83 protein-coding genes are annotated in these 88,638 nt (G+C 44.8%); 45 read left to right on the top strand and 38 right to left on the bottom strand.

What is annotated here, in order from left to right; all coding sequences use genetic code 11:
* The first annotated feature begins 114 nt into the window (after window positions 1–114).
* Window positions 115–1,239, top strand: a complete 1,125-nt coding sequence (locus VHA02S_RS13150) for a flagellin (protein WP_005451540.1) — start codon at window positions 115–117, stop codon at window positions 1,237–1,239.
* A gap of 98 nt (window positions 1,240–1,337) precedes the next feature.
* Here the strand turns inward: VHA02S_RS13150 and crr are convergent, their stop codons facing one another.
* From crr to cysZ, 5 genes are all read right to left on the bottom strand, one after another.
* Window positions 1,338–1,847: a PTS glucose transporter subunit IIA gene (gene crr / locus VHA02S_RS13145; protein WP_005425608.1), complete on the bottom strand. Its 510-nt coding sequence runs from the start codon at window positions 1,845–1,847 to the stop codon at window positions 1,338–1,340.
* A 105-nt stretch (window positions 1,848–1,952) separates the two neighbouring features.
* Window positions 1,953–3,677: a phosphoenolpyruvate-protein phosphotransferase PtsI gene (gene ptsI / locus VHA02S_RS13140; RefSeq protein ID WP_005451541.1), complete on the bottom strand. Its 1,725-nt coding sequence runs from the start codon at window positions 3,675–3,677 to the stop codon at window positions 1,953–1,955.
* Between the two features lie 139 nt (window positions 3,678–3,816).
* Window positions 3,817–4,074, bottom strand: coding sequence for an HPr family phosphocarrier protein (locus VHA02S_RS13135; RefSeq protein ID WP_005436894.1), 258 nt, complete (start codon window positions 4,072–4,074; stop codon window positions 3,817–3,819).
* A gap of 298 nt (window positions 4,075–4,372) precedes the next feature.
* A complete protein-coding gene (gene cysK, locus VHA02S_RS13130; RefSeq protein ID WP_005436896.1) occupies window positions 4,373–5,341 on the bottom strand; it encodes a cysteine synthase A in 969 nt (322 codons plus the stop codon).
* Between the two features lie 166 nt (window positions 5,342–5,507).
* A complete protein-coding gene (gene cysZ, locus VHA02S_RS13125; RefSeq protein WP_005451544.1) occupies window positions 5,508–6,251 on the bottom strand; it encodes a sulfate transporter CysZ in 744 nt (247 codons plus the stop codon).
* A gap of 249 nt (window positions 6,252–6,500) precedes the next feature.
* Between cysZ and zipA the strand changes: the two genes are divergently transcribed.
* From zipA to VHA02S_RS13110, 3 genes are all read left to right on the top strand, one after another.
* Window positions 6,501–7,469 carry a cell division protein ZipA gene (zipA, locus tag VHA02S_RS13120; RefSeq protein ID WP_005451545.1) on the top strand — a complete coding sequence of 323 codons (969 nt, stop codon included), beginning with the start codon at window positions 6,501–6,503 and terminating at the stop codon, window positions 7,467–7,469.
* 88 nt (window positions 7,470–7,557) lie between these two features.
* Window positions 7,558–9,570 carry an NAD-dependent DNA ligase LigA gene (ligA, locus tag VHA02S_RS13115; RefSeq protein ID WP_038898881.1) on the top strand — a complete coding sequence of 671 codons (2,013 nt, stop codon included), beginning with the start codon at window positions 7,558–7,560 and terminating at the stop codon, window positions 9,568–9,570.
* A gap of 511 nt (window positions 9,571–10,081) precedes the next feature.
* A complete protein-coding gene (locus VHA02S_RS13110; RefSeq protein ID WP_005451547.1) occupies window positions 10,082–11,488 on the top strand; it encodes an OprD family porin in 1,407 nt (468 codons plus the stop codon).
* Between the two features lie 40 nt (window positions 11,489–11,528).
* Here VHA02S_RS13110 and VHA02S_RS13105 read toward each other — a convergent pair whose 3' ends face one another.
* The 7 genes from VHA02S_RS13105 to VHA02S_RS13080 form a co-directional block, all read right to left on the bottom strand.
* Window positions 11,529–11,711, bottom strand: a complete 183-nt coding sequence (locus VHA02S_RS13105) for a hypothetical protein (protein ID WP_009698603.1) — start codon at window positions 11,709–11,711, stop codon at window positions 11,529–11,531.
* Window positions 11,712–11,830: 119 nt separating this feature from the next.
* Window positions 11,831–12,013, bottom strand: coding sequence for a hypothetical protein (locus tag VHA02S_RS25845; RefSeq protein WP_100216240.1), 183 nt, complete (start codon window positions 12,011–12,013; stop codon window positions 11,831–11,833).
* Between the two features lie 330 nt (window positions 12,014–12,343).
* Window positions 12,344–12,805 carry an NfeD family protein gene (locus VHA02S_RS13100; protein ID WP_005451549.1) on the bottom strand — a complete coding sequence of 154 codons (462 nt, stop codon included), beginning with the start codon at window positions 12,803–12,805 and terminating at the stop codon, window positions 12,344–12,346.
* Window positions 12,806–12,814: 9 nt separating this feature from the next.
* Entirely contained in the window at window positions 12,815–13,729 is a 915-nt protein-coding gene (locus tag VHA02S_RS13095; protein WP_005451550.1) for an SPFH domain-containing protein, read from the bottom strand.
* 158 nt (window positions 13,730–13,887) lie between these two features.
* Entirely contained in the window at window positions 13,888–14,742 is an 855-nt protein-coding gene (locus VHA02S_RS13090; protein WP_038898880.1) for a thioredoxin family protein, read from the bottom strand.
* A 456-nt stretch (window positions 14,743–15,198) separates the two neighbouring features.
* Complete coding sequence (locus VHA02S_RS13085; RefSeq protein ID WP_038898879.1) at window positions 15,199–16,026, bottom strand: SDR family oxidoreductase; 828 nt, start codon at window positions 16,024–16,026, stop codon at window positions 15,199–15,201.
* A gap of 37 nt (window positions 16,027–16,063) precedes the next feature.
* Window positions 16,064–16,981, bottom strand: coding sequence for a TIGR01777 family oxidoreductase (locus VHA02S_RS13080; RefSeq protein WP_038898878.1), 918 nt, complete (start codon window positions 16,979–16,981; stop codon window positions 16,064–16,066).
* A 260-nt stretch (window positions 16,982–17,241) separates the two neighbouring features.
* Here VHA02S_RS13080 and VHA02S_RS13075 point away from each other — a divergent pair, with 260 nt between their 5' ends.
* From VHA02S_RS13075 to yfcE, 6 genes are all read left to right on the top strand, one after another.
* Window positions 17,242–17,976, top strand: a complete 735-nt coding sequence (locus tag VHA02S_RS13075) for a DUF1538 domain-containing protein (protein WP_005451555.1) — start codon at window positions 17,242–17,244, stop codon at window positions 17,974–17,976.
* The gene (locus VHA02S_RS13070) at window positions 17,973–18,764 is read left to right on the top strand and encodes a DUF1538 domain-containing protein (RefSeq protein WP_005451556.1); all 792 of its coding nucleotides are present in this window, start codon (window positions 17,973–17,975) and stop codon (window positions 18,762–18,764) included. Before VHA02S_RS13075 ends, VHA02S_RS13070 begins: the two co-directional genes overlap by 4 nt.
* Window positions 18,754–19,104 carry a P-II family nitrogen regulator gene (locus VHA02S_RS13065; protein ID WP_005451557.1) on the top strand — a complete coding sequence of 117 codons (351 nt, stop codon included), beginning with the start codon at window positions 18,754–18,756 and terminating at the stop codon, window positions 19,102–19,104. Before VHA02S_RS13070 ends, VHA02S_RS13065 begins: the two co-directional genes overlap by 11 nt.
* Complete coding sequence (locus VHA02S_RS13060; protein WP_009698597.1) at window positions 19,101–19,508, top strand: CBS domain-containing protein; 408 nt, start codon at window positions 19,101–19,103, stop codon at window positions 19,506–19,508. Before VHA02S_RS13065 ends, VHA02S_RS13060 begins: the two co-directional genes overlap by 4 nt.
* A gap of 160 nt (window positions 19,509–19,668) precedes the next feature.
* The gene (locus VHA02S_RS13055; RefSeq protein WP_009698596.1) at window positions 19,669–19,878 is read left to right on the top strand and encodes a hypothetical protein; all 210 of its coding nucleotides are present in this window, start codon (window positions 19,669–19,671) and stop codon (window positions 19,876–19,878) included.
* Window positions 19,879–19,949: 71 nt separating this feature from the next.
* Window positions 19,950–20,495, top strand: coding sequence for a phosphodiesterase (gene yfcE / locus VHA02S_RS13050; protein WP_005446373.1), 546 nt, complete (start codon window positions 19,950–19,952; stop codon window positions 20,493–20,495).
* 43 nt (window positions 20,496–20,538) lie between these two features.
* Here the strand turns inward: yfcE and VHA02S_RS13045 are convergent, their stop codons facing one another.
* The 4 genes from VHA02S_RS13045 to VHA02S_RS13030 are packed head-to-tail and all read right to left on the bottom strand — an operon-like array spanning window position 20,539 to window position 23,056.
* Window positions 20,539–20,817 (bottom strand): Rdx family protein, encoded by a 279-nt coding sequence (locus tag VHA02S_RS13045; RefSeq protein WP_005446375.1) that lies wholly within the window; start codon window positions 20,815–20,817, stop codon window positions 20,539–20,541.
* 34 nt (window positions 20,818–20,851) lie between these two features.
* Window positions 20,852–21,607: a sulfite exporter TauE/SafE family protein gene (locus VHA02S_RS13040; RefSeq protein WP_038898877.1), complete on the bottom strand. Its 756-nt coding sequence runs from the start codon at window positions 21,605–21,607 to the stop codon at window positions 20,852–20,854.
* 46 nt (window positions 21,608–21,653) lie between these two features.
* Window positions 21,654–22,169: a transmembrane regulator ToxS gene (toxS, locus tag VHA02S_RS13035; protein ID WP_005446378.1), complete on the bottom strand. Its 516-nt coding sequence runs from the start codon at window positions 22,167–22,169 to the stop codon at window positions 21,654–21,656.
* Between the two features lie 11 nt (window positions 22,170–22,180).
* A complete protein-coding gene (locus VHA02S_RS13030) occupies window positions 22,181–23,056 on the bottom strand; it encodes a transcriptional regulator (protein WP_038898875.1) in 876 nt (291 codons plus the stop codon).
* Window positions 23,057–23,329: 273 nt separating this feature from the next.
* On the opposite strand from VHA02S_RS13030, the gene htpG reads away from it, so the two are divergent.
* The 3 genes from htpG to hemH all read left to right on the top strand — a co-directional run bounded on the left by htpG (window position 23,330) and on the right by hemH (window position 27,302).
* Window positions 23,330–25,234, top strand: a complete 1,905-nt coding sequence (htpG, locus tag VHA02S_RS13025; RefSeq protein WP_038898874.1) for a molecular chaperone HtpG — start codon at window positions 23,330–23,332, stop codon at window positions 25,232–25,234.
* Between the two features lie 317 nt (window positions 25,235–25,551).
* On the top strand, window positions 25,552–26,196 hold the full coding sequence (adk, locus tag VHA02S_RS13020; RefSeq protein ID WP_005425498.1) for an adenylate kinase: 645 nt from the start codon (window positions 25,552–25,554) through the stop codon (window positions 26,194–26,196).
* A 140-nt stretch (window positions 26,197–26,336) separates the two neighbouring features.
* On the top strand, window positions 26,337–27,302 hold the full coding sequence (gene hemH, locus VHA02S_RS13015; RefSeq protein WP_017818948.1) for a ferrochelatase: 966 nt from the start codon (window positions 26,337–26,339) through the stop codon (window positions 27,300–27,302).
* Window positions 27,303–27,392: 90 nt separating this feature from the next.
* Here hemH and VHA02S_RS13010 read toward each other — a convergent pair whose 3' ends face one another.
* Entirely contained in the window at window positions 27,393–28,781 is a 1,389-nt protein-coding gene (locus VHA02S_RS13010; RefSeq protein ID WP_038898873.1) for a peptide MFS transporter, read from the bottom strand.
* Window positions 28,782–29,115: 334 nt separating this feature from the next.
* On the opposite strand from VHA02S_RS13010, the gene rfaH reads away from it, so the two are divergent.
* Window positions 29,116–29,616: a transcription/translation regulatory transformer protein RfaH gene (gene rfaH, locus VHA02S_RS13005; RefSeq protein ID WP_005446384.1), complete on the top strand. Its 501-nt coding sequence runs from the start codon at window positions 29,116–29,118 to the stop codon at window positions 29,614–29,616.
* 111 nt (window positions 29,617–29,727) lie between these two features.
* Here rfaH and asnB read toward each other — a convergent pair whose 3' ends face one another.
* From asnB to nagA, 4 genes are all read right to left on the bottom strand, one after another.
* On the bottom strand, window positions 29,728–31,392 hold the full coding sequence (gene asnB / locus VHA02S_RS13000) for an asparagine synthase B (RefSeq protein ID WP_009698590.1): 1,665 nt from the start codon (window positions 31,390–31,392) through the stop codon (window positions 29,728–29,730).
* A 230-nt stretch (window positions 31,393–31,622) separates the two neighbouring features.
* Complete coding sequence (locus VHA02S_RS12995) at window positions 31,623–33,212, bottom strand: cation:proton antiporter domain-containing protein (protein WP_005446391.1); 1,590 nt, start codon at window positions 33,210–33,212, stop codon at window positions 31,623–31,625.
* 81 nt (window positions 33,213–33,293) lie between these two features.
* The gene (gene nagC / locus VHA02S_RS12990) at window positions 33,294–34,508 is read right to left on the bottom strand and encodes a DNA-binding transcriptional regulator NagC (RefSeq protein WP_005446392.1); all 1,215 of its coding nucleotides are present in this window, start codon (window positions 34,506–34,508) and stop codon (window positions 33,294–33,296) included.
* Between the two features lie 2 nt (window positions 34,509–34,510).
* Window positions 34,511–35,647: an N-acetylglucosamine-6-phosphate deacetylase gene (nagA, locus tag VHA02S_RS12985; protein ID WP_005446394.1), complete on the bottom strand. Its 1,137-nt coding sequence runs from the start codon at window positions 35,645–35,647 to the stop codon at window positions 34,511–34,513.
* Window positions 35,648–36,136: 489 nt separating this feature from the next.
* Between nagA and nagE the strand changes: the two genes are divergently transcribed.
* Complete coding sequence (nagE, locus tag VHA02S_RS12980) at window positions 36,137–37,711, top strand: N-acetylglucosamine-specific PTS transporter subunit IIBC (protein ID WP_005446396.1); 1,575 nt, start codon at window positions 36,137–36,139, stop codon at window positions 37,709–37,711.
* A gap of 234 nt (window positions 37,712–37,945) precedes the next feature.
* Window positions 37,946–39,616, top strand: a complete 1,671-nt coding sequence (gene glnS, locus VHA02S_RS12975) for a glutamine--tRNA ligase (RefSeq protein WP_005446398.1) — start codon at window positions 37,946–37,948, stop codon at window positions 39,614–39,616.
* A 53-nt stretch (window positions 39,617–39,669) separates the two neighbouring features.
* Here the strand turns inward: glnS and VHA02S_RS12970 are convergent, their stop codons facing one another.
* Complete coding sequence (locus VHA02S_RS12970; RefSeq protein ID WP_005446400.1) at window positions 39,670–40,257, bottom strand: pilus assembly FimT family protein; 588 nt, start codon at window positions 40,255–40,257, stop codon at window positions 39,670–39,672.
* Window positions 40,258–40,329: 72 nt separating this feature from the next.
* Window positions 40,330–40,779 (bottom strand): ferric iron uptake transcriptional regulator FcrX, encoded by a 450-nt coding sequence (fcrX, locus tag VHA02S_RS12965; RefSeq protein ID WP_005446402.1) that lies wholly within the window; start codon window positions 40,777–40,779, stop codon window positions 40,330–40,332.
* A 199-nt stretch (window positions 40,780–40,978) separates the two neighbouring features.
* Between fcrX and VHA02S_RS12960 the strand changes: the two genes are divergently transcribed.
* On the top strand, window positions 40,979–41,482 hold the full coding sequence (locus tag VHA02S_RS12960) for a DUF4442 domain-containing protein (RefSeq protein ID WP_005446404.1): 504 nt from the start codon (window positions 40,979–40,981) through the stop codon (window positions 41,480–41,482).
* 55 nt (window positions 41,483–41,537) lie between these two features.
* Here VHA02S_RS12960 and fldA read toward each other — a convergent pair whose 3' ends face one another.
* The 3 genes from fldA to VHA02S_RS12945 all read right to left on the bottom strand — a co-directional run bounded on the left by fldA (window position 41,538) and on the right by VHA02S_RS12945 (window position 43,221).
* Window positions 41,538–42,071, bottom strand: a complete 534-nt coding sequence (fldA, locus tag VHA02S_RS12955) for a flavodoxin FldA (protein ID WP_005446405.1) — start codon at window positions 42,069–42,071, stop codon at window positions 41,538–41,540.
* 48 nt (window positions 42,072–42,119) lie between these two features.
* Window positions 42,120–42,341, bottom strand: a complete 222-nt coding sequence (locus VHA02S_RS12950) for a DUF2788 domain-containing protein (protein WP_005446406.1) — start codon at window positions 42,339–42,341, stop codon at window positions 42,120–42,122.
* 112 nt (window positions 42,342–42,453) lie between these two features.
* A complete protein-coding gene (locus tag VHA02S_RS12945) occupies window positions 42,454–43,221 on the bottom strand; it encodes an alpha/beta fold hydrolase (protein ID WP_009698588.1) in 768 nt (255 codons plus the stop codon).
* Window positions 43,222–43,313: 92 nt separating this feature from the next.
* Between VHA02S_RS12945 and seqA the strand changes: the two genes are divergently transcribed.
* Both seqA and pgm read left to right on the top strand, forming a co-directional pair.
* Window positions 43,314–43,856, top strand: coding sequence for a replication initiation negative regulator SeqA (gene seqA, locus VHA02S_RS12940; protein ID WP_005446408.1), 543 nt, complete (start codon window positions 43,314–43,316; stop codon window positions 43,854–43,856).
* A gap of 92 nt (window positions 43,857–43,948) precedes the next feature.
* A complete protein-coding gene (gene pgm / locus VHA02S_RS12935) occupies window positions 43,949–45,595 on the top strand; it encodes a phosphoglucomutase (alpha-D-glucose-1,6-bisphosphate-dependent) (RefSeq protein ID WP_005446413.1) in 1,647 nt (548 codons plus the stop codon).
* Between the two features lie 304 nt (window positions 45,596–45,899).
* Here the strand turns inward: pgm and VHA02S_RS12925 are convergent, their stop codons facing one another.
* Window positions 45,900–46,652: a DUF1853 family protein gene (locus VHA02S_RS12925; RefSeq protein WP_038898871.1), complete on the bottom strand. Its 753-nt coding sequence runs from the start codon at window positions 46,650–46,652 to the stop codon at window positions 45,900–45,902.
* A 132-nt stretch (window positions 46,653–46,784) separates the two neighbouring features.
* Between VHA02S_RS12925 and VHA02S_RS12920 the strand changes: the two genes are divergently transcribed.
* Window positions 46,785–47,543, top strand: coding sequence for a Nif3-like dinuclear metal center hexameric protein (locus VHA02S_RS12920; protein ID WP_005446417.1), 759 nt, complete (start codon window positions 46,785–46,787; stop codon window positions 47,541–47,543).
* A gap of 313 nt (window positions 47,544–47,856) precedes the next feature.
* Here the strand turns inward: VHA02S_RS12920 and VHA02S_RS12915 are convergent, their stop codons facing one another.
* Window positions 47,857–49,146 (bottom strand): citrate synthase, encoded by a 1,290-nt coding sequence (locus VHA02S_RS12915; protein WP_005446419.1) that lies wholly within the window; start codon window positions 49,144–49,146, stop codon window positions 47,857–47,859.
* 395 nt (window positions 49,147–49,541) lie between these two features.
* Between VHA02S_RS12915 and sdhC the strand changes: the two genes are divergently transcribed.
* The 8 genes from sdhC (at window position 49,542) to sucD (ending at window position 59,162) form a co-directional block, all read left to right on the top strand.
* On the top strand, window positions 49,542–49,934 hold the full coding sequence (gene sdhC, locus VHA02S_RS12910; RefSeq protein ID WP_005446421.1) for a succinate dehydrogenase cytochrome b556 subunit: 393 nt from the start codon (window positions 49,542–49,544) through the stop codon (window positions 49,932–49,934).
* Window positions 49,928–50,272, top strand: a complete 345-nt coding sequence (sdhD, locus tag VHA02S_RS12905; RefSeq protein WP_005446422.1) for a succinate dehydrogenase, hydrophobic membrane anchor protein — start codon at window positions 49,928–49,930, stop codon at window positions 50,270–50,272. Before sdhC ends, sdhD begins: the two co-directional genes overlap by 7 nt.
* On the top strand, window positions 50,273–52,039 hold the full coding sequence (gene sdhA / locus VHA02S_RS12900; RefSeq protein WP_009698584.1) for a succinate dehydrogenase flavoprotein subunit: 1,767 nt from the start codon (window positions 50,273–50,275) through the stop codon (window positions 52,037–52,039). It abuts the gene before it with no gap.
* A 15-nt stretch (window positions 52,040–52,054) separates the two neighbouring features.
* Window positions 52,055–52,765: a succinate dehydrogenase iron-sulfur subunit gene (locus VHA02S_RS12895; RefSeq protein ID WP_005446424.1), complete on the top strand. Its 711-nt coding sequence runs from the start codon at window positions 52,055–52,057 to the stop codon at window positions 52,763–52,765.
* Between the two features lie 92 nt (window positions 52,766–52,857).
* Entirely contained in the window at window positions 52,858–55,683 is a 2,826-nt protein-coding gene (gene sucA, locus VHA02S_RS12890; RefSeq protein ID WP_009698583.1) for a 2-oxoglutarate dehydrogenase E1 component, read from the top strand.
* Between the two features lie 28 nt (window positions 55,684–55,711).
* Window positions 55,712–56,920, top strand: a complete 1,209-nt coding sequence (gene odhB / locus VHA02S_RS12885) for a 2-oxoglutarate dehydrogenase complex dihydrolipoyllysine-residue succinyltransferase (protein ID WP_005426699.1) — start codon at window positions 55,712–55,714, stop codon at window positions 56,918–56,920.
* 203 nt (window positions 56,921–57,123) lie between these two features.
* Window positions 57,124–58,290 (top strand): ADP-forming succinate--CoA ligase subunit beta, encoded by a 1,167-nt coding sequence (sucC, locus tag VHA02S_RS12880; protein WP_005446426.1) that lies wholly within the window; start codon window positions 57,124–57,126, stop codon window positions 58,288–58,290.
* The gene (gene sucD / locus VHA02S_RS12875) at window positions 58,290–59,162 is read left to right on the top strand and encodes a succinate--CoA ligase subunit alpha (protein WP_005436989.1); all 873 of its coding nucleotides are present in this window, start codon (window positions 58,290–58,292) and stop codon (window positions 59,160–59,162) included. Before sucC ends, sucD begins: the two co-directional genes overlap by 1 nt.
* A gap of 70 nt (window positions 59,163–59,232) precedes the next feature.
* On the opposite strand, the gene znuB is transcribed toward sucD, so the two are convergent.
* Window positions 59,233–60,018, bottom strand: coding sequence for a zinc ABC transporter permease subunit ZnuB (znuB, locus tag VHA02S_RS12870; RefSeq protein WP_005446427.1), 786 nt, complete (start codon window positions 60,016–60,018; stop codon window positions 59,233–59,235).
* On the bottom strand, window positions 60,011–60,799 hold the full coding sequence (gene znuC, locus VHA02S_RS12865) for a zinc ABC transporter ATP-binding protein ZnuC (RefSeq protein ID WP_009698581.1): 789 nt from the start codon (window positions 60,797–60,799) through the stop codon (window positions 60,011–60,013). The genes znuB and znuC overlap by 8 nt, the downstream gene beginning before the upstream one ends.
* Window positions 60,800–60,877: 78 nt before the next feature.
* On the opposite strand from znuC, the gene znuA reads away from it, so the two are divergent.
* The 5 genes from znuA to VHA02S_RS12840 all read left to right on the top strand — a co-directional run bounded on the left by znuA (window position 60,878) and on the right by VHA02S_RS12840 (window position 68,856).
* Window positions 60,878–61,759 (top strand): zinc ABC transporter substrate-binding protein ZnuA, encoded by an 882-nt coding sequence (znuA, locus tag VHA02S_RS12860; RefSeq protein WP_017188397.1) that lies wholly within the window; start codon window positions 60,878–60,880, stop codon window positions 61,757–61,759.
* A 212-nt stretch (window positions 61,760–61,971) separates the two neighbouring features.
* Window positions 61,972–65,349 (top strand): AraC family transcriptional regulator, encoded by a 3,378-nt coding sequence (locus VHA02S_RS12855; RefSeq protein ID WP_038898869.1) that lies wholly within the window; start codon window positions 61,972–61,974, stop codon window positions 65,347–65,349.
* A gap of 776 nt (window positions 65,350–66,125) precedes the next feature.
* Window positions 66,126–66,353, top strand: a complete 228-nt coding sequence (locus VHA02S_RS12850) for a FeoA family protein (RefSeq protein WP_005426705.1) — start codon at window positions 66,126–66,128, stop codon at window positions 66,351–66,353.
* Window positions 66,353–68,629, top strand: coding sequence for a Fe(2+) transporter permease subunit FeoB (gene feoB / locus VHA02S_RS12845; RefSeq protein ID WP_038898868.1), 2,277 nt, complete (start codon window positions 66,353–66,355; stop codon window positions 68,627–68,629). Before VHA02S_RS12850 ends, feoB begins: the two co-directional genes overlap by 1 nt.
* Entirely contained in the window at window positions 68,626–68,856 is a 231-nt protein-coding gene (locus VHA02S_RS12840; RefSeq protein ID WP_005382192.1) for a FeoC-like transcriptional regulator, read from the top strand. The genes feoB and VHA02S_RS12840 overlap by 4 nt, the downstream gene beginning before the upstream one ends.
* Window positions 68,857–68,965: 109 nt before the next feature.
* Here the strand turns inward: VHA02S_RS12840 and VHA02S_RS12835 are convergent, their stop codons facing one another.
* The 3 genes from VHA02S_RS12835 to argS form a co-directional block, all read right to left on the bottom strand.
* On the bottom strand, window positions 68,966–69,487 hold the full coding sequence (locus VHA02S_RS12835) for a YqhA family protein (protein ID WP_038898867.1): 522 nt from the start codon (window positions 69,485–69,487) through the stop codon (window positions 68,966–68,968).
* 150 nt (window positions 69,488–69,637) lie between these two features.
* Window positions 69,638–70,066, bottom strand: a complete 429-nt coding sequence (locus VHA02S_RS12830; protein ID WP_005446436.1) for an HIT family protein — start codon at window positions 70,064–70,066, stop codon at window positions 69,638–69,640.
* 104 nt (window positions 70,067–70,170) lie between these two features.
* Window positions 70,171–71,904, bottom strand: a complete 1,734-nt coding sequence (gene argS / locus VHA02S_RS12825; protein WP_005446437.1) for an arginine--tRNA ligase — start codon at window positions 71,902–71,904, stop codon at window positions 70,171–70,173.
* Window positions 71,905–72,124: 220 nt separating this feature from the next.
* On the opposite strand from argS, the gene VHA02S_RS12820 reads away from it, so the two are divergent.
* Window positions 72,125–72,724, top strand: coding sequence for a VOC family protein (locus VHA02S_RS12820; protein WP_038898866.1), 600 nt, complete (start codon window positions 72,125–72,127; stop codon window positions 72,722–72,724).
* Between the two features lie 73 nt (window positions 72,725–72,797).
* On the opposite strand, the gene purU is transcribed toward VHA02S_RS12820, so the two are convergent.
* Window positions 72,798–73,631 (bottom strand): formyltetrahydrofolate deformylase, encoded by an 834-nt coding sequence (gene purU, locus VHA02S_RS12815; protein WP_005428723.1) that lies wholly within the window; start codon window positions 73,629–73,631, stop codon window positions 72,798–72,800.
* Window positions 73,632–73,848: 217 nt separating this feature from the next.
* On the opposite strand from purU, the gene yoaA reads away from it, so the two are divergent.
* The 7 genes from yoaA to rnd all read left to right on the top strand — a co-directional run bounded on the left by yoaA (window position 73,849) and on the right by rnd (window position 81,335).
* Window positions 73,849–75,774: a DNA repair helicase YoaA gene (yoaA, locus tag VHA02S_RS12810; protein ID WP_009698575.1), complete on the top strand. Its 1,926-nt coding sequence runs from the start codon at window positions 73,849–73,851 to the stop codon at window positions 75,772–75,774.
* A gap of 45 nt (window positions 75,775–75,819) precedes the next feature.
* The gene (gene tsaB, locus VHA02S_RS12805; RefSeq protein ID WP_005446440.1) at window positions 75,820–76,521 is read left to right on the top strand and encodes a tRNA (adenosine(37)-N6)-threonylcarbamoyltransferase complex dimerization subunit type 1 TsaB; all 702 of its coding nucleotides are present in this window, start codon (window positions 75,820–75,822) and stop codon (window positions 76,519–76,521) included.
* Window positions 76,522–76,581: 60 nt separating this feature from the next.
* Window positions 76,582–76,887 (top strand): hypothetical protein, encoded by a 306-nt coding sequence (locus tag VHA02S_RS12800; RefSeq protein ID WP_005437006.1) that lies wholly within the window; start codon window positions 76,582–76,584, stop codon window positions 76,885–76,887.
* Between the two features lie 25 nt (window positions 76,888–76,912).
* Window positions 76,913–77,470 carry a Slp family lipoprotein gene (locus VHA02S_RS12795; RefSeq protein ID WP_009698574.1) on the top strand — a complete coding sequence of 186 codons (558 nt, stop codon included), beginning with the start codon at window positions 76,913–76,915 and terminating at the stop codon, window positions 77,468–77,470.
* Window positions 77,471–77,476: 6 nt separating this feature from the next.
* A complete protein-coding gene (locus VHA02S_RS12790) occupies window positions 77,477–78,331 on the top strand; it encodes an alpha/beta fold hydrolase (protein WP_038898865.1) in 855 nt (284 codons plus the stop codon).
* Window positions 78,332–78,437: 106 nt separating this feature from the next.
* Window positions 78,438–80,129 carry a long-chain-fatty-acid--CoA ligase FadD gene (gene fadD, locus VHA02S_RS12785; RefSeq protein ID WP_005446443.1) on the top strand — a complete coding sequence of 564 codons (1,692 nt, stop codon included), beginning with the start codon at window positions 78,438–78,440 and terminating at the stop codon, window positions 80,127–80,129.
* Between the two features lie 87 nt (window positions 80,130–80,216).
* Window positions 80,217–81,335: a ribonuclease D gene (gene rnd, locus VHA02S_RS12780; RefSeq protein WP_005437016.1), complete on the top strand. Its 1,119-nt coding sequence runs from the start codon at window positions 80,217–80,219 to the stop codon at window positions 81,333–81,335.
* A 348-nt stretch (window positions 81,336–81,683) separates the two neighbouring features.
* Here the strand turns inward: rnd and minE are convergent, their stop codons facing one another.
* From minE to minC, 3 genes are read right to left on the bottom strand one after another with little or no spacing between them, the layout of a single operon-like run.
* On the bottom strand, window positions 81,684–81,947 hold the full coding sequence (minE, locus tag VHA02S_RS12775) for a cell division topological specificity factor MinE (RefSeq protein WP_005437690.1): 264 nt from the start codon (window positions 81,945–81,947) through the stop codon (window positions 81,684–81,686).
* 2 nt (window positions 81,948–81,949) lie between these two features.
* Window positions 81,950–82,762, bottom strand: coding sequence for a septum site-determining protein MinD (gene minD / locus VHA02S_RS12770; protein ID WP_009700098.1), 813 nt, complete (start codon window positions 82,760–82,762; stop codon window positions 81,950–81,952).
* 17 nt (window positions 82,763–82,779) lie between these two features.
* On the bottom strand, window positions 82,780–83,442 hold the full coding sequence (gene minC, locus VHA02S_RS12765; RefSeq protein WP_005446451.1) for a septum site-determining protein MinC: 663 nt from the start codon (window positions 83,440–83,442) through the stop codon (window positions 82,780–82,782).
* A gap of 197 nt (window positions 83,443–83,639) precedes the next feature.
* Between minC and VHA02S_RS12760 the strand changes: the two genes are divergently transcribed.
* From VHA02S_RS12760 to VHA02S_RS12745, 4 genes are all read left to right on the top strand, one after another.
* Window positions 83,640–83,921, top strand: coding sequence for a YcgL domain-containing protein (locus VHA02S_RS12760; protein ID WP_005430875.1), 282 nt, complete (start codon window positions 83,640–83,642; stop codon window positions 83,919–83,921).
* Between the two features lie 48 nt (window positions 83,922–83,969).
* Window positions 83,970–84,941 (top strand): lytic murein transglycosylase, encoded by a 972-nt coding sequence (locus tag VHA02S_RS12755; RefSeq protein WP_005446455.1) that lies wholly within the window; start codon window positions 83,970–83,972, stop codon window positions 84,939–84,941.
* Window positions 84,942–85,012: 71 nt separating this feature from the next.
* Window positions 85,013–85,957 (top strand): LysR family transcriptional regulator, encoded by a 945-nt coding sequence (locus VHA02S_RS12750; RefSeq protein ID WP_005446456.1) that lies wholly within the window; start codon window positions 85,013–85,015, stop codon window positions 85,955–85,957.
* Window positions 85,958–86,193: 236 nt separating this feature from the next.
* The gene (locus VHA02S_RS12745) at window positions 86,194–87,393 is read left to right on the top strand and encodes a NupC/NupG family nucleoside CNT transporter (RefSeq protein ID WP_005446458.1); all 1,200 of its coding nucleotides are present in this window, start codon (window positions 86,194–86,196) and stop codon (window positions 87,391–87,393) included.
* A 107-nt stretch (window positions 87,394–87,500) separates the two neighbouring features.
* On the opposite strand, the gene VHA02S_RS12740 is transcribed toward VHA02S_RS12745, so the two are convergent.
* A complete protein-coding gene (locus tag VHA02S_RS12740; protein WP_005446460.1) occupies window positions 87,501–88,514 on the bottom strand; it encodes a DNA cytosine methyltransferase in 1,014 nt (337 codons plus the stop codon).
* Between the last annotated feature and the right edge of the window lie 124 nt (window positions 88,515–88,638).

Here is an 88,638-nt window from a genome sequence, read left to right as displayed (position 1 = left end):
TCAACCTAATACGACGCGATACAAAAGCCAGGTTCATCCCTGGCTTTTTGCATATTCGAATCACGCATTAGGGACACCGAATAGGATAGGTGACAAGGAGTTTGTATCGATTAGATGGTCTCTTTAAATACCAATGTCACTGCGATGATGACGCAGCGACATCTCAGTCATGCGGCTGAGCAAAACATAGAGTCTCAGCGAAACCTCACCTCGGGTTATCGGATTAATTCCGCCAGTGATGATGCTGCAGGTCTGCAAATCTCCAATACTCTTAATGTCCAAACGAGAGGGCTTGATGTCGCCTTGAGAAATGCGCACGATGCGTATTCGGTGGCACAAACCGCAGAAGGCGCTTTGCATGAGAGCAGTGATATATTGCAACGCTTGCGCTCTCTGGGGCTTCAAGCGGCAAACGGCAGTAATGACTCAAGTGATCGGCAAAGTATTCAATACGAGGTCGTAGCGCTGCAAGATGAGCTTGATCGTGTCGCGATCACGACGACATTTGCAGATAAAAACCTGTTTGATGGTTCTTACGGCTCGCAAAGCTTCCATATTGGAGCGAATGCCAACTCTATCTCTCTGACACTGCGGAATATGCGCAGTCACATCCCGGAGATGGGAGGGCAGCATTATGTTGGTGATGCGGTCGATAAAGATTGGCGAGTCACTAAAGATAATCAAACCCTTAAATTTGAATACCAAGACAGTAAAGGGCAAACCCAAACAGAATCTATTGGGCTCAAACTAGGAGATCGCATTGAACAGGTTGCTACTTATATCAATGCGCAGCAATCGATAGTGAGTGCCTCAGTGACTGAAAACAATGAACTGCAATTCTTTGCCTCGACGCTGAATGCACCTGAAGGTGTAACGTTAGAGGGCAGTTTAACGGATGAGCTTGATGTTAGTGCTGGTGGTTTAGTCACAATGGACGACATCGATATGTCGACTGTTGGCGGGGCGCAGCTTTCAGTTGGGGTAATTGATGCAGCAATTAAGTATGTTGACTCGCATCGAAGTGAAATAGGTGGCTTCCAAAACCGGGTTAGCGGCACGATGGATAACCTTAACACGGTGAACCGGAGTGTGACCGAATCAAAAGGGCGGATACGAGATACGGATTTTGCTCGTGAGTCGACGGAGATGGTACGGTCACAAGTGCTGCAAGATGCGACTACCGCATTATTAGCCCAAGCGAAGCAGAGACCGAGCTCGGCACTTGGCTTGCTCAGTTAAGCGGGTTGCAGCGATGAATGTCGCTCAGGAACAAAAGTTTCAGGTAATAAAAAACGCTGCCAATGGCAGCGTTTTTTTCGTGTTCAGCTAAGTAAAAATTACTTAGTTACACGTAGAACTGGAGTTTCACCAACAGTAACAGAACCAGAAAGCTTGTTTAGCTCTTTGATTTCGTCCATGTTAGAGATAACAACTGGAGTTAGCGTTGATTTCGCTTTCTCTTCTAGAAGAGCTAGGTCGAATTCAATTACAGTGTCGCCAGCTTTAACAGTTTGACCTTCTTCAGCGATACGCTTGAAGCCTTCGCCTTTAAGTTCAACAGTATCGATACCGAAGTGAACGAAAAGCTCAACACCGTCGTCAGACTCGATAGAGAACGCGTGGTTCGTTTCGAAGATCTTACCGATAGTACCGTTTACAGGAGCTACCATTTTGTTACCAGCAGGTTTGATAGCAATACCATCACCAACGATTTTCTCAGCGAAAACAACATCTGGCACATCTTCAATGTTCACGATCTCACCAGAAAGTGGTGCGATGATTTCGATTGCACCTGCGTCAGCGCTGTCGTCAGATACTAGCTTCTTAAGTTTGTCAAACAGACCCATTGTGTCATGCTCCTAACGTTTTATTTAATTCTGTCGAATTATAGTATACCAATCTTTCGAGATAGACGACTTTTTTTAACCGCCTATCTCATTGGAATTAGTTGATTATTGAGTTTTCTCTGCAATGAACTTTTCTACAACTGCTTCAATTTCTGCTGCTGTTGGTAGAGAAAGTGCTTCTTCAGCCATTGCTTTCACTTCTGCGAAGTTAGAGTTACGGATAACTTTCTTCACTTTAGGGATAGAGATGCCGCTCATTGAGAACTCGTCTAGACCCATACCTAGAAGTAGAAGTGTTGCACGCTCATCACCTGCTAGCTCACCACACATACCAGTCCACTTACCTTCAGCGTGAGAAGCGTCGATAACTTGCTTAATCACAGTAAGTACAGCTGGTGATAGTGGGTTGTATAGGTGAGAAATCATCTCGTTACCACGGTCAACCGCTAGTGTGTACTGAGTTAGGTCGTTTGTACCGATAGAGAAGAAAGATACTTCCTTCGCTAGGTGGTGCGCGATAGCTGCTGCAGCTGGAGTCTCAACCATTACACCGATTTCGATGTTTTCGTCGAATGCATGACCTTCAGCGCGTAGTTCTGCTTTGTACTCTTCGATCGCTTTCTTAAGCTCACGGATTTCTTCAACAGAGATGATCATTGGGAACATGATACGCAGTTTACCGTGTGCAGATGCACGTAGGATACCACGTAGCTGGTCACGTAGGATTTCACGACGATCCAAGCTGATACGTACTGCACGCCAGCCTAGGAACGGGTTCATCTCTTTTGGAAGATCCATGTATGGAAGATCTTTGTCGCCGCCGATATCCATAGTACGGATGATCACAGCGTGACCGTTCATTGCTTCAGCAACTTCTTTGTAAGCTTGGTATTGCTCTTCTTCAGTTGGAAGTGCGTCACGGTCCATGAATAGGAATTCAGTACGGTACAGACCAACACCTTCACCACCGTTACGGATGATACCGTCACAGTCTTTAACAGTACCGATGTTACCGCAAACTTCTACGCGGTGACCGTCAGTTGTTTCTGCGTGTAGGTCTTTTAGCTTAGCTAGCTCTTCTTTTTCAGCAAGGAATGCAGCTTTAACTGCTTTTGCTTCTTCTAGCTCAGCGTCAGATGGGTTGATAACGAGCTTGTTGTTCATCGCATCAAGAATCAGCATGTCGCCGTTCTTAACTTGCTTAGTGATGTCGTTAGTACCAACGATAGCTGGAAGCTCAAGAGAGCGAGCCATGATTGAAGTGTGAGAAGTGCGACCGCCGATGTCACAAGCAAAACCAAGAACGTAGTCTAGGTTGATCTGTGCAGTTTCAGATGGCGTTAGGTCGTAAGCTACTAGGATAACTTCTTGATCAATATCGCTTAGAGAGACGATGTTGATACCTAGAGCGTTCTTAACGAAACGAGAACCGATATCACGGATGTCAGTTGCACGTTCTTTCAGGTATTCGTCGTCTAGAGACTCAAGAGCCGTTGCTTGCTCTTCGATCACAGAGTGGATCGCGTGGTCAGCAGACATTTTGTCGTTTTTGATAAGTGCTAGGATTTCCTCTTCTAGCTCTTCGTCTTCAAGAAGCATGATGTGACCTTCAAAGATCGCTTCTTTTTCTTCGCCAAACGTTTCAAGCGCTTTTTGCTTGATAGTTTCTAGTTGAGCAGAAGATTTGTTACGAGCGTCAAAGAAACGTGCAACTTCTGCTTCTACTTGATCATCAGAAATAGTGTTTGTGTTTAGGACAATTTCATCTTCTTGAAGTAGTAGTGCTTTACCGATTGCAATACCAGGAGATGCTAGGATGCCTGAAATCATAGCCTTACCTTAAGTTGGTCAACTTTATAAAACGGGAGAATAATGGGTGCGCTAACGAATAGTTTTAGCTTAGTTTTGAGTCTATTTCCAACGAAGCCATTTTGCTTTCACAAAATGGCTTCTGAAATAGGAGACCGAATTAGTGTAGTTGGTCCATTAGAGCAACTAGGTGGTCAACTGCTTGCTGAGCTTGTGGGCCTTCAGCTGAGATAGTTACTAGAGTACCTTTTACTAGGCCTAGTGTTTGTAGCTTGAATAGGCTCTTAGCGCTAGCGCTTTTACCGTTAGAAGTCACAGTGATGTCCGCGTCGAATGCTTTAGCTTCTTTAACGAACTGTGCAGCTGGACGAGTGTGAAGACCGTTTTCTGCTGTGATTTCTACTTGCTTCTCGTACATGTGATATACCCCAATAAATGTATTTTTTTGTTAGTTTGTGACTAAGTTTTAGCTTAACTGCTTTACACCTTGTGCGCTAGCACGGGAGAGTTCAAAGCGTGTCAGAACTGATACTAGTCAAAAGTTTGGTAATTACGCAACTGTTTGCGTGCGTAATTACACTGAAACCTTTTTGGTTTAGATTCTTTATTTTGAACCTAAAAATAAAACACCCTGATATTACCAAAGGTGGGGCAGGGATCAACAAAAAAGCCCCTGAACGGGGCTTTTTTAAACGAAAAATTGATTTGACCACATATTACTGTTGGTTCTCTTTCTCGGTAAAGATACCAGCAAATAGTGCTGTACTTAGGTAACGTTCACCAGAGCTTGGTAGAACTGTTACGATTGTTTTTCCTTCAAATTCAGGAAGTTCTGCGAGTCGGTTTGCTGCAACGACTGCTGCTCCTGATGAGATGCCAGCTAGGATGCCTTCTTCTTCCATTAGGCGACGAGCCATCTCGATCGCTTCTTCAGAAGTCACTTGCTCAACACGGTCTAGAAGTTCTAAATCTAAGTTACCAGGGATGAAACCTGCACCAATACCTTGGATTTTGTGAGGCGCTGGTTGGATTTCTTCACCTGCTAGCGCTTGCGCAATTACTGGTGATTCTGCTGGCTCTACTGCAACAGATGTGATGGCTTTGCCTTTCTCACCTTTGATGTAGCGGCTTGTGCCTGTGATGGTACCGCCTGTACCTACACCTGCTACGAATACATCGATTTCACCGTCTGTTGCTTCCCAGATTTCTGGACCAGTTGTCTTCTCGTGAATCTCTGGGTTGGCTGGGTTGTTGAACTGCTGTAGAAGAAGGTATTTGTCTGGATTGCTTGCAACGATTTCTTCCGCTTTAGCGATCGCGCCTTTCATACCTTTTGCTGCTTCTGTTAGTTCTAGATTTGCACCTAGCGCTTTAAGCAGCTTACGACGCTCAAGGCTCATTGATTCTGGCATTGTCAGAGTGAGCTTGTAACCGCGAGCGGCTGCTACGAATGCAAGTGCAACACCTGTGTTACCACTGGTTGGCTCAACTAGCTCAACGCCCGGCTTAAGAGTACCTGCCTTTTCTGCTTCCCAAATCATGTTCGCACCAATACGGCACTTAACACTGAAGCTTGGGTTACGCGCTTCGATTTTCGCCAAAACTTTACCTTTGCTCACTTTATTCAAGCGAACAAGAGGTGTGTTACCGATAGTAAGAGAGTTGTCTTCGTAGATCTTGCTCATAGTGATGTTCCTTCATTACACGATATTGTGAATATGAGTAGAAGAATATGCGGTCTCAAAAAAAGGGAAAAGGATTAAAAAGTTATATCTTATGAGGTTGGTCGAGAATTGAGCAAAATGAAAGGGGAGGCGTCTAAAACCTCCCCGTATCGAATGAAAGTGTGAGTTATTGTTGATGCTTAAATTCGTTCACCCACATTGCAGTTGCACCGCAGACAGCAACAGGCATAACAATTAGGTTAAGAATTGGAATCGTGGTAAACACCGAAACCAACACTCCAAAGCCATAGGCTTTCCCTTGCTTTTGTTTCAATTTGTAACGCATCTCGTTGAAAGACACTTTATGGTTATCAAACGGATAGTCACAGTACTGGATAGCAAGCATCCAAGCGGTGAAGATGAACCACAAGAAAGGTCCAACCGTTTGCCCGAGTGCAGGGATCAACAGAAGAAGAAACAAGCCAATTGCTTTTGGTAGGACATAAAGCAATTTTCGCCATTCTCGTGCCAGCACGCGAGGGACATCTTTTATCACCGCAGCCATGCCATCATCATTCACTTTTTGACCCGTTAAGGACTCTTCGACTTTTTCAGCGAGTAAACCATTGAATGGTGCGGCGATGAAGTTAGCTAATGTACTAAAGAAATAAGAGAATGTGGCGAGAATAGTTAACACCAATATTGGCCATAATATGTAGGTAAGCCAAGAGAGAAAATCTGGTAACTGACCAATCCAGTTCTGGATCCAAACATCGAGATGGGAGAATAGATAGAAAATCGCGCCACCCACGAGTAATACGTTGGCAAGTAATGGCAAAACCACAAAGCGACGGATCTCCGGAGAGAGTGCTATTTGAATCCCATATAGGAAGTAACCGAATCCGGTTCTAGGCTGATTATTCAACTTCATATCTATTTTGTTTCGTGTAAGTGAAAACTCATTGTACCTGTGGATGGTTTTCTTTCAATGCCCTAACATTTTGGGTCTTGTAAAGTGGAATCGTGGCAAGAATCACAACAAAAAACCGAACTTCTTGCATTAAGTTGTTCTAAACCTACATATAGTTTTGGTAAAGTAAAAGCATCATTCGGATTTATTGCACTTGGGTTACTGCTCAAGGATGTGCGAGTAGTAGAACAAGTAGATTGAGAGTAAATAATGCAGGAATTGCGATTCGTACTCATTGTTGTTGGCGCATTAGCCATCGCCGCATTGCTATTTCATGGTCTGTGGACAAGCAAAAAAGAAGGCAAAGCAAAATTTGGTAACAAGCCGCTTGGTAAGTTGGATGTTGACCAAGAGGATAAAGAGTCTCCAGAACAAGAGCGTGATTTTGCTCCTGCTCCAGAAGACGACTTCGAAATCATCCGTAAAGATCGCAAAGAGCCAGACTTTGGGATGGAGAATTCATTTGATAATAAATTCGCTTCTGATCCTCTGATCGATGATGTTCTTGATGTAAAAGAAGAGAAAGAGCATAAAGAAGAGCAAGAAATCCCAGCTTTTGTTGCGACAAAAACAGAAGAAGACGTGGTAGAGCCTGTTTTACAAGAGTCAGTAGACACTTTTGCTGAAAACGAAACTATCGCGGAAAAAGAAGAAATTATCGAACCGGTATTTGAAACAACGGTGGTACCAGAATCGGCAGAAGTAGAGATTGCGCCTGTAATGACAGAGGTAGCGGTTGAAGAGCCGAAGCCAGAGCCAGAAATGCAAGTGATTGTGTTAAATGTGCACTGTGCAGGCGAAGAGCCATTTATTGGTACTAAGCTATTCGATAGCCTTCAGCAAAACGGTTTGATTTACGGTGAAATGAATATCTTCCATCGTCATGTGGACTTGTCTGGCAATGGTAAAGTGTTATTCAGTGTTGCAAACATGATGCAGCCGGGTACGTTAGAGCACGGTGACCCAGCAGAGTTTTCAACGAAAGGTATTTCCTTCTTTATGACTCTCCCTTGCTATGGTGAAGCAGACCAAAACTTCAACCTTATGCTGCGTATTGCACAGCAAGTCGCGGACGATATGGGGGGGAACGTACTGGATGATCAACGTAACCTGATGACACCTGATCGATTAGCATCATATCGACGTCAAATAGTTGAGTTTAATGCTGCTAACGCATAACCTTAACACCAAATAATGATAGGGCTCCGTTAGGAGCCCTTTTTCTTAGATTCCCAACCTCATTAATGAATATACACGGGGCTTTAATATGTCTGAATCAGTACATCAGCGACTAGAAGAGCTAAAAGAGTCGTTGCATTACCACGCGGTTCGTTACTACGTGGAAGATAACCCAGAGATTCCAGATGCAGAGTACGATCGTATGATGCGTGAATTATTGGATATTGAAGCCGAACACCCAGAACTGGTTACCGTCGACTCTCCAAGTCAACGCGTAGGAGGTCAGCCACTGTCTGAGTTCAGCCAAGTTACTCATGAAGTGCCGATGCTATCGTTGGATAACGCTTTTGATGATACGGAACTGGATGGTTTTCATAAACGCGCTCAAGATCGCGTTGTCGGTCATACCATCAAACAGTACTGCTGTGAGCCTAAGCTTGACGGTTTGGCTGTAAGTCTATTGTACGAAGATGGTGTCTTGGTCCAGGCTGCGACACGTGGTGATGGTACTACTGGTGAAAACATCACGGAAAATGTACGTACCATCAGCGCAATTCCATTAAAGCTGCAGGGTAAAGACTGGCCGACACGTCTAGAAGTTCGTGGTGAAGTCTTTATGCCAAAAGCGGGTTTTGACAAACTTAACGAGATCGCTCGTCAAAAAGGCGAGAAAGTTTTTGTTAACCCACGTAACGCGGCGGCGGGCAGTCTGCGTCAACTAGATTCACGTATTACCGCTTCGCGTCCATTGAGCTTTTATGCTTACAGCGTTGGCGTTGTTGAAGGTGCTACGTTAGCAAACAGCCACTACGAGCGATTCTTACAAATCAAATCTTGGGGCTTACCAATGTGCCCTGAAACCAAGCGAGTCGATAACTTGGAAGAGGTAAAAGCCTACTACCAAGACATTCTTAACCGTCGTGAAGCTTTGGCGTATGAAATTGATGGCGTCGTCATTAAAGTTGATGATATTGCAATTCAAGAGCGTTTGGGTTTTGTTGCTCGCGCTCCTCGTTGGGCTATCGCGTATAAATTCCCTGCGCAAGAAGAAATTACCACGCTAAATGATGTGGAGTTCCAAGTTGGTCGTACAGGTGCCATTACGCCAGTAGCTAAGCTTGAGCCAGTATTTGTTGGTGGTGTCACGGTAAGTAATGCAACTCTTCACAACGCAGACGAGATTGAACGTTTACAAGTGATGGTAGGTGATCAAGTAGTGATTCGTCGTGCTGGTGATGTGATTCCGCAAGTTGTCTCTGTTATCAAAGAACGTCGCCCAGAAACGGCGCGCGAGATCCTATTCCCCAATGCTTGTCCGGTATGTGGCTCTCATGTTGAACGTATCGAAGGTGAAGCCGTTACACGTTGTACTGGTGGTTTAGTATGTCAGGCTCAACGTAAAGAAGCGTTAAAACATTTTGTGTCTCGTAAGGCGCTAGATGTAGACGGATTGGGTGAGAAGGTCATTGAACAATTGGTTGATCGTGAGATGGTCGAAACGCCAGCTGACCTGTTCAAGCTTTCTGCAGGCGTACTGACGGTCTTGGAACGAATGGGACCGAAATCGGCAACCAACGTTGTGAATGCTCTTGAGAAATCAAAACTAACAACATTGCCACGTTTCTTGTACTCACTTGGTATCCGAGAAGTCGGTGAAGCTACAGCTGCAAACCTTGCACAACATTTCAAGAACCTTGACACCATTGAGCAAGCAACAGAAGAGCAGTTGGTTGAGGTTCAAGATATTGGTGTGGTCGTAGCAAAACACATTACCACTTTCTTCAGCGAAGAGAAAAACCAAGCGGTCGTACAAGACCTACTGGCGCAGGGCATTCACTGGCCAGAAATCGCCACACCACAGGAAGGGGTCGAATTACCTTTGGAAGGTAAAACCGTGGTGTTAACCGGTACGCTTTCTCAGTTAGGTCGTTCAGAGGCGAAAGAAGCACTACAGAATTTAGGCGCAAAAGTAACTGGTAGTGTTTCGAAGAAAACAGATATTTTGTTTGCTGGAGAAAATGCCGGTTCTAAGCTAGCTAAAGCTCAAGAACTTGGAATTGAGATTCAAACTGAGCAAGACTTACTCAATTTGATGAAATAACTCTCCTCAAAAAAGATAAAAAATACCTAAAAGCCCCAAGTGTCAGTCGCTTGGGGCTTTTTCTTGGCAATTAAAAAGTCACTCAATAACCGTTCAAATACCACTTTTCCTGATTTCAGTGATCAGGATCTCTCCTTACGTTATTCTTCTTTTATAACTAAAACTCTGCGATCGACTTCAAAATAGAATGGATGAGTTTTCGTTATGTGTTTGATATTTAAGGTCTTTTCTTTGGTTTGTGTCTTTGGTGTTAAAAATAAGATCTGGATCAACAACTTATATGGAACTTTGGCGTTGGTCATATTTTTTTAGAAAAAAAATAAGTTCCATTTGGATGTTTTTAGATGCGAAGTTAGTCTTAGAAGCGTGGATACACGGTGTGTATGCAGGAACTAAAAAGAACCAATTTAGAAATATTGAGGTTCACTCAGGAATTTACTTCTCTCCTTCGGCGGCCAACTTAAGGCGAGATAGAAAAATACAGCTATATCCATTTTTAGGAGTTTTTTCCATGGACAAATTTTTCAAGGTTTCAGCGTTAACAGCTGCGATGTTTGGTGCAGTTGCAGTAGCTCCGGCTACAGCATCTACTGAAAGTGCAGCTGGTGGTGAGTATGTAGAAAAAGTTAACGAATTTATGCAAGACTCAAGTCTTAATGCAATGTTCGTTGTTGATACTCGTTCTCGTACTCGTACAACAGGTAAACCTGGTGGTGAGAATGGCGACCGCTGGAGCCGTCTAAACTACTCATCTTACAATGCGATCATTGACTTCACTTCTGGCTACCATGATGGTTGGTTAGGTGCAGACGTAGCAGCTTACTACTCTGGCGACCTATACAACGATAGCTTGAAAGGCGCAGACGGTTACCTATGTAACGAGATCTCTACTTGTACTAACCTAGACTGGGGTGCAGGTGACGGTGATCAACTTAAAGTTTACAAAGCTGCTCTGAAGTTTAAGACTGGCGAAAACTTTAACGCTCGCTTCGGTATGTTGCAAGCTGGTGGTAATGGCACAATCGGTAACGTTTGGAGCTTCGTACCAGGTACTTACCGTGGTTTCGAACTAAACGCGAAGCTGGGTGATTTCAACCTAAGCTACTTTGGTGCAGACCAATTTACAGCACCATGGTTGCTACACGAAGATGACTACGCGCCAGCACTATGGTCAGACACTTCTTGGAGCTACCTACACTCTCTAGGTTTGAACGGTAACATTACTGATGCTCTATTCTTCCAAGTTGGTCTTGGTCAAGCGACAGGCGTTAAATACGCTAACGGTATCGACTGGGGTGCAGGTCAAGTAACTAGCTACCATGACGAAACTGATAACACGTCATACAAAGCTTATTTGAAGTACACAGTAAGTGACCGTACTACTCTTGCATTTGACTTCTACGGTGTTGATGACGATGTGAAATACGATGGTCTAGGTTTCCACACTGGTCTATCTCTAAACCAATCGTTCGGTAAACTGTCTTGGATGTCTGAACTACGTTACACAGACACAGACAACCGTTCAGATTTCGTTCCTCGTACAATCCATACTTACGGTATGAATAATGGTACTTGGTCACAATGGTGGGATGCTCTATCTGACTGGAACAAAGCTGGCGAGCTAGCTTGGTACAACCGTCTATCTTACAACCAAGGTAACGGCTGGAACTACTACCTAGGCTTCGGCTACGGTTCTGGTGCAGACTCTGCAGCAAGCGGCGCATCTGGTGACTGGGATTACGAGAGCGAGTACGCAGTTAACGCAACAGTTTCTTACTCTCTACAAAGCGGTTCTCTTAAAGGTACAACCGTGCGTCTACACGGTACTATCCTAGAGCGTGACGAGTTTGCTGGTGCAGCAGACGCGGATGAGACAGACCTACGTCTACAAGTTCTTATCCCATACAGCTTCCACTAATATTTAGAAGTTAAGAAAAAGGAGCCAATCGGCTCCTTTTTTATTTTACTTCTTTTCCGTCATACATTTTGCAATATAGGGGAGGAAGCATGTGTACGTTGCCGTTGGGCAATTCACACTTTATTTCCGGTGCTAATGTTCTACCACCAGAAGCGCCATTTGCTAGCGAAGTCAATGGCATTAATGCAGCGATAGCGACTAATAATCCAGTTACCAGTTTCATATTATTTACCTTGTAATCTAGAATGTATTTTCTTTTTAATTTCACTTAATTACTTGAGTTCGTTGTATAGGTGGGAAATATTAAAGCGTAGCGTTCTGCTCCTTAATCTAACCTACGATTTAGTTGTCCCATGAACCACCTTGAAAGCGGCACATCTCACTAGGTAGATGGGCAACATCGCCACTTGGTAAAACACATTCAACGATAGGTCCTAGATTGGTGGTGCCTCCATTCCCGTTGTTATAGGCGAATGAAGAAAACGCAAACGCGCTGCACGCTAAAAACAAAAAACACTTCTTCATAGTACATCCTCTTACTTACCTTAAAAAAATATAAGCATTTAATTGCCATGCTTATGCGTTAAGTATGTATAGAGACCTAGAAAGATCAAAAATTAATTCAACAGTGTTTTATTTTTTAAAATGAATTTAGATTTTAAATCTTGGGATATATTTATCTATGTGCTTGAAATTTTAATTTAGTAGGAGGATCTGTTTTGATAAAGGAGAGAATATTAATAATATTTCTATTACTTAATTTTTGTGGTTAATTTAAATAAGTAGATGAAATAAAAGCATTAGTCACGGAAAGGAAATAAAAGGATGCTGAGCACCCTTTTATTTTGACACAAATCAGCGAGAAACCGGTTTAATCTTCAAAATTATGCCGTCTACGGCGATAATTTCGACCCGAGTTCCCGTCGGCAATTCGTGTTCGCATTCAGCTGACCACGTTGTATCTGCCACTCTAAGACGATTCATTCCAATGTGAAAATCTTCTTCGAGCGTGACAATATTACCTATCAGCTGTTTGTGTTTTTGATTGAGATCTCTGGCTTGATCACTTTTGCGATCCTTGGACCATTGCTTTCTCCACCATAGCCAAGTGGTAACCAAACTGAAAGCCACAAAGGCAAGCCACTGCATCTGCCAACTCATTGGTAAGAAAGATAGGATAGCGCCAACGATCAGGGCGGAAATGCCTAGCCAAAGAAAATAGCCTGCTGTGCCCAATAGCTCTACAGCGAGCAAGGCTAAACCAAGCGCAATCCAATGCCAGAATGACACGCTTTCTAATAGGCTAAATAAATCCATAGGCAATCCTTAGTCCTTACTTTGTTTGAACATTTCAGCAATACCCGCGACTGAGCCCATTAGACCTGTCGCTTCGATCGGCATCATGATGATCTTACCATTTTCCGCTTGACCGATACTCTTCAGTGCATCGGTATAACCTTGGGCAATAAAGTAGTTAACCGCCTGAACATCACCTTTAGCGATTGCTTCAGATACCATGTAAGTCGCTTTTGCTTCTGCTTGAGCTGCACGCTCACGCGCTTCCGCATGTAAGATCGCCGATTGCTTTTCACCTTCCGCTTTCAGAATTTCCGATTGTTTTTGACCTTCTGCTCGTAAGATTTCTGCCTGACGTATCCCTTCAGCTTCTAGGATTTCAGCACGCTTATTACGTTCTGCTTTCATCTGAGCGTTCATTGCTGCTGTTAGATCCGCTGGTGGCTGAACGTCTTTAATCTCGATACGGGTTACTTTTACGCCCCAAGGGTTGGTTGCTTGGTCAACGATAGAGAGCAATTTGGTGTTGATCATGTCACGCTGGCTAAGCATCTCATCCAATTCCATTGAGCCGAGCACGGTACGAATGTTCGTTAGTGTTAGGTTACGGATAGCGTGTTCTAGATCGTTGACTTCATACGCCGCTTTGGCTGCGTCGATGACTTGGACAAAGCCGACTGCATCGATAACAACATTCGCATTGTCTTTTGAGATGACTTCTTGTGCCGGGATGTCCAGTACACGTTCCATCATGTTGACTTTTTGACCTACGCGATCAACGAAAGGAATGATTAGGTTTAGACCTGGCTTTAAGGTGTGGGTATAACGTCCGAAGCGTTCGACGGTCCAGTTGTTCCCTTGTGGTACGGTTTTGATCCCAGAAGCGAGGACAATAATGGCTAGTACAACTAAGATCCCGATGGTGATCAATGAGTCGATTGGCATGTTCTATTCCCTTAAGTGCATAATGTTTGTTTCATTTTTACTCATTTAGGCTTATGACACAATCGTAGAAATGAGAGCCTCGATAAATTATAGACAGAATAAAGGCCGGATTAATCCGACCTTTTTATATTTTTTAATTCAGCAGGTTAGTACTTTAATTAGTAGAGAATAGAGTACAACTGACGACGGAATTTACTTGCTAATGCATTGCCTTGACCCAATGCACTTAAGATATCCATAAAAGTTTTCTTCACTTCACCGTCTTGTGCGCCGAGGTTGGTTTTTAAAATATTCCAAAGTAGCTCCAACGCTTCTTCATCGCGACCAACTTGGTTGTATTGAACTGCAAGCTCACATGCCAATTCGAAGTTATCTGGGTTTGCGGCTAGCTCTTGTTCAAGGCGTTGAAGCTCTGGGCTATCTGCTGCTTGGAGGTGCAGATCTAACTTGGCAATCAATCCCTTATAGTAGTTATCTTGATATTCCAGTGGGATTGTACTCAATAGCGTTTGTGCCAATTCAAATTGTTTGGTTTCTAGCAAACAATCTGCCATCGCTAGTTTTACATCACCGCGGTTTTGCAGATCTTCTGAAAGGGTTTGCAAAATAGCTAGAGCTTGAGCATGTTCGCCTTGTTGGAGCAACTCGCTTGCTTGCTTTAACTGCATTTCGTCTTGGCTTGGGAGGTGTTTTTGCAGCATGGCTGAAATGGCATCAATCGGCTGAGGACCACCCATACCATCTACCGCTTGACCGTTCATAAACAACGCGATAGTTGGTAAGACTTGTACGCCAAACTGTGATGCTAAAGCTGGTTGCTGCTCACAGTTCAATAGAGCAAGGGTGAATGCACCGTTGTATTGCTGAGTTAGCATCTGTAGCTCAGGGATCACTTGCGCACTTTCTGGTTGAGCACTCGCCCAGAAGTGGATCAACACTGGCGTGTTCATTGACCCTTCAAGAGTCTCGCGGAAATTTTGTTCTGTTAACTCAACGATAAATGGGGATTGCATCAGAGTGTCCTTGCTTTTTGTTTCTTGTCGTTGATTGTAGATATGGAGTTGATATTTGGGAAATTCAAGCGATAGAAAGGAAAAACGCTGCCGAAGCAGCGTAATCCTGATAGCAAGCGAAAGTGCTATAAAACTTTGGCTATTCCAGCACGAATTAGGGAGTCTTGTTAGACATTATCTTTGTGTGCTGGGTGAGGTATCAAAATAGGATGAACACAGTCAACACTACACCCACACTAAGCCAGTTGAGCTGATTTAATGTCATTATTGTCTCGCGTAAATACAAAACAGAAAGGGTGGCGATACCAAATCTAAAGTGAGTATCAACATCGTGTTCAGGCTCGATAGATGAAGATACTAACTTAGAAATTGATTCGAACATTGAGGCTTTCTTAACCTACATGCTCATAATGACATCACATTGTTACGATAAAATTACATTGTGATAAAAAGTTTTTATGCTGCTTGTCGCAGAATCTTATCAAGAATACGCGTTGGTAATAGGCGCTTTAACACGGCAAATACTTTAGTTGGCGTTGTAATGCGGTAGCGGATTTTTGGTTTATCGCTTGTTAGCGCATGAAGCACTGGCTCGATGCAAGATTCTGCAGGAAGCACAAATCTATTGTTCGACTTGTCGTTATCTAGACGCTGCTTCTGACCTTCGTAAGCGGCTTTGTGTGGGCTGTTCTCGACATCAATCCATCGCTCGAAGGCTTTTAATGCATTGTGTCTAAATTGGGTTTCAATAGGTCCCGGCTCTATCAGTGCGATTTTGATGTTGGTGTCCATCAATTCCAAACGTAGTGTGTCGGTCCAGCCTTCGAGTGCGAACTTAGAGGCATTATAGGCACCACGATATTTCATGGCTGCAAACCCAAGCACAGAGCTATTTTGGATGATTCTTCCTTCACCCTGTTTGCGCATATGTGGCAGTACTTCTCTGACTAACTGATGCCAGCCAAAAAAGTTGGTTTGAAACTGAGCTTGGAGCGCCTCTGTCGGCAAGTCTTCTAGCGCGCCAGGCTGACCATATGCCCCGTTATTGAATACGGCATATAACTTTCCGTCGGCTAGTGTTAATGCTTGCTTGACTCCCGAAGAGATGCTTTCAGAATCGTTAAGATCCAATTGAATACAGGTTAGTCCTTCGCTTGTTAAGCGTTCGACATCTTGTTCGTGCCGACAGGAGGCAATCACGTGGAAGCCCTCTTTTTTCAAAGCATGGGCACAAACGTAGCCGATGCCAGTGGAGCATCCGGTGATAAGAATGGATTTTTTCATATTAGAGGGCTCACGAAAGTATAGTGAGCCTTATGATTCAATAACTGCGATCTTGAAGCAAGTTCTTGAGTGCAGGTTCGACGCGAGAGTAGCTGAATTGAAAACCCAATTCGGTCAGCTTTTTCGGTTTGGCGCGAATGCTATCAAACAGTAAGCAAGAGGATTCTCCCATCGCCATATTCATCACCCATTTAGGGGTGAAGAGAATATGTGGACGTTTTAGCGTTTTCGCCAGTGTGCCACTAAAGATTCGATTGCTAACAGGGTGGGGAGCACATAAGTTGAATTCACCATGAGCGTGTGGCGTTTCAAGCAAGTACATAATGGCACGAACCATATCCAAAATATGGATCCATGGCATGTATTGTTTACCGCTACCCAATGGTCCCCCTAAACCTAGTTTGTAAGGCAAAATCATTTTGGCAAGTGCGCCACCATTTGGACCAAGGACAACGCCAGTACGCAACAAGCATACTCGGGTTTGTTCGGATTCTGCACGTTTTGCTATCTGCTCCCAACGAGCACAAACGGAGTGAGCGAACGCCTCGCTATTGACGTGTAAGCACTCATCAAAAGGATGGTCTTGCTGGTCGCCGTAATAACCAACGGCAGATCCACTGATGAACACCGATGGTGGCTCTGTACTTGCGTGGATCAGTGCGACAATACGCTCGGTAACCTTCCAACGGCTGTTACAAATGATCTCTTTCTGCTCCTTGCTCCAGCGCTTGTCTGCGATCGGTTCGCCTGCGAGGTTAATCACGGCATCAACATCATTAAGATCTTCAAGTGAATCAAGGGAGTCGAGATATTCAATATTACCGACATCGGCATGATTAAGTCGTTGTTTTGCTTGCTCTGGGTTACGCGTAAGCAAAATGACTTGGTAAGTGGTCAGTAACTTAAGTAGCTCTGAGCCAATAAAGCCTGTGCCGCCGGTCAGTAGTATCTTCATGTCATCCCTTTGATGGTAAAACTATTCAAACATTATAGTCGTTATACGCCTAGCGTGATCATATCAATGACTTGCAGTGTCGATTTTATTATTAGTTCCTAAGGAGTTAGAAGCATTTTGTTGGGAAGCGATGCGAAGTTCACAATTTGAAAGAATGTAACAAAATGTTATCAAGCCTTTAGCAAAGCTCACACTTAGCTTAGGGAAACTGTGTCATGCTGAACTTAAAGGAGAATAACAGTCAGTAGATAGGAGGGAGTATGGAGGCATTTGTTGCTCTATTTAGAGCGTTGCTCAGTAGTGCTCGTGACTTGCTACCTATTGTTATTGTCATCACCTTTTTTCAGTTGGTCGTGCTTCAGGAACCGCTGCCTAATCTCGTCTCTATTCTATTTGGTCTTCTTCTGGTTATTCTCGGTTTAACCTTCTTTATCTTTGGATTAGAGCTTGGTTTGTTTCCCATTGGGGAAAATATGGCACAAGCGTTCGCTAATAAAGGCAGCGTTTTCTGGTTACTGATCTTTGCGTTCTGCTTGGGTTTTGGTACCACCATTGCAGAACCAGCCTTGACAGCTGTTGCAGAGGAAGCATCAGAAGTTGCGGCTGAAGGGGGCATGATTGCCAATACAGAACAATCTATGGAAGAGTACGCAGATGGATTACGCCTAACGGTTGCTTTGTCGGTAGGTGTAGCGATTGTGCTCGGCGTGTTGCGAATTCTCAAGGGCTGGCCGATTCAGTACATGATCATAGGCGGTTATATTGGCGTTGTGATACTAACGGGATTTGCACCTGAATCAATCATTGGGGTGGCTTATGATTCTGGAGGAGTGACGACATCCACAATTACGGTTCCTTTGGTCACAGCGCTTGGTGTTGGGCTCGCTTCCGCGATCAAAGGGCGAAACCCTATGATTGATGGGTTTGGTTTGATCGCCTTTGCCTCATTGCTACCAATGATGTTTGTGATGGTATACGGGATGGTGGTGGCATGATTTCGTTTGAGCACTTCTTCGATACCTTTGTTTCTACTATCAGTGACGTGATCCCGATTGCGACCATTATTTTTGGCTTCCAGCTTGCAGTATTACGACGTCCCATCTCTAACCTGCCTAAAGTCCTGCTTGGATTTGCCTACGTTATCCTCGGTTTGTCGCTGTTTTTGCTTGGGTTAGAAATGGCGCTGTTTCCGTTGGGTGAAACCATGGCAACGCAGCTTACTGCCCCTGCATTTCTACGCGAGTTTAAAGTATCCATCGGTCAAGCCTTAAGTTGGGTAGACTACTACTGGGTGTATATCTTTGCTTTCTTTATCGGTTTCAGCACGACAATCGCAGAGCCTTCTCTTATTGCAGTAGCGATAAAGGCAAATCAGGTTTCTGGTGGCAGTATTAGTGTGAATGGATTGCGCGTTGCCGTTGCTTTGGGGGTGGCAGTTGGTATTGCTCTAGGCAGCTATCGGATTGTCGTTGGTGATCCTATTCACTACTACATTATCGCCGGTTACATCGTAGTGGTGATTCAAACCTTCTATGCGCCAAAGTTGATTGTACCTTTGGCTTACGATTCAGGCGGTGTTACTACCTCGACGGTGACCGTACCTTTAGTGACCGCGCTTGGGTTGGGGTTAGCTTCAACCGTACCAGGTCGAAACCCAATGATAGATGGCTTTGGCTTGATAGCGTTTGCCAGCCTGTTTCCAATGATTTCTGTGATGGGCTATGCCCAGATTACCCAGTGGTTGAATAAAGGAACCGCGGAGGAAAAAGAAAATGCGCTTTAAATTGATTTTGGCCTTTGTTGAAGACAGCAAAACCGACAAGGTGCTCGATGCAGCAAGAGATGCAGGAGCTACGGGGGCTACGGTGATCAACAATGCCCGAGGACAAGGTTTAAACCAGAAACGAACTTTCTTTGGATTAACCTTGGAGGTGCAAAAAGATGTGCTGTTATTTGTTGTAGAGGAGCATTTGTCGAGACACATTTTAGAAACCATCAGTGACGTTGGAGAGTTCGATCAGGAATCCGGTCAAGGGATTGCCGTGCAGATTGATGTCGAGGATGCTGTCGGTGTCGCACACCAAGTCGAGAAGCTAACTAAAGTGGTAGAGGATGAGTTATGAGTAGTCATGAGCTGATTAGAGTCAGAGACGTAATGGCGGCAACATACATCATTGTCGATGGGTTGATTACGGTTCACGAAGGGATCACGCTAGCGAGGAAGAGTGAAGTGAAAGCGCTGGTGGTGAAAAAGCGTGATGACGATGATGAATATGGCATCGTCTTAATGAACGACATAGCGAAAAAAGTGTTGGCAAAAAACCGTTCACCACAACGCACCAACATCTATGAAATCATGACCAAACCTGCGTTAACCGTCGACCCCAATATGAATGTGAAATATTGTGCGCGTTTGTTTGAGCGTTTTGGTATCAGCCGCGCGCCAGTCATTGAAAATGGAGAGGTCATTGGCATGGTGAGTTATAACAATATTGTTATCAATGGTATGGCTCGGGAAGAAGTATAGCGACGGTTTTGAGTGTGGTTCGCGCGCTGCTGGTAAAGATAATTTCTCAGGTCAGCGACATTTTGCCTAGCTAAGAAGATTAGCGTATTAGTGCCATTGCATATCCTCGATCTGAGGCTTATCCTTTGAGAATTAAAGAAATAATTGAGGATGTCATGTCATGCCGCTAGTTGCTTGTCCTGTGTGCGAGAAACAAATTTCAAAACGAGCTCATACTTGTCCTGGCTGCGGAGAGCCAGATCCACTTAACCATCTTGCTAAGTCAAAGTTCTTGTCCCTCATTTTCTGGATGATTGTCTTAGTGGGCGTTGGTTATGTCGCGTGGTTCTACCTGGTTCCGATGCTGGTGGAAATGTTGCGTGGTCATTAGAGGTTTCACTGTGGTTGAGCTTCTATAGGAATGCCGTAGAATACCCTCATACATTTTGAGGAGACGATGTCGTGAAACTATTTTTTGCCTCAGACTTGCACGGTTCTTTGCCAGCCACAGAAGAAACCATCAAGCTTTATTTAGCCTCTGGTGCAGAGCACCTAATCTTATTGGGCGATACGCTTAATCACGGACCAAGAAATCCAATACCAGAAGGCTATAACCCACCACAAGTGGCAGAATTGCTGAATCAATACAGTGAGCGCATTATCTCTGTGCGCGGTAACTGCGACAGTGAAGTGGATCAGATGCTGTTAAATTTCCCAATGATGACGGAGTATGCTTGGCTTCTGTTAGAGTCTGGTAAGCGTATGTTCTTGACTCATGGTCACCTATACAACACCACAAAGCGACCGCCGTTGCGTGAGGGCGACATCATTGCCCATGGTCATACTCATGTTCCTGTGGCGGAGATGCAAGATGGTGTCATCATTTTCAATCCGGGCTCAATGACGTTCCCGAGAAATGGCTTACCACGCAGTTATGGTGTACTCGAAGGTAATACGCTAACAGTTCAAACTCCAGAAGGCGAAGTACTAGCACAAACTACGATTTAATAGCCTTGCGAGTAAAGAAAAGATAAAGGGAGCGAATGGCTCCCTATTTTGTGTCTGAATGCCCTAGATCGCGTTCTGGGTCGATGATGTCTCTAACACGTTGTTTGAGGACTTTCGCCTCAGGAAAGCCACCATCTTTCTTACGTTCCCAAATCTGGGTGCCATTACAAAAGATTTCGAACCGACCGCCCGTATCTGGGTGTAAGCTCATCGTTTTTATTTCTTCACTAAAGGTATGTAATAGCTCTTGTGAGAGCCAGGTTGAACGTAGCATCCAATTGCACTGGCGACAGTAATAAATGTCAATGATGGCTTTATCCATTTCCGAATTCCTTAATTTCAAATTTTTTAAAACGTCAGAGGAGCAATTTGATTCCAACGGCGAAGGTGAGAACTTCAAAGGCAACTTTGATGACGCGATTGCTGTATCGAGTTGCTGCCCATGCGCCTATGCTGCCACCTAGAAATGAGCTGAATAATAAAACAGGTAACCAAGCCCAATGAATAGGGGCACCAGCTTGCACAACGGCAATACCTCCAATGCCATTCCAAAACAGACCGACACAAATCATGGTGTAAGCTACCGCTTGCTTGTAATCGTAACCAAACCAGCGGACAAGAAAGAGTGTCACAAGCAACCCAGAACCTGCTGTGAGTGAGCCGTTTACAATCCCAATCAGCAGTAAACCCAGTCCACCAATAAGCCAGCCGGCACTGTCACGATGCGTTTTAGTTTCCGTTTGACCGAGCTCTTTCTTAAATCGAGAGTAAATACCAAGAGCTAAGATCATCGCGCCAAGCATTTTTTCAGCAATGTCATCTGGGATTTGTACAATGAGATTAGCGCCAATCACCACGCCAATACTGCCGGTGAGTATGAGATAGAGGGCGACTTTTGGTTTAATCGTACCGGCTTTAAGGTGTGTGCTTGCTGCGCCTAAACCGAGTGCGACTGAAGCGACTTTATGCGTACCTAGTGCGACAGAAAAGGGAAGACCAAGAAAGATAAGAAGTGGAAACTGCAGTAATCCCGCACCACCGCCAGAGAGTGAAGCAAGCGTATTTGCGACAAGGGAACCGAAGAAGAGGGTGAGGGTGTCTAGCCAATCCATATGCAAAATAAAGGGGGCATCTTGCCCCCTTCTTATCGAATCAAAATCAGTTTCTAAACAGTACCGTAGAACCGTGATTCAGGCTAGTCAGTAGTAGAGTTTTTTCGTTAACGACGTCAATACGACGACTCTGTTCAGCATCTAGCTTAAAGATTTGAGTGATAAGACGAAGTTGAGACTCCGAAAAATCTTTAGATTGTGATGCGGAGATGTCTTTGAACTCAGAAGGAGAGACCAGCAAATAGTTATCACTGACTTCCCAACGACCTTTTTCAGAGATATTGATCGTAGACTCGACGTTTGAGCCCTGTGCAAATAGCTTGATGTTTGCCACGCGAATATAGTCACCATTAGGTAGGTACTTCACATTCGACTCAACGTTGACTTTGCGTAGCGGACCTACGGTATCATCTGGCAAGTTATCAGTAATAAGTGTCACCATGGTTGATTGCCACTCATTTGACGTAAGGACTTGCTCAACTTTAAGGTCACTACCCCAGTACAACCAACCACTAAAAAGGATGGATACGGCTAAAACCGCAGATGCTATTCTTATCTTCATTTCAGCCTCCCTTAATTGCAGATGTCAGTTGGGTCGTTACGACCAGCAAAAATACGCAGTGTTACATTCTCATATGAGTGATCACTGTCGTGAATGTAGTTCAGAATCAATTGATTGTTTTGACCACCTGTTGCAATGACTTCGACTGGTGAAGACTCAGCAGCATGGTGTTCAACATAACGTTGAATGCATTGCTCAATGGACGGCAGCCAATTGTTTAATTGAGGGTGGTTGATCGGTGTCATCACTGGCACGTTGTGATATTCACCAATTTGACGAAATTGTGATTCTGCAGGGTTGGTTAGCATTAACACGCCAACAGGAAGTAGCAGGGCAACTAACACGATGATTCTGAATAACCAGTTTGTGTTCTTTTGTGCAGGTGCAGATTTTAATGGTTGAGCTGTCGGTGCTTGTTCGACGGCTGTTTCTGCTTTTGTCTCAGCAGTGGGCTCTGCGAATTGCTCTAGATCAACGACTGGAGCTTCATTTTCTTCCTCTTGAGCATCAACATCGGTGAGTGCTGCTTCAGAAGATAGTGGGCTTAAACGTTCAACTGAACAAATCAGTTGGTAACCGCGCTTTGGCACCGTTTTTACAAATTCAGGCGACTTCGTAGAGTCTTTCAACATTTTACGTAGAGTGGAAATCGTTTGAGTAAGGCTTGAGTCATCCACCTCAAAACCCTGCTCCCGCCATACGAACTCGTGAAGCTCGTTACGCGTTAACACTTCATTGGGTCTCTCTGCCAACATGAGTAGAATACGGCTTTCGTTGCTTCCTAATCGTACAACTTCGTTGCCATTTTGTTGGTCAGCGAGCGAATTACTATTTGGGTCAAAGACAAATCTTTGAGCAAGCAGAAATTTGGTGCCGATGTTAGTCATTTAGTTCTTCTTAGATGGATGATTCTGTAATTATAAGTGATTTGCGTCACATAATAAGGCGTGCGCAAAAAGACATGTGCTACGTTTTAGATGCTTTTAGGGACGTAGGATAATTAAAATTTTCTAAAAAAACACCGTTTTTAGCAATATTGACCTTGAATTTACATTTGTCAGCCACATGTTAAATGACATCTTAGTAATGCTGCTTTTTTAAGGTGGCGGTTAGGACTTTGTCATTAAAAGTCTTTTTAGTTTAGATGTTATGGAGCAAACATGAGCGAAACCGTATCACAAAACAAAGAAACTCGTGGTTTTCAATCAGAAGTAAAACAACTACTTCATCTGATGATTCACTCTCTTTACTCAAACAAAGAGATTTTCCTGCGCGAGCTGATTTCAAACGCGTCTGACGCATCAGATAAGCTTCGTTTCCAAGCGCTATCTAACCCAGATTTATATGAGGGTAACGCGGATCTGGGTGTTAAGCTGGCGTTTGACGAAAGTGCTAATACACTAACAATCTCTGATAACGGCATTGGAATGAGCCGTGATGATGTGATTGAACATTTAGGTACCATTGCAAAATCAGGTACAGCAGAGTTTTTCTCTAAATTATCCGATGAGCAGAGCAAAGACTCTCAGCTTATTGGTCAGTTTGGTGTGGGTTTCTATTCTGCATTCATTGTTGCTGATGCTGTGACGGTACGCACTCGTGCCGCAGGTATTTCTGCAGAAGAAGCGGTTCAGTGGCATTCTGCGGGCGAAGGCGAATACACTATTGAGACGATCACGAAAGAATCTCGTGGTACTGATATCGTGCTTCACATGCGTGAAGAAGGGAAAGAGTTCTTAAATGAATGGCGTCTACGTGACGTGATCAGCAAATACTCCGACCATATCGGTATTCCAGTTTCTATCCAAACTGTTGTTCGCGATGAGGAAGGCAACGAAACAAGTGAGAAGAAGTGGGAACAAATCAACAAAGCTCAAGCACTTTGGACTCGCAACAAATCAGACGTCTCTGAAGCAGAATACCAAGAGTTCTACAAACACGTTTCTCACGACTTTGCAGATCCTCTAACTTGGAGTCATAACCGCGTAGAAGGCAAGAACGATTACACAAGCTTGCTTTACATTCCAGCGAAGGCACCTTGGGACATGATGAACCGCGATCACAAGTCGGGTCTGAAATTATACGTACAACGTGTATTCATCATGGATGACGCAGAGCAGTTTATGCCGTCTTACTTGCGTTTCGTCCGCGGCTTAATTGATTCGAACGATCTGCCACTGAACGTTTCTCGTGAAATTCTTCAAGACAACAAAGTGACTCAGTCATTGCGTAACGCTTGTACTAAGCGTGTACTGACAATGCTGGAGCGCATGGCGAAGAATGACGAAGAGAAATACCAATCATTCTGGAAAGAGTTTGGTCAGGTGATGAAGGAAGGTCCTGCTGAAGACATGGCAAACAAAGAGAAAGTTGCCGGTCTATTGCGCTTCGCATCTACTGAAGTGGACTCAGCTGAGCAATCTGTTGGTTTGGCTTCTTATGTTGAACGCATGAAGGAAGGTCAAGATAAGATTTACTTCTTAACAGCAGACAGCTACGCAGCGGCGAAGAACAGTCCGCACCTAGAGCAATTTAAGGCGAAAGGCATTGAAGTTATTTTGATGTTCGATCGAATTGATGAGTGGTTGATGAACTACCTGACAGAGTTTGACGGCAAGCAGTTCCAATCGATCACCAAAGCGGGTCTGGATCTGAGCAAGTTCGAAGACGAAGCAGAAAAAGAAAAGCAGAAAGAAACAGAAGAAGAGTTTAAGTCTGTTGTTGAGCGCACTCAGTCTTACCTAGGTGACCGCGTAAAAGAAGTTCGTACAACCTTCAAGCTTGCAACAACACCTGCTGTTGTGGTGACGGACGATTTCGAAATGGGGACGCAAATGGCGAAGCTTCTTGAAGCAGCAGGTCAAGCGGTACCAGAAGTGAAATATATCTTCGAAATCAACCCTGAACATGAGCTCGTGAAGCGAATGGCGGATGAAGCAGACGAAGAAGCGTTTGGTCGCTGGGTAGAAGTGTTACTGGGTCAGGCAATGTTAGCCGAGCGTGGCTCGATGGAAGATCCTTCTCAATTCTTAGGTGCCATCAATAAGCTTTTGACTAAGGTTTAATAACTAAATACCACTAAAAAGCTCGCGAAATGCGAGCTTTTTGTTTGTAAACGCATAGATTCACACTTTAAGTGTTGAGTTAGTAATCAATAAGACAGGAAAGCTGGCATCGCTAACATTCTTTAGTCTTAATCTGCTCATTGCACAGTGAACCTGTGTTAGAATCTCAACACTTGAATGTGAGTAATAAGGCGTGTATTTTGGCTCGCCTAAACGTTATACCGAAACTTATCGTTGCCAGTGCTTTGAGGGTGATTCCTAGAAGTCCAGCTATTGTGAGCTTCGGTATAAATCTTAAATATTAAAGAGGATAAATCATGCGCATCATTCTTCTAGGTGCTCCAGGTGCAGGTAAAGGCACACAAGCAAACTTCATCATGGATAAATACGGTATTCCACAAATCTCTACTGGTGATATGCTTCGTGCTGCTATCAAAGCAGGTACAGAGCTTGGTAAACAAGCTAAAGCTGTTATCGACGCTGGTCAGCTAGTTTCTGATGAAATCATCCTTGGTCTAATCAAAGAGCGTATTGCTCAAGACGATTGCGAAAAAGGTTTCCTACTAGATGGTTTCCCTCGCACTATCCCTCAAGCTGATGGCCTAAAAGAAATGGGCGTTGACGTAGATTACGTGATTGAATTTGACGTAGCTGATGATGTGATTGTTGAGCGTATGGCTGGTCGTCGTGCTCACCTTCCTTCTGGTCGTACTTACCACGTTGTTTACAACCCACCAAAAGTGGAAGGTAAAGATGACGTAACTGGTGAAGATCTTGTTGTTCGTGATGACGACAAAGAAGAAACAGTACGCGCACGTCTAGGCGTTTACCACGAGCAAACTGCACCACTGATCAATTACTACGGCAAAGAAGCAGAAGCTGGCAACACTAAGTACCTTAAATTCGACGGCACTAAGCAAGTTGCAGAAGTAAGCGCAGATATTGAGAAAGCGCTAGCATAATTTGCTAACGGCAAAATTTAATATTTTGATATATTTAAAAGCGACCTTTGGGTCGCTTTTTTTATTCTGCCTGTTAGTACGATGAACTTTTCTCTTAGATATGCCGTACAAATCAAGCCGTTTACCATGAATAGGATGTTATGAAAAACAACAATAAGAAGCAGGGCGTGTTATTGGTCAACCTTGGGACGCCTGATGAGCCAACTCCGCCAGCCGTTAAACGCTTTCTAAGTCAGTTCCTTCATGATCACCGTGTTGTTGATATGACACGGTGGCTCTGGTGCCCGATTTTGCATGGCATCATTCTTCCAGTTCGTTCTCCAAAAGTTGCCAAGTTGTATGAGTCGGTGTGGATGGAAGAGGGATCACCTCTCATGGTGTATTCAAAACGCCAGGCAAAGAAGCTGAGCACAGCTTTAGACATGCCAGTAGAGCTAGGAATGACATATGGCAATCCTAGCTTGCAAACCGGTTTTGAGGCGCTATTAGCCCAAGGCGTTGAACAAGTGATCGTTTTGCCGCTTTACCCTCAATACTCAGGAACAACGACAGCTGCAGTTTCTGACGGGATGACAAAGGCATTTAAGAATATGCCTGTGATGCCAGAGTTTAGTTTTATTCGCGATTACCACAATCACCCTAAATACATTGAAGCTTTAGCTCAGTCGGTACGCGAGCATTGGGAAGCAAATGGTAAGGGTGATTACTTGCTATGTTCTTACCATGGTATTCCGAAGCGATACGCGGACAATGGTGATATTTATCCTCAACATTGTGCCGAGACAACTCGCTTGCTTGGTGAGGCCCTTGGTTTGAATGAGGATCAAATTGGTATGACCTACCAGTCTCGATTTGGTCGCGAAGAATGGTTACAACCATACACGGACAAGACATTAGAAGTCCTACCTAGCCAAGGTAAAAAAAAGCTGAATATCGTAACGCCAGCTTTTTCTGCTGACTGCTTAGAGACACTGGAAGAGATCTCAGAAGAGTGCCGTGAAATTTACTTAGAAGCTGGTGGTGAGAGCTTTAGCTACATTCCGTGTTTAAATGACAACGAGTTACACATCGAGATGATGGTGGATTTGGTTCGCTCAAAGTTGTAAAGCGTCTGTGTCCTACATTCTTTCACTTAGAGCTTTGAATACAAAAAGGGTCGCAATTGCGACCCTTTGTTTTTATTTGCACTTTATATATTAAGCAACTTGAGTTTGCTGCTCTTCAATTTGTTCTGCTGTGCTATGTGTGTTTTCAGCACCGTGCATCCAACGAACAAGCGTGTTAGAGAACAACAGAAGAATGACACCAGAAACCATAGCTGTTACTGCAATACCGCTGAAGATAGCCAGCGCACCTAGCTCACCAACGTGAGAGCCCACATAACCAGCAACGTAGTTTGCAATTGCATTACAGCCAAACCATGCACCCATCATTAGTGAAGCAAGACGCAGCGGAGCCAGTTTAGTAACAAGAGACAGACCAATCGGAGATAGACACAATTCGCCCAGAGTATGGAAGAAGAATGCACCAACAAGCCACAACATGGATGTCTTAACTGTAGTGTCACCGCCTTGCTCAATAACCGCACCAACCATACATAGGAAACCAAGCGCTAGGAAGAACATCGCTAAAGCAAATTTCACTGGTGAGTTTGGCTCACGTTTACCTAGTTTCACCCATAGTACGGCTAGTACAGGTGCTAGCGTGATGATGAAGAATGGGTTTAGTGATTGGAACCACGCAGCAGGCACTTCAAAGCCACCGATCATTCGATCTGTGTATTGCTGAGTGTAGATGTTCATTAGACCGCCAGCTTGTTCAAAGCCTGCCCAGAATACGATAGTGAATAGGCTCATCACTAGGATTACTTTGATGCGATCCGTTTCTTCTTTTGTTAACGGTTCTTTTTGAGAAGATTTTTTAATCGCTAGATCACGTTTTGCAGCTGGAACACGACCAATATCACCAAGCCATGCTTGAGCAAACGTCATCTGCATGACTAGACTGATAAGCATACCGATACCAGCAGCCACGAAACCCGCTTTCCAACCGAATTCAGTTGTTACAGAGCCAGAAACAACACCAGCGATTAATGCGCCAAGGTTAATACCCATGTAGAAGATAGTGAAAGCACCATCACGACGGTTGTCACCTTCTTGATATAAGTCACCAACCATTGTAGAGATGTTTGACTTAAATAGACCGTTACCACAGATAAGTAGAGCAAGACCTAAATAGAATGTGTGTAGAGCACCAAGACCTAGAGCGTCAGCAGGCATTGCTAGTGTAAATTGACCGATTGCCATCAACGCGCCACCAATCAAGATAGAACGGCGTTGACCTAAGTAGTTATCCGCAAGGTAACCACCGATGAGAGGAGTAATGTAGACAAGTCCAGTATAGATGCCGTATAGGTCTAGGGCATCTTTAGTCGACCAGCCAAGGCCACCGTTCATTGTTGTGTCAGTTAAATACAGTACTAGAATGGCGCGCATTGCGTAGTAAGAAAAGCGTTCCCAAAGTTCAGTACCGAACAATAAGAACAAGCCACGTGGGTGACCAAAGTATTGATGTTGGTTTGACATAAGCTCTTCTAATAGTAGTTATTACATTTTTTAAAGAAATCTACGTATACATGTCATTTTGATGACTTACAAACAATAAAATTTTATGTGACGATTCATTTGCCTTATTAAATGGTGGCTCCGCGTTGATTTTGTGGGGTTTTAATCGGCGAATCGTTCGTGTTACAAACTTACTTTCCATTTTTGCCTATAGACTTATTTTCTTAATGCTTCGAAAAAGTGTAAGTTATGCATGTTATGTTTAAGAGGCTTACTGATAGGTTTCTTGAATACCCATGACTCGTTCTAGGCTTAATGCTAGGATGAAATAAAAATATAATTGGCTAGTAATAAAATGAAACGTTGGTATTTATTGTATTGTAAACGAGGAGAGCAAGTTAGGGCGAAGCAACACCTTGAAAACCAAGGAGTAGAGTGTTTTTACCCAACTGTGGAGGTCGAAAAGATCTTACGCGGCAAGCGACAAAAGGTCGAAGAACCATTATTCCCTTGCTATGTTTTTTCTCGATTTGATTATGAACAAGGACCGAATTTTACATCGGTACGTTCCACTCGAGGTGTCGTTGACTTCGTACGCTTCGGAGCACAACCAAAAGAGATTCAAGGTGATCTTGTTTATGAACTAAAGCAGATTGAAAAGTGTGCTGAGGAGCCGACAAGCCCAGAATGTATGCCGAAACCAGGCGATCATGTTCGTGTTATGAACGGACAGTTTGCTGGTATTGATGCGATTTATCACGAACAAGATGGTGAAAAGCGTTCGATTATGTTGGTTCAAATGCTCTCTAAGCGAGTGCCTGTCAGCATTGACAATAATGATTTGGAATTTATGTAAACCAACTCATTGAAAGATCAAAAAGAGGTGCGTAATGCACCTCTTTTTGATCGTGTTAACTTACCAGTGTTCAAGGGCTGGTGACTCAGCCCTATTTAACACGTGATACGATTAGTATGCATCGTTGTGTACGGTTTGAACGGCACGACCTGATGGGTCAACACAGTTTTGGAATGACTCATCCCATTCAATCGCTTTCGCTGAAGAACACGCGACTGATGGGCCACCAGGAACACATTCCGCAGCTGATGGTAGAGGGAACAACTCTTCAAAGATCTCGCGGTATACATAACCTTCTTTAGTTGTAGGTGTGTTGTAAGGGAAGCGGAATTGAGCCGTCTCCATTTGCTGATCTGTTACTTTTTGCTCTGCGACTTCTTTTAGCGTATCAATCCAGCTGTAACCAACACCATCAGAGAACTGTTCCTTCTGACGCCATGCAATCGACTCCGGTAGGTAGTGTTCGAAGCACTCACGTAAAATGTGCTTCTCCATCTTACCGTTGCCACACATCTTATCGGCAGGGTTCAAACGCATTGCTACGTCAATGAACTCCTTATCTAGGAATGGTACGCGACCTTCAACACCCCATGCCGCTAGCGATTTGTTTGCACGTGCACAGTCAAACATGTTCAGAGCTAGAAGCTTACGTACGGTCTCTTCGTGGAACTCTTGCGCGTTTGGCGCTTTATGGAAGTATAAGTAGCCACCGAAGATTTCATCAGCGCCTTCACCAGAAAGTACCATTTTGATTCCCATTGCTTTGATCTTACGACCCATTAGGAACATAGGTGTTGAAGCGCGGATAGTCGTTACGTCATATGTTTCAATGTGGTAAATCACATCACGAATCGCGTCCAAGCCTTCTTGGATGGTGTACGTCATTTCATGGTGAACCGTACCAATTTGTTCTGCAACTTCGCGAGCGGCTTTCAGATCTGGTGCTCCTTCTAGACCTACAGCGAAAGAGTGCAGCTGTGGCCACCAAGCTTCAGACTTTTCGTCGTCTTCAATACGCATTGCTGCAAATCGTTTTGCTACAGCAGATGTAATCGATGAATCCAGACCACCAGAAAGAAGTACGCCATATGGCACGTCAGTCATTAGTTGGCGTTTTACCGCAGCTTCTAAAGCTTCTGTAAGTTCTTCTTTGCTTGTGCTGTTGCCTTGAACTGCTGCGTACTCATTCCAGTCACGAATGTAGTAACGTTGAGGTTCTGCATCTGCACTGCCGTAGTGACAACCCGGAGGGAACTCGCTCACGGTCTTACATACTGGTACCAGTGCTTTCATTTCTGATGCAACGTAGTAGTTACCATGTTCATCATAACCTTGGTAAAGAGGAATGATACCAATGTGGTCACGACCTACTAAGTACTCGTCTTTTTCTTCATCGTAAAGTACGAATGCAAAAATACCGTTTAGTTCTTCAAGAAGGTCTGCACCCATGTCTTGGTATAGCGCTAGGATAACTTCACAGTCTGAGTCAGTTTGGAATTCGTATTTACCTTCGTAGCGAGCACGAATTTCTTTGTGGTTGTAGATTTCACCGTTTACAGCAAGGATGAGTTTTTTATCAGGGCTGTATAGTGGTTGAGCACCACTATTTAGACCAACGATCGCCAAACGTTCATGCGCAAGAATCGCGCGTTCTGATGAGTAAATACCAGACCAGTCTGGACCGCGGTGACGAAGCTTTTTCGACATCTCAAGTGCGATAGGGCGCAATGCTGCTGCATCGCTCTTAATGTCTAAAATGCCAAATACTGAACACATACAACATCCTTTTTAAACTAAACAATTTTTAATCGGTATAGGTTCAATTTGCCATTCTGAGTAAAAAAAGCAACGTTTGATGATGAAAAAAATGATAAAAAGGCTTGATGATTAGATATTGTTTAAAAATAACCTTAATCTGATGAATGAGATCAAGGTTTGGTTTAAAAAATGCACAAAAAAGCCCTCTTATTAGAAGAGGGCTCAATAAGGATAGTTACGTTTGATGCTTATTTCATCGGTGTAAATTGAGGTTGAAGTTGCTCGCAAACATGGCGTGCGAAACCACTACCAGCTTCGCTATAGATGTTGAATGCGGCGTCGACCCCAGTCTCTAGTAAGCCTTCAAGTTGATCTGGGTATTCGGCAATTGCTGCTATTTGCCCTTTATAGTTTCGGCTTTGAAGCTGTTCAAGCGCGGTTTGGTTACCTTGGTGGTGTGGCATCGCCAATAGGACCAACTTTACGTTTGCTGTATCTAAAATGCGTTCCCAAAAGTCAGGGTCTGTTGCATCGCCTGAAATAACGTTGCGACCTTCAGAGCGGTGTTTATGCGCAGCTTCTTCTCTTACTTCAACACCAAGAGAAACTTTGCCATAGCGAGATCGTAATTCGTCGTAAGCACCGGTGCCAATTCGACCCATACCTAGGATCAATACTTGGGCATGCCCTGGATTGATTAATTGATCTCGTTGGTTCAATTTCTCTGCCGCCGTTTCTTGTAACCATTTGCCCGAGTGTTGGTAGATTTGGTGACCAAGACGATTTAACGGTGCTGAGATGATAAATGAAATCGAAACAGCCACAGCGATAGCCGCTAGCATGTCACTAGGCATCCAGCCCATCTTGTAAGCCAGTCCACCGACAATCAAACCAAATTCACTGTAGTTGAAAAGAGAAAGAGACGTCAGTAATGAAGTCCGAACACGGAACTTAAAGTGGTTGATAGTAAGGAAATACAGCAGACCTTTGATTGGCAGCAACAAAATGAATAGCAGCGCAAGACCCACACCAGTGAAGCTCAATGATGCTGACAAACCAATATTGAGGAAGAAGCACACGAGGAAGAGCTCTTTCATATTAAAGAGCGATTTTGATAACTCTGATGCTTTACGATGCCCGGCTAGTAACATGCCTAAAATCAGCGCGCCTAAATCTGGCTTCATACCGACGAGTTCAAACAAACCAGCCCCGACGACGAGCGCAAAGAAGATACCAAATAGAACCAGCATCTCGCCGTGACCTACTTTATCTAGGAGTTTGTAGAACAATGGGCGGATAAGAGGGAGAGCAAACAAACCTATCGCATACCACTCCGGAATTTTACCTGTTGAAGCGGTAAGGAAGACCACAGCAAAAATATCCTGCATGACCAGAATACCAATTGCTAGGGTGCCGTAAGTCGCATTCATCTCACCTTTTTCTTGCAGGGTTTTTACCGCGAAGACAGTACTAGAAAAAGACAGAGCGAAAGCCAACAACAGAATCTGGCTGTGTTCCATAGTGGCCAGTGATGACAAACCGAGCAGTTTTAGACCAACGAGAACCAGCGCAAAGAAAAGGGTAGAAAGAATATTGTGCGCGGTTGCGCCACCCCAAATCTCTTTGGAAAGTAGCGTTTTTACGTCCAACTTTAGACCAATAGTGAAAAGCAGCAAGGTCACACCAAGATCAGCAAGCGTGACAATGACGTCATTACTTTGGTAGCCAAACGCGTGAAGACCGAAGCCTGCGAGTAGGAAACCAACCAAGGGAGGAAGGTTACATTTTAGAGCGATGAAGCCGGCGAGAAACGCCGTTGTAATTAGAATAATTTCCATACTATTGAGCTATATTCCTGATATACAAAAACGGGCTGTGAAACCACAGCCCGAGATTGTAACTCAATTGGTTGTATAAACTTAGTCTTCTAGTAACTTTTGTAACAAAACTCCGTTCAACATGGCGCGCTTTATCATTGCGAATGCGCCCATTGTTGGTTGCTTATCAATATGAGAAGCAACAATCGGAAGTTCGTTATGGAAAGTCTTCAAAGATTGGTTTTCAACATTGCGCTGGATTGCTGGGAAAACAATTTCTTCAGCCGCCGTAATGTCACCGGCAATGACGATTTTTTGTGGGTTAAACAAGTTAATCGTAATTGCGATAGCTTTACCAAGTTGGTTGCCTACGCGCACTAAGCTTTGCTTAGCAAGTTCATCGCCGTTCATCGCATGAGTACAAACGTCATCGATTGTGATGTGCTCTAGTTGAGTAAGGCTTGACTCATAGCCCTGTGCAATAAGCTTTTTAACGCGTTGTACGATTGCTGGGTTTGCTGCAACCGTTTCTAGACAGCCAAAGTTGCCACATTGGCATTGCTCGCCAAGTGGGTCGATTTGGATGTGACCAATTTCACCGACGTTACGGTTGAAGCCAAGGAATACTTGACCATTAACAATGATGCCGGCACCAGTACCACGGTGAACACTGACAAGAATTGAGTCTTGGCAATCTTGGCTTGCACCAAAGTAATGTTCAGCCAATGCCATACCACGAACATCGTTACCGACAAAACAAGCGGTATTGAACTTTTCACGGATGATTTCACCCAGTGCAAGGTTATCGATGTCTGTATTCGGCATGTATTCCACTACGCCTGTGGTTGGGTTCACCAAACCAGGCAGTGTAATACCGATAGCAATCAGTTGGTCAATTTTATCTTGGCAGCGACTCACGAAGTCCTTTAGCAAGTCAATCAAACCTGCGATAAGATCTGCTTGATTGGTATAGTGAAGTTCGTGCTGGTCTTCTGCAAGTGCCGTTCCGCCTAGGTCGTACAAACAGAATTGCACATAGTCACGACCTAATCGTACAGCGATAGAGTGAAAAGGTTTTACTTCAGTGGTCAACGAGATGGCTCGACGACCACCGGTAGAAGCTTGTTGCGCGACTTCTTTGATCAAGCCGCGCTCTAATAGTTGGCGGGTTATTTTGGTAACACTCGCTGGTGCGAGCTGACTAACATCCGCGACTTGAATACGGGAGATTGGACCTTGTTGGTCAATCAGCCTGTATACCGCAGCACTGTTAAGCTGTTTTACTAAATCTACATTACCAATCTGTCCGCCATTCATGCTTAATTTTGCTCGTATTGTCCGTTAACAACCGTCGCTTTTACATTGAAGTCACGATCGAAAATGGTCAGGTTAGCTACCATTCCTTTTCGAACTCGGCCAAGACGCTCCTCAACACCGATTGCGGTTGCTGGGTAAAGCGTAGCCATTCGTAGAGCTTCTTCTAAAGCGATGCCTGCGTGCTCAACTGAATTCTGAACTGCTTCAATCATAGTCAGAGCTGAGCCGCCTAGTGTGCCATTTTCATCAACACACTTACCATCTCGGTAATATACTTTCTTACCGACAAAAATAAAGTGATCAATGTTAGCACCTGCTGGAGCTGTGGCATCCGTCACCAAAACAAGCTTTTCGCCTTTGATTTTATGAGCGATTCGGATGTTTGCGTAATCAACGTGAAAACCATCAGCGATGATACCAGCGTAGACTTCAGGGGTGTCATAAATCGCACCAACTACGCCTGGTTCACGACCAACCATCGGTGTCATCGCGTTGAATAGGTGAGTTGCGAATGTGATGCCTGCATCGAAACCTTGGCGAGCTTCTGCATAAGTTGCATTCGTGTGACCGATAGAAACAACAATGCCAGCTGCTTTCAAGCGTGCAATGTGCTCAGGATCATTTTGTTCTGGTGCAAGCGTTACTTTCGCGATGATGTCTGCGTTAGCACAGATTAGATCGATCATACCGTCATCAGAAGGGCGGATGAAGTCAACGCTATGAATACCTTTTTTCGCTACGTTAAGGTACGGACCTTCAAGATGCAGACCTAGCGATTGGTTTTGGTATTTGTTGTGGTACTCGCGAGCAGCAGTGATAGCAGCACGCATATCTTCGTCTGAAGATGTGATTAGGGTAGGTAGGAAGCTTGTACAACCCGACTTTAGGTTAGCTTCATGCATGATCTGCATTGTTTCTGGTGTGATTTCGTCGTTAAGCATCACACCACCACAGCCATTTAGCTGTAGGTCGATAAAACCAGGGCTTAGATTAGCACCGTCCAGGTCTTTTACTTCAATACCTTCTGGTAGTTGAGTCACTGGTACAACTGATTGAATCTGGTCATTGTCGATGATGACAGCATGATCGGTAAGAACATCACTACCGGTATAGATTTTACAGTTACTTAGCGCGTACATAGTCAGCTAGTCCTTATAGATGAGAATTCATTTTCTGTCCCGTTATCTAACTGGTGACTCTATGAGTCAGGCTGGTACTTAGTTTGTATCACTGAATTAGATAACGAGTCACATACAGCAAGTCGCGTTTTATCGATGTCATTATCAGAGTAACTAACTGAAAAATAATAAATGAATTAGTTTTTATGATTGTTTTCCAGAGCGAAGTTACTGCGAATCATCTGTAGAGATACCAAAATAACACTGATTCTGTCTTGCATAAAGTACGAGAATCTTATCTCTAAAACGCCATTTTTTCGTATAATAAAATAAGTTTTATGATCTCGCTAGCAAAAACCTTCTGAATGACCAATTTCTGGTGATTATGATCACAAACAATGAGGTTTTAATTTGCGGAGCAAAATTAATATCATAAACTGATAGCGACTAAATTGAACGACTGAAATAAGTCATTCAACAAAACATAAAATCCTATAGGGGGAACTTAAGGTGAATATTCTTGGATACGCGCAGAAGTTAGGTAAAGCTCTTATGCTTCCTATCGCAACGCTTCCAGTTGCAGCGCTTTTACTACGTTTGGGTCAGCCTGACCTTTTAGATATTGCGTTTATGGCATCTGCTGGTAATGCAATCTTTAGTCAACTTCCACTACTATTCGGTCTAGGTATCGCGATTGGTCTTTCTAAAGACGGTCAAGGTGCTGCAGGTCTAGCTGGTGCAGTTGCTTACTTCGTTCTTACTGCGACAGCAGCAACGATCGATGCAAGCGTTAACATGTCATTCTTCGGCGGTATCATTGCAGGTATCATCGCTGGTCACTCTTACAACGCTTTCCACGCTACTCGTCTACCTGAGTGGTTGGCATTCTTCTCTGGCAAACGTCTAGTACCAATCATGGCGGGTCTATTCTCGCTAGTTGCTGGTGCAATTGCTGGTGTTGTATGGCCAACAATCCAAGGCGGTCTTGACGCGTTAGCGCACGCAGTTTCTACTTCTGGTGCTATCGGTCAATTCGTATACGGTACGCTTAACCGTGCACTAATCCCTGTAGGTCTACACCACGTACTAAACTCGTACTTCTGGTTCGGTATGGGTACGTGTCAAGAAGTTCTAGTATCTGGCGCAACAGCGGCGGGTCAAGCGCTTCCTGCTCTACAACAGCTTTGTGTTGACCCAGCTCTAGCTAAGACTCTTGTTGCTGGTCAAACTCACACATTCGAATTCGCTAACTCTGTAACTCCAGAAATCACAGCAACAGTTAAAGAAGTAACTGAAACTCTGAAATCTGGTGACCTACACCGCTTCTTCGGCGGCGATAAGAGCGCTGGTGTATTCATGAACGGTTTCTTCCCTGTAATGATGTTCGGTCTACCTGGTGCAGCACTTGCTATGTACCTGGCAGCTCCGGTTGAGAAGCGCAGCCAAGTTGGTGGTGCACTATTCTCAGTAGCATTCTGTTCATTCCTAACAGGTATCACTGAACCTCTAGAGTTCATGTTCGTGTTCCTAGCTCCTGCTCTATACGCTATCCACGCTGTATTTACAGGTCTATCTCTAGTACTTGCAAACATGCTTGGCACGCTACACGGCTTTGGTTTCTCTGCAGGTCTAATCGACTTCGTACTGAACTACGGTCTAGCAACTAAGCCTCTAGTACTACTTGCTCTAGGTTTGGCTTTCGGTGCTCTATACTTCTTCACATTCAGCTTCGCAATCCGCGCTTTCAACCTGAAATCGCCAGGTCGTGAAGATGACGAAGATGAAACATCTGCAGCTCCTGCTGGTGATGCAGCAAAAGGTGACCTAGCTCGCCAATACCTAAAAGCGCTAGGTGGTCACGACAACCTAACTTCAATCGACGCGTGTATCACTCGTCTACGTCTAACACTTAAGGATCGCTCTGTTGCAGACGAAGCAGTACTTAAGAAATTAGGCGCGAAAGGTGTTGTTAAGCTAGGCGAAAACAACCTTCAAGTTATCCTTGGTCCTCTTGCAGAAATCGTTGCTGGTGAAATGAAAGCAATCGGTGCAGGTGAAGACCTATCAGATGTAAAACTTCCTTAATTACATCTTAATGACTCTCTATAAAGACCTCCTTCGGGAGGTCTTTTTTTGTTTATACGGATTTAATATGCTGCGCTTTCAAGCGAAGAACAGAAATATTCCCGTTTTAACGACGGTTCTTGTTGTCTAATCGCTAAGAATTGTGGATCATTAGGAACAATGCACTCTGTAAACCGAGTAAGGCTACGGAGTACTGTTTTCTCTGACAATACTAATATTTTTGAGGTGCTATAGATGAGTGAAGCTGATGCTCGTCCATCAAACTTTATTCGCCAGATCATTGATAAAGATCTAGCGGATGGTAAACACACTAGCGTGCATACTCGATTCCCGCCGGAGCCAAATGGCTACCTGCATATCGGTCATGCTAAGTCTATCTGTTTGAACTTCGGTATTGCTCAGGACTACCAGGGCCAATGTAACTTACGTTTCGACGATACAAACCCTGAAAAAGAAGACATCGAATACGTTGAGTCTATCAAGAAAGATGTAAACTGGTTGGGCTTCGAGTGGGATGGTGAAGTATGTTACTCATCAAACTACTTCGACAAGCTTTACGAATATGCAATTGAATTGATTAATAAAGGCTTAGCGTACGTTGATGAGCTAAGTCCTGAGCAGATTCGTGAATACCGCGGTACGCTAACGGCTCCGGGTAAACCAAGCCCATACCGTGATCGTCCAATCGAAGAAAACCTAGCGCTATTTGAAAAAATGCGTGCAGGTGAGTTCGAAGAAGGTAAAGCGTGTTTACGTGCGAAGATCGATATGGGTTCTTCATTCATGGTAATGCGTGATCCAGTTATCTACCGTGTACGTTTTGCGACTCACCACCAGACTGGTGATAAGTGGTGCATTTACCCAATGTACGACTTCACTCACTGTATCTCTGATGCGCTAGAGGGCATTACGCACTCTATTTGTACTCTAGAGTTCATGGATAACCGTCGTCTGTACGACTGGGTTTTAGACAACATCACGATTGATTGTCGTCCACACCAGTACGAATTCAGCCGCCTAAACCTTGAATACACAGTGATGTCTAAGCGTAAGCTAAACCAACTAGTGACTGAGAAATTGGTTGATGGTTGGGACGACCCACGTATGCCTACAGTGTCTGGTTTGCGTCGTCGTGGCTTCACATCAGCATCTATTCGTGAATTCTGTAAGCGCATCGGCGTAACGAAGCAAGAGAACATGATTGAGTTCGGTTCACTAGAATCTTGTATTCGTGACGATCTAAACGAAAACGCACCACGTGCGATGGCTGTTCTAGATCCAGTTAAGATCGTTATCGAGAACTTCGAAGCAGGCGCGGTAGAGACGCTGACTGTTGCTAACCATCCAAACAAACCTGAGATGGGTGAGCGTGAAGTGCCATTCACTCGTGAAGTTTGGATCGAGCGCGAAGACTTCCGTGAAGAAGCAAACAAGAAATACAAGCGTCTTGTTCTAGGTAAAGAAGTTCGTCTACGTGGCGCATACGTGATCAAGGCTGAACGCATCGAAAAAGACGCAGAAGGTAACATCACGACAATCTTCTGTACTTACGATGCTGAAACGCTAGGTAAGAACCCTGCAGATGGCCGTAAAGTGAAAGGCGTAATTCACTGGGTATCAGCAGACAAAGCATTGCCTGCAGAAATCCGCATGTACGATCGTTTGTTCACAGTACCAAACCCAGCGGCTGCGGATGACTTTGCTGCGACAATCAACCCAGAATCACTAGTGGTTCTAAACGGTTTTGTTGAGCCAAGCCTAGTAAACGCAGAAGCGGAAACAGGTTATCAGTTTGAGCGTATGGGTTACTTCTGTGCAGATTCAAAAGACTCTTCAGCAGAGAACCTAGTATTCAACCGTACGGTTGGTCTACGTGATACTTGGGCGAAAATCGAGAACCAATAATCTCAATCCTTCGCTAATAAAAATGCCAGCATCATTGCTGGCATTTTTGTTTGTTATTCCAATCTAGTTGGTTTTGATGTCGTGACGCTGCCTGTTTTTGAGTCATACCATATGACGAAGCTAGAGTTATCAGGATTGCGATCGTAACCTTTTTTAGTAAAGGTATAATAACAAACAGATTGGTGGGATTCTTTGTCTTGGACTCGTCGGGTAATAAAATCAAACCTATCGTTCGCGTTACGATTATTTGATAGAGAGTATTCGTTGCCGAGTAAAGCTTGCCACACGGCAATACAACCAGCATTCCCTTGTCCTATGTTATACGGGTTGCCAATCACGCCATTTCTGTTGCCCTTGTTAGTGCCAAGCGGAAAGCCAAACTCATTTACATCCAGTTCGCCACCACCATATCCATCGATATCTGTTTGAGCTTCCTGTGTTCCACCATTGACTAACCATTGGCTTTGGGTAAATCGCACGCCTGTTTCGAATTGGTCAGCGATGGATTCCATTTTTGCTTGATACGCATCGTCTTGGAGGTTTAAAAAACGGGGAGCTGCAACAACAGCTAGGATGCCGAGAATGACGATCGCAATGATAAGTTCTAGTAGGGTAAAGCCTTGAGGGTTCCTTCTCTTCATTGCTCTTCTCCATAAAAAAACGTCAGCCTTAGCTGACGTTTTACTATGTTTATCAATAAAAAGAAATACTTCTTATTTTACAGGTTTGTGTGCGTCTGGATTATCTTTGCAAGAACCGTCGCTGCATTTGCCGTATAGGTATAAGCTGTGGTTAGTCAACGTCACGTTGTACTTAGCGGCGATTTCTTTTTGACGTTGCTCAATAACATCGTCAGAAAATTCAATAACTTCACCACAATCCAGACAAACAAGGTGGTCGTGGTGGTGTTGCGTTGATAATTCAAAAACTGATTTGCCGCCCTCAAAGTGGTGACGAGTTACAATACCAGCATCATCGAATTGGTTGAGTACACGATAAACGGTTGCAAGACCAATCTCTTCACCGAGATCAATCAGCTTTTTGTACAAATCTTCAGCACTGATGTGCTGGCAGTCTGGCTGCTGAAGTACTTCTAGAATTTTTAGCCTCGGAAGGGTTACTTTTAAGCCCGCATCCTTCAGCGCCTGATTATTGTCTGACATATACTTTCCCGTTGGATCATCTGCAGCGATTTAACAGAATTCAATATTCCTACCATTATAGGCGAAGCGTTCGAAACATTAAACCACGAACTTCAAAGGGTTAATAGATTCTTTTTGTAAATTAGAAACAGGTCGATTATATTACAGATCAGACCAGTTACAAATTGATAACATCAGAATCGCAAAGACATGGAAAGTTATGAATAAGCGACTTGCTAAGATATATAAACCGGGAATTGTGAAATTTGCGCTCAATATTTGGCCGCCATTTTGGGGGGCGGGTATTAAAATCTTACATATTTCTGAAGACTTTCGAACGGTTAAAGTACGTTTGAAGTTGAGATGGTGGAATAAAAACGCCAATCGCACTCAATATGGAGGGAGCATTTTTTCCCTGACGGATCCTATCTACTCGCTGATGCTCATGGGTATTCTACGTGAAGAATATTATGTATGGGACAAAGAGGCGAGCATCAACTTTATCAAGCCAGGACAAAGTGATTTGTTTGCTGAATTTGAGGTGACGGAAGGAATGCTGGACGACATCTATCAGATGACGCGCAATGGAGAAAAATGTTTCCCTGAGTTTATTACCCACGTCAAAGATAAGGAAGGCAATGTGGTCTCTGAAGTTCAGCGCAAATTGTATGTACGCAAGAAACCACAATTCCGCGAAGAAGAAATTGCTACTGAGGTATCTTGATTACCACATACAAAAAGACCTCCAGAGTGGAGGTCTTTTTAATGAATGCTTTTAATTAGCCTTCAAGCTCAGCTAGGCACATCTCTTCGTAGATTTGCTTAACCCAGTTTTCAACACGTTCATCAGTAAGTTCTGGTTGACGGTCTTCATCGATACATAGACCTACAAACTGGCTATCATCACCTTCTACAAGTGCTTTAGATGCTTCGAACTCGTAACCTTCAGTTGAAGTGTGACCCAGAATAGTACCACCTTTCGCTTCAACGATATCACGTACTGTACCCATTGCATCACAGAAGTACTCTGCGTAATCTTCTTGGTCACCACAACCGAAGATAGCAACTAGCTTTGTCGAGAAGTCGATTTGCTCAAGTTCAGGGAAGAAGTCATCCCAGTCACATTGTGCTTCGCCGTAGTACCAAGTCGGAATACCTAGAAGCAGAAGATCAAAGTTATCAATGTCTTCTTTGCTGCTTTTTGCGATGTCTTGAACGTGAACTAGTTGTTTACCTAGTTGCTTTTGAATCATCTTTGCAACGGCTTCAGTATTACCTGTGTCGCTACCGAAGAAGATACCTACACTTGCCATAGAGTCTATACCTTTACATTGTTTGTTACTGGCTATGGGATAGAGAGCTTAACCGAGCCCTGTGCCTTCCCAACTGAGCTGAATCAGACCTTTCGCAATGAAGCCAGCGCAGCCAAGGAAAAGAACCAACCACACAATACGACGACCGAAAACAGGTACGTTACCTTGTTTTAGTACATCTTTTATTGCCATCCCGATGAAAAAGAAGATAGCAGCAAAAAGAAGATCGAGCCCGATCGACTCGAGCATGTCCATATAGTCGTATAGCATTGTCGTCCTTCATGCCAAAAATTCTTGGGCGCACTATACCACTGTTAAACCGTAAAGTTAATGCACAACAAGAAGGGTTATTTCAATAATCTGGCGTTGTTTTCCGAATTTGTTAACTGGAAATATATTTCCTGATCACCCGCATAACTTCTGCTGGTTTTTCTGCATGTAACCAGTGTCCTGTGTTAGCAATAATGTGCGCTTTTGCATTGTTAAACTGACGCTTAACTGCAGGCTGGTGCTCTGGCATCAAGTAGTCGGAATCGCCGCCTTTAACAAATAGAGTTGGAATGTCGGTGGGTGCGATGTCGTTCCAACCGATGATGTTGTCGTAGTTGTTCAGTAAGCCCGTGACGTTAAAACGCCAATCCATTTTGTTCCCGTTTTTATATAGGGACTTTGACAAGAATTGTCTGACTCCATCCATCTCGATGTGTTGAGCGAGAATATCCATAGTTTGTTGTCGATTGGCTGGTTGTTCCTCGATTACTGCTCGCAAGCCATTAAATACATTGTCATGACGGTTGGTTTGATAAGCCACAGGAGCCATGTCTAATACAATCAGCTGTTTGACGAATTCAGGTGCGACATCTGCGAGTTTCATCGCTACTTTGCCACCCATTGAGTGACCAATAACTAACGCTGGCTCGATGTTTAAATGGTGAAGTAAATCAGCAACATCTTGTGCCATCACTTCGTAATTGTGTGTATCTGAATGGAAAGAAAGACCATGATTTCGGAGATCAATGCTGATCACTGAGTGATCTTGAACGAGATCGCGAGCCAGTAAACCTAGATTACTGAAACTGCCAAATAATCCATGAATCAAAACAACCGTTTGGCCTTGCCCTTCCTGCTTATAGTTGAGTAATGCTGACATTTTATCTTATTCGTGATGGGTTTAACGTGGAGTATCCGCGAGGATCTCGTTATAATCCCCCAGAGTTTAAACATTGAGAATGTGAAAAGCGAATGAAAACAATTGAGGTTGATGAGGATCTATACCGTTACATTGCAGGTCAAACCAAGCATATCGGTGAAAGCGCCTCGGATATTTTACGACGCCTTTTGAACCTTGATGGTCAGTTGCAGGAAGCAGTCGTTGCACCTGTAGTAGAAAAGCCACAAGGGATTGTAGTAAGTAAAGATGCAGGTAAAGCAGAATCAGTAGATACCGTAAAAGAGATGCGTTCTCTACTTATCTCTGATGAGTTTGCTGGTCTTAAGAAAGCGATTGATCGCTTCATGTTGGTACTATCAACCTTACACAAACTAAATCCAGAGAGTTTCTCCCAAGCGACAAAAGTGAAGGGACGCAAACGTGTTTACTTTGCTGATAACGAAGAGACTCTACTAGCAAATGGTAACACTACCAAACCTAAAGCAATTCCTGGTACGCCATTTTGGGTAATCACTAACAACAACACCAGTCGTAAACGACAAATGGTGGAGCAGGTGATGACGCACATGGAATTCCAGCCTGACTTAATAGAGAAAGTAACAGGTTCAATCTAAGAAACCTGATAGAAGCCTCATAATGTGTAGCGTGTAGCGGATATTATGAGGCTTTTTTGATTTTATTTGTATTTAAAGAAAGGATGTCAAACATGGCTATGCACCCTCGTGCTGGGCAAAAAGCGCAGCAGGAAGATCTTCACAATATCCCAGCACTCGTTGCTAATTACTTCTTACTTCAGCCAGATGCAACTAATGCAGAACATAAAGTTCAATTTGGTACTTCTGGTCATCGCGGTACTGCAGACAAACACACTTTTAACGAAAACCACATCTTAGCGATTGCTCAAGCGGTAGCGGAAGTTCGTGCAGAACAAGGCACAACGGGTCCATTGTTTGTGGGTAAAGACACTCACGCGCTTTCTGAGCCTGCTTTTTCAAGTGTGGTTGAAGTATTGATTGCAAACGGTGTACAAGTGATTGTGCAGCAAGACAACGGCTACACACCAACGCCGGGTATTTCTCATGCGATCCTGACTTACAACATCAAGCACGATGATAAGGCAGATGGCATCGTGATCACACCATCTCACAACCCACCACAAGACGGCGGTATCAAATACAATCCGACTCACGGTGGTCCTGCAGAAGCTGAACTGACTCAAGCGATCGAAGATCGTGCAAATGCGCTAATTGCCGAAGGTCTACAAGGTGTTAAACGCTTACCTCTAGCAGAAGCAAAAGCATCGGATCTGTTTGTAGAGATGGACTTGGTGAAACCGTACATCGATGACCTAGTTAATGTTATCGATATGGAAGCAATCCAAAAAGCAAACTTGAAAATTGGTGTTGATCCATTGGGTGGTAGCGGTATTGATTACTGGCGTCAAATTGGTCAGGTGTACAACCTAGACCTAACGCTAGTAAGTGAAGCGATTGATCCTTCTTTCCAATTCATGTCTCTCGATAAAGATGGCGTTGTACGTATGGATTGTTCTTCTCCTTACGCAATGGCTGGTCTATTGGCATTGAAAGATGAATATGATTTAGCTTTTGGTAATGACCCTGACTACGACCGTCACGGTATCGTTACGCCAAAAGGTTTGATGAACCCGAACCACTTCTTAGCGGTTTGTATTGACTACCTATACCGTCATCGCGATGCGTGGGGCAAAGATGTTGCTGTTGGTAAAACGCTAGTATCAAGTGCTCTTATTGACCGTGTTGTGGCTGATTTAGGTCGTGAACTGTGCGAAGTACCAGTCGGTTTCAAATGGTTTGTTGATGGTCTATACACTGGTAAGTTCGGCTTCGGCGGTGAAGAAAGTGCTGGTGCGTCTTTCCTTCGTAAAGATGGTACGCCTTGGTCAACAGACAAAGATGGCATCTTGTTATGTCTTCTAGCGGCAGAGATCACTGCGGTAACGGGTAAGAACCCGCAAGATTACTATGAGGAGCTAGCTGCGAAGCATGGTGAGTCTAAGTACAACCGTATTCAAGCTGTAGCGAATGGTCCGCAAAAAGACGTACTGAAGAAGCTTTCACCTGAAATGGTAGCGGCTGAAACACTAGCAGGCGATGCAATCACTGCTCGTCTAACGCACGCTCCTGGTAACGGCGCTGCAATTGGTGGTCTTAAAGTCACGACCGCTAATGGTTGGTTCGCAGCTCGTCCATCAGGCACTGAAGACATCTACAAAATTTACTGTGAAAGCTTCAAAGGTGAAGAGCACCTAAAACAAATCGAAGCTGAAGCACAAGAAATCGTTAATCAAGTATTTGCAGCCGCTGGTTTGTAACTTAAGCGATTATTGTTTGAAAGGGTCGACTTTGTGTCGACCCTTTTTTGTTTGTGAAGAGGTAATGCTTCGCTTCAAGATTCGAAGGAGCCTCGCTTGGAGAGGCGAGCAAAAAGAAAGGGAGCCCAACTCGTTCGTTTCTCCCTTGTGAAGGTGATGAACTGGATATACTGGACCTCGGCAGCGTCATTCTCGAAAGCGGCGAAAGGTTGTGGTCGAGAATCTTTCTTATAACCGGAAATGTCGAGATTAGCTCGTTGAAAGAACTTGCCCCTAAAAAGACAAAATAAAATGTCTTTCGTTTTTAATTGGGCCACGTATCCGGTACAACAAACCAAAACTGACCGTCCTTTGTCTGCGCGTGAACAAACCTATCAGATGGTTTGTCGATTGGATCCAAGAATTCCTCATTACCAGTTGCCCAGAGCGGTTTAGGAAGTGCGTAAAGTGGCTGTTTAATTTGTTCCCATTGGCTTTGATAACACCAGAAACCAGATATTTGTGTAAGGTCTAATTCATAACCTAAACAGGTTGTAGGGATAGACTCTTTTGAAAAAGGGTTTACGTACAGACGTCCCTGCATCAGTAAATGTTCACTCGGTTCATTGTTTAACGGTAGTTGCTGACGAAACTCTTCCCTTTGGCTCATTTTTAGCTGGTGGTTGAGCATGCGTTCGAGCTTTTCGTGCAGTTGGTCGTGAGCATTCGGTCCATACCAAACGCCTTGATGAAGTAAGTAGAATTTAATTGCGACTTCCCAATGCTCATGTTGATTACTTTCTACGTCTTTTAAGATCAGATCGACAGCACCAATGGTTCGCCCTGTGGCGTCATTTAATTGAATCTCTTCAGCAACCAGTTCATAACGAGGCGAACAGGTTAGCAACTTGGTGCAAAGGTACTGATACAGAAAACCAAGGCGAGGGTTTCCATCATATTTTTCATTGTCTGGCAGAGCCTGCGTCTGAATATCTTTGACAGTGACAAAAGGGGACTTAAGTTTGAAAAGTGGAGGGGTGTTAGCAATCCATTGTTGGAAACGTTGTAGTGAATTCATCCATTATCCTTGTTGTCACGGGTAAAGCCTTTCTATTGTATCTAAATTTGTTTGAGTTGGGGATGTCACAACTGGCATCTGGGTTGCGGTTCGATATACACTTTGCTCAAGCCACAAGTATTGGAAGTAATAATGAATAATTTACAGTTGGAAAAGATCCTCAACGAGAAATTGTCGCCGCAACTTATCAAAGACTACGCGCCAAATGGAATGCAAGTAGAAGGTAAATCAGAAATCAAACGTATCGTAACTGGTGTCACTGCTTCACAAGCCTTGATCAATAAAGCCATCGAGTTGGAAGCTGATGCTCTGCTTGTGCATCATGGGTACTTTTGGAAAGGTGAACCAGAGCCTATTCGTGGTATGAAAGGTAAGCGCATTCGTAGTTTGATTAAAAACGACATCAACCTTTACGGCTACCACTTACCGTTAGATATTCACCCAGAACTCGGCAATAACGCTGAGCTTGCTCGTTTGTTGAATATCTCGGTTGAAGGTGGGTTAGAAGGTCACCCTCAGTCCGTGGCGATGTTTGGTCGTTTAAAACAAGCGATGACAGGTGCTGAGTTTGCGAACAAAATTAATCAAGTCCTAAACCGTGAACCTTTGCATATCGCACCTGAAAATGCAGACAAAATGATTGAGACCGTCGGTTGGTGTACTGGCGGTGGTCAAGATTTTATTGAGCTTGCCGCTCAGCACGGATTAGATGCGTTTATTTCGGGTGAGATCTCAGAACGAACAACTTACACTGCTCGTGAGTTAGACATTCATTATTTCTCTGCGGGTCACCATGCTACAGAACGTTACGGTATTAAGGCGTTGGGTGAATGGTTGGCGCAAGAGCACGGGTTAGATGTCACGTTTATCGATATTGATAATCCAGTATAGACGGGACGGACTTCATCCTTCGTGATACGGGGACGCTCTGCTTTCTAAACAGAGAGAAAGAGCAGATCCCCAACTCACTTGTGCCTCGCTCATAAAGAAGACGAAAACTCTGAAGTCTTCACGACGTCATCTCCGATTGTGAGGTAGGAGCAACGTCAGGAATTTCTTGTGTAATAGCTGTAAGAGCGTAGAGAAATAGTCTCTCGATGCGACGCATTTCATAGAACGCTGCATGTTCTCATCTCTTCAAATAAAGAAAGGGTTGACGCTTTCACGTCAACCCCAACTCTTATCCGATTATCGATTCTAACGGTTATTCACGCTCGTGCAGTGGAGAGAACTCACGCTGAGTTTCACCTGTGTATAGCTGACGAGGACGACCGATTCGGTTTAGTGGGTCACTGTGCATTTCGTTCCAGTGAGCGATCCAACCGATAGTACGAGAAATCGCGAAGATTACCGTAAACATCGATACAGGAATGCCGATCGCTTTTAGAATGATACCTGAGTAGAAGTCTACGTTCGGGTAAAGCTTCTTAGACACGAAGTATTCGTCAGAAAGTGCAATACGCTCAAGCTCCATTGCTACGTCTAGTAGTGGATCTTTAATGTTTAGCTCTTTTAGAACTTCGTGACATGTTTCGCGCATAACTGTAGCGCGTGGATCGTAGTTTTTGTAAACGCGGTGACCAAAGCCCATTAGACGGAACGGGTCATCTTTGTCTTTTGCACGCTCAACGTACTCAGGAATGTTCTCTACACTGCCGATCTCTTCAAGCATCTTCAGACATGCTTCGTTTGCACCACCGTGTGCAGGACCCCATAGAGAAGCAATACCTGCGGCAATACATGCGAATGGGTTCGCTCCAGAAGAACCAGATAGACGAACGGTCGATGTTGATGCGTTTTGTTCGTGATCTGCGTGAAGCGTAAAGATTTTATCCATCGCACGAGCAACAACAGGGTTTACTTCGTATTCTTCACATGGGTTTGCGTACATCATGTGTAAGAAGTTTTCTGCGTAGCTTAGGTCGTTACGAGGGTAGATAAATGGCTGACCGATTGAGTACTTGTAACACATCGCCGCCAATGTTGGCATTTTCGATAGCAGACGGTACGCCGCAATTTCACGGTGTTCGTCGTTGTTGATATCTAGTGAATCGTGGTAGAAGGCCGCTAGTGCACCAACTACACCACACATTACTGCCATTGGGTGAGCGTCGCGACGGAAGCCATGGAAGAAGCTTGCGATTTGCTCGTGCACCATTGTATGGCGAGTAACCGTTGTTTTGAATTGCTCGTATTGCTCACGGGTAGGGGCTTCGCCATAAAGCAGGATGTAACATACTTCCAAGTAATCTGCGTTATTGGCTAATTGGTCAATTGGGTAACCGCGGTGCAAAAGAATACCTTTGCCGCCGTCGATGTACGTGATTGACGATTCACAAGATGCAGTGGCAAGAAAACCTGGGTCAAAAGTAAAGTAACCATTGGCTCCCAGTTTACGAACATCAATCACAGGTGTACCTAGCGTACCGTCCATAATTGGCAGTTCGATCGGCGCATGACCTTCAACATGAAGGGTAGCTTTCTTATCCGCCATAACAATCTCCTTTGTTTATTATTTAATCCGTCCAGGATGTTTATGTGCCATTTTTGTACTGTTGTTAAAGCTTAAAGTCAATTTTTCTCCATTTTTGTGTGCACTTGTTATGATTTTTCTCATGAAAATCGTTAAAAATCTGTTCTATGTAGCATAATTTGTTACATCAATTGTATTAGAATGTTGCTAGCCGTATATTGGCACAGAAAATTTTAGTTAAATCCTTATAAATTCGGGGCTAGAAACAAAAGTGAGGTTTGTTTGTGGACTCCGGTTGTTAACAAAGTGTTTACAATTATCTCCGAGCTTATTGCGAGTATTTGTTAGTCAAATGTTAACTTTTGTACGTTTGGAAGCTGAAATTGGTTATAACAATAAATGCTCAATGGAGCTGAGTGAGCAAGCCCGTGAAAGAAAGAAAGTCAAGACCTGTTAATTTAGATTTACAGACCATCCGCTTTCCCATCACAGCAATCGCGTCAATCCTACACCGTGTATCTGGTGTGATTACGTTTGTTGCGGTGGGTATATTACTTTGGTTACTGTCCATTTCTCTGTCGTCCCCGATGGGTTTTATGGAAGCCGCTGACATTGTCGATAGCTTCTTCGTGAAATTCATTCTATGGGGCATTCTAACTGCACTTGCCTACCACATTGCTGGTGGTGTTCGTCACTTATTGATGGACCTAGGTCATTTCGAAGAACTCGATTCAGGCGCGATGAGCGCTAAAGTCGCATTTGGTGCAACTGCAGTGTTATCACTACTGGCGGGGATCTTGGTATGGTAAAACACGTTTCTTCATTTGGTCGTAATGGTGTTCACGATTTCTTATTGATTCGTGCTTCAGCCATCATTATGACGCTATACACGATTTATCTAGTGAGCTTCTGTGCTTTCTCAGATATCTCTTACGCATCTTGGACCCAATTCTTTGGTGGTACTTTCACCAAAGTTTTCACCATGTTGGCACTTGTTTCTATTCTGATTCACGCGTGGATTGGTTTATGGCAAGTCTTAACCGATTACATTAAGTGCTCGAAACTTCGCGGTGCACTTCAACTTGGTGTTATTGCCGTTCTGTTCGGCTATGTCTTCTCTGGTCTATTTATTCTGTGGGGTGCGTAAGTGTCTATTCCAGTTCGTGAGTTTGATGCCGTAGTAATCGGCGCTGGTGGTGCGGGCATGCGCGCTGCACTACAAATTTCGGAGCAAGGCTTATCATGTGCTTTGCTATCTAAAGTTTTCCCAACTCGTTCTCATACTGTATCCGCGCAGGGTGGTATTACAGTTGCGCTTGGTAACTCGCACAAGGACGATTGGCAATGGCATATGTACGATACGGTAAAAGGTTCTGATTACATCGGTGACCAAAATGCGATTGAGTACATGTGTAAAAATGGTCCTGAGTCAGTTATCGAACTAGAAAAAATGGGTCTTCCATTCTCTCGCTTTGATAACGGAACAATCTACCAACGTCCATTTGGTGGCCAGTCAAAAGAGTTTGGTGGTGAGCAAGCGGCTCGTACAGCAGCAGCGGCAGACCGTACTGGTCACGCACTTCTTCACACGCTCTACCAACAAAACGTAAAACACAAAACAACCATTTTCTCTGAATGGTACGCTCTAGATTTGGTGAAAAACCAAGACGGCGCGATCATGGGTTGTACGGCTATCTGTATGGAAACGGGTGAGATTTGTTACTTCAAATCGAAAGCAACCATCCTAGCAACAGGTGGTGCAGGCCGTATCTACGCGTCGACTACTAACGCGCACATCAATACTGGTGATGGTGTTGGTATGGCACTTCGCGCAGGCGTTCCAATGCAAGACATGGAAATGTGGCAGTTCCACCCAACGGGTATTGCTGGTGCAGGTGTTCTTGTTACAGAAGGTTGTCGTGGTGAAGGTGGTTACCTTCTAAATAAAGATGGCGAGCGCTTCATGGAGCGTTATGCGCCAAACGCGAAAGACCTTGCGGGTCGTGACGTAGTAGCTCGTTCTATGATGATTGAAATCCGTGAAGGTCGTGGTTGTGACGGTCCTTGGGGTCCACACATCAAGCTGAAATTGGATCACCTAGGTAAAGATGTTCTTGAGTCTCGTCTGCCTGGTATCTGTGAGCTTTCGCGTACATTCGCGCACGTTGATCCAGTTAAAGAGCCAATTCCAGTAATCCCAACTTGTCACTACATGATGGGTGGTGTTCCAACGCAAGTTTCAGGTCAAGCAATCAAACAGACTGCTGACGGTAATGATGTCGAAGTCCAAGGTCTATACGCTTGTGGTGAAATTGCTTCTGTATCGGTACACGGTGCAAACCGTCTGGGCGGCAACTCACTGCTTGATTTGGTGGTATTCGGTCGCGCAACAGGTCTACACCTTGGCGAAACACTGGCTGCACAAGCTGAAGCTCGTCCAGCAACAGAGTCTGACATCGAAGCTTCACTAGCGCGTACTATGCGTTGGGAGAACAGCACTGGTGGTGAAGACCCAGTTCAAATTCGTAAAGATCTACAATCTTGCATGCAAAACAGCTTCTCGGTATTCCGTGAAGGCGACGCAATGGCAACAGGTCTGGAAGAGTTGAAAGTGATTCGTGAGCGCCTAAAAGATGCACACCTAGCTGACAAGTCTTCTGAATTCAACACGCAACGTATTGAGTGTTTAGAGCTAGACAACTTGATGGAAACTGCATTCTCTACAGCAGTAGCGGCGAACTACCGTACTGAAAGCCGTGGCGCACATGCTCGCTTCGACTTCCCTGAGCGTGATGATGAAAATTGGCTATGCCACTCAATCTACAACCCGGAAACTGAAGCAATGACTAAGCGTGATGTGAATATGACGCCAACTCATCGTGAAGCTTTCCCTCCGAAAGTACGTACTTACTAAAGGGAGGATATGACTATGAAACTGAACTTCTCTTTATACCGTTACAACCCGGATGTAGACACAAAACCTTACATGAAAGACTACGTTCTTGAAGTGGAAGAAGGCTCAGACATGATGGTTCTGGACGCGCTGATTTTACTAAAAGAGCAAGATCCGAGCATTGCATTCCGTCGTTCATGTCGTGAAGGGGTATGTGGATCTGATGGTCTGAATATGAATGGTAAAAACGGTCTAGCGTGCATTACTCCGTTATCTGCGCTTCAAGGTGACAAGATTGTCATCCGACCGTTACCTGGCCTACCAGTAGTACGTGATCTTATCGTTGACATGACACAGTTCTACGATAACTATGCGAAAGTTAAGCCTTTCTTGATTGATGACGGTGCTCTACCACCATCGCGAGAGAACTTACAATCGCCAGATGAACGTGCGCATTTAGATGGATTGTATGAATGTATTATGTGTGCATGTTGTACAACTTCTTGTCCATCATTCTGGTGGAACCCAGATAAATTTATCGGCCCTGCTGGTCTCTTAGCGGCTTACCGTTGGCTAATTGATAGCCGAGATACAGCAACTGATGAACGTTTGTCCGATCTTGATGATGCATTTAGCGTTTTTCGTTGCCATGGCATCATGAATTGTGTAAGTGTTTGTCCTAAGGGGCTAAATCCTACGAAAGCCATCGGTCACATCAAGTCGATGCTGGTGAATCGTTCGATTTAATTAACAACAAAAATTGCCGACCCAAATGGGTCGGCTCTTAATAGCTCGGCGCAGACCGAAGCAAACGTGAAAACTACTGGTTAAGGGAAAATATGCACAACGGCGTGATGAAGGCATGGCTCGAGTCTTCACACTTGGCTGGCGCCAATGCAACGTATGTAGAGGACCTCTACGAACTGTATCTAAGTGATCCCGATCTGGTAAGTGAGGAGTGGAAACGCGTATTTGATGAGTTGCCTAAAAACTCAGAAGAAGTGGCAGAACAGCCGCATTCGCGTGTCCGTGACTACTTCCGACGACTCGCTCAAGAAACAAAGCATTACAGTGTCCAAGTTAGTGATCCAGATGTCGACGCTAAGCAAGTAAAAGTTCTACAGCTTATCAACGCATACCGCTTCCGCGGTCATGAAGCTGCTGAGCTTGATCCTCTAGGTCTATGGCAACGTCCACCTGTGGCGGAGCTAGACCCTGCATTCCACAATCTCACCGAAGATGACTTCGAAGAAACTTTCAACGTAGGTTCTTTTGCTATTGGGCAAGAAACCATGCAGTTGAAAGACATCTACTCAGCTCTGAAGAAAACGTACTGTGGTTCTATTGGTGCTGAATACATGCACATGACAGACACAGAACAGAAGCGTTGGATTCAGCAACGTTTAGAGTCTGTGGTTGGTCAGCCATCTTTCGATAAAACTGAAAAACGTACATTCCTTGAGGAGCTAACTGCTGCTGAAGGTCTTGAGCGTTACTTGGGTGCTAAGTTCCCAGGCGCTAAACGTTTCTCTCTAGAAGGTGGTGATGCACTAATTCCGATGACAAAAGAGCTGATTCGTCATGCTGGTAAGAGCGGCATGCGTGAAGTGGTTATCGGTATGGCTCACCGTGGACGTTTGAACATGCTAGTCAACGTTCTAGGTAAGAAGCCACAAGATTTGTTTGACGAGTTTGCAGGCAAACATGACGAAACATGGGGTACGGGTGACGTTAAGTACCACCAAGGTTTCTCTGCAGACTTTGCAACGCCAGGTGGCGATGTCCACTTAGCGCTAGCATTTAACCCATCTCACCTTGAGATTGTAAACCCAGTAGTTATCGGTTCGGTTCGTGCGCGTCAAGATCGCCTTGGTGATTTTGATGGTAGCCGCGTACTGCCAATCACTATTCACGGTGACTCAGCAATTGCAGGTCAGGGCGTGGTAGCAGAGACGTTTAACATGTCTCTAGCGCGTGGCTTCTGTGTCGGCGGTACGGTACGTATCGTTGTGAACAACCAAGTTGGTTTTACAACATCGAACCCTCGTGATACTCGCTCGACGATGTACTGTACTGATATTGCGAAGATGGTACAGGCTCCGATTTTCCACGTTAACGCTGACGACCCAGAAGCAGTTGCTTTTGTCACTCGTATTGCTCTGGATTACCGCAACGAGTTTAAGCGTGATGTTGTGATTGATTTGGTTTGTTACCGTCGTCATGGTCACAACGAAGCGGATGAGCCGAATGCGACTCAACCGTTGATGTACCAGAAAATCAAAAAGCACCCAACACCACGTAAGCTATACGCTGATGTATTGATCGATAAAAATGAATCAGACATTGAAGTTGCAACTCAGCTTGTGAATGAGTACCGCGACGCGCTTGATAAAGGTGAAGTTGTGGTGAAAGAGTGGCGTCCAATGGCTCTTCACTCTGTTGACTGGTCTCCGTATCTAGGTCACGACTGGGATGTTGAATGGGACAACAAATTTGATTCAACCCGCTTGAAAGAGCTTGGTCAACGCCTAATTCAATACCCGGATAGCCATAAGCTACAAAGCCGTGTAAACAAGCTTTACAACGATCGTGCTGCAATGATCAGTGGTGAGAAGCCATTAGATTGGGGTATGGCAGAGACACTTGCGTACGCTACCTTAGTTGACGATGGCAAGCGTATTCGTATCTCTGGTCAGGACTCAGGTCGTGGTACTTTCTTCCATCGCCACTCTGTTTTGCATAACCAAAACGATGCGAGCACTTACATCCCGCTAGCGAATATTCATGACAAACAAGGTCCATTCCAAGTCTTTGACTCTGTATTGTCAGAAGAAGCGGTACTGGCGTTTGAGTACGGTTACGCAACGGCAGAGCCAAGCGGTTTGACCATTTGGGAAGCACAATTTGGTGATTTCGCAAACGGTGCGCAAGTGGTGATCGACCAGTTCATTTCGTCGGGTGAGCAAAAATGGGCTCGTCTATGTGGTCTGACGATGCTGTTGCCACATGGTTATGAAGGTCAAGGTCCTGAGCACTCGTCAGCGCGTTTAGAACGTTACCTACAATTGTGTGCTGAACAAAACATGCAGGTTGTAGTGCCATCTACACCAGCACAGGTTTACCACATGATCCGTCGTCAGGTGGTGCGTCCAATGCGTCGTCCACTGATTGTTATGTCACCTAAGTCGCTACTGCGTCATCCACTTTGTACATCGTCTTTGGAAGATCTTTCTGAAGGTACATTCCAGCCAGCGATTCCAGAAATCGATAATCTGGAACCAAGCAAAGTGAAACGTGTTGTGTTCTGTTCGGGTAAGGTTTATTTCGACCTTCTAGAACAGCGTCGCAATAACGAACAAGATGATGTTGCTATTGTGCGTATTGAGCAGCTATACCCATTCCCGATGGAAGAAGTTCAAGCCGCTATTGAGCAATACACGAATGTTGAAGACTTTGTATGGTGTCAGGAAGAGCCTCAAAACCAGGGTGCTTGGTACTGTAGCCAACACAACTTCCGTGCTGCTATTCCAGCAGGCGCAGATCTTAAATACGCAGGTCGCCCAGCTTCTGCTTCGCCAGCAGTAGGCTACATGTCGGTGCACTTGAAACAACAAAAAGCGTTGGTTGAAGACGCTCTGAACGTGAACTCAAAAACTTCGAATTAAGAACTAGAAGTTAAAGGAAGAAACAGATATGACAATTGAAATTCTGGTTCCAGATTTACCTGAATCAGTTGCTGACGCAACCGTAGCGACATGGCACAAACAACCAGGCGACGTAGTCGAGCGTGATGAAGTTCTGGTTGATATCGAAACTGATAAAGTCGTGCTTGAAGTACCTGCTCCGGAAGCGGGCGTTTTAGAAGCCATTATCGAAGAAGAAGGTGCGACAGTACTTTCTAAGCAGTTGATTGCAAAACTTAAGCCAGGTGCCGTAGCAGGCGAACCAACGACAGATTCAACAGAAGACAAAGAAGCATCTCCTGACAAGCGTCATAAAGCAACGCTGACAGAAGAGAGCAACGATGCGTTAAGCCCTGCGGTTCGTCGTCTTCTTGCTGAACACGGTCTAGAAGCAAGCCAAGTGAAAGGCTCTGGTGTTGGCGGTCGCATTACTCGCGAAGATATCGAAGCGCACCTTGCAAACGCAAAAGCAGCTCCGAAAGCAGAAGCTCCAGCAGCCGTTGAAGCGCCTGCGGCAGCTCGCAGCCAAAAACGTGTTCCAATGACGCGTCTACGTAAGACAGTGGCAAATCGTCTTCTAGAAGCGAAAAACAACACGGCAATGCTAACTACGTTTAACGAAGTGAACATGAAGCCAATCATGGACCTTCGTAAGCAGTACAAAGACCAGTTTGAAGAGCGTCACGGCACTCGCCTTGGCTTCATGTCTTTCTACGTGAAAGCAGTAACTGAAGCACTAAAACGTTACCCAGAAGTGAATGCATCTATTGATGGTGATGACATCGTTTACCACAACTACTTTGATATCAGTATGGCGGTTTCTACGCCACGCGGTCTAGTGACGCCAGTTCTAAAAGACTGTGACACGCTAGGTTTTGCTGACATCGAAAAAGGCATCAAAGAGCTAGCAATCAAAGGTCGTGACGGCAAGCTAACGGTTGATGAGTTGATGGGCGGTAACTTCACTATCACTAACGGCGGTGTATTTGGTTCATTGATGTCTACGCCAATCATTAACCCACCACAATCAGCAATCTTGGGTATGCACAAGATCCAAGAGCGTCCAATGGCGGTTGATGGCAAAGTAGAAATCTTGCCAATGATGTACCTAGCACTATCTTACGATCACCGTTTGATTGATGGTCGTGAGTCAGTGGGTTTCCTAGTAACAATTAAAGAGCTACTAGAAGATCCAGCGCGTCTGTTATTAGACGTTTAATATCGCTAAAACGTCGAGTTGTCCCTGATAGCTCGACGCCTACAGCATCCAAGGCTAGACTGGCTCAGCGTCTGGCCTTCACTTGAACTGCCCCCGATATAATCTATAAGCAGTTGATTTGAGAAGACCCTACAGACGCACCGCATGAAGTGGTGTTATGGAAATAATAAATCCCTTAAGGGATAAACAAACGGAATATCAAAATGAATTTGCATGAATACCAAGCCAAACAGCTGTTTGCAGAATTCGGTTTGCCTGTACCGGAAGGCTACGCATGTGATACGCCACAAGAAGCTTTTGAAGCAGCGGGTCGCATCACTACTGAAAAGAAAGTTGTAAAGTGTCAGGTTCACGCTGGCGGTCGCGGTAAAGCGGGCGGCGTAGAGCTACACGATACAAAAGATGGTGTAAAAGAATTCGCACAAAAATGGCTAGGTAAGAACTTGGTTACTTACCAAACAGACGCAAATGGTCAGCCTGTTACTAAAATCCTTGTAGAAGAAGCATCTAACATTGCTAACGAACTTTACCTTGGTGCGGTTGTAGACCGTGCAAGCCGTAAGATCGTATTCATGGCTTCAACTGAAGGTGGTGTGGAAATCGAAAAAGTTGCGGAAGAAACACCGGAGCTAATCCACAAAGCAGCAATCGATCCACTAGTAGGTCCTCAGGCTTACCAAGGTCGTGAGCTCGCGTTCAAACTTGGTCTTGAAGGTGACCAAATCAAACAATTCGTTAAGATCTTCATGGGTCTTGGCACTATGTTTTCTCAGTACGACCTAGCGCTACTAGAGATCAACCCACTGGTTATTACTGGCGAAGGCAACCTGCTGTGTCTTGACGGTAAGATCAACATCGACTCAAACGCGTTATACCGTCAGCCTAAGCTTCGTGAAATGCACGATCCTTCACAAGAAGATGAGCGTGAAGCGCACGCAGCTCAGTGGGAACTGAACTACGTAGCACTAGACGGCAATGTTGGCTGTATGGTTAATGGTGCAGGTCTGGCGATGGGTACAATGGACATCGTAAACCTACACGGTGGCAAGCCGGCTAACTTCCTAGACGTAGGTGGCGGTGCAACAAAAGAGCGTGTAGCGGAAGCGTTCAAGATCATCCTATCTGATGACAACGTGAAAGCAGTTCTAGTCAACATCTTCGGCGGTATCGTTCGTTGTGACATGATCGCAGAAGGCATCATTGGTGCAGTGAAAGAAGTTGGTGTAACGGTACCTGTTGTTGTTCGTCTTGAAGGTACTAACGCTGACCTAGGTCGCGAAGTTCTTGCTAATTCTGATGTTGATATCATTGCTGCTGAGTCGCTAACAGATGCTGCTCAGAAAGTTGTTGCTGCTGCGGAGGCTAAATAATGTCTGTACTAATTAACAAAGACACTAAAGTAATCTGTCAGGGCTTCACGGGTGGTCAAGGTACTTTCCACTCAGAGCAGGCAATTGCTTACGGTACACAAATGGTTGGTGGTGTATCTCCAGGTAAAGGTGGTCAAACTCACCTTGGTCTTCCTGTATTCAACACTGTACGTGAAGCAGTCGAAGTGACTGGCGCAACAGCAACAGTAATCTACGTACCAGCGCCATTCTGTAAAGATGCAATCCTAGAAGCGATTGATGCGGGTATTGAGCTTATCGTGACCATCACGGAAGGCATCCCAACAACAGATATGATCGATGTTAAAGTGAAGCTAGAAGAAACTGGCGTTCGCATGATCGGTCCAAACTGTCCGGGTGTTATCACACCTGATGAATGTAAGATCGGTATCATGCCTGGTCATATTCACAAGAAAGGTAAAGTAGGTATCGTTTCTCGTTCAGGTACTCTAACGTACGAAGCGGTTAAGCAAACAACGGATGAAGGCTTCGGTCAATCAACGTGTGTTGGTATCGGTGGTGACCCAATTCCTGGTTCAAACTTTATCGATATCCTTAAACTTTTCCAAGAAGACCCAGAAACTGAAGCAATCGTAATGATTGGTGAAATTGGTGGTACTGCGGAAGAAGAAGCTGCTGCTTACATCAAAGAAAACGTAACGAAGCCTGTGGTTTCTTACATTGCTGGTGTAACGGCTCCTCCTGGTAAACGTATGGGTCACGCTGGTGCGATTATCTCTGGTGGCAAAGGTACTGCTGAAGACAAATTCGCAGCACTAGAAGCGGCTGGCGTTAAGACTGTGAAATCTCTAGCAGAGATTGGCAAAGGTCTACGTGAAGTGACAGGTTGGTAATCAACCAAACCATTACAAAAGCATCAAAAAAGCCTGCGATTTCGCAGGCTTTTCTTTTTCTATCAGTGCATTAGGCTTTACGTCTAATCAATTGGCTAAGCATAAACAGGAATGTTGCACTAATGACAACAGAAGGACCTGCTGGCGTATCGAAGTGCCAAGATAGGCTTAACCCCATTAACACTGCAATCGAACCGATAATCGAGGCAAACAATGCCATTTGCTCTGGTGATGAGGAAACTTTACGCGCAGTGGCTGCAGGGATAATCAGTAGAGAAGTCATGATCAATGCGCCAACAAACTTCATACCTACTGCGATGACCACACCCACCATCAGCATTAATACCAAACGCACTAGATCGGTATTCACGCCCTCCACGGCGGCAAGCTCTTCGCTGACTGTGCTGGAGAGCAGTGGGCGCCAAAAGATGTACAAACACGCACTTACAGCAACAACACCAGCGTAGATGAACATCAGATCTTGTGGCGAGACCGCAAGCAAGTCACCGAATAGGTAGCTCATAAGATCTACGCGAACGTTGTCTAAGAAACTGACGGACACTAAACCAATGGACAGCGCACTGTGCGCCAAAATACCAAGCAAGGTATCTGTCGCCACAAGCTGTTGTTTTTGCAGAGTCACAAGCAGGACCGCTAACGCTAAACAGCAAACTAGTAGCGCAAGATATAGGTTTACATTGAGTAAAAAGCCCAGCGCTAACCCCATTAACGAGGCGTGAGCAAGGGTATCGCCAAAGTAAGCCATTTTTCGCCAAACCACGAATGAGCCAAGTGGACCTGCGATGATCGCAATACCAATACCAGCCAGAATTGAAGGCAATAAAAACTCAATCATGATGATGATGTCCGTGAGAATGGTTTGAACAAGATGTAGCATCGCCAGTGACTGGTGAACCCGCTAAATCGTGGTGGTGATGCTCATGATCATGATGGTAAAAAGCCAGAGATTCTCGAGTCGCATTACCAAACAGCGCAATGTAAGAAGGGTGCTGGGTGATGGTTGCCGGTGAGCCAGAGCAGCACACATGATGATGCAAGCAAATCACATCGTCAGTTTTAGCCATCACTAAGTGCAAGTCATGAGACACCATGAACACACCGCAGTCAAATCGGTGGCGGATGCTCTCAATTAAGTCATAGAGATCGATCTGACCTTGAACATCGACCCCTTGAGCGGGTTCATCTAATACCAACAATTCTGGACGTTGTAGTAGGGCGCGTGCGAGCAATACTCGTTGGTTCTCTCCGCCAGATAGACGGTGCATGTTACTTGCGATGAGATGCTCAGCTCCAACAAGGCGTAGCGCATCGAGACATTCCTGCTTGCTATACTTGCCAGCAAGGTTCAAAAAGCGAATGACATTGAGTGGCAGTGAATCGTTGAGTTTCAGTTTCTGAGGAACATAACCAATTTTCAGTTTACGTTGCTTCGTTAACTTACCGCTGGTCGGTTTTTGGAGACCTAGAATGACTTTAACTAATGTCGATTTTCCCGCTCCGTTGGGACCAATTAGGGTGGTGATCTTGCCCTTTTCTAATTCCATAGTGATATTGTCGAGAACTCTGCGTTCGTCAAACTCGACGCACAGTTGCTCAAGACGGACTAGTGAAGACATGAATGAAACTCATTTGCAAAATAATAATGTTATAATGTAACATTATCTCACTTTCCACGCCATACCCCAAGTAAAACTATGAAAAGAGCTATTATTCTTGCTGTCTCAGCAATATTAACGTTACCTGCTCACGCGGTAACTGTGTTAACCAGTATCAAACCAATTCAAATGATCACGACCGAGCTTACTGAAGGCGTAACGGCTCCGGACGTATTGCTACAAAACAATGCATCTCCGCATGATTACGCGTTGCGCCCTTCTGATGTCCAGAAAGTAGCAGCAGCGGATCTGGTGATTTGGTATGGGCACGACCTCGAACCATTCCTTGAAAAAGTGGTGACAGATAGAGGGAACACACTGACACTAAGCCAAATTCCGGGTTTGTCGCTGCGAGAGTTTGGTAGCGAGCATTCTCATGATCACGATGGTCATGACCATGGTACACATGACCCTCATTTTTGGTTGGGTGTTGAAACAGTACAACAGGTCGCTAATGCAATTGCACACAAGTTAGCGGAAGTTGATCCAGTACATGCCGATACGTACGCCAACAACCTGAAGAAATTTGAAGTAAAGTTGAACGCGACTGATTCTGAGATTAAACAGCAGCTTGCTCCAGTCAAAGATAAAGGTTACTTCGTATTCCATGATGCTTATGGGTATTTTGAAGAGCGTTATGGTTTGAATCAAATGGGTCACTTCACCGTTTCACCGGACCGTAAACCTGGTGCAAAAACACTGATTCGTATCCGTAAAACGTTGGGAACCGGTGATGTAGCGTGCGTGTTCTCTGAACCTCAGTTTACTCCGGCGGTTATTGAGAGTGTGATGCGCGGCAGTGACGTTCGTTCAGGTGTTCTTGATCCGCTGGGTAGTGAGGTTGAGGTGAAATCTGGAAGTTACTTCGAATTTCTTAAAGGAATGTCCAACAGCTTTAGTCAATGTTTGAGCGAAAAGTAACAATTGTGTTGTGCTTCTCTACACGGAATACGTTTTTAACGTGATCTGGCAGTAAGAATTACAAACCTTAAGCGCAGTGAGTCTTTTCTATCAAAGGATTTGAGATATCATTATCAATAATTAGCGGCTCAAAATAACCATATAGACACTTAGCTATGGAAGGCATGAGTGAACCATGAGTCGCACGTATTGATACATGTAAGGATTTTATCTTGCTGCGCCAATTAGCCCTCTTTTTCTGGGCTTTTATCCTCTCATTTCAAGCGTTTGCTTCAAGTGAAGCGAATGCGATCTTTTACCCTTTGCCAAATCAGGTTAAGGGGACTTTTATTGCGGCAAAAAAATTGTTCCCGGGTGAGCATGGTGGGCTTTGGATTCACGATGTCCACGGACGGGTGCTGTTTTATGATGGGCAAACCACTTTGCCAAAATCAGGCAGTTTTCTACGAGCGAAAGTAGAACAACTGGCATACCACAAAGGCTCATTCTGGACGTTTATCGAAAACGAGGTATATCAGACTTACCCTAACCAAGAACGTCGCTTGGTCTTTAGTCTCAATCCTGGTTCTCAAATTCGTAAGATTGGCTCATCTGGCAATTTTATCTGGGTTAGTGACGGCGCGCATTTCTATACCTACAATATTGAAACCAGTGAACTTAACTCCTTCTCTTTACTGCAACTCTATCAGCATAGTAACAACAGTTACGTCTATATTAATGACGCCATTTTCGTCGAAACGAAGTGGGCGTTAGCGACGACATCAGGTGTATATCTATCAGAGGGGAGCAAGTTCAACCATGTTGTTTCGTCGGGTAAACACTACATAGAAAAAGTGTATTACTCACATACTCGTCGAGAGATTCTGGTCGGAACGCTAAAAGGCGCGCTGATTTTTAATATCTCCGAACCAGATAAACCTGTCATTCGAATTGGTACATCTCACGTTCTTACATTTGCAGAAACCAACCAAGAGTATTGGGTCGGAACGGAGCAAGGGCTTTATTTGTATTCGTTCTTAAGCGGAGATGTAACTCAAGTCACCCCGGCAAGCTTCCTTGAGCTGGAATTAGCGACCACTAAGATCTACTCGTTATTGAACGACAACATGGGCGGTATGTGGATTGCTACCAACCAAGGCATTCGTTATTACTCATTATTTAGTAAAAAATTCGAGCGAACAACGTTCAGTAGTTACGATCAATTGACACTTTCTGGGCGAATCCGCCAAACGTTGACGGGACCTGATGGTGCGCTTTGGTTTGCTGATGATCATAAGCTTTATCGCTCAGGACCTAAGGCAATTAGTGAGGTTTTAGATTTATCTTCTCAGATTAATGAGTTCGCTTTTCAAGGTGATAAGTTATGGATAGCGACAGCAAATGGCCTTGAGATATTCGATCTTGAGAACTTAACCCCAATGACCTTCCCGTATTTGCAAGTCATTGCAGGACGAGCCGTTGATCATATTGTGGCTGACGGGGCGAGCCGATTGTGGGTATCAAGTGGTTATCAACTGTTTAATATCGACGCTGAAAAGCAAGAAATGCGTAACTTTGGCAGTGACTGGTTAGTGAGTCAGTATCTACCTGCCAAAATTACTCGTTTGTATGACAAAGAAGAGTTGCTGCTGATTGGTACCGATCACGGTGTCTATGAGTATGATGGAGAGCGGATTCGTTTTAACCGTTTCTCTGAAAAGTATGGAGAGTCGCTTGATATCATTACTGCTAATGATGGCTCTCAATGGTTTGCATCTGCTTACGGTGTTTTTCGAACCATCCCGGGTCGTAACGAAAAGCAGGTGATGGAAATGAGTGTTTCAAACTCTCGGTCCGCTTGTTTACTGAGTGATTCTGAAGGGGTTTGGCTCGCTTCATCGGTAGGGTTAAGCTATTACCATCTCTCCGGTCAGTTGATGAAGCACTATTCCTCTTCTTCAGGCTTAATTAATAATGAATTTCTTCCAGGCGTTTGTAATCTGATTCGACGTTCAGAGGATAGTGACCGCCAACTTATCTTTGGATCTCAATACGGTTTAGTGAAAGCTGATTCATCAAAACTGCTAGTGTCTAATACGCCAGAGTCCAAACTTATTGTTAGCCAAGTCATGTTGGAAAATGATGTTGTTCAAGTAGGAAGCTCTGACTTAGAAGATATGAAGTTGCCTTATGGGTCTTCATTGAGTTTCTTGTTTGGTGTGATGCCAAAACCAGATAACCAAAACCTCTACTATCGCTTGAATGAGAGTGAACAATGGCAATCTCTGGAAGGTGGACAGTTAACACTAGAGCACTTAAATTCCGGAGATTATCACCTTCAAGTAAGTAATGACTCACAGCTCGCCTCTGGTTTGATTGGACTTGAATCTAAGTTTACGGTACTCAAGCCTTGGTATTTGTCAAAGTTGGCAATATCTGGATTTACGTTAATTACGATCGCAACGTTAGCACTCCTGATGTACTGGCGTTCGCGATTTGTATTGCAAGCGAACCGTGATCTAGCGGCGCAGGTGACATTAAAAACCAATCAGTTACGTCATCAAAGTCGAGTTCTATTGACGAGCAATCAACAGCTTAGAAAGCAAATTCAAGTGAGAAACTTGCTGGTGGACCATGTTGCACAATCAATTAAATCTAGTGTGGATTCGATTGCCCATAAGCTTCCACTGGATTTAGATTCAGTAACTCAAGATCACCTTTCTAAAACCTATTGGCAATTGAACGAGCTTAAGAGCTCACCAGAAGATACCAGCAATGGTAGTCAAAACTATAACTTAAGCCAGATTACCCAGTCCGTCGTTGATGTGTGGCGAGAGGACTTCACTAAAGCTGGCATTAGTGTTGAGTTAGAAGATGACAACAAAGCGAGCCGGATTTCACTCGAAAGCTTTAATCTTGATGTCATTTTTAACAGCATCTTCGCCAATATTATTAAACGCTCTTTTAGAGGGCAGTCGGTTAAGTTGGTATTGGAGGAGGGGAATGACATTGTCTCGTTAAGTTTTATCGATCATGGTACCCAGTTACCGAGTAAGGCTTCGACGATGCGACCATCAAATAGCAGCAATGTTGATTTAAGTATGGATAATTTGCCTCAATTGGTGGCGGTCAGCGGTGGTCATTTATCTATGTTTGCGTCGGATGCTCAAAATAAAATTGAAATCACGTGGCCATGTGCTCAAGAACCGAGTCATGTCGAAGAGGTCTTGCCGGAGTTTGCAGAAGTAGAGAAACCACAGCAAGATACATCGCCGGAACAAGAATGGTTGATGAAAGTGTATCAACTTGTCGCAGAACATTATCACGACCCAGAATTTGGTACAGCGTCTGCAGCGAAGATGCTCTATATGTCAGAAAGAAGCCTACAACGACGATTTAAATCTGCTTCTTCACGAACATTGAAAGACTACTTAACGGAAGTTAGGTTGGAAACCGCCTGTGAACAATTGCTCGCTGGTGAGAAGATCAGTGAAGTTGCCTTTAACTGCGGCTTTAATGACCCGTCGTACTTTAGCCAGAAGTTTAAGCTACATTTCGGGCTGCCACCTTCTAAGTTCGCAATGACTCAAGAGAGCCAAACAAGCCTCTAGCTCTTAATTCGACATTACCGAGCCCAGCCTTAGCGTTGGGCTTTTTTACGTCTGTAAGGTAAACGGTATCGTAAAGAGCTCAATATAGATTCTGGACACAAGGGAATGACATTTAGTCTGGCGTGATGCGTGATGCGTGATGCGTGATGCGTGATAAAGGGCTCGAGCTATATAACGCAGAGTACGTGCAGCACAATGGCGATATAGTGTTGTGATAGATAATGAGAATAACAGGGATTTGTTCGAGTAAAACGTTTAGGAATTATTGGGACTTAATTGAGAAGCGAATGAAGAAAGAGAAGAAAAAAAATATCGTGGTATAGCCGGGGGGACTATACCACGGGTGTCAATGACACCTTCGCTTGCTGCCGGAGTGACATGTTGCCATGCCACCTCTGGAATTCTTTTGAGAGGCTGTTGTCTCTCGATGGGTTAACTATACGAGACCTTACTTATTTTTCTTATAAAAATAACGACAGCTTTATGTGAGAAAAGCGACAAGTTGCCTTTTTCTATTTAAGGTGCTGAATTTATTGATTTTTTAATTTTTCGAAACTGCAAATGTTACGCTTGTGTTAATTTACATTTGTCTGAAAATATTCAATTTTGACGAAAATGACGTGAAATTAATTAACGGAGTTGACGTTAGATTTCGCCAAAAGCATTAATGAAATCTTTGATTTCACACAATGAATGAGAGGGTATAGAAGAGTAACATTAGCGCCCTATACTATTAATAATAATATTTATCATTTGCACTACTCTTAAGGGCCACTATGAAGCTATCAGAAATCAAACCTGGCGAAACAGTGACAATTCGGTTGTTAGAAGGACTTACGTCGGACGTCAGAAAAAAGCTAATGGTAATGGGACTACTTCCTAATACTGAGGTTAAAGTTATTCGACGCGCACCAATGGGAGACCCACTGCAAGTTGAAGTTCGTGGTGTTTCTGTTGCATTACGAGAGACTATTGCGCAAAACATCGAAGTGGAGCGAGCATAATGCAATACCAAATTCTTACTGTTGGTAACCCAAACAGCGGTAAAACCACACTTTTTAATGGCCTGACTGGTGCAAAACAACAAGTTGGTAACTGGGCTGGTGTAACGGTTGAAAAGAAAACTGGTCAGTTCAAACATGCTGGTGATGAATTTCTTCTGACGGACCTTCCGGGTATCTACTCTCTCGACAGTGGCAATGATAGCAATAGTATCGACGAATCTATCGCATCGCGTGCGGTTTTGACGCACCCTGCTGATCTGATTATCAACGTAGTAGACGCAACGAGTCTTGAGCGCAGCTTATACATGACGCTACAACTGCGTGAACTTGGTCGTCCTATGATTGTTGTATTAAACAAAATGGACGCACTTAAGCGTGAACGCCAAGTCATCAATGTTGTAGAACTAGAAAAAACCTTGGGTTGTCCAGTCGTTAGCCTATCAGCGACAAATAAAGCACAAGTTGCAGAATTTAAAGAGAAGTTGCACAAGTCAGTGGTTCAAGGTGTTGCACTAAAAGACATCGCTTTGAATTACGGCGAACAAATGGAAGCGGCGATCAACAACGTTTCGGCTCTTTTCAATGATCAAACCGTTTCTAACCGTGCTCTAGCAATTCGTGCACTGGAAAAAGATGCACTGGTTCTTAACAGCATGTCGGATGCTGATCGCAATAGCGTTGAAAACACAATTGCAGAACTTGAGCTTGATGTTGACTTACATGTTGCAGATACAAAATACACACACCTTCATGAAGAGTGTAAGAAAGTACGTCGCAGTGAGGGCAAGCTAAGTCGCAGTGTGACTGAAAAGCTAGACCAATTTATCTTGAACAAGTGGGTGGGCATTCCATTCTTCTTCATTGTTATGTACCTAATGTTCATGTTCTCTATCAACATTGGTAGTGCGTTCATCGACTTCTTTGATATCGGTGTCGGTGCTCTGTTGGTTGATGGTGGACACCACTTGTTAGACGGTCATTTGCCTGTGTGGTTAGTGACGGTGCTTGCTGATGGTATTGGTGGTGGTATCCAAACGGTTGCAACCTTTATTCCAGTTATCGCGTGTTTGTACTTGTTCTTAGCGGTACTAGAAAGCTCAGGCTACATGGCTCGTGCCGCATTCGTACTAGATAAAGTGATGCAGAAGATTGGTTTACCAGGCAAAGCATTCGTACCGCTTGTTCTTGGTTTTGGCTGTAACGTACCGTCAATCATGGCAACCCGTACTCTAGATCAAGAGCGTGAGCGTAAACTAGCTGCATCTATGGCGCCATTTATGTCATGTGGTGCTCGTCTACCAGTATACGCACTATTCGCTGCGGCATTCTTCCCAGGTTCTGGTCAGAACATTGTATTCGCACTTTACCTACTTGGTATTGTGGCAGCGATCTTCACGGGGCTTTTCCTTAAGCACACGCTTTACCCAGGTAGCAGTGACAGCCTAGTAATGGAAATGCCTGACTATGAGCTTCCAACGTTACAAAACGTGGTGATCAAAACTTGGCAAAAGCTAAAGCGCTTCGTTCTTGGTGCAGGTAAAACCATCGTTATCGTTGTTGCTATTCTGAGTTTCTTCAACTCATTGGGTACTGATGGCAGCTTTGGTAACGAAGACAGCGAAAACTCTGTGCTTTCTAAAGCAGCGCAAGTTGTGACTCCAGTATTCGCGCCAATCGGTGTTCAAGAAGACAACTGGCCGGCGACGGTAGGTATCATTACCGGTATCTTCGCAAAAGAGGCGGTAGTTGGTACGCTTAACAGCCTATACACTACACCAAGCGATGGTGAAGACGCAGAATTTGACCTAATGGGCAGCCTAGAAGAGGCAGTAATGAGTATCCCTGAAAACCTAGCCGGTTTGAGCTACTCAGATCCACTAGGCATTGAAGTGGGTGACTTAACTGACTCAAATGCAGTTGCAGAAGAACAAGAAGTCGATGCTTCTATCTTCGGTAACATCAAATCGCAGTTTGCTTCTGGCAATGCCGCATTTGCTTACCTAATCTTTATCCTACTGTACACACCTTGTGTGGCGGCGATGGGTGCTTACGTACGTGAGTTTGGTCATAAGTTCGCACGCTTTATCGCGGTTTGGACAATGGGCTTAGCTTACCTATGTGCGACGTTCTACAACCAATTGACGCATTTCGCAGATAGCCCAGTAACAAGTGGTATTTGGATGGCTGTGATCGTTGCTATCTTCTTTGGTACCTACCGCGTGTTCAAACAAGTTGGTAAGAAACAAAACGGTGCATTAGAGGCGCAAGTAGCATGATTTTAAAAGAGCTTTATCAATACATTGCAGACAAAGGAACCGTCTCCCAGTCAGATCTGGCTAAACAGTTTGGGATGAGTGAAGATGGCGCTGACGCGATGTTAAACGTGTGGATTAAGAAGGGCAAAATTAGCCGCCTAGTCGACACTAATAAAGCTCATGACGTGACTCGTGTTCGCTACTCAGTGACTAAACAAGATGGTTTGTCTTTGACAGTCACCATGTAGCGATTGTCAAAATTAGTCACCTAAAAAGCTATTCCATAAAAACGACAAAGCCGCATCAGCAATGATGCGGCTTTTCTTTTGCTGGTTATTGTTTGTGAATACAGCGAAATTAATGCATTTCAGAGTGTTTAGTCGCGCCTAACCCTAGGAACTTCAAACCAAGACTTAAAACTAAAATCGAAATAGGTAATGTTAAGATCGTCCAATCTAAGCTGTCGAAGTTAATCAGCACGAGCTCTAAGAACTTCACAAACAAGATCACGATGATGACTTCAGCCAAAATGTTTTTTAGGTGACCGATGTTTGGGGCTCTGATCCAATGCAAAACCGACTGTTCTTGTGTTTTCGCTTTAGCTTTGTTGGAAATAAACAGTGTGTAGATGCCGTGAGCAAAGATGAACAAAACTAGTGCGACAAGAAACGTATCCAGTGATTTGATCAAATACGCGATCGCGATGTCTGCTTTATCTAAATGTGCGAGTGCTTCTGGAGGTGTTTGATTGAGAATGAAGACCGCAAATGCCGAATAGGTTTTTGCTGCGCCCATAACAAAAAGCAAGAATGAAGCAGCCATAGAACAGATGATGGCGATCCAGCTGACGTATCGGAATGTGTTGAAGACTTGTTTCATGATGACCCTCTCTAACTGAGTTGGCAGTCTAAACAAGTTTTATTTTAGTGATAATCCTAGAAAAATGAGAAAGATTGTTACAAATGCGTATTAATCTTTCTCTGTCTGTTTCAGCCGTATTCAAAGGCGAATTATTTTCGCTGACAGCGGCTATGCTTTTTGGAAAATAGAGCTCAGTGATAGCACGTTTTTAATACGGCCAAGCAATTCGTTTTGCTCTTCTTCTGTACGGAATTCACCTTTGGTGTTGCCCCAAACTGGTCCCGGCCATGCTACGTCATCTTTGAAGCGAGCAATATGGTGAATGTGTAGCTGAGGTACCATGTTACCTAGTGCGCCTAGGTTTAACTTGTCTGGACGGAATGTTGCTTCTAGTGCTTGGCTTACTGCCTGAGACTCTAGCAAAAACTGTTGCTGTTCTTTCATTGGCAAATGGTGAAGCTCTTTTAGGTTTGCACGTTTTGGTACCAAGATAACCCATGGCACGGCATTGTCTTTATGCAGAAGTGCCACACACAGTGGGAAGTGACCGATAACGGTAGTGTCTTTTGCCAATTGAGGGTGCAGTTCAAAACTCATTATATTATCCGATTTGAATTGAATGACATCAGTATACGCCAGATAAAACAAAAGGTTGACGCTTTCACGCCAACCTTTCTAAATCGTCTCGATTCTAGAATCGCTTACATACGCTCTAGAGTATCAATACCTAGTAGAGACAGACCTTGCTTGATGGTCTTCGCTGTTAGCGCTGCTAGTTTCAGACGGCTTTGTTTCACAGCTTCGTCTTCAGCAACTAGGATAGGGCACGCTTCGTAGAAGCTAGAGAACTGACCTGCTAGTTCGAATAGGTAGCTACACATGATGTGTGGTTGACCTTCGCGAGCAACAGATTGAACTGCTTCTTCGAACTGCATAAGTTTTGCAATAAGCGCTTTTTCTTTCTCGTCAGTGATCTTAATTTCACCTTGTAGATCATCCATAGAAACGCCAGCTTTAGCGAATACAGATGCTACGCGAGTGTAAGCGTATTGCATGTAAGGTGCAGTGTTACCTTCGAACGCTAGCATGTTGTCCCAATCGAACACGTAGTCTGTGGTGCGGTGCTTAGAAAGGTCTGCGTATTTAACCGCTGCCATTGCAACCGTGTTAGCGATCGCTTTCTTCTCGTCTTCTGCTAGTTCTGGGTTCTTAGATTCGATCAGCTGTGCTGCGCGAACTTCTGCTTCATCAAGAAGATCAGCAAGACGAACCGTACCGCCTGCACGAGTCTTGAATGGCTTACCATCTTTACCTAGCATCATACCGAACGCGTGGTGCTCAAGAGATACTGACTCTGGTACGTAGCCCGCTTTACGAACGATAGTCCAAGCTTGCATTAGGTGTTGGTGTTGACGAGAGTCGATGAAGTAAAGTACGCGGTCTGCGCCTAGTTCTTCGTAACGGTATTTCGCACATGCGATGTCCGTTGTTGTGTATAGGAAGCCGCCGTCGCGTTTCTGAACGATAACGCCCATCGCTTCGCCGTCTTTGTTCTTGAATTCTTCAAGGAACACAACTTGCGCGCCGTCATCTTCAACTGCAAGACCTTGTGCTTTAAGGTCCGCTACGATCTTAGGTAGCATGTCGTTGTACATGCTCTCGCCCATTACGTCATCACGAGATAGAGATACGTTTAGACGATCGTAGTTACGTTGGTTTTGGATCATGGTTACGTCAACCAGCTTCTTCCACATTTCTGCGCAGAACTCGTCGCCGCTTTGCAGTTTCACAACGTAGTTACGTGCTTTCACTGCGAACTCTTCGTCTTCGTCGTACAGTTTCTTAGACTCACGGTAGAAGCCTTCAAGGTCAGCCAGCTCCATAGAAACTTCGCCAGACTCTTGTTGTACACGCTCAAGGTTTGCGATAAGCATACCGAACTGAGTACCCCAGTCACCGATGTGGTTCGCACGGATCACTTTGTGACCTAGGAACTCAAGAGTACGTACTACTGCATCACCGATGATGGTTGAACGTAGGTGACCAACGTGCATTTCTTTAGCAACGTTTGGTGCAGAGTAGTCAGCAACGATAGTTTGAGCTTCGTCTGCTGCAACGCCAAGACGTGAATCAGCCAATGCTGCTTCCGCTTGTTTTGCTAGGAACTCTTCGCTTAGGAAAATGTTGATGAAACCAGGACCAGCGATTTCTGTCTTGCTCGCAATACCATCTAGGTCTAGAACATCCAGTACTTTCTGTGCAAATTCTCGTGGGTTAGTACCCAGTTTTTTAGCAACGCCCATTACGCCGTTTGCTTGGTAGTCACCAAATTGTGGCTTTGCTGATTGGCGTACTGCCGCAGGACTACCTGCAGGTGCGCCAGCGGCTTCTAGAGCCTGAGATACTTTGTCATTAATAAGTGCTTGGATATTCACACGCGTTTCCTTCAATTCAAGGACGAAGAACTCGGCGAAGTAAGTGCCGAGTTCTGTTGGAGTTCACAAAAATGGGGCTAATGATAACAACTTTATTGCTTTTCATACAGAGAGGAATTGGGGAAATTTATACTTTTTCGATTGAATGGAAATGTGGCTTGGTTTGCGTTTACTATTGCGCTCAGAGTAATGAGATAAATCGCCCCATAAGAGAGCCACAATGACGACTCAACTAGTTGAAAAACGCCTAGCGCCTGAATTGATGATCCAAGATCTGGATGCATTTATGGCGAAGATTGAAGAGCTTGCATCCCTGTTAAAACTGGATCTGAGCTTTGCTCAAGCTGACCATATTGCGCTGCGTATTAATGATACTGAAACAGCGAAAGCCGCGCATGAAGCATGGAATCAATACGGCAAGGTAATTTCACAAGCGAAAATCAACGGTCGCCCGATTATTGTTATTGAATTCGACAAAGCGTTAGAAAGCCGTGGCTGGAAGATAGAGTGTCTTGAGCTGCCATACCCTGCGGAAGGCAAAATCTATCCAAGCGAAAGCTGGGAACATGTGGAGTTTGTAATTCCGTCTCATGCCGAAACCGCAGACGAGTTTCTTGCTGATTTGAAACACACTTACCCAGCGTTTGGCGCGTGTTTTGACGAGTTAGAAGAGCTAGGTGTGAAGATCAAACTGTCGAGTCCTAAAGGGGAAGGTGAACGCTTGAACAATCCAACGGTGGCGTTTAAGTATCAAGGCATTTGTATCAAGCTGCACCCGCATTCACTTAAGCGTATTGTGAAGTCTGAGCAGGTTGAATAAGTGAGCTCTTAACAACTATGAAGAAGAAAGGGTTGCCAAATGAGCAACCCTTTCTTTTTTCAAATGTGATGACTTAAAGAATAACCGTCTTATTGCCGTAAACAAAAACGTGGTCATTGATCACTTTATTCAAAGCCTTGCTCAATACGTTCTTCTCTACATCGCGACCTGCTTGCGCCATATCTTGTGCGCTGAACGTGTGATCCACTGGAATAACGTCCTGCTTGATGATTGGACCTTCATCCAAGTCATTTGTCACGAAGTGCGCTGTTGCACCGATGATCTTCACACCGCGGTCATAAGCTTGTTGGTATGGCTTAGCACCGATAAACGCGGGTAAGAAACTGTGGTGGATATTGATGATCTTGTGACGGTATTTCTCTACGAAAGTCGGAGTGAGAACACGCATGTACTTCGCTAGTACAAGATAATCGGCATCGTATTGATCAATCACTTCAAGCATCTTCTGCTCGTGCTCTTCACGGCTAAGATCTTCGTGAGTAACGTGATGGTAAGGAATATCAAAACGCTCCGTGAGTGTTTGCAGTTTGTCGTAGTTACCAACAACTGCAGCAATTTCAACATCTAAGCTGCCATCGTAAGTCTTCATCAGAATATCACCTAGACAGTGCGCTTCTTTGGTTACTAGGATAACGATGCGTTTGCGGCGAGAGCTGATAAGTTTGCGTTTTGCACCTTGTGGCAGTGCTTGGTCTAAATCGGCGAGTAGCGTTTGATCGTTGAAGTACCCCTCCAACTCGGTTCTCATGAAAAAGTGCCCACTGGTGTTATCAACAAACTCGTTATTATGAACGATATTCAGCTGATGCTTATAACAGATATTGGTGATTTTTGAGATCAAACCCGGTGCGTCAGAACAATGGGTTAACAGTGTTTTCTTTTCCATAAATCAGATACTTCCATGCATTATTTTTCTAGCGTACGAATAAAAGGGTCACGTCAGAAGCGTGAATCGTACTGCAATCTGACTTCATAAATAATCTATTCTCGGCGCGGTTTCAACAAATTATCCGCGCGATGCTAAAACCTAGTGCTTTTGTTGGCTGATGTTTACACTCAACTCCTGATATACTCACGACAATTTTTCCAACCAGATGTCAGGCATGATCGCAAAAACATTCTCCTCTGAGGGCGCGTTAGGCAAAGCCATTCCGGGCTTTCAAGCTCGCCAGCCACAAATCGATATGGCAGAAGCTGTCAGCAGTGCGATCAAAGACCAAACTCAGCTGGTGGTTGAAGCAGGAACGGGAACGGGGAAGACCTTCGCTTACCTTGTACCTGCGCTATTAAGCGGCAAAAAAGTCATCATCAGTACCGGGTCGAAGAACCTGCAAGAGCAGTTGTATCACCGTGACTTGCCGTTGATGGTCAGTGCTTTAGGCTTTTATGGACAAGTTGCGTTACTAAAAGGTCGCTCCAACTACTTATGTTTGGATCGTCTTAGCCGACAAATGGTCGAGAGCCATACCAATGAAGCCGATCCAACACTGTTGACTCAATTGGTTAAAGTCCGAACTTGGTCGTCTGAGACCAAAACGGGCGATTTAGGGGACTGTGAGGATCTGCCAGAAGACAGCATGATCATCCCGACCATTACTTCAACCAACGACAACTGTTTGGGCAAAGAGTGTCCGAGCTACACCGATTGTTTCGTCTTAAAAGCACGCAAACGAGCAATGGATTCAGACATTGTTGTCGTTAACCACCACTTGTTCCTTGCAGACCTTGCGATCAAAGAAACCGGCTTTGGTGAATTGATCCCAGAAGCTGACGTGTTTATCTTCGACGAAGCCCACCAGCTTCCAGACATTGCCAGCGAATATTTCGGGCAGTCGATCTCTAGCCGTCAGATCCAAGAGCTCGCCAAAGACATTGAGATTGCCTACCGTACAGAAGCAAAAGATATGCGCCAACTACAAAAAGTCGGCGATAAGCTGATGCAAAGTGCCATGGATATGCGCATCGTGTTAGGTGAGCCGGGCTTTCGTGGTAACTGGCGTGAAGCGTTGCAATCGGAATCGATCAAACGTGAATTAGTGCGTTTAACCGATAGCTTAGATTTGGCGATTGATGTATTGAAACTGGCGCTAGGTCGAAGCCAATTGCTGGATACCGCCTTTGAGCGTGCCAACCTGATCAAAGGACGAATTGATCGCGTTTGTGATGTCGATATTACCGGTTACTCATACTGGTATGACACTTCTCCACGTCACTTTGCTTTGCACATTACGCCGCTATCGGTGGCGGACAAATTCCATGAGCAAATCGAAATCAAACAAGGCGCGTGGATTTTTACTTCTGCAACCCTAGCGGTATCGGGCGACTTTAAACACTTTACCGACCGTCTCGGCTTGAAGCCGAAGCAGCAGTTTTCGTTGCCATCTCCGTTTGATTACGAGAAGCAAGCACGCTTGTGTGTACCTCGTTATTTACCAGAGCCAAACAGCCCTGGCTTAGCCGACAAACTGGTGCGAATGCTTGCGCCTGTGATTGAAGAGAACGATGGGCGTTGTTTCTTCCTTTGTACTTCGCACAGCATGATGCGTGAGCTTGGTGAACGCTTCCGTGAAGTATTGGATCTGCCTGTGCTGATGCAAGGTGAGATGAGCAAACAAAAGACCCTTGCCGAGTTTATGGAGCTAGGTAATGCATTGCTGGTGGCGACGGGTGCATTCTGGGAGGGGATCGATGTTAGAGGTGATGCGCTGAGCTGTGTTATCATCGACAAATTACCGTTTACTGCCCCTGATGACCCGCTACTCAAAGCCCGAATCGAAGATTGTCGATTACGTGGTGGTGAGCCGTTTGCAGAAGTGCAAATCCCAGATGCGGTTATCACGTTAAAGCAGGGCGTAGGACGTTTGATTCGAGACCAAAAAGACCATGGAGCTTTGATCATTTGCGACAACCGTTTGGTGACGCGTGATTATGGTGGCATCTTCCTTGGCAGTTTACCGCCCATCCCAAGAACACGGGATTTAGAACGAATCAAAACATTCCTAAAAACAGAACAACCTGCCGCAGACTAATGCGCTGTGGCATCAATAAATTAAAGAAGAATTGTAGAGAGTTACATGAGCGCAAAAATTCTTGCTATCGATACGGCAACTGAGAACTGTTCAGTTGCGCTACTGGTTAATGACCGAGTGATTTCACGTAGTGAAGTGGCTCCTCGTGACCACACTAAGAAAGTACTGCCTATGGTAGACGAAGTACTGAAAGAAGCCGGTCTAACTCTACAAGATTTAGACGCATTGGCGTTTGGTCGTGGTCCGGGCAGCTTTACTGGTGTTCGTATCGGTATTGGTATCGCGCAAGGTTTGGCGTTTGGTGCTGACTTACCAATGATTGGCGTTTCAACGCTGGCTGCGATGGCACAAGCAAGCTACCGCCTGCACGGTGCAACGGATGTTGCGGTTGCGATTGATGCGCGTATGAGTGAAGTTTACTGGGCACGTTACACTCGCCAAGAAAACGGTGAATGGGCGGGTGTGGATGCAGAATGCGTTATTCCACCAGCACGACTTGCGGAAGAAGCGCAAGCAGACGACAAAACGTGGACTAAAGCAGGTACTGGTTGGGATGCTTACCAAGAAGATCTTGGCAAACTGCCACTCAACTTAACGAGCGGTGATGTGCTTTACCCTGATTCACAAGACATTGTGATTCTTGCTGAGCAGGAGCTTAAGAAAGGCAACACAGTTCCAGTAGAAGAATCAAGCCCGGTTTATCTGCGTGATAATGTGACGTGGAAGAAACTTCCGGGTCGCGAATAATCGGTCTTTCAATGATATGACAAAGTGCAGGGCGTTCGCCCTGTATTTTTATGGAGCGTTATGGCGTCTATCAATGGTTTACCTCCTGCGTTAATACCGGGTGCAAATCGCACCAATAAAGTCGGTAAAAAAGGGCAGGTAAAGAAAGCTCAAGATAAGCAGCCCGTTGGTCAACCTTCTAAGGTGGCGAACGCTGTCGCGCATTCCATTAAGCAAGTGGATGAGTCTCAGATTCATCGCGCTCAAGTGCAATATGATTTGCCCGAGGGTCATGCTCGCAAAGCAATGGAACAGTATATGGACGTCATGAATCGAGCGAAGAAAGAGGAACTTGCTCAATTACTTGGTGTCGATATCTATGTGTAAAACAACGAATTTATAGTGGGGGTTTATGAAACTTTCTGGACGTATTTTTCTGGTTATTATCGCAGCATTCGGGCTTTCTGCCTGTAGTTCTCTTCCTGAAGAGCTGAATGCAAGCACCGAGCAGGTTTTGACGGATTACAAAGCCTTTGCTGAAGACCAAGGACAGGCTGCTAACGATGTCCGTCTTGGTGGTGTTATCGCGAAAGTGGATAACTTGAAAGACCAAACGCGTCTGGAGATCGTAAATCTGCCAATCAGCAAATCAGGCAAGCCGGACATCGATCAAGAACCAACGGGTCGCTTCGCGGTTTATTTTGATGGTTACTTAGAGCCAGTTGCTTTCAGTAAAGGTCGAATCATTACCGTGGTGGGTAAAGGTGCGGGCGAAGAAGAAGGCAAAATTGGCGAGCACCAATACATCTTCCCTGTCATCAAAGGCGATGGCTACCGTTTATGGAAGATTGAAGAGCGTGTACGTATGTATGACACGCCAACCTATTACTACCCTTGTTACTCCATTAACTGTCGCATGATGCGTTCGGATTTCCCGCAAGATGGCAAGGTGATCAAGAAGGTTAAATAATCTGTGATGAATGAGCGCCGTTTCGAACTCCCAAATGGGAGCATGGCAGCCTTAGAGATCGGAAACGAAAAAACGACTGCTTGTTCAGTCGTTTTTCTTCATGGGTGGATGGATAACGCGGGTAGCTTCAAAACCTTGATGAACGCCATCCATCAGCACAACCCTGATCTTCATCTACTGGCAATTGACCTATTTGGTCATGGCTTATCCAGTCATAAATCCTCAGACAATTACTACCCCTTCCACGACTATATTGCTGATTTACACCAATTATTGGATGAATTATCGCCAAACAGACTGGTGTTAGTAGGGCATTCACTAGGCGCTTTAATCGCAAGTTGCTATAGTGCTGCCTTTCCTGAACAGGTCGAAGCGTTAGTGCAAATTGAAGGAGCGGGTCCACTCGCAGAACAACCTTCCAATAGCGTAAAACGACTGCGTGATGGTGTCCTTAGCCGGCAACGTCAACGCAACAAACCGGAGCGAGCTATCGCTTCTTTCGATCTGGCGTTAAAGCTACGCATGCAAGCGAATCACCTGACCGCCGAGCAGTTGATGTCAATCGTAGAGCGCGGAACTGAATGTCGCGAGAACCAATGGTTTTGGCGACACGATGCCAAATTAAAGTGCGATTCTCTTTATCGCATGGCACAGGACCACGCGAACTCGATCACCAGCCAAATACGCTGTCCGCACCTAATCATATTGGGTGACAAAGGATTTCAGCATTTACAGTCTAACCAAGTCGATTGGGGCGAAAATCCACCGAATGTGGTTTCTGTCGCGGGTGGGCATCATTGCCATTTAGAGCAAACACTCGAGGTCGCAAAGCGAATTCTTGGTGTAGTTAACAAAATTTAAACAAGTGTTTGAGAGTTACGTGCTCAAGCACGTTTGCTGTGCTGTAATAGTGCTCAAAATAAAAAGGACGCTATTTTTTAGCCAGTTATAAACGAGGAGTAACATCGTGGATAAACCATGGCTTTCACGTTATCCAAGTGACGTACCTGAAACCATTAATCCAGAGCAATATGAGTCTTTGGTAGAAATGTTCGAGCAGTCTGTTCAAAAATACGCAGACCAGCCGGCATTCATGAACATGGGCTCGGTCATGACCTTCCGCAAATTGGAAGAGCGTAGCCGCGCATTCGCCGCATACCTACAAAACGAACTTAAGCTGAAGAAGGGCGACCGCGTTGCTCTTATGATGCCAAACCTGCTTCAATACCCTGTCGCGCTATTTGGTATTTTGCGTGCAGGCTGTATCGCTGTGAACGTGAACCCACTTTACACTCCTCGTGAGCTTGAGCACCAGCTAAACGATGCTGGCGCAACAGCGATCGTTATCGTTTCTAATTTCGCGAACACACTAGAGCAAATCGTAGAAAACACGCCAGTGAAACACGTGGTTCTGACCAGCCTTGGTCAAATGTTGCCACGTGCAAAAGGTACGCTTGTCGACTTCGTGGTTAAGTACGTGAAGGGCATGGTGCCTAAGTACGATCTACCGGGTGCAATCTCAATGCGTAAAGCGCTGCACAAAGGTCGTCGTCTTCAGTACGTGAAACCATTTATGTCTGGCGATGATATCGCATTCCTACAGTACACTGGTGGTACAACGGGCGTAGCGAAAGGCGCAATCCTGACGCACCGCAACATGATCGCTAACGTAATGCAGGCGAAAGGTGCTTATGGTCCTGTATTGTCTCCGGGTCGCGAGCTTGTTGTTACGGCGCTGCCGCTTTACCACGTATTCGCGCTGACGGTGAACTGTCTACTGTTCGTTGAGATGGGTGGTAACAACCTGCTTATCACTAACCCGCGTGATATTCCGGGCTTTGTGAAAGAGCTGCAAAAATACCAGTTCACTGCGATTACTGGCGTAAACACGCTGTTTAATGCACTAGTGAACAACGAAGACTTCCATGAGCTAGATTTCAGAAACCTTCGCCTAGCAGTAGGTGGTGGTATGGCAGTGCAACGTGCCGTCGCTGAAAAATGGCAAAAGACCACAGGCTGTTACCTACTAGAAGGTTACGGTCTAACAGAATGTTCTCCATTGGTGGCGGCTTACCCGCACGACCTAGTGGAATACAACGGTTCTATCGGTCTGCCTGTGCCATCAACTGAAGTACGTATTGTTGATGAAGAAGGTAACGCACTAGCAAATACTGAGACAGGTGAGCTTCAAGTTCGCGGTCCTCAAGTGATGCAAGGTTACTGGCAGCGTCCAGAAGCGACCAAAGAAGTGATCAACGAAGACGGTTGGCTATCGACGGGTGACATCGTTAAGTTTGATGATGAAGGTTTCCTACACATTGTTGATCGTAAGAAAGACATGATTCTTGTGTCTGGCTTTAACGTTTACCCGAACGAAATCGAAGACGTGGTTGCTCTACACGGAAAAGTGCTAGAAGTCGCGGCAATCGGTCAGCCTCACGAAGTGTCTGGCGAGTTGGTGAAGATCTACGTTGTAAAACGCGATCCGAGCCTAACCAAAGACGAAGTGATTGCACACTGTCGCCAACACCTAACTGGCTACAAAGTGCCGAAGTTGGTTGAGTTCCGTGAAGATCTACCTAAGACCAACGTAGGTAAGATCCTTCGTCGCGTACTGCGTGAAGAGAACGATGCAGAGCTAGCGAAGAAGAGCGCATAAGCGGATTTCTTTGTGCAACAATCATTTATTGCCAAATAGTGTTAGAATGCCAGCGTTTTGCTGGCATTTTTTTATAGCGAGAAGCATGTGAACTATCAGATCATTACGAAAAACAAAGACCTAGAAGAAGTCTGCGCTCTAGCAAGAGAAGCCGACGTAGTTATGCTGGATACCGAATTCGTGCGAATCAGGACTTACTATCCGCAACTAGGTTTGATTCAGCTTTTCGATGGCAAACAACTTTCCCTTATCGACCCGACCGAACTGACTGACATGACGTCGTTCGTCGAGTTGCTAAAAGACACCTCAGTGCTAAAAGTACTGCACGCGTGTGGTGAAGATTTAGAAGTCTTCCAAAATGCCTTTGGCTGCACACCATTCCCAATGGTGGATACTCAGTTGATGGCAGCATTTTTGGGTCACGGTCTGTCGACGGGCTTTGCTACGCTGGTGGAAGAATACCTAGGCGTGGAGCTAGATAAGAGCGAATCTCGCACTGATTGGATGGCGCGCCCACTTACTCAAAAGCAGCTTGATTACGCCGCGGCCGACGTACACTACCTAATGCCTCTTTACGAGAAGCTATTAGATAAAGTGAACGAAGCAGGCTGGTGGGAAGCGGTTCAGCAAGAGAGTGACCTGCTTGTATCAAAGCGTATTCGTAACTTAAATGAAGAAACCGTCTACCTAGATATCAAAGGTGCATGGCAACTAAGACCGGCTGAACTAGCGATTCTTAAGCCTTTGGCGACTTGGCGCTACCGCGAAGCGATTAAGCGTGACCTAGCGTTGAACTTCATCTTCAAAGAAGGCGACTTGCTGACGGTGGCTCGCCTTGGGTTGACAAACTTTAAGAAGATGGAAGCGGAAGGCATCGACATTCGTGCGATTAACCGCCATGGCGCACGAATTGCGGCTATCGTGAAAAGTGCAAAGCAAACTCCTGCCGATGATTACCCAGCGAAAATCGAACGTTTGATGGATTACCCAGGCTACAAGCAAATCTTCAAGAACATGAAAGATGTGGTGAAGGTAGCATCGCAAAAATCAGGCTTGGCGACCGAGTTCTTGGCGTCTAAAAAGCAGATCAACCAAATCATCAGTTGGGTATGGAAGAAAGACCGCGATCCAGCGCGTCTACCGGATGTGATGCAAGGCTGGCGTCTTGAATTACTCGGCGAGAAGATGAATAAGGTGCTGAAGTAAGTACCAAATAAAAAAGGTTGGCACTATCGCCAACCTTTTTTGTAACACGCATTTGTAATTGGCTTTGAAGCCAAAACCTATTTTCAACAACCCGAGCACGCTAGTCGTAGATTCTGAATCACGCTCGTGCCTCGCTGTTCAGAATGACGAAGGGGTCTTGAGTCATTCCAGCGAAGCTGGGTGAAAGCCAAAAGCTTAAGTGAGACTAGGAATCTACTGACAGCCCGCTTTAAAGCCAAAACCTTCTTTCACCAAGCCGAGTACTCTGGTAATAGATTCTGAATCGCGCTCGTACCTCGCTGTCCAGAATGACGAAGAGGAAGACTCTCAAGCAAAGTCGAAAAGTAATTACTTCTCGTCTTCTGGCAACTTCACGTTTAGCTCAAGAACCGAAATATCATCGTCCTTGTGCTCAAACGTCAAATCCACCATGTTTGGATCAATCGCAACGTATTTGCTGATCACCTTCAAGATGTCCTCTTTCAATTGAGGCAAGTAAGAAGGCGCAGGATCGTTCTGGCTACGACGCTCAGCAACGATGATCTGCAAACGCTCTTTGGCTAGATTCGCAGAAGTTTTCTTTTGCGGGCGGAAAAATTCTAATAGTGACATTTCTAGCCTCCGAATAGTCGTTTAAAGATTCCTTTCTTCTCCTCGGTAAGGAAACGAAATTCAACCTGGTTGCCCAGTAGGCGGTCTACCGTATCAGAGTAAGCCATGCCTGCGTCTGTGTTCTCGTCAAAGATCACTGGCACACCTTTGTTTGATGCGTTTAGAACTGCTTGGCTTTCTGGAATCACGCCCAGTAGAGAAATGTGTAGGATCTCTTCTACGTCTTCAACGCTTAGCATTTCACCTTGTGTTACGCGAGATGGGTTGTAACGCGTCAGCAATAGGTGCTGCTTAACAGGCTCAAGACCTTGCTCAGCACGTAGAGACTTAGAATCCAAAATACCTAGGATGCGGTCAGAATCACGTACCGAAGACACTTCTGGGTTCGTTGTCACAATCGCTTCATCTGCGTAGTACAGCGCCATCAGAGCTCCTTGCTCGATACCTGCTGGCGAGTCACAGATGATGAATTCGAAGCCCATTTCATCCAACTCAGTGAACACACGTTGCACGCCATCTTTGGTTAGCGCGTCTTTATCACGTGTTTGAGAAGCTGGAAGAATGAATAGGTTATCTGTGCGCTTGTCTTTAATCATCGCTTGGTTAAGCGTTGCTTCACCGTTGATGACGTTAACAAAGTCATACACCACGCGGCGTTCACAGCCCATGATAAGGTCGAGGTTACGCAAGCCGATATCAAAATCGATCACCGCAGTCTTTTTGCCCTTAAGAGCCAGACCAGAGGCGATGGCTGCGCTTGAAGTGGTTTTACCAACGCCACCTTTACCAGACGTTACTACAATAATGCGTGCCATTTTATTTCCTTTTTAGACTAAATCGTGAGTGTTTCTAGATGTAATGATTCTTCGGCTTTACTGATCATTACTTTCTTTTGCCAATACTCACTCTCAATTTGATCGCTCAACCAGTAATCTCCAGCAATGGAAACCAGTTCAGCTTGTAAATCGTGACAAATAATTCGTGCTTCTTGTTGACCACTCGCCCCAGCAATGGCGCGTCCGCGTAGAGTGCCATGAATGTGGATAGAGCCATCAGCAATCACTTCTGCACCAGCGCTTACGTGTGCTAGTACAACCAAGTCACCGTCTTTGGCGTAAATCTGCTGACCAGAACGCACAGGCGTACGAACGATTTTGGTCGGCGCCATTTTCGCTGGTGCTTGAGTTGGAGATTTGCTCGCAGACATGATGGCGAAGCCCGCTTCTGAGGCAAGGTTTTGAACGCGCTTATCTTTACAGCCAGTCACACCAACCGGAATAAACCCTGCATCGGCGATGCCTTGTTTAAGTGTGGTGAAATCAATGTCGCCTTCTACTTTTGCTATATTGATAACCAGAGGTGCGGATGCGAAGAAAGAGGGTGCTTGAGAAACCTTTTCTTGCAAAAATTCGACAGTCTTAGCGATCTCGTTGTCAGAAAGGTGTAAAACTGACAATGTAAAACTGCTACCTTTAAGGTCAGGTGAATGGGTCATCGTGGACTTCTTGCCTTTATTGAAAGAGCGTTGCCTTAAACTAGGTCTGTCATGTTATATTTCATCCTTTAGCGCAGCAAGTTCTCAAGCGGGCAAATAAGTGAATTAATCTCAAATTTGCTATCAAGTTTGCGAGAATTTTACGTTTTCAACAAAATCCGCACTCAAAGCGGGTAAATCAGCACAAAAGGCTCGTCATGCTTTGTTCTATTTATAAAAGCTCCAGAAAAGAAGGCACTTATCTCTATATTCCGAAAAAGGATGATTTCTCACAGGTTCCTGACACGTTAATGCAGATGTTCGGTAAGCCTATGCCGGTGATGACAATCAAACTTGATGGTCGTACTTTGGCACAAGTTGATGTCGAGAAAGTGAAAACGTCACTAATCAATGATGGTTTCTTCCTACAGGTTCCGCCTCCGCCGGAAAACCTACTAGAAAAATACAAAGAACAAAAAGCCCAGCAGAAAGGCGAATAACGTCACCGCTTTTCATCTGGGAATTCTGCCTCGCTCAAGGAGGGCGATATGAAAAAGATACTGGCAGTAATGCTCAGCGTTGGTATGTGCACTTCAGCCTTTGCAAGCAGCGATGGCTTTGATGAATACCTAAATAAATTGCGTGCAGAAGCGCGTGATAAAGGCATTTCCGAACAGGTGATCAGTGCCGCTTTTGCTGATGTGGAATACAAACCACGAGCAGTCAAAGCCGACCGTAACCAACCTGAGAAGAAACTGACGTTAGATGAATACATTCCGCGCGCGGTACCTGAGTGGAAGGTAAAACAAGCGAAGCAACTGTATAAAGAACACTACGCTGAGCTAAAACGCATTGGTGATGAGTTTGGCGTGCAGCCGCGATTTATCGTTGCACTTTGGGGCGTGGAAAGTAACTTCGGTAAGTTCACTGGTAACTTCCGCGTGATCGACGCGTTGTCGACCATGGCGTTTGAGGGTCGCCGTGAAGAGTTCTTCCGTAAAGAAACCATGGCGGCACTACAAATCCTAGATGAAGGTCATATCGAGCTAGAGAACTTCAAAGGTTCTTGGGCTGGTGCGATGGGTCAATGTCAGTTTATGCCAAGCTCATTCCTACGCTTTGCCGCGGATGGTAACGGCGACGGCAAGAAGGACATCTGGCAATCAGAAGCTGACGTGTTTGCTTCTACTGCGAACTACCTAAGCAAATCTGGCTGGGATGATAAGTTCACCTGGGGTCGTCAGGTTAAAGTGCCACACGGCATTGACCACAACCTGCAAGGTCGCGAAGCGGAAAAAGGTAAGTACCTGCAAGACTGGAGCAAGCTTGGCATCACCAAATACGATGGCAGCCCACTTCCTAAGCTGGACGAAGACATCAAAGCATGGTTGATCATGCCAGACGATGAGAACGGTCGTACTTACCTGGTGTACAACAACTACAATGTGTTGATGAAGTGGAACCGCTCTTACTACTTCGCACTGGCGGTAAGTCATTTAGCTGACCGCATCACATTCTAGATTGAATGTATAAACGAATAAAAAGGGGCTCTTCGGAGCCCTTTGTTTTCTCTATTTGAAACGAGGTTTGCGTGTTATCTGAACGTGCTGCACAAATGGTGATCTTCTCGGCGTTGATCAAACATAAAAACTTTACCGCTGCGGCAAAGAGCTTAGGCGTGTCTGTTTCTCACGTCAGTAAACAGCTCAGCCAGTTGGAAGCTTCACTGGGTATCAAGCTCGTGCAACGCACCACGCGCAGCTTCACGCCAACCGAAGCGGGGCAAACCTTCTATCACCATTGTGAACAAGTGGTGCAAGCCGTTAGCAGTGCCACGTTAGAGATGGAAAGCCAACGCGATGAAGTCGCCGGTTTGGTTCGTCTCGGTTTGTCGCAGTCTTTTGGCACGTTGCACATCATCCCTGCCATTCAAGAACTTCGTGAGAAATACCCGCAACTGCAAGTCGAAGTGCATTTGTTCGATTACAAAGTCGATATGCTCGAAGAAGGCTTGGATCTGTGGATTACCAATAATGAACATTTGCCAGAAGGTTACATTGCTCAGCGCTTAGCAGATTGCCAATTTGTGGTTGCTGCTTCGCCAGATTACTTACTCAAGTTCGATACGCCAACCGAACCGAATGACTTGTCGCAGCACAACTGCCTTATTTACCGCAGTTGGGAGCGTGACTACACCAGTTGGGCGTTCACCAATCGCGAGCAAGAGCTCAACGTGAAAGTCTCTGGCAACTACTCGGTCGATTTAGCAGAAGCGGTGCGTGATGCCGCAATCGCAGGGTGGGGGATTGCTTACTTAGCCACTTATTTGCTGGGGGATGAATTCCGCTCAGGCAAACTAATACAGCTTCTACCTGATTGGAGAGCCAGCCAATCCATGCCGTTTTATGCGGTGTACCCAAGCCGTCAACATATGCCGAAAAAGATCTCAGCAGTGATCGAGTTCATCAAACAAAAGATCGGATCGCCTTGCCATTGGGATCAGCGATTAGCACCGTATATTTCGATTCCGAAGTAGGGAATACATAAGGTGATTTGAATCACAAAATTTTTCCAAATCCAGAAACATCTTTTCCATTTGGAAATAATAACTTTAGGCAAACGTTTATCTTTATTTAATTCAAAGAGTTATTTTTCTGGTTAAAGAGTGAGCAGGCGAGATTCTCAGCCTGTTAACATCCCCAACTTGCAGCTTTTTTTACGCTCTATACAATCCGACGCCTTTCCTGTTCCCCCTTTTGTCGGATTCATTTTATGAACTCAATTCTTGGTATCGTAGCCATCCTATTCGTAGCATGGCTGCTTTCGACTAACCGTAAGAACATTCGTCTACGAACGGTGTCTTTGGCTTTTGCTCTGCAAGTAATCTTCGCGCTATTGGTACTTTACGTACCAGCGGGTAAAGAAGCGCTTAACGCAGTAACTGGCGCGGTTTCTAACCTAATCAACTACGGTCAAGAGGGCATCGCGTTCCTATTCGGCGGTCTTGCGACCAACGGCTTTACCTTCGCGATTAACGTACTTGGTATCATCATCTTCTTCTCGGCACTGATTTCTGGTTTGTACCACATCGGTCTAATGCCAAAAGTGATCAACCTAATCGGTGGTGGTCTTCAGCGTTTGCTAGGTACAGGTCGTGCAGAATCGTTATCTGCAACAGCGAACATCTTCGTTGGTATGATTGAAGCGCCGCTTGTAGTAAAGCCATACCTGAAGCACATGAGTGATTCTCAGTTTTTCGCAGTAATGACTGGTGGTTTGGCATCGGTTGCTGGTGGCACGCTAGTAGGTTACGCATCACTGGGTGTGGATCTTAACTTCCTAATCGCAGCGGCATTTATGTCTGCGCCTGCGGGTCTTCTGATGGCAAAAATCATGATGCCAGAGACAGACACCACAACACCAGATATCGACCTAGATCAAGTAGAAATGCCACGCGCAACCAACGTGGTTGAAGCAATGGCAGACGGCGCAATGTCTGGTTTACGCATCGCAGTGGCGGTAGGTGCAACCCTACTGGCGTTCGTGAGCGTTATCGCGATGCTAAACGGCATTCTAGGCTGGTTCGGCGGTCTATTCGGTATGGAACTGAGCTTCGAGCTAGTACTTGGCTACCTATTCGCACCAATCGCATGGTTGCTAGGTATTCCTTGGAATGAAGCTATCGTGGCTGGCTCACTAATCGGTAACAAGATTGTAGTAAACGAGTTCGTTGCCTTTATCCAACTGATGGAAGTGAAGTCTCAGCTAAGCGCACACTCACAAGCTATCGTAACCTTCGCACTGTGTGGTTTCGCAAACATCTCAACCATGGCAATGCTGATTGGTGGTCTAGGCTCACTCGTACCAGAGAAGCGTTCATTCATCTCGAAATACGGTTTCCGTGCAATCGCAGCAGGCGTAATGGCGAACCTGATGAGTGCATCAATCGCTGGCGTGATTCTGAGTCTTTAATTGAAAGGCGATGGAAGGTTCCCTTAAGTGGGGATCTTCTTCCAATTGAAGTAATAGAAAGAGAAGAAATGAGTATCCCTAAAGGCATTTAGGGATACTTTTTTTCGTTAAGCGGCTTTAAGATCTTTTGCTTGAGCTAGGTGCTCTTGAATGCTTAAAGCCAATGCTTTTGCAAAAGGGACAGCAACAGCATTACCAATCATCTTGTAGCCCGCTGCAACATTGTTGTAAACGAACTCAAAGTCATTCGGGAAGCCCTGAATTCGTGCACACTCACGCACACTCAGACGGCGATATTTGTCTTCGTGACCTTCCACAAACTTAAACTTGTCTGTCTCTACTTTTTCCATTTTTGGCGCGCCTGGGTGAATCGGTGCGTGGCGACCGCCAGCCTGAATGGTAAAAGAAGGCTCATCCCAAGTTCTCACTCGGTTTCGAGACATAAACATCGTAGAGAAACCGCCAATCATGTACTCGTGGTTTAGCACTTTTACATCTGGGTTTGGCTTCTGCTTGTCTAATGCAGGCACTGCCGTTCCATCAAGGTCTGCAATCACGTGCTTCAAGGTGCGGCGTTCTGTTTTTTCCATTGGTTCTGGGAATGTGTACTTGATGTTTAAGTCACTTCTGAAGCCAATAAAGATAACGCGCTTTCTGTCTTGCGCAGCGCCGTAATCAACCGCGTTCATCATCTGGTAATACAAATCATAACCAGCATCTTTAAACATCTGCTTGATGTTGTTGAGCGCGTTTGCATGGCGTGTGTGCTGCATTCCACTTACGTTTTCAGCCAAGAAGAACTTGGGCTTTTTCGCTTCTAGGATACGGATAAAATCGAAGAACAGCTGACCACGCTTGTCTTCGATACCACGTTGTGCACCCGCTTCACTCCAGCTTTGGCATGGTGGACCACCAATAATACCATCACATTCAGGCACTTCATCCGCATCAATGTTTGTGATACTACGTCTGTCCAACGTAGTGTGAGGATGGTTCTTCTCGTATGTCGCCCAAATATCTTTATCGTATTCGTTAGCCCAAGTTACATTGAACCCGGCTTGTTCGAACCCTAGGTCTAAGCCACCAGCCCCAGCAAAAAAAGAAACGATTCGTTGTGTCATGCTCTGATATATGTCGTCTAAATAATGGGCGTATTGTACCAACTTACTGTACATAAGGCCAGTGATTTTTTCTCACGTTATTTCAATAAGTTGAATGTATGGCTGCACTTATACCCAAGTAACC

The organism is Vibrio harveyi NBRC 15634 = ATCC 14126 = KCTC 12724 (assembly GCF_001591145.1).
Taxonomy (GTDB): domain Bacteria; phylum Pseudomonadota; class Gammaproteobacteria; order Enterobacterales; family Vibrionaceae; genus Vibrio; species Vibrio harveyi.
This window is presented reverse-complemented; position numbering and strand designations above follow the sequence as displayed.

Bases quoted from the DNA above. Each gene is read 5' to 3' on its own strand.
- VHA02S_RS12995 (WP_005446391.1), bottom strand. From the start codon at position 33,212: ATGGAAATTATTCTAATTACAACGGCGTTTCTCGCCGGCTTCATCGCT.
- VHA02S_RS13060 (WP_009698597.1), top strand. From the start codon at position 19,101: ATGAGTAGTCATGAGCTGATTAGAGTCAGAGACGTAATGGCGGCAACA.
- VHA02S_RS13030 (WP_038898875.1), bottom strand. From the start codon at position 23,056: ATGACTAACATCGGCACCAAATTTCTGCTTGCTCAAAGATTTGTCTTT.
- odhB (WP_005426699.1), top strand. From the start codon at position 55,712: ATGACAATTGAAATTCTGGTTCCAGATTTACCTGAATCAGTTGCTGAC.
- nagC (WP_005446392.1), bottom strand. From the start codon at position 34,508: ATGAATGGCGGACAGATTGGTAATGTAGATTTAGTAAAACAGCTTAAC.
- purU (WP_005428723.1), bottom strand. From the start codon at position 73,631: ATGGAAAAGAAAACACTGTTAACCCATTGTTCTGACGCACCGGGTTTG.
- fcrX (WP_005446402.1), bottom strand. From the start codon at position 40,779: ATGTCAGACAATAATCAGGCGCTGAAGGATGCGGGCTTAAAAGTAACC.
- VHA02S_RS12925 (WP_038898871.1), bottom strand. From the start codon at position 46,652: ATGAATTCACTACAACGTTTCCAACAATGGATTGCTAACACCCCTCCA.
- sucC (WP_005446426.1), top strand. From the start codon at position 57,124: ATGAATTTGCATGAATACCAAGCCAAACAGCTGTTTGCAGAATTCGGT.
- rfaH (WP_005446384.1), top strand. From the start codon at position 29,116: ATGAAACGTTGGTATTTATTGTATTGTAAACGAGGAGAGCAAGTTAGG.
- minE (WP_005437690.1), bottom strand. From the start codon at position 81,947: ATGTCACTATTAGAATTTTTCCGCCCGCAAAAGAAAACTTCTGCGAAT.
- yoaA (WP_009698575.1), top strand. From the start codon at position 73,849: ATGATCGCAAAAACATTCTCCTCTGAGGGCGCGTTAGGCAAAGCCATT.
- cysK (WP_005436896.1), bottom strand. From the start codon at position 5,341: ATGAGCAAGATCTACGAAGACAACTCTCTTACTATCGGTAACACACCT.
- VHA02S_RS12760 (WP_005430875.1), top strand. From the start codon at position 83,640: ATGCTTTGTTCTATTTATAAAAGCTCCAGAAAAGAAGGCACTTATCTC.
- toxS (WP_005446378.1), bottom strand. From the start codon at position 22,169: ATGAAGATAAGAATAGCATCTGCGGTTTTAGCCGTATCCATCCTTTTT.
- VHA02S_RS13065 (WP_005451557.1), top strand. From the start codon at position 18,754: ATGCGCTTTAAATTGATTTTGGCCTTTGTTGAAGACAGCAAAACCGAC.
- fldA (WP_005446405.1), bottom strand. From the start codon at position 42,071: ATGGCAAGTGTAGGTATCTTCTTCGGTAGCGACACAGGTAATACTGAA.
- VHA02S_RS13055 (WP_009698596.1), top strand. From the start codon at position 19,669: ATGCCGCTAGTTGCTTGTCCTGTGTGCGAGAAACAAATTTCAAAACGA.
- sucD (WP_005436989.1), top strand. From the start codon at position 58,290: ATGTCTGTACTAATTAACAAAGACACTAAAGTAATCTGTCAGGGCTTC.
- VHA02S_RS13100 (WP_005451549.1), bottom strand. From the start codon at position 12,805: ATGGATTTATTTAGCCTATTAGAAAGCGTGTCATTCTGGCATTGGATT.
- VHA02S_RS13040 (WP_038898877.1), bottom strand. From the start codon at position 21,607: ATGGATTGGCTAGACACCCTCACCCTCTTCTTCGGTTCCCTTGTCGCA.
- feoB (WP_038898868.1), top strand. From the start codon at position 66,353: ATGCAATACCAAATTCTTACTGTTGGTAACCCAAACAGCGGTAAAACC.
- zipA (WP_005451545.1), top strand. From the start codon at position 6,501: ATGCAGGAATTGCGATTCGTACTCATTGTTGTTGGCGCATTAGCCATC.
- VHA02S_RS12745 (WP_005446458.1), top strand. From the start codon at position 86,194: ATGAACTCAATTCTTGGTATCGTAGCCATCCTATTCGTAGCATGGCTG.
- VHA02S_RS12790 (WP_038898865.1), top strand. From the start codon at position 77,477: ATGAATGAGCGCCGTTTCGAACTCCCAAATGGGAGCATGGCAGCCTTA.
- ligA (WP_038898881.1), top strand. From the start codon at position 7,558: ATGTCTGAATCAGTACATCAGCGACTAGAAGAGCTAAAAGAGTCGTTG.
- sucA (WP_009698583.1), top strand. From the start codon at position 52,858: ATGCACAACGGCGTGATGAAGGCATGGCTCGAGTCTTCACACTTGGCT.
- znuC (WP_009698581.1), bottom strand. From the start codon at position 60,799: ATGTCTTCACTAGTCCGTCTTGAGCAACTGTGCGTCGAGTTTGACGAA.
- VHA02S_RS13105 (WP_009698603.1), bottom strand. From the start codon at position 11,711: ATGAAACTGGTAACTGGATTATTAGTCGCTATCGCTGCATTAATGCCA.
- VHA02S_RS12740 (WP_005446460.1), bottom strand. From the start codon at position 88,514: ATGACACAACGAATCGTTTCTTTTTTTGCTGGGGCTGGTGGCTTAGAC.
- VHA02S_RS12960 (WP_005446404.1), top strand. From the start codon at position 40,979: ATGAATAAGCGACTTGCTAAGATATATAAACCGGGAATTGTGAAATTT.
- VHA02S_RS12915 (WP_005446419.1), bottom strand. From the start codon at position 49,146: ATGGCGGATAAGAAAGCTACCCTTCATGTTGAAGGTCATGCGCCGATC.
- sdhD (WP_005446422.1), top strand. From the start codon at position 49,928: ATGGTAAAACACGTTTCTTCATTTGGTCGTAATGGTGTTCACGATTTC.
- glnS (WP_005446398.1), top strand. From the start codon at position 37,946: ATGAGTGAAGCTGATGCTCGTCCATCAAACTTTATTCGCCAGATCATT.
- asnB (WP_009698590.1), bottom strand. From the start codon at position 31,392: ATGTGTTCAGTATTTGGCATTTTAGACATTAAGAGCGATGCAGCAGCA.
- VHA02S_RS13110 (WP_005451547.1), top strand. From the start codon at position 10,082: ATGGACAAATTTTTCAAGGTTTCAGCGTTAACAGCTGCGATGTTTGGT.
- VHA02S_RS13095 (WP_005451550.1), bottom strand. From the start codon at position 13,729: ATGCCAATCGACTCATTGATCACCATCGGGATCTTAGTTGTACTAGCC.
- tsaB (WP_005446440.1), top strand. From the start codon at position 75,820: ATGAGCGCAAAAATTCTTGCTATCGATACGGCAACTGAGAACTGTTCA.
- VHA02S_RS13080 (WP_038898878.1), bottom strand. From the start codon at position 16,981: ATGAAGATACTACTGACCGGCGGCACAGGCTTTATTGGCTCAGAGCTA.
- pgm (WP_005446413.1), top strand. From the start codon at position 43,949: ATGGCTATGCACCCTCGTGCTGGGCAAAAAGCGCAGCAGGAAGATCTT.
- VHA02S_RS13085 (WP_038898879.1), bottom strand. From the start codon at position 16,026: ATGAAAAAATCCATTCTTATCACCGGATGCTCCACTGGCATCGGCTAC.
- crr (WP_005425608.1), bottom strand. From the start codon at position 1,847: ATGGGTCTGTTTGACAAACTTAAGAAGCTAGTATCTGACGACAGCGCT.
- VHA02S_RS12795 (WP_009698574.1), top strand. From the start codon at position 76,913: ATGAAACTTTCTGGACGTATTTTTCTGGTTATTATCGCAGCATTCGGG.
- minD (WP_009700098.1), bottom strand. From the start codon at position 82,762: ATGGCACGCATTATTGTAGTAACGTCTGGTAAAGGTGGCGTTGGTAAA.
- VHA02S_RS13135 (WP_005436894.1), bottom strand. From the start codon at position 4,074: ATGTACGAGAAGCAAGTAGAAATCACAGCAGAAAACGGTCTTCACACT.
- VHA02S_RS12850 (WP_005426705.1), top strand. From the start codon at position 66,126: ATGAAGCTATCAGAAATCAAACCTGGCGAAACAGTGACAATTCGGTTG.
- VHA02S_RS13010 (WP_038898873.1), bottom strand. From the start codon at position 28,781: ATGTCAAACCAACATCAATACTTTGGTCACCCACGTGGCTTGTTCTTA.
- VHA02S_RS12920 (WP_005446417.1), top strand. From the start codon at position 46,785: ATGAATAATTTACAGTTGGAAAAGATCCTCAACGAGAAATTGTCGCCG.
- VHA02S_RS13075 (WP_005451555.1), top strand. From the start codon at position 17,242: ATGGAGGCATTTGTTGCTCTATTTAGAGCGTTGCTCAGTAGTGCTCGT.
- VHA02S_RS13150 (WP_005451540.1), top strand. From the start codon at position 115: ATGGTCTCTTTAAATACCAATGTCACTGCGATGATGACGCAGCGACAT.
- nagA (WP_005446394.1), bottom strand. From the start codon at position 35,647: ATGTACGCGCTAAGTAACTGTAAAATCTATACCGGTAGTGATGTTCTT.
- VHA02S_RS13090 (WP_038898880.1), bottom strand. From the start codon at position 14,742: ATGCAATCCCCATTTATCGTTGAGTTAACAGAACAAAATTTCCGCGAG.
- znuA (WP_017188397.1), top strand. From the start codon at position 60,878: ATGAAAAGAGCTATTATTCTTGCTGTCTCAGCAATATTAACGTTACCT.
- znuB (WP_005446427.1), bottom strand. From the start codon at position 60,018: ATGATTGAGTTTTTATTGCCTTCAATTCTGGCTGGTATTGGTATTGCG.
- VHA02S_RS12755 (WP_005446455.1), top strand. From the start codon at position 83,970: ATGAAAAAGATACTGGCAGTAATGCTCAGCGTTGGTATGTGCACTTCA.
- VHA02S_RS12800 (WP_005437006.1), top strand. From the start codon at position 76,582: ATGGCGTCTATCAATGGTTTACCTCCTGCGTTAATACCGGGTGCAAAT.
- htpG (WP_038898874.1), top strand. From the start codon at position 23,330: ATGAGCGAAACCGTATCACAAAACAAAGAAACTCGTGGTTTTCAATCA.
- VHA02S_RS12970 (WP_005446400.1), bottom strand. From the start codon at position 40,257: ATGAAGAGAAGGAACCCTCAAGGCTTTACCCTACTAGAACTTATCATT.
- VHA02S_RS12830 (WP_005446436.1), bottom strand. From the start codon at position 70,066: ATGAGTTTTGAACTGCACCCTCAATTGGCAAAAGACACTACCGTTATC.
- cysZ (WP_005451544.1), bottom strand. From the start codon at position 6,251: ATGAAGTTGAATAATCAGCCTAGAACCGGATTCGGTTACTTCCTATAT.
- VHA02S_RS12895 (WP_005446424.1), top strand. From the start codon at position 52,055: ATGAAACTGAACTTCTCTTTATACCGTTACAACCCGGATGTAGACACA.
- VHA02S_RS12835 (WP_038898867.1), bottom strand. From the start codon at position 69,487: ATGAAACAAGTCTTCAACACATTCCGATACGTCAGCTGGATCGCCATC.
- seqA (WP_005446408.1), top strand. From the start codon at position 43,314: ATGAAAACAATTGAGGTTGATGAGGATCTATACCGTTACATTGCAGGT.
- VHA02S_RS12950 (WP_005446406.1), bottom strand. From the start codon at position 42,341: ATGCTATACGACTATATGGACATGCTCGAGTCGATCGGGCTCGATCTT.
- hemH (WP_017818948.1), top strand. From the start codon at position 26,337: ATGAAAAACAACAATAAGAAGCAGGGCGTGTTATTGGTCAACCTTGGG.
- VHA02S_RS12945 (WP_009698588.1), bottom strand. From the start codon at position 43,221: ATGTCAGCATTACTCAACTATAAGCAGGAAGGGCAAGGCCAAACGGTT.
- VHA02S_RS12820 (WP_038898866.1), top strand. From the start codon at position 72,125: ATGACGACTCAACTAGTTGAAAAACGCCTAGCGCCTGAATTGATGATC.
- ptsI (WP_005451541.1), bottom strand. From the start codon at position 3,677: ATGATTTCAGGCATCCTAGCATCTCCTGGTATTGCAATCGGTAAAGCA.
- VHA02S_RS13070 (WP_005451556.1), top strand. From the start codon at position 17,973: ATGATTTCGTTTGAGCACTTCTTCGATACCTTTGTTTCTACTATCAGT.
- VHA02S_RS25845 (WP_100216240.1), bottom strand. From the start codon at position 12,013: ATGAAGAAGTGTTTTTTGTTTTTAGCGTGCAGCGCGTTTGCGTTTTCT.
- VHA02S_RS12840 (WP_005382192.1), top strand. From the start codon at position 68,626: ATGATTTTAAAAGAGCTTTATCAATACATTGCAGACAAAGGAACCGTC.
- minC (WP_005446451.1), bottom strand. From the start codon at position 83,442: ATGACCCATTCACCTGACCTTAAAGGTAGCAGTTTTACATTGTCAGTT.
- VHA02S_RS13045 (WP_005446375.1), bottom strand. From the start codon at position 20,817: ATGGATAAAGCCATCATTGACATTTATTACTGTCGCCAGTGCAATTGG.
- adk (WP_005425498.1), top strand. From the start codon at position 25,552: ATGCGCATCATTCTTCTAGGTGCTCCAGGTGCAGGTAAAGGCACACAA.